The sequence below is a fragment of the Streptomyces sp. NPDC029526 genome, from assembly GCF_040637405.1.
Classification (GTDB): Bacteria; Actinomycetota; Actinomycetes; order Streptomycetales; family Streptomycetaceae; genus Streptomyces.
Genome location: NZ_JBEZWE010000001.1, coordinates 687,873 through 803,215, shown reverse-complemented (window position 1 = coordinate 803,215; position 115,343 = coordinate 687,873). Strand labels below are relative to the sequence as shown.

The 115,343-nt window shown below is 73.8% G+C and carries 91 protein-coding genes and 3 pseudogenes (2 of these 94 cut by a window edge); 58 read left to right on the top strand and 36 right to left on the bottom strand.

Annotation, left to right across the window (positions count from 1 at the left end):
- From tgmC to AB0F01_RS03495, 5 genes are all read left to right on the top strand, one after another.
- On the top strand, positions 1-101 hold the final stretch of the coding sequence (gene tgmC, locus AB0F01_RS03515) for an ATP-grasp peptide maturase system methyltransferase (RefSeq protein WP_362089495.1). Its footprint begins 1,021 nt before the window's first position; the window shows 101 of its 1,122 coding nt (coding positions 1,022-1,122); its start codon lies beyond the left edge, outside the window; its stop codon occupies positions 99-101.
- 208 nt (positions 102-309) lie between these two features.
- The gene (locus tag AB0F01_RS03510; protein WP_362089493.1) at positions 310-1,620 is read left to right on the top strand and encodes an alpha/beta hydrolase; all 1,311 of its coding nucleotides are present in this window, start codon (positions 310-312) and stop codon (positions 1,618-1,620) included.
- A gap of 47 nt (positions 1,621-1,667) precedes the next feature.
- Complete coding sequence (locus tag AB0F01_RS03505) at positions 1,668-2,702, top strand: trypsin-like peptidase domain-containing protein (RefSeq protein ID WP_362089492.1); 1,035 nt, start codon at positions 1,668-1,670, stop codon at positions 2,700-2,702.
- A gap of 4 nt (positions 2,703-2,706) precedes the next feature.
- On the top strand, positions 2,707-3,804 hold the full coding sequence (locus AB0F01_RS03500; RefSeq protein WP_362089491.1) for an effector-associated domain EAD1-containing protein: 1,098 nt from the start codon (positions 2,707-2,709) through the stop codon (positions 3,802-3,804).
- Between the two features lie 5 nt (positions 3,805-3,809).
- Positions 3,810-8,234, top strand: a complete 4,425-nt coding sequence (locus AB0F01_RS03495; RefSeq protein WP_362089489.1) for a hypothetical protein — start codon at positions 3,810-3,812, stop codon at positions 8,232-8,234.
- 39 nt (positions 8,235-8,273) lie between these two features.
- On the opposite strand, the gene AB0F01_RS03490 is transcribed toward AB0F01_RS03495, so the two are convergent.
- From AB0F01_RS03490 to AB0F01_RS03470, 5 genes are all read right to left on the bottom strand, one after another.
- Positions 8,274-9,737 carry a lipopolysaccharide kinase InaA family protein gene (locus tag AB0F01_RS03490; RefSeq protein WP_362089488.1) on the bottom strand — a complete coding sequence of 488 codons (1,464 nt, stop codon included), beginning with the start codon at positions 9,735-9,737 and terminating at the stop codon, positions 8,274-8,276.
- Positions 9,734-10,414 carry a hypothetical protein gene (locus AB0F01_RS03485; protein WP_362089486.1) on the bottom strand — a complete coding sequence of 227 codons (681 nt, stop codon included), beginning with the start codon at positions 10,412-10,414 and terminating at the stop codon, positions 9,734-9,736. The genes AB0F01_RS03490 and AB0F01_RS03485 overlap by 4 nt, the downstream gene beginning before the upstream one ends.
- 95 nt (positions 10,415-10,509) lie before the next feature.
- On the bottom strand, positions 10,510-11,328 hold the full coding sequence (locus tag AB0F01_RS03480; RefSeq protein WP_362089484.1) for a VWA domain-containing protein: 819 nt from the start codon (positions 11,326-11,328) through the stop codon (positions 10,510-10,512).
- Positions 11,329-11,379: 51 nt separating this feature from the next.
- On the bottom strand, positions 11,380-13,626 hold the full coding sequence (locus AB0F01_RS03475; RefSeq protein ID WP_362089482.1) for a PQQ-binding-like beta-propeller repeat protein: 2,247 nt from the start codon (positions 13,624-13,626) through the stop codon (positions 11,380-11,382).
- Between the two features lie 82 nt (positions 13,627-13,708).
- On the bottom strand, positions 13,709-15,616 hold the full coding sequence (locus AB0F01_RS03470; protein ID WP_362090219.1) for a serine/threonine-protein kinase: 1,908 nt from the start codon (positions 15,614-15,616) through the stop codon (positions 13,709-13,711).
- Between the two features lie 334 nt (positions 15,617-15,950).
- Between AB0F01_RS03470 and AB0F01_RS03465 the strand changes: the two genes are divergently transcribed.
- From AB0F01_RS03465 to AB0F01_RS03450, 4 genes are all read left to right on the top strand, one after another.
- On the top strand, positions 15,951-16,781 hold the full coding sequence (locus AB0F01_RS03465; protein ID WP_362089480.1) for an arylamine N-acetyltransferase: 831 nt from the start codon (positions 15,951-15,953) through the stop codon (positions 16,779-16,781).
- Between the two features lie 35 nt (positions 16,782-16,816).
- Entirely contained in the window at positions 16,817-17,062 is a 246-nt protein-coding gene (locus tag AB0F01_RS03460; protein ID WP_362089479.1) for a hypothetical protein, read from the top strand.
- A 64-nt stretch (positions 17,063-17,126) separates the two neighbouring features.
- Positions 17,127-18,116, top strand: coding sequence for a DNA polymerase III subunit delta (gene holA / locus AB0F01_RS03455; RefSeq protein ID WP_362089477.1), 990 nt, complete (start codon positions 17,127-17,129; stop codon positions 18,114-18,116).
- Between the two features lie 205 nt (positions 18,117-18,321).
- Positions 18,322-18,717 carry a nuclear transport factor 2 family protein gene (locus AB0F01_RS03450; RefSeq protein ID WP_362089475.1) on the top strand — a complete coding sequence of 132 codons (396 nt, stop codon included), beginning with the start codon at positions 18,322-18,324 and terminating at the stop codon, positions 18,715-18,717.
- A gap of 446 nt (positions 18,718-19,163) precedes the next feature.
- Here AB0F01_RS03450 and rpsT read toward each other — a convergent pair whose 3' ends face one another.
- Positions 19,164-19,430 (bottom strand): 30S ribosomal protein S20, encoded by a 267-nt coding sequence (gene rpsT / locus AB0F01_RS03445; protein ID WP_164334931.1) that lies wholly within the window; start codon positions 19,428-19,430, stop codon positions 19,164-19,166.
- 268 nt (positions 19,431-19,698) lie between these two features.
- Between rpsT and lepA the strand changes: the two genes are divergently transcribed.
- From lepA to hemW, 10 genes are all read left to right on the top strand, one after another.
- A complete protein-coding gene (gene lepA, locus AB0F01_RS03440; protein WP_362089473.1) occupies positions 19,699-21,567 on the top strand; it encodes a translation elongation factor 4 in 1,869 nt (622 codons plus the stop codon).
- Positions 21,568-21,826: 259 nt separating this feature from the next.
- Positions 21,827-23,701 carry an AMP-dependent synthetase/ligase gene (locus tag AB0F01_RS03435; RefSeq protein WP_362089471.1) on the top strand — a complete coding sequence of 625 codons (1,875 nt, stop codon included), beginning with the start codon at positions 21,827-21,829 and terminating at the stop codon, positions 23,699-23,701.
- A 466-nt stretch (positions 23,702-24,167) separates the two neighbouring features.
- Positions 24,168-25,148 carry an esterase family protein gene (locus AB0F01_RS03430; protein WP_362089469.1) on the top strand — a complete coding sequence of 327 codons (981 nt, stop codon included), beginning with the start codon at positions 24,168-24,170 and terminating at the stop codon, positions 25,146-25,148.
- Between the two features lie 235 nt (positions 25,149-25,383).
- Positions 25,384-26,904 carry a peptidoglycan DD-metalloendopeptidase family protein gene (locus tag AB0F01_RS03425; RefSeq protein WP_362089467.1) on the top strand — a complete coding sequence of 507 codons (1,521 nt, stop codon included), beginning with the start codon at positions 25,384-25,386 and terminating at the stop codon, positions 26,902-26,904.
- 156 nt (positions 26,905-27,060) lie between these two features.
- On the top strand, positions 27,061-29,106 hold the full coding sequence (locus tag AB0F01_RS03420; RefSeq protein WP_362089465.1) for a family 43 glycosylhydrolase: 2,046 nt from the start codon (positions 27,061-27,063) through the stop codon (positions 29,104-29,106).
- Between the two features lie 88 nt (positions 29,107-29,194).
- On the top strand, positions 29,195-30,289 hold the full coding sequence (locus tag AB0F01_RS03415) for an alpha/beta hydrolase-fold protein (RefSeq protein WP_362089463.1): 1,095 nt from the start codon (positions 29,195-29,197) through the stop codon (positions 30,287-30,289).
- Between the two features lie 193 nt (positions 30,290-30,482).
- Positions 30,483-31,283 (top strand): serine/threonine protein kinase, encoded by an 801-nt coding sequence (locus AB0F01_RS03410; RefSeq protein ID WP_362089462.1) that lies wholly within the window; start codon positions 30,483-30,485, stop codon positions 31,281-31,283.
- A gap of 5 nt (positions 31,284-31,288) precedes the next feature.
- Positions 31,289-32,764, top strand: a complete 1,476-nt coding sequence (locus tag AB0F01_RS03405; protein ID WP_362089460.1) for a serine/threonine-protein kinase — start codon at positions 31,289-31,291, stop codon at positions 32,762-32,764.
- 487 nt (positions 32,765-33,251) lie between these two features.
- Complete coding sequence (locus AB0F01_RS03400; RefSeq protein WP_362089458.1) at positions 33,252-35,669, top strand: ATP-binding SpoIIE family protein phosphatase; 2,418 nt, start codon at positions 33,252-33,254, stop codon at positions 35,667-35,669.
- Positions 35,670-35,696: 27 nt separating this feature from the next.
- Positions 35,697-36,929: a radical SAM family heme chaperone HemW gene (gene hemW / locus AB0F01_RS03395; RefSeq protein ID WP_362089456.1), complete on the top strand. Its 1,233-nt coding sequence runs from the start codon at positions 35,697-35,699 to the stop codon at positions 36,927-36,929.
- A gap of 15 nt (positions 36,930-36,944) precedes the next feature.
- On the opposite strand, the gene AB0F01_RS03390 is transcribed toward hemW, so the two are convergent.
- Together AB0F01_RS03390 and AB0F01_RS03385 are read right to left on the bottom strand one after the other, a co-directional pair.
- Positions 36,945-37,751, bottom strand: coding sequence for a DUF3097 domain-containing protein (locus tag AB0F01_RS03390; RefSeq protein ID WP_362089454.1), 807 nt, complete (start codon positions 37,749-37,751; stop codon positions 36,945-36,947).
- Between the two features lie 27 nt (positions 37,752-37,778).
- Entirely contained in the window at positions 37,779-38,501 is a 723-nt protein-coding gene (locus AB0F01_RS03385) for an MBL fold metallo-hydrolase (protein ID WP_362089452.1), read from the bottom strand.
- Between the two features lie 171 nt (positions 38,502-38,672).
- Here AB0F01_RS03385 and hrcA point away from each other — a divergent pair, with 171 nt between their 5' ends.
- From hrcA to AB0F01_RS03340, 9 genes are all read left to right on the top strand, one after another.
- Positions 38,673-39,689, top strand: coding sequence for a heat-inducible transcriptional repressor HrcA (gene hrcA, locus AB0F01_RS03380; protein WP_362089450.1), 1,017 nt, complete (start codon positions 38,673-38,675; stop codon positions 39,687-39,689).
- A complete protein-coding gene (gene dnaJ, locus AB0F01_RS03375; RefSeq protein ID WP_362089448.1) occupies positions 39,689-40,825 on the top strand; it encodes a molecular chaperone DnaJ in 1,137 nt (378 codons plus the stop codon). The genes hrcA and dnaJ overlap by 1 nt, the downstream gene beginning before the upstream one ends.
- Before the next feature lie 211 nt (positions 40,826-41,036).
- Positions 41,037-42,110: a nitronate monooxygenase gene (locus AB0F01_RS03370; RefSeq protein ID WP_362089447.1), complete on the top strand. Its 1,074-nt coding sequence runs from the start codon at positions 41,037-41,039 to the stop codon at positions 42,108-42,110.
- Complete coding sequence (locus AB0F01_RS03365) at positions 42,107-42,847, top strand: 16S rRNA (uracil(1498)-N(3))-methyltransferase (protein WP_362089445.1); 741 nt, start codon at positions 42,107-42,109, stop codon at positions 42,845-42,847. Before AB0F01_RS03370 ends, AB0F01_RS03365 begins: the two co-directional genes overlap by 4 nt.
- A 178-nt stretch (positions 42,848-43,025) precedes the next feature.
- Positions 43,026-43,553, top strand: coding sequence for a hypothetical protein (locus AB0F01_RS03360; RefSeq protein WP_362089443.1), 528 nt, complete (start codon positions 43,026-43,028; stop codon positions 43,551-43,553).
- A 46-nt stretch (positions 43,554-43,599) separates the two neighbouring features.
- Positions 43,600-46,809 carry a S41 family peptidase gene (locus AB0F01_RS03355; RefSeq protein ID WP_362089441.1) on the top strand — a complete coding sequence of 1,070 codons (3,210 nt, stop codon included), beginning with the start codon at positions 43,600-43,602 and terminating at the stop codon, positions 46,807-46,809.
- A 74-nt stretch (positions 46,810-46,883) separates the two neighbouring features.
- Positions 46,884-47,237, top strand: a complete 354-nt coding sequence (locus AB0F01_RS03350) for a histidine triad nucleotide-binding protein (protein ID WP_362089439.1) — start codon at positions 46,884-46,886, stop codon at positions 47,235-47,237.
- 17 nt (positions 47,238-47,254) lie between these two features.
- Positions 47,255-48,160, top strand: a complete 906-nt coding sequence (locus AB0F01_RS03345) for a ribonuclease Z (protein ID WP_362089437.1) — start codon at positions 47,255-47,257, stop codon at positions 48,158-48,160.
- 35 nt (positions 48,161-48,195) lie between these two features.
- Positions 48,196-49,188: an adenosine deaminase gene (locus AB0F01_RS03340; RefSeq protein WP_362089435.1), complete on the top strand. Its 993-nt coding sequence runs from the start codon at positions 48,196-48,198 to the stop codon at positions 49,186-49,188.
- Positions 49,189-49,296: 108 nt separating this feature from the next.
- On the opposite strand, the gene AB0F01_RS03335 is transcribed toward AB0F01_RS03340, so the two are convergent.
- Positions 49,297-50,316 (bottom strand): hypothetical protein, encoded by a 1,020-nt coding sequence (locus tag AB0F01_RS03335; protein WP_362089433.1) that lies wholly within the window; start codon positions 50,314-50,316, stop codon positions 49,297-49,299.
- Positions 50,317-50,649: 333 nt separating this feature from the next.
- Positions 50,650-51,978, bottom strand: a complete 1,329-nt coding sequence (locus tag AB0F01_RS03330) for an MFS transporter (protein ID WP_362089431.1) — start codon at positions 51,976-51,978, stop codon at positions 50,650-50,652.
- A gap of 300 nt (positions 51,979-52,278) precedes the next feature.
- On the opposite strand from AB0F01_RS03330, the gene AB0F01_RS03325 reads away from it, so the two are divergent.
- From AB0F01_RS03325 to era, 8 genes are all read left to right on the top strand, one after another.
- Positions 52,279-53,430 (top strand): PfkB family carbohydrate kinase, encoded by a 1,152-nt coding sequence (locus tag AB0F01_RS03325; protein WP_362089429.1) that lies wholly within the window; start codon positions 52,279-52,281, stop codon positions 53,428-53,430.
- Positions 53,431-53,638: 208 nt separating this feature from the next.
- Positions 53,639-54,709 (top strand): PhoH family protein, encoded by a 1,071-nt coding sequence (locus AB0F01_RS03320; protein ID WP_362089427.1) that lies wholly within the window; start codon positions 53,639-53,641, stop codon positions 54,707-54,709.
- Positions 54,710-54,721: 12 nt separating this feature from the next.
- Positions 54,722-55,219 (top strand): rRNA maturation RNase YbeY, encoded by a 498-nt coding sequence (ybeY, locus tag AB0F01_RS03315; protein WP_362089425.1) that lies wholly within the window; start codon positions 54,722-54,724, stop codon positions 55,217-55,219.
- Positions 55,216-56,526 (top strand): hemolysin family protein, encoded by a 1,311-nt coding sequence (locus AB0F01_RS03310; protein ID WP_362089423.1) that lies wholly within the window; start codon positions 55,216-55,218, stop codon positions 56,524-56,526. The genes ybeY and AB0F01_RS03310 overlap by 4 nt, the downstream gene beginning before the upstream one ends.
- Entirely contained in the window at positions 56,523-56,882 is a 360-nt protein-coding gene (locus tag AB0F01_RS03305) for an MmcQ/YjbR family DNA-binding protein (RefSeq protein ID WP_362089421.1), read from the top strand. The genes AB0F01_RS03310 and AB0F01_RS03305 overlap by 4 nt, the downstream gene beginning before the upstream one ends.
- A 155-nt stretch (positions 56,883-57,037) precedes the next feature.
- The gene (locus AB0F01_RS03300) at positions 57,038-57,391 is read left to right on the top strand and encodes a cytidine deaminase (RefSeq protein ID WP_362089419.1); all 354 of its coding nucleotides are present in this window, start codon (positions 57,038-57,040) and stop codon (positions 57,389-57,391) included.
- Between the two features lie 214 nt (positions 57,392-57,605).
- On the top strand, positions 57,606-58,085 hold the full coding sequence (locus AB0F01_RS03295; RefSeq protein WP_362089417.1) for a hypothetical protein: 480 nt from the start codon (positions 57,606-57,608) through the stop codon (positions 58,083-58,085).
- Positions 58,086-58,216: 131 nt separating this feature from the next.
- Complete coding sequence (gene era, locus AB0F01_RS03290) at positions 58,217-59,170, top strand: GTPase Era (protein WP_362089415.1); 954 nt, start codon at positions 58,217-58,219, stop codon at positions 59,168-59,170.
- A 66-nt stretch (positions 59,171-59,236) separates the two neighbouring features.
- On the opposite strand, the gene AB0F01_RS03285 is transcribed toward era, so the two are convergent.
- The 3 genes from AB0F01_RS03285 to AB0F01_RS03275 are packed head-to-tail and all read right to left on the bottom strand — an operon-like array spanning position 59,237 to position 61,995.
- Positions 59,237-60,547 carry a GH1 family beta-glucosidase gene (locus AB0F01_RS03285; RefSeq protein WP_362089413.1) on the bottom strand — a complete coding sequence of 437 codons (1,311 nt, stop codon included), beginning with the start codon at positions 60,545-60,547 and terminating at the stop codon, positions 59,237-59,239.
- Positions 60,548-60,605: 58 nt separating this feature from the next.
- Entirely contained in the window at positions 60,606-60,872 is a 267-nt protein-coding gene (locus AB0F01_RS03280) for a protealysin inhibitor emfourin (protein WP_362089412.1), read from the bottom strand.
- A 55-nt stretch (positions 60,873-60,927) separates the two neighbouring features.
- Positions 60,928-61,995: a M4 family metallopeptidase gene (locus tag AB0F01_RS03275; RefSeq protein ID WP_362089410.1), complete on the bottom strand. Its 1,068-nt coding sequence runs from the start codon at positions 61,993-61,995 to the stop codon at positions 60,928-60,930.
- Positions 61,996-62,335: 340 nt separating this feature from the next.
- Here AB0F01_RS03275 and leuA point away from each other — a divergent pair, with 340 nt between their 5' ends.
- The 6 genes from leuA (at position 62,336) to AB0F01_RS03245 (ending at position 70,367) form a co-directional block, all read left to right on the top strand.
- Entirely contained in the window at positions 62,336-64,057 is a 1,722-nt protein-coding gene (gene leuA / locus AB0F01_RS03270) for a 2-isopropylmalate synthase (RefSeq protein WP_362089408.1), read from the top strand.
- A 216-nt stretch (positions 64,058-64,273) separates the two neighbouring features.
- A complete protein-coding gene (locus AB0F01_RS03265) occupies positions 64,274-64,975 on the top strand; it encodes a TerB family tellurite resistance protein (protein WP_362089406.1) in 702 nt (233 codons plus the stop codon).
- Positions 64,976-65,207: 232 nt separating this feature from the next.
- Positions 65,208-66,152 carry a hypothetical protein gene (locus AB0F01_RS03260; RefSeq protein ID WP_362089404.1) on the top strand — a complete coding sequence of 315 codons (945 nt, stop codon included), beginning with the start codon at positions 65,208-65,210 and terminating at the stop codon, positions 66,150-66,152.
- A gap of 163 nt (positions 66,153-66,315) precedes the next feature.
- The gene (locus AB0F01_RS03255) at positions 66,316-68,391 is read left to right on the top strand and encodes an MMPL family transporter (protein WP_362089402.1); all 2,076 of its coding nucleotides are present in this window, start codon (positions 66,316-66,318) and stop codon (positions 68,389-68,391) included.
- A gap of 129 nt (positions 68,392-68,520) precedes the next feature.
- Entirely contained in the window at positions 68,521-69,708 is a 1,188-nt protein-coding gene (locus tag AB0F01_RS03250) for a sensor histidine kinase (protein WP_362090217.1), read from the top strand.
- Positions 69,705-70,367, top strand: a complete 663-nt coding sequence (locus tag AB0F01_RS03245; protein ID WP_362089400.1) for a response regulator transcription factor — start codon at positions 69,705-69,707, stop codon at positions 70,365-70,367. Before AB0F01_RS03250 ends, AB0F01_RS03245 begins: the two co-directional genes overlap by 4 nt.
- Positions 70,368-70,380: 13 nt before the next feature.
- Here the strand turns inward: AB0F01_RS03245 and AB0F01_RS03240 are convergent, their stop codons facing one another.
- On the bottom strand, positions 70,381-70,653 hold the full coding sequence (locus AB0F01_RS03240) for a hypothetical protein (RefSeq protein WP_362089398.1): 273 nt from the start codon (positions 70,651-70,653) through the stop codon (positions 70,381-70,383).
- A gap of 252 nt (positions 70,654-70,905) precedes the next feature.
- Here AB0F01_RS03240 and AB0F01_RS03235 point away from each other — a divergent pair, with 252 nt between their 5' ends.
- Positions 70,906-71,508: a helix-turn-helix domain-containing protein gene (locus AB0F01_RS03235; protein ID WP_362089396.1), complete on the top strand. Its 603-nt coding sequence runs from the start codon at positions 70,906-70,908 to the stop codon at positions 71,506-71,508.
- 11 nt (positions 71,509-71,519) lie between these two features.
- A complete protein-coding gene (locus AB0F01_RS03230) occupies positions 71,520-71,783 on the top strand; it encodes a hypothetical protein (RefSeq protein WP_362090215.1) in 264 nt (87 codons plus the stop codon).
- A gap of 1,262 nt (positions 71,784-73,045) precedes the next feature.
- Here the strand turns inward: AB0F01_RS03230 and AB0F01_RS03225 are convergent.
- Both AB0F01_RS03225 and AB0F01_RS03220 read right to left on the bottom strand, forming a co-directional pair.
- Positions 73,046-73,255: pseudogene (locus AB0F01_RS03225) on the bottom strand (DUF397 domain-containing protein); the annotation flags it as partial.
- Positions 73,255-73,673: pseudogene (locus AB0F01_RS03220) on the bottom strand (Scr1 family TA system antitoxin-like transcriptional regulator); the annotation flags it as partial. The pseudogenes AB0F01_RS03220 and AB0F01_RS03225, both read right to left, overlap by 1 nt.
- Before the next feature lie 115 nt (positions 73,674-73,788).
- Here AB0F01_RS03220 and AB0F01_RS03215 point away from each other — a divergent pair.
- The 4 genes from AB0F01_RS03215 to AB0F01_RS03200 are packed head-to-tail and all read left to right on the top strand — an operon-like array spanning position 73,789 to position 75,869.
- Complete coding sequence (locus AB0F01_RS03215; RefSeq protein ID WP_362089394.1) at positions 73,789-73,995, top strand: hypothetical protein; 207 nt, start codon at positions 73,789-73,791, stop codon at positions 73,993-73,995.
- Complete coding sequence (locus AB0F01_RS03210) at positions 73,992-74,207, top strand: hypothetical protein (RefSeq protein ID WP_362089392.1); 216 nt, start codon at positions 73,992-73,994, stop codon at positions 74,205-74,207. The genes AB0F01_RS03215 and AB0F01_RS03210 overlap by 4 nt, the downstream gene beginning before the upstream one ends.
- 21 nt (positions 74,208-74,228) lie before the next feature.
- Entirely contained in the window at positions 74,229-74,975 is a 747-nt protein-coding gene (gene recO, locus AB0F01_RS03205; protein ID WP_362089390.1) for a DNA repair protein RecO, read from the top strand.
- Positions 74,976-75,023: 48 nt separating this feature from the next.
- Positions 75,024-75,869: an isoprenyl transferase gene (locus AB0F01_RS03200; protein WP_362089389.1), complete on the top strand. Its 846-nt coding sequence runs from the start codon at positions 75,024-75,026 to the stop codon at positions 75,867-75,869.
- Between the two features lie 305 nt (positions 75,870-76,174).
- Here the strand turns inward: AB0F01_RS03200 and AB0F01_RS03195 are convergent, their stop codons facing one another.
- The 4 genes from AB0F01_RS03195 to AB0F01_RS03180 all read right to left on the bottom strand — a co-directional run bounded on the left by AB0F01_RS03195 (position 76,175) and on the right by AB0F01_RS03180 (position 79,348).
- On the bottom strand, positions 76,175-76,594 hold the full coding sequence (locus AB0F01_RS03195) for a transcriptional repressor (protein WP_362089387.1): 420 nt from the start codon (positions 76,592-76,594) through the stop codon (positions 76,175-76,177).
- Positions 76,595-76,656: 62 nt separating this feature from the next.
- On the bottom strand, positions 76,657-77,559 hold the full coding sequence (locus AB0F01_RS03190; protein WP_362089385.1) for a metal ABC transporter permease: 903 nt from the start codon (positions 77,557-77,559) through the stop codon (positions 76,657-76,659).
- 5 nt (positions 77,560-77,564) lie between these two features.
- Positions 77,565-78,332 (bottom strand): metal ABC transporter ATP-binding protein, encoded by a 768-nt coding sequence (locus tag AB0F01_RS03185; protein ID WP_362089384.1) that lies wholly within the window; start codon positions 78,330-78,332, stop codon positions 77,565-77,567.
- A 23-nt stretch (positions 78,333-78,355) separates the two neighbouring features.
- Positions 78,356-79,348, bottom strand: a complete 993-nt coding sequence (locus tag AB0F01_RS03180) for a metal ABC transporter substrate-binding protein (RefSeq protein WP_362089382.1) — start codon at positions 79,346-79,348, stop codon at positions 78,356-78,358.
- A gap of 216 nt (positions 79,349-79,564) precedes the next feature.
- Between AB0F01_RS03180 and AB0F01_RS03175 the strand changes: the two genes are divergently transcribed.
- A complete protein-coding gene (locus tag AB0F01_RS03175; protein WP_362089380.1) occupies positions 79,565-80,947 on the top strand; it encodes a glycine--tRNA ligase in 1,383 nt (460 codons plus the stop codon).
- Positions 80,948-81,124: 177 nt separating this feature from the next.
- On the opposite strand, the gene AB0F01_RS03170 is transcribed toward AB0F01_RS03175, so the two are convergent.
- Together AB0F01_RS03170 and AB0F01_RS03165 are read right to left on the bottom strand one after the other, a co-directional pair.
- Positions 81,125-81,331, bottom strand: a complete 207-nt coding sequence (locus tag AB0F01_RS03170; RefSeq protein WP_362089378.1) for a hypothetical protein — start codon at positions 81,329-81,331, stop codon at positions 81,125-81,127.
- Positions 81,332-81,490: 159 nt separating this feature from the next.
- Positions 81,491-82,944 (bottom strand): annotated as a pseudogene (locus tag AB0F01_RS03165) (MFS transporter).
- Between the two features lie 97 nt (positions 82,945-83,041).
- Here AB0F01_RS03165 and dusB point away from each other — a divergent pair.
- Entirely contained in the window at positions 83,042-84,196 is a 1,155-nt protein-coding gene (gene dusB, locus AB0F01_RS03160; protein WP_362089376.1) for a tRNA dihydrouridine synthase DusB, read from the top strand.
- Positions 84,197-84,466: 270 nt separating this feature from the next.
- Here dusB and AB0F01_RS03155 read toward each other — a convergent pair whose 3' ends face one another.
- The 3 genes from AB0F01_RS03155 to AB0F01_RS03145 all read right to left on the bottom strand — a co-directional run bounded on the left by AB0F01_RS03155 (position 84,467) and on the right by AB0F01_RS03145 (position 88,477).
- Positions 84,467-84,604, bottom strand: coding sequence for a methionine/alanine import family NSS transporter small subunit (locus AB0F01_RS03155; protein ID WP_362089375.1), 138 nt, complete (start codon positions 84,602-84,604; stop codon positions 84,467-84,469).
- Entirely contained in the window at positions 84,604-86,157 is a 1,554-nt protein-coding gene (locus AB0F01_RS03150; RefSeq protein ID WP_362089373.1) for a sodium-dependent transporter, read from the bottom strand. Before AB0F01_RS03150 ends, AB0F01_RS03155 begins: the two co-directional genes overlap by 1 nt.
- A 223-nt stretch (positions 86,158-86,380) precedes the next feature.
- Positions 86,381-88,477, bottom strand: a complete 2,097-nt coding sequence (locus AB0F01_RS03145) for a CDP-alcohol phosphatidyltransferase (RefSeq protein ID WP_362090213.1) — start codon at positions 88,475-88,477, stop codon at positions 86,381-86,383.
- 981 nt (positions 88,478-89,458) lie between these two features.
- Here AB0F01_RS03145 and ppdK point away from each other — a divergent pair.
- Positions 89,459-92,206, top strand: a complete 2,748-nt coding sequence (ppdK, locus tag AB0F01_RS03140) for a pyruvate, phosphate dikinase (protein WP_362089371.1) — start codon at positions 89,459-89,461, stop codon at positions 92,204-92,206.
- Between the two features lie 141 nt (positions 92,207-92,347).
- Here the strand turns inward: ppdK and AB0F01_RS03135 are convergent, their stop codons facing one another.
- From AB0F01_RS03135 to AB0F01_RS03120, 4 genes are all read right to left on the bottom strand, one after another.
- Positions 92,348-92,782 (bottom strand): excalibur calcium-binding domain-containing protein, encoded by a 435-nt coding sequence (locus AB0F01_RS03135; protein WP_362089369.1) that lies wholly within the window; start codon positions 92,780-92,782, stop codon positions 92,348-92,350.
- Positions 92,783-93,071: 289 nt separating this feature from the next.
- Positions 93,072-93,422 (bottom strand): nitrite reductase small subunit NirD, encoded by a 351-nt coding sequence (gene nirD, locus AB0F01_RS03130; RefSeq protein ID WP_362089368.1) that lies wholly within the window; start codon positions 93,420-93,422, stop codon positions 93,072-93,074.
- The gene (gene nirB, locus AB0F01_RS03125) at positions 93,419-96,034 is read right to left on the bottom strand and encodes a nitrite reductase large subunit NirB (RefSeq protein WP_362089366.1); all 2,616 of its coding nucleotides are present in this window, start codon (positions 96,032-96,034) and stop codon (positions 93,419-93,421) included. Before nirB ends, nirD begins: the two co-directional genes overlap by 4 nt.
- Positions 96,034-97,251 (bottom strand): FAD-dependent oxidoreductase, encoded by a 1,218-nt coding sequence (locus AB0F01_RS03120; RefSeq protein WP_362089364.1) that lies wholly within the window; start codon positions 97,249-97,251, stop codon positions 96,034-96,036. The genes nirB and AB0F01_RS03120 overlap by 1 nt, the downstream gene beginning before the upstream one ends.
- A gap of 238 nt (positions 97,252-97,489) precedes the next feature.
- Between AB0F01_RS03120 and AB0F01_RS03115 the strand changes: the two genes are divergently transcribed.
- Positions 97,490-98,275: a TSUP family transporter gene (locus AB0F01_RS03115; RefSeq protein ID WP_362089363.1), complete on the top strand. Its 786-nt coding sequence runs from the start codon at positions 97,490-97,492 to the stop codon at positions 98,273-98,275.
- Between the two features lie 171 nt (positions 98,276-98,446).
- Here the strand turns inward: AB0F01_RS03115 and AB0F01_RS03110 are convergent, their stop codons facing one another.
- Both AB0F01_RS03110 and AB0F01_RS03105 read right to left on the bottom strand, forming a co-directional pair.
- Complete coding sequence (locus AB0F01_RS03110; protein WP_362089361.1) at positions 98,447-99,094, bottom strand: class F sortase; 648 nt, start codon at positions 99,092-99,094, stop codon at positions 98,447-98,449.
- A 116-nt stretch (positions 99,095-99,210) separates the two neighbouring features.
- Entirely contained in the window at positions 99,211-99,756 is a 546-nt protein-coding gene (locus tag AB0F01_RS03105) for a hypothetical protein (protein ID WP_362089360.1), read from the bottom strand.
- 343 nt (positions 99,757-100,099) lie between these two features.
- On the opposite strand from AB0F01_RS03105, the gene AB0F01_RS03100 reads away from it, so the two are divergent.
- Positions 100,100-100,480 (top strand): hypothetical protein, encoded by a 381-nt coding sequence (locus AB0F01_RS03100; RefSeq protein ID WP_362089358.1) that lies wholly within the window; start codon positions 100,100-100,102, stop codon positions 100,478-100,480.
- 322 nt (positions 100,481-100,802) lie between these two features.
- Here the strand turns inward: AB0F01_RS03100 and AB0F01_RS03095 are convergent, their stop codons facing one another.
- From AB0F01_RS03095 to AB0F01_RS03085, 3 genes are all read right to left on the bottom strand, one after another.
- Complete coding sequence (locus AB0F01_RS03095) at positions 100,803-101,255, bottom strand: gamma-glutamylcyclotransferase family protein (RefSeq protein WP_362089356.1); 453 nt, start codon at positions 101,253-101,255, stop codon at positions 100,803-100,805.
- A gap of 68 nt (positions 101,256-101,323) precedes the next feature.
- Positions 101,324-103,462 carry a molybdopterin oxidoreductase family protein gene (locus AB0F01_RS03090; protein WP_362089354.1) on the bottom strand — a complete coding sequence of 713 codons (2,139 nt, stop codon included), beginning with the start codon at positions 103,460-103,462 and terminating at the stop codon, positions 101,324-101,326.
- Positions 103,463-103,785: 323 nt separating this feature from the next.
- Positions 103,786-104,481, bottom strand: a complete 696-nt coding sequence (locus AB0F01_RS03085; protein ID WP_362089352.1) for an ElyC/SanA/YdcF family protein — start codon at positions 104,479-104,481, stop codon at positions 103,786-103,788.
- A gap of 212 nt (positions 104,482-104,693) precedes the next feature.
- Here AB0F01_RS03085 and AB0F01_RS03080 point away from each other — a divergent pair, with 212 nt between their 5' ends.
- From AB0F01_RS03080 to AB0F01_RS03060, 5 genes are all read left to right on the top strand, one after another.
- On the top strand, positions 104,694-105,584 hold the full coding sequence (locus tag AB0F01_RS03080; RefSeq protein WP_362089350.1) for a sirohydrochlorin chelatase: 891 nt from the start codon (positions 104,694-104,696) through the stop codon (positions 105,582-105,584).
- Positions 105,585-106,052: 468 nt separating this feature from the next.
- Positions 106,053-107,417 (top strand): deoxyguanosinetriphosphate triphosphohydrolase, encoded by a 1,365-nt coding sequence (locus tag AB0F01_RS03075; protein ID WP_362089349.1) that lies wholly within the window; start codon positions 106,053-106,055, stop codon positions 107,415-107,417.
- 125 nt (positions 107,418-107,542) lie between these two features.
- Entirely contained in the window at positions 107,543-108,808 is a 1,266-nt protein-coding gene (locus tag AB0F01_RS03070; RefSeq protein ID WP_362089348.1) for an FAD-dependent oxidoreductase, read from the top strand.
- 98 nt (positions 108,809-108,906) lie between these two features.
- Positions 108,907-110,838: a DNA primase gene (gene dnaG / locus AB0F01_RS03065; protein ID WP_362089347.1), complete on the top strand. Its 1,932-nt coding sequence runs from the start codon at positions 108,907-108,909 to the stop codon at positions 110,836-110,838.
- Positions 110,839-111,120: 282 nt separating this feature from the next.
- A complete protein-coding gene (locus tag AB0F01_RS03060) occupies positions 111,121-112,431 on the top strand; it encodes a sigma-70 family RNA polymerase sigma factor (protein WP_362089346.1) in 1,311 nt (436 codons plus the stop codon).
- A 59-nt stretch (positions 112,432-112,490) separates the two neighbouring features.
- Here AB0F01_RS03060 and AB0F01_RS03055 read toward each other — a convergent pair whose 3' ends face one another.
- On the bottom strand, positions 112,491-114,419 hold the full coding sequence (locus AB0F01_RS03055) for an ABC transporter ATP-binding protein (protein ID WP_362089345.1): 1,929 nt from the start codon (positions 114,417-114,419) through the stop codon (positions 112,491-112,493).
- Positions 114,419-115,343, bottom strand: the 3' portion of a protein-coding gene (locus tag AB0F01_RS03050; RefSeq protein WP_362089344.1) for an ABC transporter ATP-binding protein. 809 nt of this gene lie beyond the right edge of the window; only the last 925 of its 1,734 coding nucleotides appear in the window; its start codon lies off the right edge, out of view; it ends in the stop codon at positions 114,419-114,421. Before AB0F01_RS03050 ends, AB0F01_RS03055 begins: the two co-directional genes overlap by 1 nt.

Genomic DNA, 115,343 nt, shown 5'->3' with positions numbered 1-115,343 from the left:
ACCACCTGCTGCGCTGGCGGGCGGACGGCTCCCCGGACCTGGGCCGCTTCGAGATCGTCGTCACTCCCGAGGGGCAGAGCATCACCTGGCCGAAGGTCTGACGGCCCTGACCCGCCCCGCTTCGGCCCCGCTCCGGCCCCGCTCCCCGGCACCCCTGCTGGTCGTCTCGTCGGGCGTCCCGGCCCCGGGGGAGGCGGGAGGGGGCCGTCTCGTGCGAAGGGGCCTGTGGGGTGCGCCACACGCCGTAAACTGCCGGGTGCGACGGCCCGGATGCGGAATCGGGTCGTCGGTGCTTCCGGGGGAGGGGTAGTGGAGCGGTGGGGACCACTGGTGCCGGCGGTGGCGGGCATCTGGCCGAAGGTGCCGGAACGGGTCGCCGACGAGGAGCTGAGCGACCTCGAGGACGACGTGCTCGACGGCTTACGGGCGTATGAACAGGCGTGCCGCGACGACGGGGGGACGCCGGAGGACTTCGACGCGGTCGAGGCCGCGGCGCGGCGCGTGGAGAGCGCCCTGCGGGCCCGTCCGCCGCTGGGGGCCTGGCTGAACGAGGAGTTCGACCGGCTCGCCGACGGGCGGGAACGCTTCGGGCCCGCGGCGGCACCCGCGTACTGGACCGAGTTCCGGCGCGCGCTGCTGGTGCCCGTCATGTACGCCACCGACCGCGCCCGGGAGGACGCCCCGAAGCGGGACGGGATCCGCTACGGAGCGCGGCGCGGGGAACTGTCGCAGGGCAGGGCCACGGTGAGCGTGCCGGACGACCGGCCCGTCGGCGCGGTGACCAAACCCCGCTGGTGGCGCCTGCAGTTCCGGCCGGACCCGGAGCGCGATCTGGTCGTCGGCCCGCCCGAGCCGCTGGACGCGGACACCTTCGCCGCGCAGGTGCGCGAGCAGCTCGACCAGGGCACGGACCGGGAGGCGCTGGTCTTCGTGCACGGCTACAACGTCGGATTCCCCGCCGCCGTGCGGCAGGCCGCGCAGATCGCCTACGACCTCAACTTCACCGGTGTGGTCGCGCTCTACAGCTGGGCGTCGAAGGGTGCCGTTCACGACTACGTGGCGGACGGGGCGGCCGCGGCCCGGGCCGTGCCCCACTTCCAGGATTTCCTGCGGGCGCTGCTCACCCGCACGGGCGTGCGCCGGACGCACGTCGTCGCGCACAGCATGGGCAACCGGGTGCTCACCGCGGGACTCGCCGGCCTGGACACCACCGCCCTGCCGGCGGGCTCCGGGCGGCTGGGACACGTCGTGTTCGCCGCTCCCGACGTCGACAGTGACGTGTTCCGGCAACGGCTGCCCGCCGCGTCGAGCCAGGCCGAGACCTGCACCCTGTACGTCTCCGACCGGGACCGGGCGCTCGCCGCGGCCCGCGGGCTGGCGGACTTCCCCCGCGCCGGGCAGGCCGGCCGGTCGGTGATCGTCGCGCCGGGGCTGGACACCGTCGACGTCACCGCGCTCGGCGCCGACCTCCTCGGCCACTCCTACGTGGGCCACCACACGTCGGTGCTCGCCGACCTCCACGGGCTGATCCGGCACGGGCACCGGCCCGCTCAGCGCTACGGACTCACCCGGGTCCCGCACACGGCCGGCGACCACTGGGCGTTCCAGCCGCAGAAGTGATCCTTCCCGGCGGACACCGCCCACGAGCGACAACGAGTGAAGAGACCATGACCCACTTCGTGGACCACGTGCCCTTCGACTGGACCGCGCCCGGTGCGCTGGAACTGCGCGACCTGCTGGCCGCGGTGTACGACCGGCCGGGCCGGGCCGAACAACTCGCCAAGGCGGCCGGGGTGCACACCGGGTACGTCGACTGGGAACGCCCCGTCATGACGGTCTGGTTCGACCTCATCGAGGTGGCGAGCAACCAGAAGCGACTGCGGCCCCTGCTGGAGGCCGTCGTCGCCGGCCCGGACCGCGCCGCCGGCGACCGCGTCCGGGAACTGCTCGACGCGCGTCCGGTCCTCGCGGCCACCGGGAGCCGGGACGGGCCGGACGACTTCGCGCACTTCACGGACCCCGACGCCCAGGAGCGGCAGATCTTCCGGTCCAGCACCTTGCAGGACGTGGACTTCCTGCGCAGGGGGACGCGCATGGCCACCGCGGTGTGCCGCCTGCTCGTCACGTCGGCCGACGGGTCCCCGTACCACGGCACCGGGTTCCGGATCACCGACGACCTGCTGCTGACCAACCACCACGTGCTGTTCGACGCCGAGGGACGGGCACCGTCCGCAGTGGAGGCGTGGTTCGGGTACGAGGCCGACCTCGACGGGCGGGTCCGGGAGCACCGGGTGGTGCCCTGCGACCCGGCGTCCGCCGTGGGCGAGGCGGGACCCGACTGGGCGGTGGTGCGGGCCGCCGAGGGACTGCCGGAGGACGCCGTCCGGGTGTCCCTGACGGACCGTGCCGAAGTGGCGGTCGACGACCGGGTGTACATCATCCAGCACCCGAACGGTGCCGTGAAGAAGCTCGCCGCCCGGCACAACGTGGTGCGGTACGTGGACGACACGGTGATCCAGTACTGGACCGACACGGAGAAGGGCTCGTCCGGCTCGCCGGTCTTCGACGACCATTGGCGGCCGGTCGCGCTGCACCGCCGGTGGCGGCGGATCGGCGGGGCGGACCAGCCCGCCGAGTTCCGCAACGAGGGGATCCGGATCGAGCGGGTCGTCGAAGGGCTCGTCCGGAAGGCGCTGGTGTGAGCCGATGACCGCGTTGCTCGACGAAGGCGCGTTCCACCTCGACGACAAACGCGCCAAGGAACTCCTCAAGGCACTCACCGCCGTGTACCCGGAGAGGCGGACCGCCCGTGAGCTGATCGTCGGCGCGGGGCTGAGGGCGGCCGACATCCACTGGGACACCTGCATGGCGGACGTGTGGCCGGAGGCGTTGGAGAAGGCCGCCGCCGGGGGCCACCTGCGCACCCTGGTGGCGCGGGCCGCGTCGGACGTCAACACCGCCGCGTACCCGGTCTTCGAGTACCTGCTGACCGAGGAGCCCTCGGCGCCGGAGGCGGAGCCCAGCGCGGCCCATCTGGTCAGCAACCGGCAGCGTGCCTTCTTCAACCGGGTGTCGTTCCGGAGCACACTGCACCAGATGGTCACCGGCGAGGGGAAACGGGTGCTGGCCGTACAGGGGCCGCGACGCGTCGGCCGGACGCACGGCTGGTACCTGATCGCCCACGTCCTGGGCAGCCACCGGGTCGACTGCCGCCGCATCCGCATGAGCGACTACCTCTCTCCCGCCCGGGTCAAGGACATCGCGGACACCCTTCAAGAACTGTTCGGGTGGCCCCTGACGATCGATCCGCACACCTCGGAGGACAGCCAGGCCCGCCGCCTGGTGCACCTGATCGAGCACCAGATGAACGGGGCCCGGGACGGCTGCGACGCCAAGGACGGGCACTGGCTGGTGATCGACGACTCCGAGTCCGTGCGCTTCACCGAGCCCGCCCTCCGGGCCCTGACGCGGCTGGTGACGGCCGTCGTCGAGGACGAGATGGCCGACCGGCTCCGCATCGTGCTGCTGGCCTACGACGGCTGGCTGCCGTCCGACCTGTACCCCTACGTCTCGCACGAGGAGTTCGGGCCCCTCCTCGGCCGGGACCTGCACGCGTACGTGGCGGCGGTCACCCGAGAGGCCGGCCGCCCGGCGGACGACGAGGAGGTCCTCGGGCTCGCCAACGAACTGAGCAACAGCGCCGGAGGCGGTGACGTCGTCGCCGACGCCCCCCTGCCGGTGCCCGACAGGCTCCAGGTCGCGGCCGCCTCCTGGGCCCGCGAGCAGTACGGCCGGGGGCGGTGAGCCACGTGACGGGCACACCACCCGGGGGCGGGGTTCCGGAGCGGACGGCCGCGGACCGTCACTCGCTGCGGGAACGCACCGTCCTGCTGGGCTCGTTCACCGCCCGCGACCTGGCCGGGCCCCGGGAGGCGGACGCGGCCCTGCAGGACTTCCTCCTGGAGGACTGCCTGCGCATCACGACGTCCCGGGGCCGCCGCTGGTGCCTGGACCGGGACGTCCGGGCCCGCACCCTGGACGAACTGGGCACCCGTGACCGGCTGTTGTCGGCGGCCGTGGCGGCGCCCGACGCCGGGGACCCCGCGCGGGCGTGGAGCGAACGTCTGCTCAGGAGGGCCGCCCCGCCCCTGAGCGCCCAGGGCTACGACGAGCTGTACACCGCACTGACGGTGGTCGGCTGGTTCGAGGACGCCCCGCTGGCCCGCGCGGGCCTGGCCCGGGAGGGGGTCGTCCTGCCCGAGCCCCACGCCGTCGAACGGGCCATGGGGCGTGCGCGTCTGCTGCAGCCCCTGCACGCCCTGGCCGATGCCACCTTCACCGGGCGGCGGGAGGAACTCGCCCGGCTCGACGCCCTGCTCGACGGGCCCGGCGCCCCGCCCGGCGGCACCCGGGACCCGGCCGGCGGGAGGGGCCCGGCCGGCGGGCGGGGCCGGGGCGACCGGGCCGATGATGCGGCGGACGGCCCGAGCGCCGTGCCCGGGCGCGGGACGTCCCGCGGCGCGGCCCGCGGACGGTGGCTGTTCGTGCAAGGGCCCGGCGGGGTCGGCAAGTCGACCCTGCTCGCCCGCTTCGTCCTGGACCGCGAGGCCGGCTCCCGGCGGCCGGCGCACCGGGCTCCCGGCCGCGCCCCCTGCCTCTACCTCACCTTCGACCGGCACGACCTGGTCGCCGTGAGACCGCTCACCCTGGCGGCCGAGGTGGTCCGCCAACTGGGCTTGCTGTACCCGGAGTTCACCCGGGAGTCAGCGGAGCTGGCCGGAGAGCTGGAGGTCACCCTGGCCGCCGACCGCCTCAGCGGGTCGGAGGAGGGCTCCCTCGGCGGCCGCACCGCCCGGCGGCGCGACGAACAGACCCTGGTCGACGCCCTGGCGGCCCTCGTCACCTCGATCACCGGCGACACCGGGGCGCGGTGGCTGCTCGCCCTGGACGCCGTCGAGCACGTCCAGCGCAGCGGGCCGGTCGCCGTGCGGCGGCTGCTGGACTTCCTGCACCTGCTGCACCGGGCCCACCCGGGCCTCCGGGTGCTGGCCGCGGGCCGGGCGCCCTTCGCGAACGACGCGTTCGAGGAACTGCCGCTGACGGGGTTCGACCCCGGGACCGCCCGTGCCTTCCTGCACCAACGGCTGACGGACGGCGCCGACGCCACGGACGGCGACGGACCCGTACTCGACCTCGACGAGGTCCTGGACATCGTCGGCACCAGCCCGCTCAACCTGAAACTGGCCGCCGCCCTGATCCGGCGGGACGGTGCCGGCACCCTGACCGAGGGACAGCTGCGCGCGGAACTCCTGTCCGAGGTGGGTGCCGAGACCCTGCAGGGAGTCCTCTACCGGCGCATCCTCGACCACCTGGAGGACCCGGACCTGCGCCGCCTCGCCAGCCCCGGCCTCGCCGTCCGCGTCCTCAGTCCGGAGATCATCCGTGACGTGCTGGCCGAGCCGTGCGGTCTGGGACGGGTGGACGACGAGCGGGCCCGACGGCTGTTCGAGGCCTTCGTGGCCGAAGCCACCCTGGTGCAGGAGGTGCCCGACCGGGACGCCGCGGTGCACCGCAGCGACGTCCGCCGGATCATGCTGCCCATGATCCGCGTCGAGCACCGCCGGACCATGGACCGGATCCACCGCCGGGCCGTGCGCCACTACGAGCGGCTCGGCAGGCGGGACGCCCCCGGACGGCTCCGGGCGGAGATCAGGGTGGAGGAGCTGTACCACCGGCTGGCGCTGGCCCAGGCGACGCGCACCCTGGACGAGCGGTGGACCGACGAGGCGGGGCCCGCGCTGGAGAGCGCGATGGACGAGTTGCCGCCGCGCGCCCAGAGCTACCTCATGGAACGCCTCGGCACCACGGCGACGGCCCTGCTGCGGGCCGAGGCGGACGACGACACCTGGCGCCGCCAGGCGGCACGCGTGGGTCTGGAACTGCTGGCGGCGGACGACCCCGACGGGGTGGTCCGCGTGCTCGGCGAACGCCGGCACCTGGTGGCAGGCGACCTGGACCTGACACTGCTCGGAATGCGGGCCCGCATGGCCCAGCGCCGCCCCGCGGACGCCTACTTCATGCTCGACGGGGCCCGGACGCTGGCGCGGCGGGCACCCGACCCCGACGTCTTCGTCGACGTGGCCCTGCTCGGAGCGCGGGCCTGCGAGGACCTGGGCCGCTTCGACGACGCCTTGCATCTGCTGGCCCAGGCCCGCCGCGTCATCGACCGGCCGGGCGGGGAGATCCGGCTGCTGTCGGTGGCCGCCGCGCAGCTGCGGGCCCACCGGCGTGCGGGAACCTCCGACAGCCCGGAGGCGATCCGCCTGCGGGAGGACACCCTGGCGCGCGTCGACGCGCTGACCCTGCGGGCCCATCGGCGTCACCCCCTGCTGATCCGCGAACTGGCCGCCGAGATCGGCGACGCGATGCCGCGCCTGGTGACCGACACGGCGAGGTCCCTGGGCGTCGGCGGGAGCGAGGGCACCGACGACGCCCGGCTCGGTTCGCTCACCGGGGAGGTCGTCGCCACCCCGCGCCCCGAGCCGGTGCGGCCGGGGGACGGCGCCCCGGGGAGGGCGGTGCCCAGGAGAGCGGCGGAGACCGACCCGTCGGCGGGGCCGTTCGAGGCGGTGGCCGGCAGCGGGGGCAGTGTGAGCAGCGTGGGGCGGGGGGCCGCCATCGGCGACTATGTGGCCACCTCCGGCGACAGCGTCGCTCGGTGGCACCGGACCCTCATCGACTCCTACCGGCACGAGGTGGACCGCCCCTACAGCGGGGACGCGGTGATCGTCCTGCCGGGCATCGGGGGGAGCACCCTGGTGGAGGCCGACGGAGACGGCAGGACCGTCTGGCCGGGGGCCGGCTTCCTGCTCTTGCTCGCCTCGACCACCCTGCCCCAGCTCACGGGGGGTCTGCCGAGCACCGGCCGCCGCGCCCCCGCGCGCTCCGCCCTCACGGTGACGCGGGCGGAGCGCGAGGGGCGCACCCGGCGCCTGAGGGCCCAGGGGCTGCTCCCGGAACTCGCGTGGCTGCCGCTGGTGGGCGGCCAGGCTCCGTACCACGGCCTCGTCGAGGGCATCCGCTCCGTGGTGCTGCACGACGACGCGGTGCTGGAACACCCCTACGACTGGCGGCTGTCGGTGGCGGACACCGCGCGCCACTTCACCGAGGCCGCGCTGCGGCACCTGGCGCGGTGGAAGGCCCACCCGGCCCGGCGGGCGTCCGCGGTCCGGTCGCCCACCGACCGGCCGAAGCTGGTGCTGGTCGCGCACTCCATGGGCGGCCTCGTCGTCCAGGCGGCCCTGGCGGCCTCCCCGGAACTGGCGGCGCGGACCCGGGACGTCATCACGGTCGGCACCCCCTTCCACGGCATGCCGGGCGTCCTGCGGCTGCTGGCCGCCCCGGGCCGGCGGCGGACGCTGCGCAACCCCCTCGGCCCGGCCGCGCGCACCATGCCCGGCCTGTACGACCTGCTGCCCGGCACCCGGTGCGTGCGGACACCCGACGGAGGGCTGCGCCGGCTCACGCCCGCCGATGTCGCCGCGGTCGGCGGGGACGCGGAGCTCGCCGAGGCGGCGGAGGAGGCGCGCAGCCGGAGGTCCCTGGCCACGTGGCGGGTGCACGCCGTCGCCGGCACGGAGCAGGCCACCCCGCAGAGCATGGCCTTCCAGGACGGCACGGTGCAGTTCTTCACCGACGTGCCACGTCTGCGCGACGACGGGACGCCGCTGCGCGACGGACAGGGGCAGCCGGTGCTGGTGGACGAGGGCGGTGACGGCGTGGTGCCGACGCGGTCCGCCTGGCCGACCGGCCCGGCCGCGTACCGGCCCGTCGTGGGGCATCACAACTCGCTCGCCACCAGCGCCACGGTGATCAACCTGATCCGGGAGATCCTGACGGACCGGCCGGCATCCGGTGGACCGGACGCCCCGGCCGATGTCGCCTCCCTCGCGCCGTCCTTCGGCATCACCGCGCCGCCCGAGGTCGTCGTGGACCGGGACTGGAGCCTCACCGTCACCGGCGCGCAGACGAGCGCCCTCGCCTGCCGGCTGGTGCACGCCGAGACCGGTGAGGTGGTGGCGCGCATGCATCCGGCCCCCGTGATGGGGCAGCCCGGCACCTCGACGGCGTGGGCCCGCGTGCACACCCCCGGCTTCTACCAGATCGTCGCCCAGGCGGGCGGGCTGTCCGCGAGCGCCCTGGTCGTCGCGGTCGAGTACCCGGCGGACGACTGACCCCGGGACCCTTCGCAGGAGCGGCCGGGGGACGCGGGGTCAGCGGGCGGGGTCCAGACTCATGACGATCACGAACACGACGGTGGCCAGGAGCACGAACAGGACGCCCCCGGCCGTGACGACCTGCCACATCGGCAGCGGGAAGGGGCGGAAGGACGCCGGGGAGTGCTCGGAACGGTCGTCGGGCGGACCGGACACGCTGCCGGCCCCGGCGAGGGCGGCGGCGTCCCCCGCCGGGCCCGCCGAACGCCGGCCGCCCGACGCCTTCAGGACACCCGGGTGGTCCGGGACCCCCGACGGATCGGGGGCACCCGACGGATCGGGGGCGCCCGGCGGTTCCGGGCCGTCCGGCGGTTGCGGGCGGCCCGGTGACCGGGGGACGCCCGCCGCCCCGGCCCTGGCGTGCTCCCCGAGCAGGCCGAGGTCCAGGAAGGGCAGCGTCGAGGCCGGGGCACCGGTACCGGAGCGCCACATCATGCCCGTCCGCACGCTCGTCGCCGGGGTGACCTCGGGCTGCGGTTCCAGATCGGGCTGCCGGTCGGCAGGGGTGTCGAGCAGATCCCTCAGCCTGCGCGCCGTGGAACGGACCTCCTGGCGCCGGTGGTCGAGCAGGACGGGCCAGCGCTCCGACCCGGCCGGGTCACGGAAGTCCGTACGGGACACCAGCAGGTGGTCGGCGCCCGGCTGGTGGAGCCTCTCCCAGAGCGACAGGTCGTGACTGAGCATCACCAGCGAGGCGTGGATGACGTGCGAGGGGAAGCGGTCCCGGTGCAGCGCCATGAGCGCCGCCCGATCGTGGAACGGGACCCGGGTCGGACTGCTCGCCGTGTGCCGCATCGCGGTGGCGCCGTCCGGCCCCCGCTCCGTCTCGCGCGGCAGGCGGAAGTCGGGGTGCCCGTCCTCGCGCGGCCGGGCCGACCAGGCGGGAACGGTCATCGCGTCGTAGTCCACGAACCGCACCTGCGTGTCGGAGGTCACCAGCACGTTGCCGCTCTGCAGATCGCCGTGACTGATCCCGGACCGGTGCATACGGTGGACGGCGCCGGCGAACCGGTGCGCCAGACGCCGCAGTTCGGCACCCGCCTGCTCCGGCCGTTCGTCGAGCAGCGCGTCGATCCAGTCGGTCAGGCGCGCCCCCGTCACCCACTCCATGAGCACCACCGGCCACCACCGCTCCCGCGCCCACAGCCCCTTCTCCAGGTAACGGACCTCCGTCCGCCAGGTGCCCGGGGCGCCCGCCAGACAGGCGGCGATCGCGCGGTACCGGTGATCACGGTCGGGTTCGGCCCGCAGGAAGCACTTCAGCGCCCAGTCCTGCCCGTACAGCGGGTCGTGCAGCCGGTAGACCGCGCCGAAGGACCCGCCGTCCGCGCCGGGCAGGCCGTCCGCGCCGAGCTCGGGCCGGCACCGCTTGAGCAGGGGGTCGTCACCGCACTGGCCGAGCCGGGCCACAGCCGCCTGGTACTCGGCGAGGGTGGGGCGCCCCACCGGCGGCGCGGTCACGGCCGGCACTCCGCTCTGAGCAGCGTCACGTCGTCGTCCTGCAGCGCCCGCCGGTCGCGCTGGGCCTCCACCCAGCCGGCGAACCGGTCCGGGGCGGCGCACAGCTCCTCGGCGGTCTCCCACGGCCGGCCGCCGTCCCCGGCGAGGCGGACCCACCAGCGGGTCAGGGCGTCGGTCGTCAGGTAGAACACGTCTCCCTCCTCCCAGCCGCCCTCCCGGAGCACCGGGCCGGGAGGGGGCACGACACCGCGCACCCTGACCAGCTGCGGCACCCGGGTGAGCCGGCAGACCGAACTCACCAGCCGGCCGGCCCGGACCTGGAACAGGCACGTGTCCCCGACCGCCACCGCCTGCCACACCCCGCTGACCGGTCCGCCGGGGCCGGTGGGGGCGGCGGGCGGGAGCAGGCGGACGCCCAGGAGGGCCGAGGCCGGTCCGTTCGCCGTGCGCTGGGCGGCCAGCCACGGCAGCGAGAGCTGCCGCCTGCTCCCGGCCACGGCCCTGCGGTGGCTGGGCCACCGCAGGGCGGCGAGGGCGACGACGTCCTGGAACGCCTGGCCGTCCCGGAAGGCCCGGCCGGGGGCCGCGCACAGGTCACGCGTCAACTGCCGTGCCCACCAGCCGCTTTCCGCCGAGCCGCTGCTGCCGTCCGCCACGGCCAGGCGGGCCTCGCCCACGCCTCCCGGCGCAGGCACAGCCGTATGGGCCGCGTCCTCGATCCGGTCGGCCGGCAGACGGGACTTGGGCGCCTGCAGCCGGGTGCAGCCCCGGATCACGACGGTGTGCCGACGTTCAGGAAGAGCATCAGGGCCTGCATGCCGGCGTTGAAGACGAAGCCACGTGCTCCCAACTGGACCGGCAGACCGAGGTCCTGGGCGGTCTCCCGCATGTCCGGCGGGAGGACGTCCGACATGGAGAACAGCTTCACGCCCGCCGGGGGCAGCCCGTCGTCCGTGCTCGGGAACGCCACGGGCGTGGCGATGTCCGACGACAGGTGGAGGTTGAACAGCAGGGTGCTGCCGTCCTCGGTCCCGAGGGACCGCAACCGCTGGGCGGCGCCCGCCGGGTCCCCGTCCGTCGACTCGCCGTCCGTGACGTTGAGGACGATGGGGGGAAAGGCGCTGGGGTGCTCGGTCACCCACCCGTCGACGACCTTGTGCGCGTACTCCAGCGCCGCGCACATCGGCGTGGTGCCCGAGGCGGCGGATTCGAGCCAGACGGGCAGGTCGGCGACGTGGTCGGTGGACGTGCCGTTCGGCAGCGTCTCGGTGACCACGTGCCGTTCGGTGCGGAGGCTGCCCTGGGCGAGAGCGCTGGCGGGCACGAGGTCGCGGCCGGAGAGCGGGCCCCCGAGCGCGGGGCCGACCTGGGCGCCGTAGCCGATGACGGCGACGTGGAAGAAGTCCCAGACCTCGTCCACGCCCCGAGCGCACCGCAGGATCAGCTCGCGGAGCAGGGTGTTGACCGCTGTGGCCACCGCCAGCTGCTTCGACTGACTCGTGTGGGGCATGGCCGCCCGCATGGAACTGGACTGGTCGATCAGGAACACGATGCACGCCGGGTTGGCCCGGCTGATCTCTGCCTCGTACACGGTGCTGGCGCCCTTCTGCTCGGACGGTCGATGACGGGTCGGCGGCGCGGCTCAGCCCTGGCGCAGCCAGGTGCTCAGGCGCCCGTCGGCGAAGCCGACGTGCAGGTGGTCCGGGGTGACGGTCACGCTCGTGGGGGCCGCGCCGTCCCGGGTCAGCGGCTCCAGCTCCCGGCCGGTCGCCGCGTCCAGTCGCCGGACGGCGCGGGCGCCGCACACGTGCACCACGCCGTCGAGCACGGCCACGGCCCGCTGCCCGTCGCCGTCCGTGGCGGCGCGCCACCGCGTCGTGCCGTCCCCGGGGGAGAGCGCGGTGACGGTGCCCCCGTGGTCGGTGACCAGGAGCAGGCCGTCGTGGGGGACGGGAGGCGCGGTGACCGGCAGGGCCGAGACCTGCCACTGGCCGCGCGTGGTCGCCTCGGTATTCAGCCGGCGGACCGTACCGGTCGCGTCCCCGATGTACGCGCCGTCGGTGAGAAGGGCCGCCGCGCATCCCGCCGCGTCGAAGGCGGGGTGAGGGCCGCGGACCTCGGCCCGGGAGGGATCCACCGCCGTCAGGCCGCCGCGCTCGGTGGGGACCCACAGGCGGATCCCGTCGGTGGCCAGGGGGGAGACCACGGGTTCGTCCCACCGGGGCAGCAGCCGTCCGGCGCCCTCCGAGGACGCCAGGGGCCGGAACTCGAACAGGCCGCCGGTGGTGCCCGTCCACAGCCGGCCGTCCAGGACGACCGGCGTGTGGAGGCCGGGATCCCCGTGGAGCTCCAGGCGGACGACGCCGTGCGGGTCGCTCAGGTCGTGTCCGCTCAGCGCGCCCTCCCGCAGGGCCCACCACATCCGGCCGTCCCAGCGGACCGGCGCCGATTCGGCCGTTCCGTGCAGGACGATGTCGAACTCACGGCTGCCGGTGGCGGTGTCGATCGCGTGGGCCTCGCTCCCGCACGTCAGCAGCAGGAGGCTGCCGAGGGACAGGGGCGGCGCCAGCAGGGGGCCGTCCGTCTCGACGGTCCAGACGGGCTCCGGTGTCCGCCCGGCAGCGCCGGTGGCGTGGTGCGCCGGGGCCGGCGTCCTGTCCACGGCGGTGCCCGGGGGACCCGGGGCCGCCGACGGGGCCGGGTGCCCGGGTGACGACGCGTCCCGGACGGTGGCCGGGCCCCGGGACCCGGCCGTGGCGGCGGTGTGCCCGGCGGCGTGTCCGGTGGCCGTCGCGTCGCGGAACGTCCCGCCCGGGAGGGTGCTGGCCGCGGAGACCACGGGGGCCCGCCGCCCGCCGGGAGGGGCGGCGGAGGGGCCGGGGGCGGGGAGCACCCGGAGCGCGGGCGGCTGAGCGGGGACGCCGTGGCCGGGGTCCGTGCGCAGCAGGCGCCGCATCTCCTCCTCCCAGACCCTGCGGTACTCCTTGCGGTGGTGGTTGCCCCACAGGGGGGAGGCGATGATCCGTTCCAGGCGCCGGGGACCGGGCCGGGACCAGGGGCGGTGCCGGACCGAGCGCAACGCCGTCTTCTTCACCTTGAGCGCCACGTTGCCGTGGTCCACGGCCCAGCGGCCGAGGGCCTCCTCGGCCCGCCGGCGGGTGCTGCGGTGGTGCGTCAGCGCGTCGACGGCGTCCGTGGCGGGACGCAGCGGGGTGCGGGTGCAGGCGAAGACGGCGATCGCGCCCACCGCGTGGACGCTGCCCGCGGTGCGGGCCCGGGAGCCGAACCGGCGGAGTTCCGGCGGCAGCCACGCCGGGTCCGCCCAGAGGAAGGCGTGGTGCGGCTCCGGGTCCGTGGGGGACCGGTCGTGCAGCAACTCGCGCAGCGCCAGCGCCAGATGGACGTCGACCACCACCGGCCCGCGGGAGGTGAGGAAGAGATTGGACGGCTTCAGGCCGGCAAGGGAGAGTTCCGCCTCGTGCAACTGCCGTGCCAGCTGCGCGAGTTGGTACATCATGTGCAGAGTGGCCCCGGCCGGGAGCGGATGCCGCACGTCGGCGAGGGAGACCGCGGGGCCGCTGCCGCCGGGTTCCGTGGTGTCACCCAGCCAGGACGTGGCGACCCAGGCGCGGTCGGCCCCGGGGTCGTATCCGCCGACGGCGTGGACCGTGTGCCGGGCCACGGTGGCGTCCTGAGTCGTGTCGCGGATCCGGGCGAAGCGGCGCAGGACCTCCTCGATCCGCCTCCCGGCCTCCCGCGGCGCGCCCCAGGCGGTGTGCACCTCCTTCACCGCCCGCCGCTGTCCGTCCGGCCCGGTGCCGAGGTAGGTGTGGCCGAGCGTCCCGCTGCCCACCCGGTGCAGGAGGCGGTGCCCTCCGAGTTCGTGCATCTGTGCGCCCTCCCGCGCGGTGGTCGACGTACGTGGTGCGCTCCGGCCGGAACGTCCCGGCGGTGTGCCGTGTCCGGCCGGTTCACCGGGCCCCGCGCGGGGGGAGGGGTACGGCCTGCACCGTGCAGTTCCAGGTCCCGATGTAGGCGTGGTCGTGGGCGATCAGCGGGGGCGCGTGCATGCTCCCCTCGGTGATGCGCTGCCAGCGGACGGTGCCGGTCGAGGCGTCGAGGGCGGTCAGCGTGTCGTCGGTGCCGACGTACAGGGTGCCGTCGTGGTGCACGGGGAGACACGTGAGGCGCTTCGTGCTCGAGGAGCACCACACCGGGTGGCCGGTCGTCGTGGAGTGGGCCCGCACCGTGCCCTGGGCGGTCCCGACGTAGAGCAGGTCACCGCCGGGGACGGGCCCGGTGCGGACGGGTGGACCGTCCACCATGCGCCACTTCTCCCGTCCGGTACGGGCGTCGATGGCGCACAGCACGCCGGTGCGGCCGGCGACGAAGAGGGTCCCCCGGGACTCGGCGGGAGCGCCCACCGGATCCGGGACCTGCGGAAGCCGTGCCGTCTCCGTGCCGTCGTGCAGGGACAGGGCGCGCAGACGTCCCTGCCAGCCGGAGACGAACACGACGTCGTTGGCCACGGTGGGGCGGTGGAAGACCGGTCCCGTGTCCCGGTCGCTGATCCACAGTCGTGTGCCGGTGCGCGCCGAGACGCAGTGGACGGACCCGTCGCGCGCGCTCGCCACCAGGCGGTCACCGGTCACGGCCGGGGCGAAGAGACCGCTGTTCCCGGCGGGGTAGACCCAGCGGGTGGACCCGTCCGCGGTGTCCAGGGCGACCAGCGTGCGGTCCGAGCAGGGAACGTAGAGCAGGCCGTGGTCGGCGGCAGGGGTGTGCTCGATGCGGGCGGCGAGGGCGCGTTGCCACTTCAGGTGTCCGTCGAGGGCGTCCACCAGCGAGACGGATCCGTCGAGGGAGCACAGGGCGATGCCCCGGCCCGTGTCGACGGGGGAGGTGAAGTGGGCGCGCCCGCCGAGCGGGTGGAGCCAGCCGGACGGGGTGCGGCCGGAGCGGGCCGAGGCGGGAAGGAAGGAGCGGACCCGTTCCAGGTGACGCAGGACCGTGTCCCGGGCGCCCTCGGGCAGCCAGGGGGCGCGGCCGTCCGTGCCGTCGGGCGGCGGGACGCGGTGGTCCGCGAGCAGGGTGAGCAGGCCGGGGGCGGTCACGCGGTCGTCGCGATGCGGCCGGGTGCACGCCGACACGATCGCCCGCAGCGGTTCTGCCAGCCCGCTGAGGGCGTCGGCGGGCAGCCCGGCGCCCGGGTGCCGGTGGACGGCGTCGGGGTCGGTGCCGTCCAGGGAGGCCAGGTCGGTCCGGTCCATCGGGGTGACGGTCGCCGCGTACCTGAGTGTCAGACCGAAGGAGAACACGTCGCTGGAGTAGTCCGCGATGCCGAGCATCTGCTCGGGTGCCATGTAGGCGCGGGTGCCGACGTTCTGGGTCGGCAAGGTCCAGGTGTGGTCCAGGCGGCGCACGATCCCGAAGTCGATGAGGCGCAGGGTGCCGTCCGCCAGGACCAGGATGTTCGACGGCTTGAGGTCGCGGTGCACGATCCTGTTGTTCCGCAGCCGCATCAGGAGGGGCGCGAGTTCCCCCGCGAGTCCGAGGGTCTGCGCGGTGTCGAGCGGACCGTGTGCGTCCAGAACCGATTGCAGGTCCATGCCGGGCACGTATTCGGTCGCGAACCACGGGCGCTCGCCGTTCGGGTCGGACGCGACGACTCCCAGCGTTCCTTCGGCGTCCATATCGCGCAGGGCGAGAATTTCCCGGCGGAAGAGGCGCAACAGGTATTCGTCCGAGAGGCAGTCCTTTCGCAGCACCTTCACGACCGCCGGTGTGGCCCGCGCGCCGGGCCGGGCGTGGTGACTGCCCAGGTAGACGGTTGCCATTCCGCCCATTCCCAGGACGCCGTGCAAGGTGAACGGCCCCATGTGCGACGGATCGCCGGGCTGTAGTTCCTCCACGTCCTCTTCACTCCCCCCTGCTGAAAAGGACCGTACTTTCGGCTGCGTCGCAGCGCCCGGGGAATGAGACGTCCGAATGCGTTCGAAGCGACGGAAGCGTTCCCGGGAAGGTGAGGATACTGGATGACTGGCTTATATGTGTATGGAGGACGAGGTGAAGAGGGAGCGGGCAGGGGAGTGCGAAAGGGTGGCGCTTTCTTTTCCATTTATGGGCGTTGAATGATTGGCCATGGTCGAATTGTGATCGCATGAGATCGTCTGCGGGCTTCAACAGGGCCCGAGGACGGACAAGACTGTCGGCATGGACGCAACGAGGATCGATGCCTACCTGTCCCGCCTCGGCGCCGAGCGCCCCGCCCGGCCCACCTCGCAGGCGCTGCGCGACCTGCACCTGCGGCACCTGCGGACCGTGCCGTTCGAGAACCTCTCGCTGCACCTCGGCGAGGAGATCGTGCTGGACGAGAAGCGCCTCGTCGACAAGGTGGTGGGCGCGGGACGGGGCGGGTTCTGCTATGAACTCAACGGCGCCTTCGGGGCGTTGCTCACCGCCCTCGGCTACGACGTCACCCTGCTGTCGGCGCGGGTGTACGGGGACGGGGGGCGGCTCGGCATCCCCTACGACCATCTCGCGCTGCGGGTGCGGACGGCGGACGGCGGTGACTGGCTGGCCGACGTCGGGTTCGGGGCGCACTGCCACCTGCCCCTGGCCTTCCAGGAACGGGGGGACCAGGCCGACCCCGGGGGCACCTTCCGGATCACCGAAGCAGAACCGGATGCGGCCGGGGTGCGGGGCGGACACGGGGACGCGCCGGAGGCGGCGGACCTGGACGTGAGCGTGGACGGCCGGCCCGTGTACCGGCTGGAGGTCCGGCCGCGGGCCCTCGGCGACTTCACCGCCGGGGTGTGGTGGCACAGCACGTCACCCGTCTCCCACTTCACCCGCTCCCTGGTCTGCTCACGGGTGACCGACGACGGCGGCAGGATCACCCTCGCCGGGCGTCGGGTCACGGTCACGGGCCCGGACGGCACCCGGGAGGAGCGCACCCTGGACGGGGACGCGGAGGTGCTGGCGGTGTACCGCACGCGGTTCGGGATCGAGCTGGACGCGGTGCCGGAGGTGCGGGGGACCTGACCGGGCCAGCGGGGCCGTGCCCGACAATGGCTCGCGTGAGCGAGGTACGACATGTGTTGGTGCTGCCCGACCGGGATGCCGCGGAGGAGGTCGTGGAGGCCCTGGCGGAACGGTTCCGCATCGACGAGGAGCCGTTGGTCGTCCGGGACGCGCTGGCGGGTGAGGACGACGCCGAGGACGCCCAGTGGCTGGTCGTCCTGCGCGACGAACGCGGCGTGCTGGACCCCGGGGAGCTGGACGAGTTCGCCGGGGAGTGGGAGGGCTGGCGGGAGGAACCGTAGGGCGGCGGCACGGCCGCCCCGGGGCCGTCCCTCGTTGTCGGTGGTGCGTGGGATGCTGGTCGCGATGGCCAGGAAGAACGCATCCGACGACCCCCTCGCCCCGGTGACGCTCGCCGTGGGCCAGGAGGACCTGCTGCTCGACCGCGCCGTGCGGGAGGTGGTGAGCGCCGCCAAGGCCGCCGACGCCGACACGGACGTCCGGGACCTCACCCCCGACCAGCTCCAGCCCGGCACGCTCGCCGAGTTGACCAGCCCCTCGCTGTTCGCCGAGCGCAAGGTCGTGGTCGTGCGCAACGCCCAGGACCTGTCGGCCGACACGGTCAAGGACGTGAAGGCCTACCTCGGCGCGCCGGCCGAGGAGATCACGCTGGTCCTGCTGCACGCGGGCGGCGCCAAGGGCAAGGGGCTGCTGGACGCGGCCCGCAAGGCGGGGGCGCGGGAGGTGGCGTGCCCGAAGATGACCAAGCCGGCCGACCGGCTGGCCTTCGTGCGGGGCGAGTTCCGCACCGCCGGCCGCTCCGCCACCCCGGAGGCCTGCCAGGCACTGGTCGACGCCATCGGCAGCGACCTGCGGGAACTGGCCTCGGCGGTGTCCCAGCTCGCCGCCGACGTCGAGGGCACCATCGACGAGGAGGTGGTCGGCCGGTACTACACGGGCCGGGCCGAGGCCTCCAGCTTCACCGTCGCCGACCGCGCGGTCGAGGGACGGGTGGCGGACGCGCTGGAGGCGCTGCGCTGGTCGCTGTCGACGGGCGTGGCCCCCGTGCTGATCACCAGCGCCCTCGCCCAGGGCGTACGGGCCATCGGCAAGCTGTCGGCGGCGCGCGGCGGCCGGCCGGCCGACCTGGCCCGGGAGCTGGGCATGCCGCCGTGGAAGATCGACCGGGTGCGGCAGCAGGCGCGCGGCTGGACGCCGGACGGGGTCGCCGTGGCGCTGCGCGCGGTCGCCGAGGCGGACGCCGGAGTCAAGGGCGGCGGGGACGACCCGGAGTACGCCCTGGAGAAGGCGGTCGTCACCATCGCCCGCGCGGCCCGCTCCCGCGGCAGGACCTGACCCGGAGGACGCTCCGGGGCCTCCCGGGCCTCCCGGGCCTCCCGGCCTCACCCGGGCTCTCCGGGCCTCCCGGAGAGCCCCTGGCTTTCCCGGCGGAGCCCCGCCCCCGCACGCCCCGTGATCGAGTCGCCCGGGGCGTGGTGAGGAGGAGAATCGGGTGCATCAGCCGTCAGTCGCCGAGGCAACCGGAGAGGTGGCGAACGTCATGGCTGAACACCCGCACGCACAGCTCGTCCGCAAGGGCTACGAGGCTTTCACCCGGGGTGACACGGACACCCTGCGCACCCTGATGGCGGCGGACTGCACACACCACGTACCCGGCAGCCACCCCCTGTCGGGCGACTTCAAGGGCCAGGACGCGATCATCGCGATGTACGGGCGGCTCGCCGAGGAGACCGGCGGGACGCTCGACGTCGGGATGGAGCACGTCCTCGTCGACGGCCGGGGCCACGCGGTGGCCGTCCACCGCTTCCGGGCCGAGCGGCAGGGCCGCCGGATCGACGAGGCCGGCTGCATCGTCTTCCGCATCGTCGGAGACAAGATCACCGACCTCGACGAGTGCGTGGCGGACATCGACGCGGCGGACGCGTTCTGGTCGTAGCGCCCGGGCGGCGCACCCGCCCCACGATCCCCCGGGCGGCGCACCCGCCCCACGATCCCCCGGGGGGCGCCCCCTCACCCGCCGAGCCGCAGGACCCCCGTCAAGCCGAGGGACCCCGTCAAACCGAAGGACCCCCGTCAAGCCGAGGGACCCCGTCAAACCGAAGGACCCCCGTCAAGCCGAGGGACCCCGTCAAACCGAAGGACCCCCGTCAAGCCGAGGGACCCCGTCAAGCCGAGGGACCCCGTCAAGCCCAAGGACCCCCGTCAAGCCGAAGGACCCCGCCCACCCCCGGGGAAGGGGGACGGACGGGGTCCTTCGGTGAAGCCGTTGAGCCCGTACCCGCGTGGCGAACGCAGGCCGCGTACGGGCTCGGGGTGCCGGTCGGGGGCGGATGAGAGAGGGCCCGCCCGGGGTCCTTCCGGCGGTCAGATCAAAGGAGTGGTTCAGCCCTTGACGGACGCGACCTTCTGCGCCAGCGCCGACTTCTTGTTGGCGGCCTGGTTCTTGTGGATGACGCCCTTGGAGACGGCCTTGTCGAGCTGACGCGCGGCGACGCGCTGGTACTCGGTGGCCTTCTCGACGTCACCCGCGGCAGCGGCCTCGCGGGCCTTGCGGATCGCGGTCTTCAGAGACGACTTGACGGCCTTGTTGCGCAGCCGCGCCTTCTCGTTGGTCTTGTTCCGCTTGATCTGGGACTTGATGTTCGCCACGAATGAGCCTCTACAGGTTCTGGCACGGCGCCGCCCGGTGCCGCGGGCATGCGGCGCCGCACGAATCCGTGCCGGGTGATTTTCCGATCGGTGTCCCGTGCTGAGAGGGCATGAGACACAGCCCCCCACACTAGCAGTGGCCCTTTCGGTGGCCCAAACCCGTCCCGGGTCCCCACCCGTGGGACCATGGAAGCTACGTAACGATCCGACCCGAGACCGCAGACGCACCAGCACACGTATGCGGACGCCTCAAGAATCAGGACCCTGCGTGCCCGCGATCCCTAGCCATGTGCCCGAGCCGAGCCGTACCGACCCGGCTCTGATCCGCAACTTCTGCATCATCGCGCACATCGACCACGGCAAGTCGACACTCGCCGACCGGATGCTCCAGCTGACCGGTGTGGTCGAGCAGCGGCAGATGCGCGCCCAGTACCTCGACCGCATGGACATCGAGCGCGAGCGCGGCATCACCATCAAGTCCCAGGCGGTGCGGCTGCCGTGGGCGCCGACCCACGACAAGAGCGCCACGCACATCCTCAACATGATCGACACCCCCGGGCACGTCGACTTCACGTACGAGGTGTCGCGCTCGCTCGCCGCCTGCGAGGGCACGATCCTCCTGGTGGACGCCGCCCAGGGCATCGAGGCCCAGACGCTCGCCAACCTGTACCTGGCGATGGAGAACGACCTCACCATCATCCCGGTGCTCAACAAGATCGACCTGCCGGCCGCGCAGCCCGAGAAGTTCGCCGAGGAACTGGCGAACCTGGTCGGCTGCGAGCCCGACGACGTCCTGCGGGTCTCCGCGAAGACCGGGATGGGCGTGGAGACGCTGCTGGACAAGGTCGTCGCCGAGGTGCCCGCGCCGGTCGGCGTCAAGGACGCCCCCGCCCGCGCGATGATCTTCGACTCGGTGTACGACTCCTACCGCGGGGTCGTGACGTACGTCCGCGTCGTCGACGGCCAGCTCAACAAGCGCGAGCGGATCCGGATGATGTCCACCGGCGCCACGCACGAGCTGCTGGAGATCGGCACCAACTCGCCCGAGATGCTCTCCTCCGACGGCCTCGGCGTCGGCGAGGTGGGCTACCTCATCACCGGCGTGAAGGACGTCCGCCAGTCCAAGGTCGGTGACACCGTCACCAGCCAGCACAAGGGCGCCGAGGAGCCGCTGGGCGGCTACAAGGACCCCAAGCCCATGGTCTTCTCGGGGCTGTACCCGCTGGACGGCTCCGACTACCCGCTGCTGCGCGAGGCCCTGGACAAGCTCCAGCTCAACGACGCCGCCCTGGTCTACGAGCCGGAGACCTCCGCCGCCCTCGGCTTCGGTTTCCGCGTCGGCTTCCTCGGCCTGCTGCACCTCGACGTGATCCGCGAGCGCCTGGAGCGCGAGTTCGGGCTCGACCTGATCGCCACCGCGCCCAACGTGGTCTACCGCGTGCTCATGGAGGACGGCACCGAGCACACCGTCACCAACCCGAGCGAGTTCCCCGAGGGCAAGATCGACGAGGTGTACGAGCCGGTCGTGCGGGCCACGATCCTCGCGCCCAGCGAGTTCATCGGCGGGATCATGGAGCTGTGCCAGAACCGGCGCGGCACCCTGCTCGGCATGGACTACCTCTCCGAGGACCGGGTGGAGATCCGCTACACCCTGCCGCTCGCGGAGATCGTCTTCGACTTCTTCGACCAGCTGAAGTCGAAGACCCGCGGCTACGCCTCCCTGGACTACGAGCCCACCGGCGAGCAGAGCTCCAGCCTGGTGAAGGTCGACATCCTGCTGCACGGCGACAAGGTGGACGCGTTCTCCGCGATCACCCACAAGGACCAGGCGTACGCGTACGGCGTGCGGCTCGTCGCCAAGCTGAAGGAGCTGATCCCGCGGCAGGCGTTCGAGGTGCCCGTGCAGGCCGCCATCGGCTCGCGCGTCATCGCCCGCGAGACGATCCGCGCCATCCGCAAGGACGTGCTCGCCAAGTGCTACGGCGGTGACATCAGCCGGAAGCGCAAGCTGCTGGAGAAGCAGAAGGAGGGCAAGAAGCGGATGAAGATGGTGGGCTCGGTGGAGGTCCCGCAGGAGGCCTTCATCGCCGTGCTCTCCAGTGACGACGGCGGAGGCTCGGGCAAGGGCAAGAAGTAGCCGGACGCCCGGTCCGGGGTTACTGCGGGTTACTACGCATATCGGGCGGAAAGCGGGCCCGTCGCACGCCAGTGCGGCGGGCCCCGCACGTCGAATGGGTAGCTCTCCGTGAAAAGTGTCGGGTCGCAGCCCCTTACGCGGGCGGCGGTCGGCCTTTACTCTGTCCGTGCTCGATAGTTACTCGCGAGTTAAACAACGGCGTGCGAGTGAACCCAGCCGCACTGAGCCAGCCGCACCGTAGCGGGCCCCGGAGGATGTCTTGAGCGACACACAGACTTTGATCGAGAACCGTCCGCCGAGCGTGGCGGCCCTCTTCCTGGAGCGTGTGGCGTCCACACCGGAGGCGGAGGCGTACCGCTACCCCGTCCCGGCCGCCTCCGGCACCGGCCCGGACGACTGGAAGTCGCTGACCTGGAAGCAGACGGCGGACCGGGTCGGCGCCATCGCCGCCGGCCTGGTCGAGCTGGGGGTGAACCCCGAGGAGCGCGTCGCCCTGGCCTCCTCGACCCGGGTCGAGTGGATCCTCGCCGACCTCGGCATCCTCTGCGCGGGCGCCGCCACCACCACGGTCTACCCGCAGACCAACGCCGACGAGTCCGCCTACATCCTGTCCGACTCGCAGAGCAAGGTGCTCATCGCGGAGAACGCCGAGCAGGCCGCCAAGGCGGTCGCCAAGCGTGACGAGCTGCCCGACCTCACCCACGTCGTGGTGATCGACCCGGAGGGCGCGGCGACCGACGACTTCGTGATCACCCTCGGCGAGCTGGAGCGCCGCGGCGCGGCCCGGCTCGAGAAGGAACCGGAGCTGATCAAGGAACGCGTCGCCGCGATCACCAAGGACCAGCTCGCCACCCTCATCTACACCTCCGGCACCACCGGCCGCCCCAAGGGCGTCCGCCTGCCGCACGACAACTGGGCCTACATGGCCCGCGCGATCCCCGCCACCGGCATGGTCCACGGCGACGACGTGCAGTACCTCTGGCTGCCCCTGGCCCACGTCTTCGGCAAGGTGCTCATCTCCGGCCAGATCGCGGCCGGCCACGTCACCGCCGTCGACGGCCGCGTCGACAAGATCATCGAGAACCTTCCGGTGGTCCAGCCGACCTACATGGCGGCCGTGCCGCGCATCTTCGAGAAGGTCTACAACGGCGTGGCCGCCAAGGCGAAGGCCGGCGGCGGCGCCAAGTACAAGATCTTCCAGTGGGCCGCCGGGGTCGCCCGCGAGTACGCCAAGGTCACCCAGGACAACTTCCGCCGCACCGGCACCGCCAGCGCGCCCCTCGGCCTGCGGACGAAGCACGGCATCGCCGACAAGCTGGTGTACGCCAAGATCCGCGACGCCTTCGGCGGCAACCTGCGCGCCTGCATCTCCGGCTCCGCCGCCCTCGCCCCGGACATCGGCTTCTTCTTCGCCGGCGCCGGAGTGCACATCCTGGAGGGCTACGGCCTCACCGAGTCCTCCGCGGCCTCCTTCGTCAACCCCGGCGAGGCCTACCGCACCGGCACGGTCGGCAAGCCGCTGCCCGGCACCGAGGTGCGCATCGCCGACGACGGCGAGATCCTGCTGCGCGGCCCCGGCATCATGGAGGGCTACCACAACCTGCCCGAGAAGACCTCCGAGGTGCTGGAGGAGGACGGCTGGTTCCACACCGGTGACATCGGCGAGCTGTCGCCCGACGGCTACCTGCGCATCACCGACCGCAAGAAGGACCTGATCAAGACCTCCAGCGGCAAGTACATCGCGCCCGCCGAGGTCGAGGGCCAGTTCAAGGCGGTCTGCCCCTACGTCTCCAACATCCTGGTGCACGGCGCCGACCGGAACTACTGCACCGCCCTCATCGCCCTCGACGAGGCCGCCCTCACCGCCTGGGCGGCGGAGAACGGCATGGCGGGCAAGTCCTACGCGGACATCGTCGCCGCCCCGGCCACCGTCGAGATGGTCGACGGCTACGTCCAGCAGCTCAACGAGGGCCTGCAGCGCTGGCAGACCATCAAGAAGTTCCGCCTCCTGCCGCGCGACCTCGACGTCGAGCACGGGGAGATCACCCCGAGCCTGAAGCTGAAGCGGCCCGTGGTGGAGCGCGAGTACAAGCACCTCATCGAGGAGATGTACGAGGGCACGCGCGAGGCGTGAGACGCCGGGCCCGGGATGCGCCGGGCCCGGGATGCGCCGGGCCCGGGATGCGCCGGGCCCGGGATGCGCCGGGCCCGGGACGCCGGACCGAGCGCCGAACCCGGCACGCCGGGCCGGGACGCCCGGCCCGGGACGCCCGGGCGCCCCGTCAGGGGTCTTCCGTACGGCACGGGCAAGGGGCGGGGTGCCTCAGGACCGACCGGTCCGCGGGCACCCCGCCCCTTCGTCGTGCGCGCCGTGCCCTTCGTCGTGCGCGCCGTCCTCGGCCCTGGGGGTGTCTGACAGATGAGCGCGGCGTCCGGAGACCGCGGGCACCGCACAGAACCTTCGAAACACCCCCTAGCGGAGACGGTCACGGCTGTCAGTCCGTAACGTTCCGGATTCTGCGCAGGGCACCCCGCCGCTACCTTCCGAAGCGCCCGTCGGCCGGATCCTCCGGCCCACAGCAGCGACCAGGGAGGCCACGTTGACCCCGCACCGCCCCACCCGCAGAAGCATCCTCAAGTCCGCCGCAGGCGCCTCGGCGGTCATGGCCATGGGGGCCGGCGGGGTGCTGGCGGCGGCGCCCTCCGCCGCGGCCGTCGGCAACGCGGCCGGTCTCACCATCGTGGACCGCAACGAGGCCGACCCGCGCATGAAGTACTACCGCTTCCGCACTTCGGCGATCGGCTGGGACCCGGGGGTGAACGTGCTCCTCCCGGACGACTACCACAGCGGACGCCGCTACCCGGTCCTCTACCTCCTCCACGGGGGAGCCCAGGACTTCATCACCTTCGACCGCGAGGGCATCCGGCAGTGGACGGCGGGCAAGCGGATCATCGTGGTGATGCCCGACGGCGGCAGGGCCGGCTGGTACTCCAACCCCGTCAGCACCAACGTGGGCCCCCGCAACTGGGAGCACTTCCACATCAACCAGCTGCTGCCGTGGGTCGAGGCGAACTTCCGCACCTACGCCGAGTACGACGGCCGTGCCGTGTCCGGCTTCTCGATGGGCGGCTTCGGCGCGCTGAAGTACGCCGCCAAGTACTACGGTCACTTCGCCTCCGTCAGCTCCCACTCGGGTCCGGCCAGTCTGCGCCGCGACTTCGGTCTGGTGACCCACTGGGCCAACGCCTCCTCCGCGGCCGCGGAACTGGGCGGCGGCACGGTCTACGGCGCTCCCCTGTGGGACGAGGCCCGGGTGAGCGCCGACAACCCCGTGCAGCGGATCGAGAGTTACCGGCACAAGCGGGTCTTCCTGGTCGCCGGCACCAGCCCCGACCCCGTCAACTGGTTCGACACGGTCAACGAGCAGCAGGTGCTCGCCGGGCAGCGGGAGTTCCGCGGTCTGCTCGGCAACGCGGGCATTCCGCACGAGTGGCACGAGCCGGCCGGGGGCCACTTCATCCGTCACGACCTGATGCGCCGGGACATCGACGGCGTCATCGCGCGCCTGCGCAAGGCCTGACCCACGGGCCTCACCCGGTCCGGCACGGTCCACCCGGTTCCACATCTCCACCCGGTCCCGAGCCGGGCCGCCCCCCGACGTCCGGCGGTGCGCGGCCCGGCGGCCGTCCCCCCCGGACCGGGTCACCTCCGCCCGAACCCGTCCCCACGCGTCCCGTGGCCCACGCCCTCGGGTGCACCGCCGCGGTGCCCCGTCCCTCCGGGACGACGTCCGATCCCAGAAGAAGGAGTGGCACGTGCTCCCCGGTCTTCCCCGCCGCACCGCGCACGCCGTCCTCACCGCGGCGACCGCCCTGCTCACGGCCCTGGTGACGACGTCCCCGGCCGCCGCCGCCCCCACCCGGGCCACCGGTTTCGCGGGTGCCTGCCCGGCCGCCGGCTTCGTCTCGCAGCACTACCACAGCGGTCACGACGGCGTGGACATCGCCGGGCCCGCCGGCACCCCCATCCACGCCGTGGGGCCGGGTGAGGTGATCGCCTCGGGTCCCGCCCAGGGGTACGGACAGTGGATCCGCATCCTGCACCCCGACGGGACGGTCACCGAGTACGGGCACATGTACCAGCGGGACGTCTTCGTCGGCGACCGCGTCGAGGCCGGACAGCGCATCGCGCTGATGGGCAGCGAGGGCCAGTCCACCGGCCCCCACCTCCACCTGCGGGTGCGGATCGGCACGGCGCAGACCCCGGGGATCAACCCCGTCCCCTACCTCGCCGAGCGGGGCGTCACCCTGCCCTGCACCCCCGGCACCACCCCGCCTCGACCCAAACCGCTGGTGTATCCGGCGGAGTCGGGGCGGGTGGTGTCGGCGCGGTCGGCGGATGGGCGGTTGGAGGTGTTTGCCGCTGGTGCGGGTGGGGTGTGGCATGCGTGGCAGACGTCGGTGAACGGTGGGTGGTCGGCGTGGGAGGAGGTGGGTGGTCCGGGGGGTGCGGAGTTGGCGATCGGGAAGAACGCGGATGGCCGTCTGGAGGTGTTCGCGATCAATGGTGGGGTGTTGCAGCACCGGTATCAGGTGACGCCGTCGGGGGGTTGGTCGGGGTGGGAGTCGTTCGGTACGGGTGGGCGTGATGTGGCGGTGGGGTCGAACGCGGACGGTCGGCTGGAGGTGTTCGCGTCGGGTCCGGTGGGGGTGTTCCACCGGTATCAGACGGGTGGGGCTGGTTGGTCGGGGTGGGAGGCGACGGGTGGTGGGCCGGTCGAGGGCCGGCTGGAGATGGGGAAGGCGCCGGACGGCCGGCTGGAGGTGTTCGCGCTGAACGGTGAGGTGTTCCAGCACCAGTATCAGACGGCGGTGAACGGTGGCTGGTCGGCGTGGGAGTCGTTCGGTGGTGGGGGTCGTGATCTGACGGTGGATCACAATGCGGATGGCCGGTTGGAGGTGTTCGCGTCGGGTCCGGTGGGGGTGTTCCACAAGTATCAGACGGGTGCGACGAGCTGGTCGGCCTGGGAGGGGACGGGTGGTCCGGCGGACGCGCAGTTGTCGAGTGAGCGGACGGCGGACGGCCGGGTCGAGGTGTTCGCGATCAACGACGACGTGGCGATGCACATGTGGCAGACGGGCGTCAATGCCCCGTTCGGTGCGTGGGAGCGGTTCGGTACGGGGGGCAGTGAGATCACGGCGGCGACGAACGCGGACGGCCGGATCGAGGTGTTCGGCACCAGTCACGCGGGTGTCCACCACAAGTGGCAGACCGGTTTCGCGACCTGGTCCGACTGGGCCTGGGTGAACGACACCCCCGGCCCCGCCATGAACTGACCCACCCCTCACCGGACCGCACCGGACCGGAGACCGGATCCCTATCCGCACCGGTCCGGAAATCCGGACCCCGGTCCACCCTCCGGTCCGGCACACGACATCCGCGGGCGGCCGAAGCACGTTCCGGCCGCCCGCGGGCCCTCCATGGAGCCCTGTATGCATGCGATCAGCAGACGTCACCTCTTGCTGGCCACGGCGGGAGCGGGAGCCCTCACGCTGTCCGGTACCGGCCGGGGCGCGGCGGCCACCGGCACGACGGGCCAGGCCCCGCGGACCCCGGTGCACGCATGGGTCGGCGCGGGACCGTTCGCCCACGTTCACGACCCGTCCCTGCCCGGCCGCCGCCGCTACCTCAACGACCACACCCTGATCCGGGCCGGCGGCCGGTGGCACCTGTTCAGCATCGTCGGTGACAGCGCAGCACCCGGCGCATCCCCCGACAGCGGCGCGGAGGTCTCCTTCGCCCATGCCTCCGCACCCGCCCTCCAGGGCCCGTGGACCCCGCACCCCGACGCGCTGACCGTCGACCCGTCCTACTTCGGCGAGGAACACCTGTGGGCGCCCCACGTCATCGAGGCGGACGGCACCTACTGGATGTTCTACGCCGGCGGCGGGCGGGACGGCGCCGCGATCAGCCTGGCCACCTCCACGGACCTGTTCACCTGGACCCGGGTCCCGTCCGGCCCGCTGTTCCGGGGGACGGTGGCGCGCGACCCGATGGTGCTGCGGGTCGGCGGCGAGTGGGTCATGTACTACACCGAACTGTCCGGCACGGGAGGGAGGCACATCGTCTCCTGCCGGCGGTCCGCGGACCTGCTGCACTGGAGCGCCCCGGCCACCGTGTACACGGACGGGAGCGACGACACCACGGTGTCCGTCACCGAGTCGCCCTTCGTGGTCGAACGGGACGGCTGGTACTACCTGTTCATCGGTCCGCGCAACGGCTACGACGGCACCGACGTGCTCGCCTCCCGCGACCCCTTCCGCTTCACCCTCGACGGGTGGGCGGGCCATCTGCCCGGTCACGCCGTCGAGGTGGTCACCGACGGACAGCGGTGGCACGCGAGCGCCGCCGGGTGGTTCCACCGGGGCCTGTACCTGGCCCCCCTGGAGTGGCGGGACACCCCTCCCTCGTGGCAGAGCCCGGACAACCCGGCGGTCGCCCTGGGTGCCGACGGCCGGCTGAACCTCTTCGCGCTCGACGCCGGTGACCGCTCCCTGCTGCGCCGCGTCCTGCTCGACGCGGCCGCCGGCACCTGGTCGGCGTGGGAGGCCTTCGGCGGACCTGCCGGGGCGGTCCCCGCCCTCGGCCGCAACACCGACGGCCGGCTGGAGGTGTTCTCCCTTGCCCCGGGCGGGGCCCGCCTGCACCACAGGGTGCAGCGGGCGGACGGCGGCTGGCACGGCTGGGAGGAGTTCGGCGGCCCGGCGGGCGCCGCTCCGGCGGTCGGTGTGGCCGCCGACGGGAGGCTGGAGGTGTTCGCCCCGGCCCCCGCCGGAGGCGGAGTGGCCCGACGACGCCAGAGCGCGCCCGGGTCACTGCACTGGGACGCCTGGGACGGCGCCTTCGGCGGCCCGGTGGGCGCGGCGCCCGTCGTGGGGACCAACGCGGACGGCCGGCTGGAGGTGTTCACCCTGGCCCCCGGCGGCTCCGCCGTCCACCACCGATGGCAGGAGACCCCGGGCGGCCGGTGGTCCGACTGGACCCGGTTCGGTACGGCGGCCGGCGCGGCGCCGCGCGTGGCGCGTGACGGCAGCGGCAGGCTCACCGTCGTCGCCATCGGCCCGACGGGACTCGGGACCTTCCACCGGCGGCAGAGCGTACCGAGCGGCGGCTGGGACGACTGGCAGCCGCTGTTCGGCTGGACGGCCGCGGCCCCGCTTCTGGTCCCCAGCGCCGACGGACGGCTCGAGGCGTTCGCCCTGTCCCCGGGCGGCGAACGGCTCGGCCACCGCTGGCAGACCGCCCCCGGCGGCGTCTTCGGCCCCGATGACGACTTCGGCGAGTCCGGCGTGCGTCTGGCCGCGACACCGTCGGCCGCCGCCGACTCCACCGGCAGGCTCCACCTCTTCGCCGTCACCACCAGCGGCCGGATCCGCACCCGCGTACAGGAGCGGCCCAGCGGCGGCTGGCTCCCGTGGGCCTCGTTCGGCGGCCCCGTGATCGCGCCGTACCCGTCGGCGGGCCCCGCGGGCCGGTAGGCGTACGAAGCCTGCCGACCCCAACCTCCCGGGCTCCGTGCGAGGAGCCGTCCCGGCCCCTCGTCCCCTCACGAGAAGGAGAACCACAGTGAGAACTCCGCTCTCCACGGCCGGGATCCGTTCCGCGGTCCGTGCCGTCGTCGTCACCGGCGCCGCGCTGGTGACGGCCGTGGCGACCGCCCTCACCGCCTCCCCGGCCCATGCCGGCCCTCCCGCGATCCCCGGCTTCACCGACGGGCAGGGCCTGACCTTGGTCGACGGCGCCACCGAGGTGCACTCGGCCACCGACTTCACCCTCACCGTCACGACCCCGGAACTCTCCGGCACGCACAAGATCCGTGTCTTCCTGCCCCGGGGGTACCACGCCGACACCGACCGCCGCTGGCCGGTGACGTACTTCCTGCACGGCGGGGGCGGCAGCGTGGACGACGCCGCCGCGGTCCCGGCGCTCCGCGACGACCGGATGATCACCGTCGTACCGGACGGCGGCCTGAAGGGCTGGTACGCCGACTGGCACATGCAGAACACCGCCGAGGGGGCGGCCAACTGGGAGACCTTCCACACCGAGCAGGTCGTCCCCTTCATCGACGCCAATCTGCGGACGGTCCCCGACCGCGAACACCGCGCGGTCACCGGCGTGTCCATGGGCGGCTTCGGTTCCCTGCACTACGCCCAGGCCCGGCCCGACCTGTTCGGCCATGTCGCCGCCCTGTCCGGCGGCATCGACTTCGGCATGTGGGAGGTCCGCGCGGCGGTGCTGGCCACCGAACTCAACCTGCCCGGCGCCTGGTGCGCCTCCGTCACCTCGGGCACCGGCGACTGTGTCGGATACGGGCCGGTGGTCGACAGCGACGCGATCTTCGGCTCGCCCTACGCCCTGTTCGACGACCGGATCTGGAACCGGGTCGACCCGGCCTCCTCCGCCAACCTCGCCCGGCTCGCGGACACCCGGGTCACCCTCTACACGGGTGACCGGGGGCTGATCGACAACCGGACCGCGGTCGCGACCAGGACCGTCAGCAGCCGGCTGAACCACCTGGGCATCGACCACCACTTCGTCGACTACGGCGACGGGTCGAGCCTGTCGCCCACCTGCAACGGTGAGCACCACTACGGCTGCTGGGCGCCCGCCTTCGCCGACTACATCCCGCTCCTGGCCGACGAGTTCGACCTGGCGGGCTGAACCGAGCCGTCCGCATCGGCTCCCGCCCTCCCCGCCCCCTGCGGTGGGGGACGGCCCGTGATGGACCGTTCACCGTATGGATCAAGCCAATGCAGCGGCTGAATCCGCACGGTGAACGATCGCAACACGCGGTAACATCCGCTCCGCAGGGCATGTTCAGGACAATCATTGAACCTGTGGGGCGGGAGGCACGGTGAGCGGCGTGATCGTCCACCTACCACGAGGCAGCAGCGGTCTCGCCGACGGTGAGCCCGACATCGACGTGGTGACCCTCCGGCTCGGTCCGGGGGAGCGCGCGCGGTTCGGGCGCGGCTCCCCGGCCACACCCGTCGAACTGCGGCTCGCCGACGCGGCCATTTCCCGGCTGGCCGGCGAGATCACGGCGACCGCCGACCACTGGCAGCTGAGCAACCACAGCGCCACCCACAGCTATCTGGTGGAGAACCCGGAAGGGGCGGGGGAGTACCTGAGGGTGCCGCCCCGGCGCATCGGGGCCCCCATCCCCTTCGAGTTCTCCCGGGTGGTGCTACCCACCCGCCGTGACACCCCCGTCTCCTTCCAGGTGTTCGCGCCCGACCACATCTACCTGGACCCGCAGCGCACGGGCGGCCCGGCGGGAATCCGCACGGTGACGGCGTACTCCCTGGACGAGACGGCGGCGTACTTCCTGGTCCTGGTCGCGCTCTGCGAACCATGGCTGCGGGACGACTCACCGGTCGCGGTGCCGACCACCCCGCAGGTCGTCGAACGGCTGCGGGACCACCCCGTGCACGGTGGGCTGACCGCCCGCGCGGTCAGCTCGCACATCGACTACCTGGCCGAGGAGAAGCTCAGGACCGGCGCTCCCGCGGCGGCCGGGACCGGTCGGACCGTCCGCCGCAAGGGCAAGCGCGAGGCCGTGGTCACCGTGGCCCTGAGGTTCGGCATCGTACGGGAGGAGCACCTCGCCCTGTTGCCCCTACGGACGGCCGAACCGGCCGGACGGGGACACTAGGCGCCATGCCCCCGGCACACGGCCGGAACGCCCTGTGGAACAGCGAACGGACCGAACTGCTGCCCCCGGGCCATCGGGTGGGACGCTGGACGGTCACCGAGCCGATCGGGTCCGGCGGCTGGGCGGTCGTCTACGCCGGGCACGAGACCACGGGCCCGAACGGCACGGCCGGCACGGGCCCGAACGGCACGGCTCGCCCGGCCGGCACGGGCCCGCGAGCGCCGCGCGACGAGGGCACGGCCGGCGGCACCGTCGCGCTCAAGGTCATGCCGACGGCGGGACTCGCACCGCGCCAGGCCCGTGCCGTGGCCGAAACCGCCCGGCGCGAACTGGAACTCTGCCGCAGGGCGGCCCACCCCGGAATCGTCCGGCTGCTGGACTCCGTCGTGCTCCGGGCCCCGGAGCACCCCCTGCTCGACGGCGCGATCGTGCTCGTCATGGAGCGGGCGAGGTGCAGTCTGCGCGACCTGATCGACGCCGGGGTGGCCGCGGCCGGGAGCGACACACTGATCGCCGGCATCTGCGAAGGGCTGGCCCACCTGCACCGCAACGGCTGGGTGCACGCCGACCTCAAACCGGAGAACATCCTCGTCGGCGAGGACGGCGCGGTGAAGCTCTCGGACTTCGGCCTCGCCACCGAGGTGACCGGGACCCACGGATACGTCCCGCCCGCCGGGACCCTGGACTACTTCCCACCCGAACGCTGGACGGCTCCGCTCGGCGAACGGGGCGTCGAGATCCGGCCGAGTGCCGACATCTGGGCCCTGGGCATCGTCATCCACGAGGTGTTCGCCGCCGGCGCCTCCCCCTTCCCCGGAGCCACCCCGGCGGCGCGCGGCGCCGCCGCCCAGGAGTACGCGGCGGGCCGCGCCGCCCTGCGCCTCGATGCCGCGGTGCCGGACTTCTGGCGGGAGCTGGTCGCCGACTGCCTCGCCCCGACACACGCCGCCCGCGCCGCGCACACCGCCGAGAGCCTGCTCGCACGGATCGCGGCGCGCCGGTCCGCAGTGCTCCGGCGCCCCGGCACCGGCGGCGCGCGCCGACGTCCGCGGAACCGCGCACGGACCGCGCTGCTCGCGGCGTCGATGTGCGTGGCGTTCGCGGGCGTCCTCACCCACGCCGGCCGGGAGGACGGTTCCGCTCCGGACCCACCCGCGCTGATCGAGGTCTTCAACGCCCAGCGGGGCTGCCAGGACCGGGCCGACCGGCACCCGCAGTGCAGTCTCGGCCTCGCGATCGACCCGGAGCGGGAGTACACGGCCGAGAACGTGGTCCCCACCCGTGTGTGGCACGGTGACGTCCTGCGCACCGACTGCCGGCTGGACGGCGGGGTCCTCATCACCGACGAGGAGGACCTGCGCTCCGACACCTGGTTCCGGGTCGAACTCCCGCGCACCGGCTCCCGCGCGTGGCTGCCCGCGGTCCGCACGAAGGACCGTCCTCCCCTTCCGAGCTGCCCGCCCGACGCGCCGGACGGCTGAACGTGACCGCGCCGCAGGGTGCTCCGGGCGCGTGCCCGGCCTCGGCGAACGTCCCCCCGCTCCGGCCGGATCGGGGCGGTGCGTCAGGACGGGAAGCCCGTCGCGCCAGGCGAGGGCCGGCCCGGCACCCGCCGCTCCCGCTCTCCCGAGCGGAGGGCGACCGGCGCGGGCAGGAGGTGCCCGGCCGCCACTTTCGCCCACCGGATGCTCCGTCCCGCCCGGGCACCGGGTGCGTGCCGTCGAGTGGCCGGGCCGTGAGGGGGCCCGGGCGGAAGAGTCCGGGGCGGGGCTGAGGCCACGACGTCGGCATCGGTCCCTGTTCTGATCGGAACGCGACCGAGTCCTGGTCGACGCTGACCGCCTGTGGAGCACTGTTCCCCCTCATGGCGACCCACTTCGGTAACTCCTTGCTCATGGCCGGGGTCGGTCTGTCACCCTGTCGGCAACGATCGGCGTGTCTTCGTACGAACTGCCCGGGGAGCTGCCCATGGGGGCCATTCCGACCCAACGGGAGACCACCTCGCGCGCCCGTGGGGCGCCGGAGCGCGCGCGGGCGGACGCGACCCTCACCGGGAGCCCCCTCGCGCCCGGCTCCGCCCGGGCCGTGGTGCGGGCGGCACTCGCCGAATGGACCGAGCGGGCGCTGCCCGGCGCCGAACACCTCACCGCCCGCGCCGGCGACGACGCCGCACTGGTCGCCAGCGAACTGGTCACCAACGCGGTGGTCCACGCCGGGACCGACGTACGGCTCACCTGCCGTCTGGAGGACGGCACCGGCGCGCTGGTCGTCGAGGTGACCGACCGCCACCCCTCGCGCCCCCCGCGCGACCACGAGCCGGAGGCGGCCCCGCACCTCGTCCCCGAGTTCGGGCGCGGGCTGGGCCTGGTCGCCGCGCTCTGCGAGGTGTGGGGCGTGACCTACCGGCCCGGCGAGAAGACGGTGTGGGCCCGGCTGCCGCCCGGGGGCCGCCCGGAGGCGGAGGGCGTCGCGGCGTACGCGGCGGAGCGCACTCCGGCGCACGACCGGGACCACGCGCGGGCGCCCGCGCGGGAGGCGCCGGGCACCTCCGGAGGCCCGGCCGAGGACGCCACCCCCGCGCCGCCGGACGCGCCGGACGCGCCGAACGCGCCCGGAGAGCGCCAGCCGCAGCCGGGGGACGAGCGCCAGCCGCAGCTTGGGGACGTCCGTGCCGGCGAGGACGCATGGGACGGCGAGGACGCGCGCGCCGACGGGGACGCGTGGGCCTGTAGGAACGCGCGCGCCGGCGGCGACGCCTGGCACGGCTCCGGGGCCGGGGCGGGCACCCCGGCCGCGGCCGGATCCCCGGCCGGAGTGGGCCCACGGTCCGGGGGCCCGGCCGAGGACGCCACCTCCGCCGGAACCGGCTCGGGGCCGCACGGCACCCCGGCCGTCGGCCGCTCACCCGCCCCCCGCAGCCCTCACCAGACCCCGCCCGCAACCACCCCCGGCACTCCCGGCGCCCCCGCCGACAACCCGCCCGCCCGCCGGAGCTGTGCCGAGGGTGCCTGGCTGGGGCGCGGGGCGCTGTCGTTCCTGGCCGAGGCGTCGGACCTGCTCGCCGGGCAGCTGGACGAGGACCTGGTCACCGCCCTCACCGGTCAGCTGATCGTGCCCCGGCTGGCGGACTGGTGCGCGGTGTGGCTGGCCGACGAGGCCACCCCGCACGGCGGCTGGGGCGGCGGCCGGGCCGCCCACGCGGGCGGTCCGGCCCGGGTCTGGCACGCGGGCGAGCACCTCATCGAGGAACTGCACGCGGCCCTGGACCGCGACCCGCCCCAGCTCCCCGACCCGTTACGCCCCGGCCCCACCCCCTACCCCTGGCCCGCCAAGGCCCTCGACACCGACGCCGTCCCGTCCGCCGCCCCGTCCGCCGCCCCGTTTCCGGGTCCCTCTGCCGATCAGCCCGCGGACGCGGGTTCGTCCGGCACCGCCCTCGCCTACCCGCTCGTCGCCGGTGGGTGGTCCGTGGGGACCCTGGTCATCGGCCGGGCCGGCGTCGACCGCTTCCCCGACGAGGTCACCGGACTCGTCGAGGACCTCGGCCGGCGCGTGGCGCTCGCCATCGGCGCCGCCCGCCAGTACGCGCGGCAGGCCACCATCAGCTCCGTGCTCCAGCGCGGGCTGCTGCCCGGCGCCGTCGCCGAGATCCCGGGCCTGCGCAGCGCCCTCGTCCACGAGCCCTGCGACAAGGGCGGGCCCAGCGGAGACTTCTACGACCTCTTCCCGGCCGGCCGCGGCCGCTGGTGCTTCGCGGTCGGCGACGTCCAGGGCAAGGGCCCGGAGGCGGCCGTCGTCATCGGCCTGGTCCGGCCCTGGCTGCGGCTGCTGGCCCGCGAGGGCTACCGCGTCGCCGACGTCCTCGACCGCCTCAACCAGCTGCTGCTGGACGACGCCACCGAGGCCGCCGACGCCGCCGCCCGCGCCCTGGTCGCCGCCGGGGCCCGCCCCACCGCGCCCGGCGACGGCCCCCAGACCCGCTTCCTCTCCCTCCTCTACGGCGAACTCGTCCCCGTCGACGGCGGGGTCCGCTGCACCGTCGCCTCCGCCGGGCACCCCCTGCCGCTGCTCCTCGCCCCGGACGGCATCGTCCGCACGGTCGCCCGGCCGCAGACCCTGCTCGGCGTCGTCGAGGACGCCGCGTACGGCAGCGACTCCTTCGAGCTGCGCTCCGGCGACACCCTGCTCTGCGTCACCGACGGTGTCACCGAGCGGCGCTCCGGCTCGCGGCAACTGGACGACGGGGACGGGCTCGCCGTGGCGCTGGCGAGCTGCGCCGGCCTCGACGCCGGAACGACCGCGGAGCGCCTGACCCGGCTCGTCCACGACTTCGGTGACAGCCCGCCCGCCGACGATCTCGCCCTGATGGTGCTCCAGGCCGAGTGACACCGCCGGTGCGGGACAATGGAGCACATGCCCTCCGCACTCCCCGACGGCGAGCCCGTCCCCGCCGACGGTGCCCTGCCCGCCTCCGCCCTCGCCGGGGCGGCCGACCGGCCCCTCGGCTTCTACCTGCACGTCCCCTACTGCGCGACCCGCTGCGGCTACTGCGACTTCAACACCTACACCGCCACCGAGCTGCGCGGCTCCGGCGGCGTGCTGGCCTCCCGCGACAACTACGCCGCCACGCTCGTCGACGAGGTGCGGCTGGCGCGGAAGGTGCTCGGCGACGACCCGCGCGAGGTCCGCACGGTGTTCGTCGGCGGCGGGACCCCCACCCTGCTGGCCGCCGCTGACCTGGTGCGGATGCTGGACGCGATCCGGGACGAGTTCGGGCTGGCCGCCGACGCCGAGGTGACCACGGAGGCGAACCCCGAGTCCGTCGACCCGGCCTACCTGGCGGCCCTCCGCGAGGGGGGCTTCAACCGGATCTCGTTCGGCATGCAGAGCGCCCGGCAGCACGTGCTGAAGGTGCTGGACCGCACCCACACCCCCGGTCGTCCCGAGGCGTGCGTCGCCGAGGCCCGCGCCGCCGGCTTCGACCACGTCAACCTGGACCTGATCTACGGCACCCCCGGCGAGTCCGACGACGACTGGCGGGCCTCCCTGGACGCGGCGGTCGGCGCCGGGCCGGACCACGTCTCCGCGTACGCGCTCATCGTCGAGGAGGGCACGCAGCTCGCCCGCCGCATCCGGCGCGGCGAGGTCCCGATGACCGACGACGACGTGCACGCCGACCGCTACCTCATCGCCGAGGAGGCGCTGACCGCGGCGGGCTTCGCCTGGTACGAGGTGTCGAACTGGGCGACCTCGGACGCCGGGCGCTGCCTGCACAACGAGCTGTACTGGCGGGGCGCCGACTGGTGGGGCGCGGGCCCCGGCGCGCACTCCCACGTGGGCGGCGTGCGGTGGTGGAACGTCAAGCACCCGGGCGCGTACGCGGCGGCGCTCGCGCAGGGCCGGTCGCCGGGCGCCGGCCGGGAGCTGCTGTCGGACGAGGACCGGCGGGTGGAGCGGATTCTGCTGGAGCTGCGGCTGGAGGAGGGCGTGCCCCTGTCCCTCCTGCGCGCGGACGGCCTGGCGGCGGCGGGCCGGGCCCTGCGCGACGGGCTGCTCCGGCCGGCCGCGTACGAGGAGGGCCGCGCGGCCCTCACCTTGCGCGGGCGGCTGCTGGCGGACGCGGTGGTGCGGGACCTGGTGGACTGACCGCGGGCGTCCGCCTCAGCCGGCGGGCGCCGTGACGAAGTCGATCAGCTCTTCGACCCGGCCCAGCAGCTCGGGCTCCAGGTCCTTGTACGAGCGGACCCGGCCCAGGATGTGCTGCCAGGCCGCCCCGGTGTTCTCCGGCCAGCCCAGTGCCCGGCACACCCCCGTCTTCCAGTCCTGGCCGCGCGGCACCCGGGGCCAGCCGGGGATGCCCACCGACGACGGCTTCACCGCCTCCCAGACGTCGATGTACGGGTGGCCCACCACCAGTGCGTGCTCACTGGTCACCGCCTCGGCGATGCGCCACTCCTTGGAGCCCGGCACGAGGTGGTCGACCAGGACGCCCAGGCGCGCGTCGGGGCCGGGGGAGAACTCCTCGACGACCGACGGCAGGTCGTCCACGCCCTCCAGGTACTCCACGACCACGCCCTCGATGCGCAGGTCGTCGCCCCACACCTTCTCGACCAGCTCCGCGTCGTGCCGCCCCTCGACGTAGATGCGGCCGGCGCGGGCGACCCGGGCCCGGGCGCCGGGCACCGCGACGGAGCCGGACGCCGTACGGCTGGGGCGGGACGGCCCGGAGGCGGGCCGCACCAGCGTCACCACCCGGCCCTCCAGCAGGAAGCCGCGGGGTTCCAGCGGGAACACCCGGTGCTTGCCGAAACGGTCCTCCAGGGTCACCGTGCCGGCCTCGCAGCGGATCACCGCACCGCAGAAACCGGTGCCCGGCTCCTCGACCACCAGACCGGGGTCGGCGGGCACCTCGGGCACCGGGCCGGACTTCTTCCAGGGAGGGGTCAGGTCGGCGGAGTACTGGCGCATCCTGCCGACGATACGAGGCAGCCCCCGTCACGGCCGGCGCGACACGCCGAACCGGGCCGCCAGCGCCTCGCGTTGGGCGCGCACGAACGCCGCGTCGACCACCGCCCCGTGACCGGGCACGTACCGCGCGTCCGGGCCGCCCAGGGCGAGCAGCCGGTCCAGGGCGTCCGGCCAGCGGGACGGCACCGCGTCCGGGCCGGCCTGCGGCGCGCCCGACTCCTCCACCAGGTCGCCGCAGAAGACCACGGGCGGGTCGCCCGGGACCAGGACGGCGAGGTCCCGCGCGGTGTGCCCGGGGCCCGCGTCCACCAGCACCACCTCCCGGCCGCCGAGGTCCACGGCCACGTCGCCGGACACCTCGTGCCCCGGCCGGACCAGCGCGTCCGCCGCCCCGGCCGCCTCCCGCTCGTCCAGCCCGTGCCGCACCGCGTCGACGCGCAGCGCCTCCGCCGACCACGCCGCCGCCGGGCCGGCCGCCGCGAACACCTCCGCGCCCGCGAACACCGCCGCCCCCAGCACGTGGTCGAAGTGGGGGTGGGTCAGCGCGAGATGCGTCACACGCCGCCCGGCGAGCGCCTGCGCCTCGGCCCGCACCCGCGCGCCCTCGCGCAGACTCGAACCGGCGTCGACCAGCAGGGCGCCACCGGTACCGGCGACGAGCCCCGCCGTGCAGTCCCACACCGGAAGGCGGCACCGGAACACCCCCGGCGCCACCCGTTCCCATCCCGACACATCCCGAACCGAGGTCATACCGCGACGCTAGCGGGCAGAACGCCCACCTGCGCGAACCCGTCGGGCCGGGCCTTGCCCGGGGCGTACTCCCCGGCCGTACACTGGGCCGGGGAAGTCTGGCACTCGCATGTGAAGAGTGCCAGGACCAGCAACGGGCAGCGGCGGATCGCTTCTGGAGGTGTGTGCGCGATGCTCAGTGAACGCAGGCTCCAGGTGCTGCGCGCCATCGTTCAGGACTATGTCGGCACCGAGGAGCCGGTGGGCTCCAAGGCGCTCACCGAGCGGCACAACCTCGGCGTCTCCCCGGCCACCGTGCGCAACGACATGGCGGCCCTGGAGGACGAGGGGTACATCGCCCAGCCGCACACCAGCGCCGGGCGCATCCCCACCGACAAGGGCTACCGCCTGTTCGTCGACAAGCTCGCCGGGGTCAAGCCGATGAGCCCGCCCGAGCGGCGCGCCATCCAGAACTTCCTCGAGGGCGCCGTCGACCTGGACGACGTGGTGGCCCGCACGGTGCGGCTGCTCGCGCAGCTGACCCGGCAGGTGGCCGTCGTGCAGTACCCGTCGCTGACCCGCTCGACGGTGCGGCACGTGGAACTGCTGTCGCTCGCCCCGGCCCGCCTGATGCTCGTGCTGATCACGGACACCGGCCGGGTCGAGCAGCGCCTGGTGGACTGCCCGGCGCCCTTCGGCGAGGCGTCCCTGGCGGACCTGCGGGCGCGGCTCAACAGCCGGGTCGCGGGCCGCCGGTTCACCGACGTGCCCAGCCTGGTCGAGGACCTCGCGGAGGCGTTCGACCCGGAGGACCGGGGCGCGGTGTCGACCGTGCTCTCCACCCTCCTGGAGACCCTCGTCGAGGACAACGAGGAGCGGCTGATGATCGGCGGCACCGCCAATCTCACCCGCTTCGGGCACGACTTCCCCCTGGTGATCCGGCCCGTCCTGGAGGCACTCGAGGAGCAGGTCGTGCTCCTCAAGCTGCTCGGCGAGGCGAAGGATCCGGGCGTGACCGTCCGTATCGGTCATGAGAACGCCCACGAAGGACTCAACTCCACGTCCGTCGTGTCGGTCGGCTACGGTTCGGGCGGCGAAGCAGTCGCCAAACTGGGTGTGGTCGGACCGACCCGCATGGACTACCCGGGAACGATGGGAGCGGTACGCGCAGTGGCACGGTACGTCGGACAGATCCTGGCGGAGTCGTAGTGGCCACGGACTACTACGCCGTACTCGGCGTGCGCCGCGACGCGTCGCAGGAAGAGATCAAGAAGGCGTTCCGGCGGCTCGCCCGCGAGCTCCATCCGGACGTCAACCCGGATCCGAAGACCCAGGAGCGGTTCAAGGAGATCAACGCCGCCTACGAGGTGCTGTCGGACCCGCAGAAGAAGCAGGTCTACGACCTCGGTGGCGACCCCCTGGCGCAGGCGGCCGGCGGCGGCGCGGGCGGCTTCGGGGCCGGTGGCTTCGGCAACTTCTCCGACATCATGGACGCGTTCTTCGGCACGGCCTCGCAGCGCGGACCGCGCTCGCGCACCCGCCGGGGCCAGGACGCGATGATCCGCATCGAGGTCGAGCTCGACGAGGCCGCGTTCGGCACCACCAAGGACATCCAGGTCGATACCGCCGTCGTCTGCACCACGTGCAGCGGCGAGGGCGCCGCGCCCGGCACCACCGCGCAGACCTGCGACATGTGCCGCGGCCGCGGTGAGGTCTCCCAGGTCACCCGGTCCTTCCTGGGCCAGGTCATGACCTCGCGCCCCTGCCCGCAGTGCCAGGGCTTCGGCACGGTCGTGCCCACGCCGTGCCCGGAGTGCGCCGGCGACGGCCGCATCCGCTCCCGGCGCACCCTCACCGTCAAGATCCCGGCCGGTGTCGACAACGGCACCCGCATCCAGCTCGCCGGTGAGGGCGAGGTCGGTCCCGGCGGCGGTCCCGCCGGCGACCTCTACGTCGAGATCCACGAGCTGCCGCACCCCACCTTCCAGCGGCGCGGCGACGACCTGCACTGCACGGTGACCATCCCCATGACGGCGGCGGCCCTCGGCACCAAGGTGCCGCTGGAGACGCTGGACGGCATGGAGGAGGTCGACATCCGGCCCGGCACCCAGTCCGGCCAGTCGATCCCGCTGCACGGCCGGGGTGTCACGCACCTGCGCGGCGGCGGCCGGGGCGACCTCATCGTGCACGTCGAGGTGCAGACCCCCTCCAAGCTGGACCCGGAGCAGGAGCGCCTGCTGCGGGAACTGGCCAAGCTGCGCGGCGAGGAGCGTCCCCAGGGGCAGTTCCAGCCCGGCCAGCAGGGCCTGTTCTCCCGCCTGAAGGACGCCTTCAACGGCCGCTGACCGGCGCCCCGGGACCGGTCCGTGACCGGTCCCGGCCCGGCCCCCGACCGCTCCCGCGAGCCGGACCCCGGCCGGTCCGAGCCCTCTCCGGCCCTCCCACAGGACCTCCCGCCGGACCTCCCCTCGACCTCTCCCGACCTCCCGTCGAACGGAATGTGCCAGGGGGAAGGGCCAATTCGGACTCGTCCCGAGGACGTGACAACATGCCGTCATGTCCTCCGCGCTGACCGATCTCCTCCCGCACCCGATCGTGCAGGCCCCGATGGCGGGAGGGGTCGCCGTGCCGCGCCTCGCCGCCGCCGTGTCCGACGCGGGCGGGCTCGGGTTCCTGGCCGCCGGGTACAAGACCGCGGACGGGATGTACCAGGAGATCAAGCAGCTGCGCGGACTGACCGGCCGCCCCTTCGGCGTCAACGTGTTCATGCCCCAGCCCGAGACCCCCGACCCCGCCGCCGTCGGCGTCTACGCGCACCAGCTGGCCGGCGAGGCGACCTGGTACGAGACCGAGCTGGGCGACCCCGACAGCGGGCGCGACGACGGCTACGACGCCAAACTGGCCGTGCTGCTCGACAACCCGGTGCCGGTGGTGTCCTTCCACTTCGGCGTGCCCGCCCCCGAGGCCCTCGAAGCGCTCCGCCGGGCCGGCACGTACACGCTGGCCACCGCCACCACCCCCGAGGAGGCCCTGGCGGTGGAACGGGCGGGCGCCGACGCGGTGATCGCCCAGGGCGCCGAGGCGGGCGGCCACCAGGGCACCCACCGGGACGCCCCCGAGGCCGACGGCTCCGCCCTGGGGCTGCTGTCCCTGCTCGCCCAGGTCCGCGAGACCGTCTCGATCCCCGTGGTCGCCGCCGGGGGCATCATGCGCGGCAGCCAGATCGCCGCGGTGCTCGCCGCCGGGGCCGACGCCGCCCAGCTCGGCACCGCCTTCGTCGCCACCCACGAGTCCGGGGCGCACGAGGCGCACAAGCACGCCCTCACCGACCCCCTCTACGCCCGCACCGAGCTGACCCGGGCCTTCTCCGGCCGCCCGGCCCGCGCCCTGGTCAACCGTTTCCTGCGCGAGCACGGCCCCTACGCGCCCGCCGCCTACCCCGACGTCCACCACCTCGCCGCGCCCCTGCGCAAGGCGGCGGCCAAGGCCGGCGACCCGCAGGGCATGGCGCTGTGGGCGGGTCAGGGCCACCGGCTGGCCCGGGACCTGCCCGCCGGGCGGCTGGTGGAGGTGCTGGCCGCCGAACTCGCCGCCGCCCGGACGGCGTTGTCGGACGGAGGTGCCCGATGACCGCGCCGGTGTTCGTCGTCGACGGCTTCGACGCCGACCCGGCGGGCCCCTACGTGCTCGACGGGCCGGAGGGCCGGCACGCCGTCTCCGTCAAACGCCTCAGGGCCGGGGAGGACGTCGTCCTCACCGACGGCGCGGGCCGCTGGGCCGAGGGCCGGGTCGAGGGGACCGAGGGCAAGGACCGGCTGCTCGTGCGCCTCGCCGACGTCGTCACCGAGGAGCCCGAAGCGCCCCGCCTCACCGTGGTCCAGGCCCTGCCCAAGGGCGACCGGGGCGAGCTGGCCGTGGAGACGATGACCGAGGTCGGCGTCGACGCGATCGTGCCGTGGGCGGCCTCCCGGTGCATCACTCAGTGGAAGGGCGAGCGCGGACTGAAGTCCCTCGGGAAGTGGCGCGCCACCGCGCGGGAGGCGGGCAAGCAGTCCCGCCGGGTGCGCTTCCCCGAGGTCGCGGACCCGGCCACGGGCAAGCAGGTCGCGGCCCTGCTCGCCGAGGCGGACTTCGCGGCGGTGCTGCACGAGACCGGGACCGAGCCGCTGGCGAGCGCACCGCTGCCGGACGCCGGGCACATCGTGCTGGTCGTCGGGCCCGAGGGCGGCGTGTCGCCCGAGGAGCTGGACCTGTTCGCCGGGGCCGGTGCGCGGGTGTGCCGGCTGGGCCGGAGCGTGCTGCGCACGTCGACCGCCGGGACGGCCGCGGCGGCCCTGCTGCTCGGCCGCACCGGACGCTGGGGCTGACCCGCCTCCACCGTGCGGGACCGGACGGTGCCGTCCCGACGCGCCGGGGGCCGCCCGACGCCCGCCCGCGACCCCGGCCCGCCGCCCGAACGGCGCGGGCGGACGCCGCGCGCGGGGGCTCGTGGCGCGGCCGAATGCGCCCTACCGCCGGGCCCTGGAGGGTGGCAGTCTGCCGTTCATGCGGGTGCTGGCAAGGAGTTGGCTGCGGCCGGTGCTCATGGCGGGAGGTGCCGTGCTCGCCGTGGGCGGCCTCGTCGCGTGCGAGCCGGGCGGACTGAGCTCCGCCGCCGTGGCGTACACCACGGACGAGACCGTGACCGAGGAGCTGGAACGGCGCAAGGCCGGTGTCCGGTGGCTGAACTGCACCGCGGACTTCGGGGAGCGGAGCGGCGCCTCGGCGTCCTCCGGCGAGAGGACCGTGGCCTCCGTCGACTGCGAGGGCGAGACCGACGACGGCAAGGACATCACCGTCACCGGCCGGATCACCCACGCCGTCAACGGCGCCTGCGTGCGCGGGAACATCGTCGCGAAGGTGGACGGCAGGCAGCGCTTCCGGGTCGACGGACTCGGCGACTGCGACGCCACCACCCCCTCACCCGTCGGACAGGCCCCGGACGACGGCCCCCGCCCCACCGTGACGGTGACCGTCACCACCACCGTGTGGTGCGAGCAGTACCCCTCCTGCCGTCCCGTCGAGGGCAAGTGATCGAAACCCCTGGCCGGGGCCGCCGCCGCGTGCGTAGGGTGATCGGGTGACACAGCCTGCATCGGACGCATCCGCCGCGTATCTCCGGTTCCCGCATCCGCACGGCGAGTTGGTCGCCTTCACCGCCGAGGACGACGTGTGGCTCGCCCCCCTCGACGGCGGCCGGGCCTGGCGGGTGAGCGCCGAGAACGTGCCGGTGGCCCACCCGCGCATCTCGCCCGACGGCACCACCGTCGCCTGGACCTCCACCCGCGACGGCGCCCCCGAGGTGCACGTCGCCCCCGTCGACGGCGGGCCCGCCCGGCGGCTGACGTACTGGGGGAGCGTCAAGACCCAGGTGCGCGGCTGGACCTCCGACGGGCAGGTGCTCGCGGTCACCACCCACGGCCAGCCCGGCATCCGCCGCACCTGGGCGCACGCCGTCCCGCTCGACGGCGGACCCGCCACCCGGCTGCCCCACGGCCCCGTCGGCGACCTGGCGTTCGGCCCGGCCACCGTGCTGCTGTCCGCGCAGATGGGCCGGGAGGCCGCCTGGTGGAAGCGCTACCGGGGCGGCACGGCCGGCAAGCTGTGGATCGACCGCCAGGGCGACGGCGAGTTCGTCCGCCTCCACGAGGACCTCGACGGGAACATCGAGTACCCGCTGTGGGTGGGCGCGGACCGGATCGCCTTCCTCTCCGACCACGAGGGCACCGGCGCCCTGTACTCCTCCCTCGCCGACGGCTCCGACCTGCGCCGCCACACACCCCTCGGCGGCTTCTACGCCCGGCACGCCGCCACCGACGGCACCCGCGTCGTGTACTCCAGCGCCGGTGAACTGTGGATCCTGGACGACCTGGACGGCGCCGAACCGCGCCGCCTCGACATCCGGCTCGGCGGCCAGCGCGTCGACCTCCAGCCCTTCCCGGTCAACGCCGCCCGCTGGTTCGGCTCCGCGTCCCCCGACCACACCGCGCGCGGCAGCGCCGTCTGCGTCCGCGGCACCGTCCACTGGGTGACCCACCGCTCCGGCCCCGCCCGCGCCCTGGCCGCCACCCCCGGCGTCCGGGCCCGGCGCCCGCGCACCTTCCGCGCGGACGGCGAGGAGTGGGTGGTGTGGGTGACCGACGCCGAGGGCGACGACGCCCTGGAGTTCGCGCCCGCCACCGGCCTCGCCCCGGGCGCCACCCCCCGCCGGATCGCCGCCGGACGCCTCGGCCGCGTCCTGGACCTGGCCATGGCGCCCGACGGCAGCCGGGCCGCGGTCGCCTCCCACGACGGCCGGCTGCTCCTCGTCGAACGGGAGACCGGCGAGGTCCGCGAGGTCGACCGCAGCGAGAACGGCGACGTCTCCGGGCTGGTGTTCTCGCCCGACTCCGGCTGGCTCGCCTGGTCCCACCCCGGCCCGCGCCCGCTCAGCCAGATCCGCCTCGCCAACACCACCGACCTGTCGGTCACCGAGGCCACCCCGCTGCGCTTCCAGGACTACGCGCCCGCCTTCACCCTCGACGGCAAGCACCTGGCGTTCCTGTCCACCCGCGCCTTCGACCCGGTCTACGACGAGCACGTCTTCGACCTGGCCTTCGTCGAGGGCGCCCGGCCGCACCTGATCACCCTCGCCGCGACCACCCCGTCGCCGTTCGGCCCGCAGCGCCACGGCCGCCCCTTCGAGACGCCGGACCGCGAGGAGACCCCCGACAGCGAGGGCACCCCCACCACCCGCATCGACCTGGACGGCCTCGCCGACCGGATCGTGCCGTTCCCCGTCGAGGCCGCCCGCTACTCCCACCTGCGGGCCGCCAAGGACGGGGTGCTGTGGCTGCGCCACCCGGTGCGCGGCGTCCTCGGCGCCTCCCGCGCCACCCCCGACGACCCCGATCCCAGGACCGAGCTGGAGCGCTACGACCTCGCCCAGCACCGCATCGAGCACCTCGCCGCGGACGCCGACCACTTCGAGGTCAGCGGCGACGGCAAGCGGGTGCTGCTGTGGACCGACGGGCGGCTCAAGGTCGTCCCCAGCGACCGGCGCGCCCCGAACGGCGACGACAGCGACGGCAACATCACCGTCGACCTCGGCCGCGTCCGCCAGTTCGTCGACCCCGCCGCCGAGTGGCGGCAGATGTTCGACGAGGCGGGCCGCATCATGCGGGACCACTTCTGGCACCCGGACCTCAACGGCGTCGACTGGGACGCCGTCCTGGACCGCTACCGCCCCGTCCTGGACCGCCTCGCCACCCACGACGACCTCGTCGACCTCCTCTGGGAGGTGCAGGGCGAACTCGGCACCTCGCACGCCTACGTCACCCCGCGCGGCGGCCACGGCGACGGCCCCCGGCAGGGCCTGCTGGGCGCGGACCTCTCCCGCCACGAGGACGGCAGCTGGCGCGTCGACCGCATCCTGCCCTCGGAGACCTCCGACCCCGACGCCCGCTCCCCGCTCGCCGCGCCCGGCGTGGCCGTCCGCCCCGGCGACGCGATCGTCGCCGTCGCCGGACAGCCCGTCGACCCCGTCACCGGCCCCGCCCCGCTGCTGGTGGGCACCGCGGGCAAGCCGGTCGAGCTGACCGTCTCCCCGGCCGGCGGCGGCGAACCGCGCCATGCGGTCGTCGTGCCCGTCGCCGACGAGGAACCGCTGCGCTACCACGCCTGGGTCGCCGACCGGCGGGCGTACGTGCACGAGACGTCCGGCGGCCGCCTCGGCTACATCCACGTCCCCGACATGCAGGCCCCCGGCTGGGCGCAGATCCACCGCGACCTGCGCGTCGAGGTGACCCGCGAGGGACTGGTCGTCGACGTGCGGGAGAACCGCGGCGGACACACCTCCCAGCTCGTGGTGGAGAAGCTGGCCCGGCGCATCGTCGGCTGGGACCTGCCGCGCGGCATGCGGCCCGAGTCCTACCCGCGGGACGCGCCGCGCGGCCCCGTCGTCGCCGTGGCCAACGAGTTCTCCGGCTCCGACGGCGACATCGTCAACGCGGCGATCAAGGCCCTCGGTATCGGCCCCGTCGTCGGCACCCGCACCTGGGGCGGCGTCGTCGGCATCGACAGCCGCTACCGCCTGGTCGACGGCACGCTCGTCACCCAGCCCAAGTACGCCTTCTGGCTGGAGGGTTACGGCTGGGGCGTGGAGAACCACGGCGTCGACCCCGACGTCGAGGTGGTGCAGCGCCCGCAGGACCACGCGGCGGGCCGCGACCCCCAGCTCGACGAGGCCGTCCGCATCGCGCTCGCCGCCCTGGAGGAGAACCCGGCCAAGGAGCCGCCCGCGCTGCCCTGACCGCGGGCCCTCGCGCGGCCCCGGCGGATACGATGCCCCGGTAAGCGATCATCCGGGGCCGAGGAGGCACACCCATGGCAGGCGAGCCGCAGGACGACTGCCTGTTCTGCAAGATCGTCGCAGGACAGATCCCGGCGACGATCGTCCGCGAGACGGACACGACCGTCGCGTTCAGGGACATCAACCCGCAGGCGCCGACCCACGTCCTGGTGATCCCCAAGGCACACCACCAGGACGCGGCGGCCCTCGCCGCGGCGGCACCCGACATCGCGGCGGACGTGCTGCGCGAGACGCAGGCCGTCGCCGACCAGGAGCAACTGGACAGCTACCGCATCGTGTTCAACACCGGCAGCGGCGCCGGCCAGACCGTCTGGCACGCCCACGCCCACGTGCTGGGCGGCCGCGGCCTCGAATGGCCCCCCGGATAGTCCGGACCGGCCGTCACATGTCCGTACGCGAACTGGTCGTGCTCGGCACCGCCAGCCAGGTCCCCACCCGGCACCGCAACCACAACGGCTACCTGCTGCGCTGGGACGGCGAGGGCATCCTGTTCGACCCCGGCGAGGGCACGCAGCGGCAGATGCTGCGCGCCGGGGTCGCCGCGCACGACCTCAACCGGATCTGCGTCACCCACTTCCACGGCGACCACAGCCTCGGCCTCGCCGGGGTCATCCAACGCATCAACCTGGACCGGGTCCCGCACGAGATCACCGCCCACTACCCGCGTTCCGGGCAGCGCTTCTTCGACCGGCTGCGCTACGCCACCGCCTACCGCGAGACCGTCGCCCTCACCGAGGCCCCCGTCGACACGGACGGCCCGATCGCCCGCACCCCCGGCTACACCCTCGATGCGCGCCGCCTCTCCCACCCCGTGGAGTCCTACGGCTACCGGCTCACCGAGCCCGACGGGCGCCGCATGCTCCCGGACCGGCTCGCCGCGCACGGCATCACCGGCCCGGACATCGGCCGCCTCCAGCGGGACGGCGTCCTCGGCGGGGTCCGGCTGGAGGACGTCAGCGAGGTACGGCGCGGGCAGAGCTTCGCGTTCGTCATGGACACCCGGCTGTGCGACGGGGTGCACGCGCTCGCCGAGGGCTGCGACCTGCTCGTCATCGAGTCGACCTTCCTCGACGAGGACGAGGAACTCGCCACCGACCACGGTCACCTGACGGCCGGTCAGGCCGCCCGGGCGGCCCGGGACGCGGGCGTGCACCACCTCGTGCTCACCCACTTCAGCCAGCGCTACTCCGACCCGGCGGAGTTCGAGCGGCAGGCCAGGGCCGCCGGTTTCGAGGGCGAGCTGACCGTGGCCCACGACCTGCTCCGGGTGCCGCTGCCCAAGCGCCGCTGACACGGTCCCCAGGCGCCCGGTCGTACGATGCTTCGATGCCCGTACCCAAAGCCGAACTGCACCTTCACATCGAAGGCACCCTCGAACCCGAGCTGGCCTTCGAGCTCGCCGCCCGCAACGGCCTCACCCTGCCCTGGGCCGGCACCGAGGCGCTGCGCGAGGCGTACCGCTTCGAGGACCTGCAGTCCTTCCTCGACCTGTACTACGCGCTGATGGCGGTGCTGCGCACCGAACGGGACTTCGAGGACCTCGCCGACGCCTACCTCGCCCGCGCCGCCGCCCAGGGCGTCCGCCACGCGGAGATCTTCTTCGACCCGCAGGCCCACCTCGCGCGCGGCGTCCCCCTGGACACGGTCGTCGACGGGCTCTGGCAGTCCCTGGGCCGCAGCGAGGAGCGGCACGGCGTCTCCACCCGCCTGATCATGTGCTTCCTGCGCGACGAGTCCGCCGCGTCCGCCCTGGCCACCCTGGAGGCCGCCCGCCCCCACCTGGACCGCATCACCGGCGTCGGCCTGGACTCGGCCGAGGTCGGCCACCCGCCCGCGAAGTTCCGCGAGGTGTACGAGGCCGCCGCCGCGCTGGGCCTGCGCCGGGTCGCCCACGCCGGGGAGGAGGGCCCGCCGGAGTACATCACCGAGGCCCTGGACGTGCTCGGCGTCGAACGCGTCGACCACGGGCTGCGCTGCGTGGAGGATCCCGCGCTGGTGGCACGGCTGGTGCGCGAGCGGGTGCCGCTGACGCTCTGCCCGCTGTCCAACGTCCGCCTGCGCACGGTCGACACCCTCGCCGACCACCCGCTGCCCGCGATGCTGGACGCGGGCCTGATGTGCACGGTCAACTCCGACGACCCGGCCTACTTCGGCGGCTACGTCGGCGACACCTTCGACGCCGTCGCCGAGACCCTCGGCCTCGGCCCGGAGCGCCTGCGCGACCTCGCCCGCAACTCCTTCCTCTCCGCCTTCCTCGACGACGACGAGGAACGCCGGGCGCGGTACCTGGCCGAGGTGGAGGCGTACGCGTTCGGCTAGGGGCCCGGGCCACCGGTCCGGGGCCGGGGCCACCCCGCACGGCCGACTCGTCCGTCGCTTCCGCAGGGGTGGCTCCGGTCGGCGCCGGCTCGCCCTCAGCTCTTGTCGTCAGTTCTTGTCGTCGCCGGAGGCGCGCCAGGCGATGTGGCCCGCGTCCGCCCCGCCGGTCATCCAGAACGCGGCGGCCGGCCTGTCGCCCTCGGGCACCAGGTGGACCGAGCACTGGGTGACCTTGGCGCCCGGCTTTAGCATCTCGTCCGGAAGCTGGTCCGGGCACTGCCTCATCCCGGGGCCGCCGATGTCGATCAGGGTCAGCTTCCTGATCTGCTGCCCGGCGACGGTCTGCAGGAGCACGTCGTCCTGCATGTCCGGGTAGAGGTCGTGCTCGCCCTTGTTGCCGTACTCGATCGTGACGTAGTACGGGACGAGCTTCTGGCCGCCGGTCTTGAGGGTGTAGCGGCTCAGGTGGTCGAGGCTGCCCTTGCGCATGCTCCGCGCGACCGCCTCGACCCGCACCGTGTTGCCGTCGGAGTCCTCGACGTCGGCCTCCAACGGCTCGCCCAGCTCCGCCACGCCCTTGGAGCGGCCCTTCCCGTCGCCCGCTTCCCACAGGGCCGTGCCCGAGTCGTCCTGGTAGGCGACGGCCGCGGGCTCCAGGCCCTTGGCCAGCACGACCGGCGTGCAGACCTCCGCCGTCGCGCCGGCGGCGAGCGTCTCCGGGTTCCCCTTCGGGCAGTGGTCCGAGAGCGCCGAACCGCCACCGCGGAAGATCGTCAGGCGTTTGCCGGGCCAGCCGTCCACGCCGGCCACCGAGAGGTGGCCCACCAGGTCGGGGGAGGTCAGATCCGTCTCGCCCGCGTTGGTGACGGAGACCGTGAGGTAGTACGGCCGCCCGCCCTTGAGGCCGTCGTCCAGGCGGACGCCGGAGAGATCGGACTCCGACCCGCGGACGAGGCTCTTCGGGGTGACCCGCAGCCGGTACTCGTCGTCGTCATCGGTGAAGACGACGGTCCGGGCATCGGTCGCCAGGGTCACCGGGTCGGCCTTCGTCGCTTCCTTCCGCTGTGCTCCCTTGTCGGCCGCGCGCTCTCCTCCCGTGCTGCCCGAGCCGCAGCCCGCGACAGCCATGAGGAGGAACCCGACTCCCGCGATACCGGCAACTCCCCGGTTCACCGCCACACTTGCCCCCTGATCGACGTGAATGGATCCACCCGCGTCCGGTACACCACCGGACCCCTCGGGAGCCGATCACACTATCTGTACGGCCCGTGGCCGATCTCCACCGGAGACATCGCGGCAGCCGGTACGAACGGGAGACGCGACGGCGTGACGGGCGGCGCCGCGGGTGCGCCCGAGCCACAGCCACCCCGGGCGGAGCAGGGCGCGAGCGGCGGACGTCCGCCCCCGGGGACACGCCACCCCCGGGCTCACACCGCCCCCGGGCTCACACCGCTCCCGGGCTCACACCGCCCCTGGCGCCCGGGCCGCCGCCGCCGTGTCGTACGCGCCGCGGGCGGGGGCGGGGGTGCCGTCGAGGGGGATCTCCACGACCTCCTGCTCGGGGGCGCCGACCTCCGGGACCGCGCCCGCCGGGGTGCCGGGGGCCGCGGCGACCACCACGGCCGCCGGGTGCCCGCCGCGCCGGCGGACCGCGCCCGGCAGCAGCGGACGGCCGCCGGTGTGCAGGGCCACCGCCGTCAGGGGCACGGCGACCACCAGCAGTCCGGCGCCGAGCACCGCGCCCATCACCGGGAACCCCGCCTGCGCGGACAGCAGGCTCCCGGTCAGCGGACCGGCCGCCGTGCCCAGCGAGGAGGCCGACCCGACCAGCACCGCCCACCGGCCGCGCGGGTCCAGGGAGGCGGCGAGGCCGATCAGGTAGGACAGGACCGCCGGGTAGACGGTGTTCCAGGCGATCTCCCCGACGGCGAAGCCGGTCAGCCCGTTCGCGGAGGCGGTGAGCGCGATGCAGCCCGCGATGAGCACCGTGCCGCCGCCGATCGGCAGCGCCCGCCCCAGCCGCGCCCCGAGCGCACCCGCGGCCAGCACGCCCAGCAGCCCGGCGCCCAGCGACACCGCGAAGACGGCACCGACGGTGGGCTCGCTGAGACGGGCCTGGGTGACGCCGATCCGTCCGCTCATGCCCCACAGGGCGTTCTGCGCCAGCGACCACAGCACCATGGCACCCGCGAGGACCATCCCCGACCGCCGGTACGGCAGCCGGCCGGTGCCGGGGGCGGCGCGGTGCGCGACGGGTGCCGGGCCGGGCAGCCGGGACGTCAGCGGCCACACGGCGAGCGCGGTCAGCGCGATGGCCGCCAGGGTGAGGCCGTGGCCCGGGAGGTGAGGCACCGTCAGGTACACCACGCCGGCCAGCGCGGAGACGCTGAGCAGGCCCAGGGTGGACCCGCGGTGCGGATCCGGCTCGGCGGCGATCCGGGTGGCCGCCACGGTCGTCGCCGTACCGGAGCCGAACCCTCCGATCACCGCGCCCGCGACGACGGCGGGGACGGCGGTGGTGAGCGCGGCCCCGCCGTAGCCGACCACCGCCAGGACGAGTCCGAGGCGGGCGAGGGCGCGGGCACCCGCCCGTTCGACGCGGGCGGCGAGCAGGAAGCCGGCGAGGGCGGAGCTCAGCAGCAGCGCGCTGCCGACGGCGCCCGCCTGGGTGGGGGACAGGTCCAGCCCCCGTTCCAGCCGGCCGACGGTGGTGGGGAGCAGATACGGGGCGAGGTACCCGGCCGTGAACAGGGCGACGAGGGGCCAGGGGGTGGTGCGAGGGGCGAACACGGGCGTTCCCGGGGCGTGCGAAGGGGAGGGTACGGAAAGCGGGGTGGGAGCGACGACCGTCGACGGACGGGAACGCGCCGGCAATTTGTATCAAGCGGAAGAAGCGATTCGGGTGGATCGTGGATGTGATCCACCTCACACTTTGGTTTGCGGATTCCCGTACCGGGTAGCAGTGCGCGCCGCCCGCCTCCCGGGGCGCCGTTCCGGCAGGTGGGAGCGGCTCCGGCGCGATGACCGCGGCGATGTCGGCGGCGTGGTGCAGACTGGCCTGATCCGCACCATGTCAGGGAGCGCACCGTGATGGCGTCCACCGGACCGGCCGGAGAACGGAACAGCGACGACACCGCCGCGCGCAGGGCGCCGGCTCGGGACCGCACGCACCTCGACCCGCTCGCCGCGCTGCGCACCCGCGACGACCCGCCCTGCGACGTCTACCTCACCGGCACCGTCTTCCTCGACATCATCTTCACCGGCCTCGACTCCGCGCCGGTGCGGGGCACCGAGTCCTGGGCGCGCGGCATGGGCTCCAGCCCCGGCGGCGTCGCCAACATGGCCACCGCCCTCGCCCGCCTCGGCCTGCGCACCACCCTCGCCGCCGCCTTCGGCGACGACCACTACGGGGAGTACTGCTGGGACACCCTCGCCCACGGCGAGGGCATCGATCTCGGCCCCTCGCGCACCGTCCCCGGCTGGCACTCCCCGGTCACCGTCTCCATGGCCTACGAGGGCGAGCGCACCATGGTCTCCCACGGCCACGAACCGCCCCCCGAGGAACCCGCCCCCACCTGCCCGCCCCGCGCCCGGGCGGCCGTCGCCTCCCTCACGCCGGGCCGCAGCGCCCCCTGGATCGCCCAGGCGGCCCGCCGCGGCACCCGCGTCTTCGGCGACGTCGGCTGGGACGACACCGGCACCTGGTCCCTGGCCGGACTGCCCGACCTGCGGCACTGCGAGGCGTTCCTGCCGAACGCCGAGGAGGCCATGCGCTACACCCGCACCGACTGCCCCCGGACCGCCGCGCACGCCCTCACCGAGCACGTACCGGTCGCCGTGGTGACCCTCGGCGCGGACGGGGCGTACGCGGTGGACCGGCGGACGGGGGAGACCGCCGAGGTGCCCGCCATCGCCGTCGAGGCGCTGGACCCGACCGGGGCGGGCGACGTGTTCGTGGCCGGCTTCGTCGCCGGCAGCCTGGCCGGCTGGCCGCTGGCCGACCGGCTCGCCTTCGGCGGCCTCACCGCGGCGCTCTCCGTCCAGGAGTTCGGCGGCTCGCTGTCGGCGCCCGGCTGGACCGAGATCGCCGCCTGGTGGCGCGAGGTGCGGTCGGTGCAGGGCGAGGACGCGGCCGAACTCGGGCGCTACGCCTTCCTGGACGGCCTCGTCCCCCGCGCACCGGCCCCCGGCTGGCCGCTGCGGCGGGCGGTCCCCACCATCGGCTTCCGCAGCGCCCCCTGACGCCTCCCTCCGCACGTCGCCGGCCCCCCGGGGACGGCGGCCCCCGAGACACCGGAACGGCCGCCTCCCCACGTCGGGGCACCCCGGGAACGCACGCGCGAAAAGCCCTTCGGCGTTGTCGGTCCCGCGTCGTACCCTGGGAGTCGCGAGGCCGCCCTCAGCTGCGCGGCCCTGACGAGGAGGAATCGCAGGCCTTCAGCGCCGGCCCATGACTCAGACACCCACAGCTCACACCCCCGCGCAGGAGCAGGCCAGAGTCCAGCTCACCGTTCCCGCCCAGCACCCCATGGTGACCGTGCTGGGATCCGGCGACTCCCTCCTGCGCGTGATCGAGAAGGCCTTCCCGGGGGCCGACATCCACGTCCGGGGCAATGAGATCAGCGCGGTCGGCGATCCGGGCGAGGTGGCCCTCGTGTCCCGCGTGTTCGACGAGATGATGCTGGTGCTGCGCACCGGACAGCCGATGACGGAGGACGCGGTGGAACGCTCGATCGCCATGCTCAAGGCGACTGAGAGCGGGGAGAGCGACGGCCAGGAGACCCCGGCCCAGGTGCTCACCCAGAACATCCTCTCCTCGCGCGGGCGCACGATCCGCCCCAAGACGCTCAACCAGAAGCGTTACGTGGACGCGATCGACAAGCACACCATCGTCTTCGGCATCGGCCCGGCCGGTACCGGCAAGACGTACCTCGCCATGGCCAAGGCGGTGCAGGCCCTGCAGTCCAAGCAGGTCAACCGCATCATCCTGACCCGGCCCGCGGTCGAGGCGGGGGAGCGGCTCGGCTTCCTGCCGGGCACGCTGTACGAGAAGATCGACCCCTACCTGCGCCCGCTCTACGACGCGCTGCACGACATGCTCGACCCCGACTCCATCCCCCGCCTGATGGCGGCCGGCACCATCGAGGTCGCCCCGCTGGCGTACATGCGCGGCCGCACGCTCAACGACGCCTTCATCATCCTGGACGAGGCCCAGAACACCAGCCCCGAGCAGATGAAGATGTTCCTCACCCGCCTCGGCTTCGACTCGAAGATCGTGATCACGGGTGACGTCACCCAGGTCGACCTGCCCACCGGCACCAAGTCCGGTCTGCGGCAGGTCCAGGAGATCCTGGACGGCGTCGAGGACGTGCACTTCTCCCGCCTGTCGTCGCAGGACGTGGTCCGGCACAAGCTGGTGGGCCGTATCGTCGACGCGTACGAGCAGTACGACAGCGAGCACGGCACCCAGAACGGCGTCCACAAGGGCGGCCGGGGCAGGTCCGGGCACAAGGGGAAGTAGACCGAGCACCAGATGTCGATCGACGTCAACAACGAGTCCGGAACCGAGGTCGACGAGCAGGCGATCCTGGACATCGCCCGCTACGCCCTCGCGCGCATGCGCATCCACCCGCTCTCCGAGCTCTCGGTGATCGTCGTGGACGCCGCCGCCATGGAGCAGCTCCACATCCAGTGGATGGACCTGCCGGGGCCCACGGACGTCATGTCGTTCCCGATGGACGAGCTGCGCCCGCCGGCCAAGGACGACGACGAGCCCCCGCAGGGCCTGCTCGGCGACATCGTGCTCTGCCCCGAGGTCGCCGCCCGGCAGGGCGCCGAGGCGCCGACGCAGCACAGCATGGACGAGGAGCTGCAGCTGCTCACCGTCCACGGCGTGCTGCACCTGCTGGGCTACGACCACGAGGAGCCCGACGAGAAGGCCGAGATGTTCGGTCTGCAGGCCGCCATCGTGGACGGCTGGCGCGCGGAGAAGGGCCTGACCGGCCCGTCCCCGGCGCCGACCGTGTCATGACTCCCGGGCTCGTCCTCGGCGCCCTCGCGCTGGTCGTCGTCGCCTGGCTGTCCGCCTGCGCGGAGGCCGGCATCGCGCGGATCTCCAGTTTCCGCGCCGAGGAGGCCGTCCGGTCCGGGCGGCGGGGCAGTGCCCGGCTCGCGCAGCTCGCCGCCGACCCGACCCGCTACCTCAACGTGGCCCTGCTGGTCCGGGTGGCCTGCGAGATGGCCGCCGCCGCCCTGGTCACGTACGCGTGCCTGCGCGAGTTCGACGGCACGGCCGAGGCCCTGCTGATCGCCATAGCGGTCATGGTCCTCGTCTCCTACGTGGCCGTCGGCGTGTCCCCGCGCACCATCGGCCGCCAGCACCCGCTGAACACGGCCACGGCGGCGGCGTACGTGCTGCTGCCGCTGGCCCGGATCATGGGCCCGGTCCCGTCGCTGCTGATCCTCATCGGCAACGCCTTCACCCCGGGCAAGGGCTTCCGGCGCGGCCCGTTCGCCTCCGAGGCGGAGCTGCGGGCGCTGGTGGACCTCGCGGAGAAGGAGTCGCTGATCCAGGACGAGGAGCGCCGCATGGTGCACTCCGTCTTCGACCTGGGCGACACCCTGGTGCGCGAGGTGATGGTGCCGCGCACCGACCTGGTGGTCATCGAGCGCTACAAGACCATCCGCCAGGCCCTCACCCTCGCCCTGCGCTCCGGCTTCTCCCGCATACCGGTCACCGGGGAGAACGAGGACGACATCGTCGGGATCGTCTACCTCAAGGACCTCGCCCGCAAGACGCACATCAGCCGCGACGCGGAGAGCGAGCTGGTGTCCACCGCGATGCGCCCCGCGTTCTTCGTGCCGGACACCAAGAACGCCGACGACCTGCTGCGCGAGATGCAGCAGCAGCGCAACCACGTCGCCGTCGCCGTCGACGAGTACGGCGGCACGGCGGGCATCGTGACCATCGAGGACATCCTGGAGGAGATCGTCGGCGAGATCACCGACGAGTACGACCGGGAGATCCCGCCGGTCGAGGAACTCGGCGACGACCGCTACCGGGTCAACGCCCGCCTCGACATCACCGACCTCGGCGAGCTCTACGACCTCGGCGAGTACGACGACGAGGACGTGGAGACCGTCGGCGGACTGCTCGCCAAGGCCCTCGGACGGGTGCCGATCGCCGAGGCGTCGTCGGTGGTCGAACTGCCCGACGGCCGTTCGCTGCGGCTGACGGCCGAGGCGGCGGCCGGCCGCCGGAACAAGATCGTCACGGTGCTGGTGGAGCCCGTCGGCCCGCCGCCCCCGCCGGCCGAACCCGTGGAGGCGGTGGAATGACCCCCGAGGAGCTGCGCGCCCTGTGCCTGTCCTTCGAGGCGGCCGTGGAGGACTTCCCCTTCGGCCCCGAGACCTCGGTCTTCAAGGTCGGGGGCAAGCTGTTCGCGCTGTCGGCGCTGGACGCGCGGCCCCTGAAGGTCAACCTCAAGTGCGACCCGGACGACGCCGTCCGGCTGCGCGCCCAGCACCCGGGCCTGATCGTCCCCGGCTGGCACATGAGCAAGCGCCACTGGAACACGGTGACGGTGGACGGCGGCCTCCCCGCCGGCCTGGTCCGGGAGCTGGTCGAGGACTCCTACGACCTGGTGGTGGCCGGGCTGCCGCGCGCCGAACGGCTGCGCCTGGACCGGCCGTGAGCCGTCCGGACGGCTGTGTGGCGCACCGCTCGCGGGCGGCACGGACGGCTGCGTGGCGCACTGCTCGCGGGCCGCACGGACGGCCGCCTGACGCACCGCTCGCGGGCCGCACGGGCGGCTGAGTCCGCGCCGGCCGTGATCCGTATGCTCGGGGCATGACCGACAGCAGCGCGCTCGACCCCGAGGACCACAAGATCGTGACCCTGGCCCGTGCCACCCGGGCCCGCAACGGCGTGCCCGAGGGTGCCGCCGTGCGCGACGGGAACGGCCGCACCTACGCCGCGGGCACCGTGGCCCTGGACTCCCTCCGGCTCAGCGCGCTGCGCACGGCGGTGGCCATGGCGGTGGCGTCCGGGGCGACGTCCCTGGAGGCGGCGGCCGTGGTGACCGAGGCGGGCGCGGTGCCGGACGAGGACCGCGCGGCGGTGCGGGACCTGGGCGGGCCGGCCACCCCGGTCCTGGTGGCCGGTCCCGACGGCACCGTGCGGGAGACCCTTCCGGCGGGCTGACCCACCTGCTGTTACCGGCGGTAAATAGGCCGGATTTCCACCTTGCCGCGCACCGCCTCCCGCGCATCAATGGAAACCGGACGACCTGATGCCACGTCAGGTCGTCCGGTGTGCAGCGGGTCCGGACCCCATCTGCCGATCAGTTCCCGAACGTTCCCCCGACGGAGTCCCTCCCCACGGGACTCCCCCCACACGGAAAGGGAGCCGGAATTCCATGAGAGGCAAGCGAATCGGACTCGGCCTGTCCCTGGCGGCGGGCACCCTCGCGGTCTGCGGACTCGCCTTCGCCCCCGCCGCGGCGGCCGTCGCCCCCGGGTCGGCCACCGTCGACGCCGACTGCGGGAGCTGGGGCGGTGGCGCCGCCACCCTCACGGCCACCCAGAACGGCACGTCCGCCACCCTCACCATCAACACCTCCGCGGTCACCGCGCCGCTCTCCATCGGCAAGGACTCCCTGGTGTCCGAGCTGAAGATGGTCAAGGAGGGCGGCGGCACCACCGTCTTCAAGGGCACCAAGAACCCCGCCATGTCCACCGGTGACGCCCTGGAGGTCGGCCCGCTCACCGGAACCGTCGCCCCCGGGGACAGCCTGGAGGCCTTCGGCGGCACCCTGAAGGTGACGGCGTTCGGCTTCATCACCATCACCTGCACCGCCACGGGACCGCAGTCCCCGGGCCCGTTCGTCTTCGACTGATCCGCACCGGGCGGAGCGCCGGGCCGGGGACCCTCGGGTGCCCGGCCCGGCGCCCCGGTCCCGGGGGGCGGAGGGCCGGGAGCCGGCTCCGATGGTGCGGCGGGGCTCCGGGGATCAGCGACAATGGGCGCATGAGCGTTCGTACCCAGTCATCCGAGCAGCCGGCCGAAGCTGTCCACCGGGCCGGTTTCGCCTGCTTCGTGGGCCGCCCCAACGCCGGCAAGTCCACCCTCACGAACGCGCTGGTCGGGCAGAAGGTGGCGATCACCTCCAACCGGCCCCAGACCACCCGGCACACCGTGCGCGGCATCGTGCACCGCCCCGACGCGCAGCTGATCCTGGTGGACACCCCGGGCCTGCACAAGCCGCGCACCCTGCTCGGCGAGCGGCTCAACGACGTGGTCCGCACCACCTGGGCCGAGGTCGACGTCATCGGCTTCTGCCTCCCCGCCGACCAGAAGATCGGCCCCGGCGACCGCTTCATCGCCAAGGAACTCGCCGGGATCAAGAAGACCCCCAAGATCGCCATCGTCACCAAGACCGACCTGGTGGACAGCAAGGCCCTCGCCGAGCAGCTGATCGCCGTGGACCGGCTGGGCGAGGAGCTGGGCATCACCTGGGCGGAGATCGTGCCGGTCTCCGCGACCGCGAACCAGCAGGTCGACCTGCTGGCCGACCTCCTCATCCCGCTGATGCCCGAGGGCCCGGCGCTCTACCCCGAGGGCGACCTCACCGACGAGCCCGAGCAGGTCATGGTCGCCGAACTGATCCGCGAGGCGGCCCTGGAAGGCGTCCGGGACGAACTGCCGCACTCCATCGCGGTCGTCGTCGAGGAGATGCTGCCCCGCGAGGACCGCCCCGCCGACAAGCCCCTGCTGGACATCCACGCCAACCTCTTCATCGAGCGCTCCAGCCAGAAGGGCATCGTCATCGGCCCCAAGGGCAAGCGCCTGAAGGACGTCGGCATCAAGTCCCGCAAGCAGATCGAAGCCCTGCTCGGTACCCCGGTCTTCCTCGACCTGCACGTGAAGGTGGCCAAGGACTGGCAGCGGGACCCGAAGCAGTTGCGGCGGCTGGGGTTCTGACGCGGGCGGGCCGGGGTGGGCGCCTGAAGCAGTCGCGGTGGCCGGGGTCCTGAGCCGCGCGGCGGCTCAGGACCGCTGCTCGCGCAGCAGCTCCCGGAACCAGGCGTAGGACGCCTTCGGCGTGCGCCGCTGCGTGGCGAAGTCGACGTGGACCAGGCCGAAGCGGCGGGCGAAGCCCTCGGCCCACTCGAAGTTGTCCAGCAGCGACCACACGAAGTAGCCGCGCACGTCCACGCCCGCCTCCAGCGCCCGGTGCAGGGCACGGACGTGGCCGTCCAGGTAGGCGATGCGCTCCGGGTCGTCGACGCCCTCGTAGGAGCAGCCGTTCTCGGTGATCACGACCGGGGGGAGCCGGTCGCCGTAGCGGTCGCGGAAGGCCGTCAGGACCTCCGTCAGCGCCTCCGGCACCACCGGCCAGCCGAAGTCGGTCACCGGACGCCCGCTGATCTCCCGTACGGAGAAGGGCAGTTCGGCCGGCATCCGGATGCCGCCGAAGTCGGTCTCGGTGCCCTGCGGGGCGCCCACGCGGGTCGGCGCGTAGTAGTTGATCCCGTACCAGTCGAGCGGTTCGGAGATCACCTGAAGGTCCGCCGCCACGTCCCCGGGCATCAGCGCGTCGATGCCGTCCGGGTAGCGGCCGAGCAGCAGCGGGTCGGCGAACAGCCGGTTCAGCAGCAGGTCGTGGAAGTCGGCCGCCTCCACGTCCGCCGGGTCCTCCGACGCCGGCCAGGTCGGGCCGTGCGAGTTGGCGATGCCGATGTCGTCCGCTCCGCCCGCCCGCAGCGCGCGCACCGCGAGGCCGTGCGCCAGGAGTTGGTGGTGGGCCACCGGCAGCGCGTCGAACAGCAGCTTCAGACCGGGCGCGTGGATGCCCAGGGCGTGGCCCAGCAGGGTGTGCTCGGCGGGCTCGTTGAGCGTGATCCACTTCGTCACCCGGTCGCCGAGGCGCCCGACGACCTCGGACACGTACGCGGCGAACCGCTCGGCGGTGTCCCGCTCCCGCCAGTCCAGCCCGGCCGGCAGGTCCCAGTGGAACAGCGTCGGCACCGGCCGCACCCCGGCCGCGCACAGGTCGTCGACCAGCCGGTCGTAGAAGTCCAGGCCGCCCCGGGCACGCACCCGCGGCCAGGACACCGAGAACCGGTACGCGTCCACGCCCAGGCCGGCCAGCAGCGCCACGTCCTCACCGTGCCGGCGCACGTGGTCGCAGGCCACCGCCGCCGTCGACCCGTCCCGCACCCGGCCCGGCTCGGCCGTGAACACGTCCCACACGGACGGCTCCCGCTCGTCCACCGCGCCCTCGATCTGGTGCGCCGAGGTGGACACACCCCACAGGAAGCCGTCCGGGAAGCGGGGCACCGGGTTCGTCGTCACCATGGGGTGGATCATCCGCACCGCCGGCGAGCGGAGTCAACGCCCCGGCCGCAAAAGGCTGTTACGCGCCCTCCCGGAGCACGCGGGAGACCAGCGCGCGCTGCTCCTCGGTCAGCCGGGGCTCCGCGCAGTACACCGTCCGGCCGTCCACCGTGATCCGGTAGCCGAAGCCGTCCGGCACCCCGGCGGGCGGCGAGCCGCTGCCCGCGGCCACCGCCCGCTCGGCGAGGGCGTGCCACTCCGCGGCGTCCGCCCGCCCCACGGTGTCCACCTCGGCCTGCCGCTCGATGCCCGCGAACCCGCCCGAGCGCCGCACCTGAATCCGCATGGCTCCCTGTCTAGTACGAGAACACCCGGCACGCCCACCCCGCGGGAGCGCGCGGCTACAGCGTGCGCACCCCCACCCGCTCCCACGCCTTGGTCACCGCGAGCAGCTCCTCGCCCTCCCCGAAGCGCGCCCGCGCCGCCTTCACCGTCAGCGTCGCGAAGTCCGTGAACATCGCGTCCTGTGGCAGTTCGCCGCCGGTCAGCACGTCGTACCAGACCTGCCCCGCACGCTCCCAGGCGTGCCCGCCCAGCGTGGTCGCCGCCAGGTAGAAGGCGTGGTTGGGGATGCCGGAGTTGATGTGCACACCGCCGTTGTCCCGGCCGGTGCGGACGTAGTCGTCCATCGTCGCGGGCTGCGGGTCCTTGCCGAGGACGTCGTCGTCGTACGCGGTGCCGGGTTCCTTCATCGACCGCAGCGCCGTGCCCGTGACCCGCGGCGCGAGCAGCCCGGCACCGATCAGCCAGTCGGCCTCGGAAGCGGTCTGGCCGAGCGTGTACTGCTTGATGAGCGCGCCGAAGACGTCCGACACCGACTCGTTGAGCGCGCCGGGCTGCCCGAAGTAGGTCAGGTTGGCGGTGTGCTGGGTGAGACCGTGCGCCAGCTCGTGGCCGATCACGTCGACCGGGAGGGTGAAGTCGAGGAAGATCTCCCCGTCCCCGTCGCCGAACACCATCTGCTCGCCGTTCCAGAAGGCGTTGTTGTAGTCGCGGTCGTAGTGCACGGTCGCCACCAGTGGCATCCCGGCGCCGTCGATCGAGTCGCGCCCGTACGCCGACAGCAGCAGCTCGAAGGTGGCGCCGAGGCCGGCGTAGGCGCGGTTGACGGTGGCGTCCGGCCCGGGCTCGTCGCCCTCGGTGCGTACCGCCCGCCCCGGCAGGTCGGTGCCGTGACCGGCGTCGTGGACCGTGCGGTGCGGCGTCCCGGGCTCGGCGGCGAGCGGGGTGACGGCGCGGGCGCCGACGACCGTGGTCAGGCGGCGCTGGGTGCGTTCGTAGGCGTCGCGCTGGAGGGTGCGGCGCGCCGGTCCGGCGAGCACCGGGTCGTCGGCCTGCGCGAGCCGGTCGAGGACGTGGGGCGGGACGATGGTGCAGAAGACGGGCTCGAAGCCCCCGTGAGTGGCCATGGACGCAGAATCGCACTCCGTGTTCCCGCTGTCACTGTCCGCGACGGCGACGCAACCGTGACGGATGAAATGCCCCGCCAATACCCCTCTTGTCCGTCCTCGGCGTGGTATTCGGCACTTTCGGGCCAGTTCGTCGGCCCGGTCCCGCATACTGATACACACCCCCGCACGCAGCGCGGCTCGGTTAGGCTACGGAGCATCATGCGTTTCGGGCTGCTTCTCCTTAGCTGCCGCGGCGAGGGCCTGCAGTAGAGGCCGACCCCCTCCCCGCGGAGTGTGGCGCTGCGCCGTCGGCCGTCCATCCGGACACCCCCGCGGACCCCCGAGGAGCCCACGCACCATGGCAAACCGCCAGCAGCCCAGTTCCATGCCGTTCCACAAGTACGGCCGCTACGAGCAGGTCGACATCCCCGACCGCACGTGGCCGGCCAACCGGATCACCCAGGCCCCCCGCTGGCTCTCCACCGACCTGCGGGACGGCAACCAGGCGCTGATCGACCCCATGTCGCCCGCCCGCAAGCGCGCGATGTTCGACCTGCTGGTCCGCATGGGCTACAAGGAGATCGAGGTCGGCTTCCCCGCCTCCGGCCAGACCGACTTCGACTTCGTCCGCTCGATCATCGAGGACCCGGACGCCATCCCGGACGACGTCACCATCTCCGTGCTGACCCAGGCTCGCGAGGACCTGATCGAGCGCACGGTGGAGTCGCTGAAGGGCGCCCGGCGCGCCACCGTCCACCTGTACAACGCCACCGCGCCCGTCTTCCGCCGCGTGGTCTTCCGCGGCTCCAAGGACGACATCAAGCAGATCGCCGTGGACGGCACCCGCCTGGTGATGGAGTACGCGGAGAAGCTGCTGGGTGAGGAGACCGAGTTCGGCTACCAGTACAGCCCGGAGATCTTCACCGACACCGAGCTGGACTTCGCCCTGGAGGTCTGCGAGGCGGTGATGGACGTCTACCAGCCCGGTCCGGGCCGCGAGATCATCCTCAACCTGCCCGCCACCGTGGAGCGTTCCACCCCCTCCACGCACGCCGACCGCTTCGAGTGGATGGGCCGCAACCTCTCCCGCCGCGAGTACGTCTGCCTGTCCGTCCACCCGCACAACGACCGCGGCACCGCCGTCGCCGCCGCCGAACTGGCCGTGATGGCCGGCGCCGACCGCGTCGAGGGCTGCCTGTTCGGGCAGGGCGAGCGCACCGGCAACGTCGACCTGGTCACCCTGGGCATGAACCTGTTCTCCCAGGGCGTCGACCCGCAGATCGACTTCTCCGACATCGACGAGATCCGTCGCACGTGGGAGTACTGCAACCAGATGGACGTCCACCCGCGCCACCCGTACGTGGGCGACCTGGTCTACACGTCCTTCTCCGGCTCCCACCAGGACGCCATCAAGAAGGGCTTCGACGCCATGGAGGCTGACGCGAAGGCCAAGGGCGTCACCGTCGACGACCTGGAGTGGGCGGTCCCGTACCTGCCCATCGACCCCAAGGACGTCGGCCGCTCCTACGAGGCCGTCATCCGCGTCAACTCGCAGTCCGGCAAGGGCGGCATCGCCTACGTCCTGAAGAACGACCACAAGCTGGACCTGCCGCGCCGGATGCAGATCGAGTTCTCGAAGATCATCCAGGCGAAGACGGACGCCGAGGGCGGCGAGGTCACCCCCGCGGACATCTGGGCGGTCTTCCAGGACGAGTACCTGCCCAACCCGGACAACCCCTGGGGCCGCATCCAGGTCGCCACCGGCCAGTCCACCACCGACCGCGACGGCGTGGACACCCTCGCCGTCGAGGCCACCGTCGACGGCGAGCAGACCACCCTGACCGGCTCCGGCAACGGCCCGATCTCGGCCTTCTTCGACGCACTGCAGGGCATCGGCATCGACGTACGCCTGCTGGACTACCAGGAGCACACCATGAGCGAGGGCGCCTCCGCGCAGGCCGCCTCGTACATCGAGTGCGCGATCGGCGACAAGGTTCTGTGGGGGATCGGAATCGACGCGAACACCACGCGCGCCTCCCTGAAGGCGGTCGTCTCGGCCGTCAACCGGGCGGCCCGCTGACCTGCCGCTTCGACGGACTCCCGGGCTCCGTCCGCCCCCCGGGGCGGGCGGAGCCGCCGTCGTCAACCGGCCAAAAAGGTGTGGAGGTCACGGAGAGGTCTCGTCCGAGGTGCTGACTCCGGCTCGTGGATGTGGCTAACATCACGCAAGCGGCAAGGGTGCCGCCGGGGGCACCGCCCGCGCCGTCCGGCAGCGGGGGAGTTGTGGAGGTGCGACGTGCTGCCAGGACGGGAACCGAACGGCCGTGCCGCCGCCACCGGGCTGTCGCGCCTGCTGGGCACCCGCACGGCGTGGACGCCCGTCGGCGACGGGGAGTTCTTCTGCCCGGGCTGCGGCGGCGACCGCAACTACCAGCGGCTGACCGGCCGGCGCCGCTTCTCCCTCCTCGGCCTGCCCGTGCTGCCGCGCGGCAGCACCGGCCCGGTCGTCGAGTGCGCCGCCTGCCGCCGCCACTTCGGCACCGACGTGCTGGACCACCCGACCACGACCCGCTTCTCCGCGATGCTCCGGGACGCCGTGCACACCGTCGCGCTGGCGGTCCTCGCGGCCGGCGGCACCGGCTCCCGCGCCGCCCTGGAGTCGGCCGTCACCGCGGTCCGCGCCGCCGGGTTCGACGACTGCACCGAGGAGCAACTGGAGTCCCTCGTCGAGGCGTTGGCCGACGACACCGGCCGCTTCACCGGGGAGCCGTGCACGGCCGGCCTCGCCATCGAACTGCACGAGGCCCTGGACCCGCTCGCCCCGCACCTCGCCGCCGCCGGCCGCGAGTCGATCCTCCTCCAGGGCGCCCGCATCGCCCTTGCCGACGGCCCCTACACGCCCGCCGAACGCGACGCCCTCGCCACCGTCGGCGCAGCCCTCACCATCTGCTCCGACGACGTCACCCGCCTGCTGACGGCGGCCAGGACGCCGTCGTAACGAGGACCTCCGGACACCGCCGGGCCCGAGGGCCGTCCCCCCGGTGGCCCCCGTGCCGGGACCGCCGCCCGCCGACCGCGCCTTCCGGGGCGCCGCCCGCCGACCGCGCCTTCCGGGGCGCCGCCGGCCGACCGCCTCTTCCGGGGTGCCGCCGGCCCCCGCCCTCCGACCGGAGTCCGCCGCTCCCGGGAACGAACGCCGACCGCGCCCGCCGCTTCCCCTGGGGGCCGCCATGAGCACCGCACCGCCGCCCCCCGACGCGAAGGGCGGCACGCCGGCCGGTCGCCGCCCGGCCGTGTCCGCGACGGCCACCCGGACCCTCCTGGCCGGGGCCGCCGTCGGGCTGGTCGTCTGGGGGGTGGCCGCGCTGCTCAGCCCGGAGGACGGCCCGACCCGGCACCTGACCGCCGCCGGACTCTGCGCCCTCGGCGCGGTGGTCGTGCCGTACCTGCTCCGGGCGGCACCCTCACCGGGACGTCCGGCGGACAGCGGTACTCCCGGGGCGGCCGGGCCGGCCCCCTCCGTCGCGGTGGACGGCCGTGGCACCGGACCCGAGGCGGACCCGGAGGGCGGACCGCCGGTCCTGCGCGCGTTCGCCCGGTCGGAGATCCGCCGGGTACGGGAGCAGATAGCCGCGCTCGCCACGCTCGCCGTGGAGTCCCCGGGGGAGAACCACGACTGGCCGCTCTCCCTCATCCGCGCCGCCGAGCGGTCCATCGACGCCACCAGCACCTCCGCGGACCGGCAATTCCGGAGCAGTGAGCCCGCCGGCCGCCGGCTCCGCGCCCAGGAGGAGGCGATCAGCGACCGCGGGGTGCCGGTACGGAGGCTGTTCCTGCTGGACAGCACCACCGAACTGGACGACGTGCTGCTGCGGTGGTGCGAGGAACAGGAGTTGCTGCGCATCGACGTGCGTGTCGTCGTCCTCCCCGAACTGCCCCCGCACCTGGCGCGCGGCGCCGCCCCGGGCCTCGTCGTCGACGCGGAGGTGGCGTACGAGGTCGAGCGGGACCCACGCGGGGCGGACGTCCGGACGCGGATCGACGCCCGCCCCGACCACGTCCGCGAACGCCTGCGCCGCTTCGAGGAGTTGTGGGAGGCCGGGATGGGCCTGCGCGAGCTGGAGGAACGGGTGGACGACGAGCAGGACGGCACCCGGCCGGCGGACCGCGGCTGAACCCTGCCTCCCGGCCCCCCGGCACGGTTACTCCCCGGGGAGTAGCGCCGCCCCCGCACCGCCCCGCGCAGTACCCCGCATCTCGGCCTCACGCCCGACGAACACGCCCCCGTCCGCCGGGAGTCTGGAAGCGACCGGACAGCCGAGCGGAGGGAGCCGCCCCATGGGGGCAGGAAGCAGGGGGACACGGCGAACGGCCGTGCCGTGGGCGGTGGTCGGCCTCTGGCTGGCCGCACTCGTCCTTCTCGGACCACTGGCGGGGAAGTTCGGCGGCATCCAGCAGAACCGGGCCACGGACTATCTGCCGGACAGCGCCGACTCCACCCAGGTGGCCCGCATCCAGGACCGGTTGCCCGGCGGTGAGGCGACCGATCTGGTGCTGGTCTACCACCGCGACGGGGGCCTGACCGCCGCCGACCGGAAGACCGCCGCCGAGCAGGTCGCCGAGGTCGGGGACACGTACGAGCTGGCGGACGCCCCGCGCGGGGTGCCCTCGGAGGACGGCAGCACGCTGATGTTCCCGGTCTCCAGCACCGCGCCCGGCCAGGACGAGGAGGCCAGGACCGCCTTCGTCGACGGGGTGCGGGAGATCGCCGAGGGCGGCGACGGGCTGCGCGTCGAGGTCGGCGGGCCCGGCGCGCTGACCACCGACATGAACAAGGTGTTCGAGACCATCGACGGCGCCCTGCTGACGGCCACCCTCGCCGTCGTCACCGTGCTGCTGGTGCTGATCTACCGCAGCCCGTTCCTGTGGCTGGTCCCGCTGGCCGTCGCCGGTGTCGCCACCACCGTGGCGATGGCCGCCGGGTACGGGCTGCACGAGCTGTTCGACGTCACCGTCACCGGGCAGAGCGGCGGCATCATGACCGTCCTCGTCCTCGGCGCCGGAACCGACTACGCGCTGCTCCTCGTCGCCCGCTACCGCGAGGAACTGCGCCGTCACGAACACCCCTACGACGCGATGCGGGCCGCCCTGCGCGGCTGCGGGCCGGCGATCCTCGCCTCCTCGGGCACGGTCGCGGCCGGACTGCTGTGCCTGCTCGCCGCCGACCTCAACAGCAGCAGCGGCATGGGCCCGGTCGGCACGATCGGTGTGCTGGCCGCGCTGATCGCCATGACCACCCTGCTGCCCGCCGTCCTGGTGCTCCTCGGCCGCCGCGTCTTCTGGCCCCTGATCCCCGCCTTCGGCAGCGAACCGAAGGCCCGGCGCACCGTGTTCGCCGTGATGGGCACCTCCGCCGCCCGCCGCCCGCGGACCGTGCTCGCCACGGGCGGCCTCCTCCTCGGCGCCCTCGCCCTCGGCACGCTCGGCCTCACCGGCGACCTCAAGCAGGAGGACTCCTTCACCGACCGGCCCGAGTCGATCGCCGCCATGGACACGCTCGCCCGGGAGTACCCCGAGCGCGGCAGCCGCCCGCTGACCGTGATGGCGCCCGCCGACCGCGTGGACGCGGTGGTGGCGGAGGCCCGCGGCACCGAGGGCGTCGCGGAGGTCACGGCCGGCCGTGAGGGCGACGGCTGGAGAGAGATCGCCGTGTTCACCACGGCCGCCCCCGAGTCCCCGGCCGAGACCCGCACCGTCGAGGCGTTGCGCGACGGACTCGACGACCACGGCGCCTACGTGGGCGGGCCCAGCGCCCAGCGCCTCGACCTCGCCGACAGCGAGGACCGCGACCGCGCGGTCGTCGTCCCGCTCGTCCTGGCCGCCGTCTTCCTCATCCTGGTGGCCCTGCTGCGCAGCCTGGTCGCACCGTTGCTGCTGCTGGGCGCCGTCGTCGCGGTGTGGGGAGCGGCGCTCGGCCTGGGCGGACTGGTCTTCGGGCCGCTGTTCGGCTTCGCGGGCACCGATCCCGGCCTGCCCCTGCTGTCCTTCGTCTTCCTCGTCGCGCTCGGCGTCGACTACGGCATCTTCCTGCTGCACCGGATGCGCGAGGAGTCCACGCGGGGCGCCGAACCGGAGGCCGCCGCGCTGTCCGCGCTGCGCACCACCGGCGGGGTCATCGCCTCGGCGGGCATCGTGCTCGCGGCGACGTTCGCCGTCCTCACCACGCTGCCGCTGGTGGCCCTCGTCGAGCTCGGCTTCGTCATCGCCGTCGGCGTCCTCCTGGACACCTTCCTCGTGCGGACCTACCTCGTCACCACGGTGAGCGTGCTGCTGCGCCGCCGGCTGTGGTGGCCGGGCCGGCTCGCCCGGGCCCCGGAGCCCGCGGAGCCGCAGCGGCAGCCCGAGCCGGTGTAGCGCCCGGTGCGACGACGTGAGGGCGCCCCGGCCTCCCGCCGGGGCGCCCCCGTCCAGGAGGATGAACCCGTGCAGGCAACGACGACGGACGCGCCGACACCGCCCCGGTCCCGGATCGGCCACCGGGTGATGGCGGCACTCAACCGTGATCCCCTGACCGCCCCGCACGCGGTCCGCAACGACACCGTGCTCGCCGTCTGCCTGGCCGTCGCCGCCCTCGTCCTGGCGCTGACCGTCGACCCCGCCCGGTCGCCCGACGCGCTCGGCTGGACGCTGCTGCTGGCCGCGCACGTCCCGCTGCCGTGGCGCCGCCGGCGCCCGCTGACGGTGCTCTGTCTGGTGCTGGCCGCCGCCGCGCCGTACCACGCCCTGGACAACACCCACGCCGCGCCCGTCGCCGCCACCATGGTCGCCCTGTACACCGTGGCGGCGACCACCACCCCGCGCCGCACCCTGGCGATCGGCGCCGCCGTCATCGGCGGCACCCTCACCGTGAACGCGCTGACGAACCCGGAGGGCTTCACCGAGCTGCTCCGCATCATCGGCTGGGCCGTCGCCGTGCTGGTCCTGGGCGTCGACGTCCGCTTCTACCGCCAGTACGTCGCAGCGATCGTCGAACGGGCCGAACGCGCGGAACGCACCCGCGAGGAGGAGGCCCGCCGCCGGGTCGCCGAGGAACGCCTGCGCATCGCCCGCGACCTGCACGACCTGCTCGCCCACAGCATCACCGTGATCGGGGTGCGCACATCTGTCGCCGCGCACGTGCTGGCCGCCGACCCCGAACGGCTCGACCGGGAGGCCGTCGCCCGGTCCCTCGACGACATCGCCGAGGTGTGCCGCACCGCGCGTGGTGAACTCCGCTCCACCCTGGAGGTGCTGCGCGAGCACGACACCGACGCCCGCGGCCCGCTGCCCGGCCTGGACGGCCTGCCCGACCTGGTGGCGACCGCCCGCCTGGCCGGTGCGCGCGTCGAGCGGACGGGTGATGCCGGCGAGGTCCCCTCCGCCGTGGGGGCCGCCGCCTACCGCATCGTCCAGGAGGCCCTGACCAACGTGGTGCGGCACGCCGGGCCCGACCCGGCCGTACTGGTCGAACTGCGCCAGGAGGACGGTACGTTGCACCTGTCCGTCACCGACGACGGCACCGGCCCGCCGCCGGACCGTCCGCCCGGCTTCGGCCTGACCGGCATGCGGGAGCGGGCCCGCAGCGTGGGCGGCACACTCGATGCCGGGCCGGGGGACGAGCGCGGTTTCCGGGTGACGGCGACCCTGCCCCTGACGAGGCCCGCCACCACGACCGACGAGGGAGCCCGATGACCATCCGCGTCCTGCTCGCCGACGACCAGCGACTGGTGCGGGAGGCGTTCGCCATGCTCGTCGACTCGGCCGACGGCATGGAGGTCGTCGGCCAGGCCGGCACCGGACGCGAGGCCGTCGAACTCGCCCGCGCCCGGCGTGCCGACCTCGTCGTCATGGACATCCGCATGCCCGACCTGGACGGCATCGAGGCGACCCGGCTGATCGCGGCCGACGACGATCTCGCCGGGGTGAAGGTGCTCGTCCTCACCACCTATGACACCGACGAGAACATCGTCGACGCGCTCCGGGCCGGCGCCTCCGGGTTCCTGGTCAAGGACACCCGGCCGGCCGACCTCCTGGACGCCGTCCGCACGGTGGCCGCCGGTGACGCCCTGCTCTCGCCGGGACCCACCGCCCGGCTCATCCAGCGTTTCCTGCGCACCCCGGCGCCCGCGCTGTCCCAGGGCCCCGAGTGCCTGTCCGGCCGGGAGCGCGAAGTCCTCACCCTCGTCGCACGGGGCCTGAACAACGCCGCTGTGGCGGAGGCGCTGGGGCTGAGCCCGCTCACGGCGAAGACCCACGTCAGCCGGATCATGGGCAAGCTGGGCGCCCGGGACCGGGCCCAACTCGTCATCGTCGCCTACGAGTCGGGACTGGTGGCCCCGGGCGCGGTGTGACGGCCGTCCCGCCTCAGAGCGTGTGGTGCAGCCAGCGCTGGATGGTGGTGTTGACGCTGCCCGGCAGCGCGCTGAGGCTCTCGATCGCCTCCCGGTCCTCCGGGCGCGGCGGGATGCCGGCGGCGGTCAGCGCCGCGTGCAGGTCCAGCCGTCGGCGGTCGCGCGGGTCGAGGGCGATGTCGAGGCGGTCGGCCGGGTCCGGCGGCGACAGCAGGAAGTCGTCTCCGCAGGCGTAGGGGTCGACGAAGACATGCTCCGGGCCGTACTCGAAAGCGGTGGCGGTCATGTCGGTCTCCTCACCAAGGGGTGTCGGTTCTGCCGGGAAGGAGCGTTCGGGCTGCCGCCCCGGTTGCGTGCACGGGGGAACGTCACGCCGACGGCGTCATCGCCAGTTCATCTGCCGGTCCGACGAACGGGTCGGCCCCGGGCGCCTGTTCGGCACTTCGCGCGCAGCCCGCCCATGCAAAGGAGTGCTTGCAAAGCTCTGAATGCAAAGATTCCCTTGCAAGGCTTTCTTTGCATCGCTACGGTGGTCGCCATGACGGAATCCCAGGAACCGCAGGCACCGCAGGAACCCGAGCTCCACAGCCTCGACGCACGGTCGTTGCGCGGTCTCGCCCACCCGATGCGGATGCAGCTGCTCAACGAGCTGCGTCGCGGCGGACCCGCCACCGCCTCCCGACTGGCCGCCAAGCTGGGCGAGTCCAGCGGCGCCACCAGCTACCACCTGCGCCAACTGGCCGCCTACGGCTTCGTGGAGGACGCCCCGGAGCAGGGCAAGGGCCGCGAGCGGTGGTGGCGGGCCGTCCACGAGGGCGTCCGCTTCGACGCGGCCCTGCTCCAGGACAGCGACCCCGACGTGCGGGGCGCCGCCGACCTGTTCCTGCATGAGGTCGCCAACCAGCACACCAAGGAGCTGGCGACCTGGCTCGGCACCCGCGAGGACTGGTCGCAGGAGTGGCGCGACAGCTCCGACATGAGCGACTGGACACTCGATCTGACGCCGGAGTCGGCCCGCGAGCTCCGTCAGAGGATGCACGACCTCGTCGCGAGCTACCGCACACCGGACTCCACCGAGGGAACCCCGGAGACCGAACAGGTGCGCATCCACACGCACCTCATGCCCGTTCGCAGGAAGTGAGAGGTCACGTGATGCATCCCGACACCCATCTCATGCTGCACGGCATGCGCGCGGCGGAACTCCGCGCGGAGGCGGACACGAGGCGCCCGGCCGGTGTGTCCGGGCCGTCACTCCCGGCGGTCTGGCGTGCCCGGGTCGGCTGGACCCTGGTGGAGGTCGGCCTGCGGCTGGCCATGGCGCGGGGCACTGCCGTGGGGACGCGGGCGGGGGCGGGGACTGGGGCGGCGGGTGTCGGAGGGGGCGCGGGTGTGGGGGCGGCGGCTGCCGTGTCCTGATGTGGGGGTGGTCGCACGTGGCCGTGGGGGCGGCGGCTGCCGTGTCCTGATGCGGGGGCGGTTGCACGTGGCCGTGGGGCCACCCGCTTCTTGGTCAGTGTCGCGCTTGCGCACCCCGAGTAAAGGGCGCTGCGCGTCGCCTTCGGCGATGGGCCTGCGGCCCACCCTTGACACGGGGCGCTCCAGCGCGGGGGAGAAGCGTGCGGGCGGCCGGGGGGAATGGGGGGCCCGGGCGTGGCGACGCTCACGGTGGTTGCGTGGTCGGCCGGGGGTGACGGATGCGCGTCGGCGGGGTGGGGGCACGCCGGGCCGTCTCGGCGGCCGGCCGGTCTTCGGCTGGGGGGATGCGCTCCGCGCTGGTGGGGGGCACGCCGGGTGGTTCTGGCGGCCGGTCTGTCGGGGGCCGGCCCGCCGTGGGGGCGCCCGCACGGATCGTCCAGTGGTTGTCGCTTGCAGCTCGTGGCCTGCAGCTCGCAGCTCGCAGTTGGCAGCTCGCAGTTTGCGGCTGGCAGCTTGTCGGTTGTCGGTTGCGGACCGTGGGTTGTGGGCCGTGGGTTGTGGACCCGTGGGCCGTGGTGGCGGGTAGTGGTGCGGCAGCGATGGTGGGTGATATTTCGGTGCCCGGTGCCCGGTGCCCGGTGCCCGGTGCCCGGAACTCGTGCTCGCTGCCCGGCGCTTAGAACTCGTGCTCGGTGCCCGGTGCTCGCAACTCCTGCTCGTTGCTCGGAACTCGTGCTCGTTGCTCGGAACTTGTGCTCGGTGCTCGGTGCTGGGGGTCGAGTTCGTGGGGGCTGTGTGCTGCTGGGGGTTGGCACCGGCCGTGTGGCGCCGTGTGGCGGGGGAGTGTCTTGAATTCCGTGAGCACTTTGGCCTCAAGTGTTCACGGATTCGGGAGGGGGTAACCGATGCCGGGCACTGTGCGCGCGGATGCGGAGAGAGGTTGGGCCAGGGGCTGTACGGCGGCCGGTCCCCGTCGCCGGGCTGTCAGGCCAGTCCGGGCCGTCAGGCCAGTCCCCTGCCGCTGGCCCTGCGGGGCAGTGATTGCCGTAGGACGTACGGGCCGTCGGCCGCCGAGACGGCCCGGCGTGCAGGCGAGGCGCTGATGCGCCCTCCGGCTCCGGCCACTGCTGCAGCGAACGTGAGAGCGGCCGACCTCGGGCACCCGTTCCTCCGGGCCGCTCGCTCGCTTCTGACCCGTGCCGGAGCGAGCCGTGTCAAGGGTGGGCCGCAGGCCCATCGCCGCAGGCGACGCGCAGCGCCCTTTACGCGGCTCGTGGAGGCACGACACTGGCAGAGAAGCGAGTGGCCCCCACGGCGCCTGTGAACTCCGTCCAGGCCACCGCCCCCACCACGGCCACCGCCCCCACCACGACCACCGGCCCTCCGGCCACCTTGCTGTCCCGCACGGGGACAACACCGGAGAGTCCGTCGGCGGCTTCGAGGCAGCCGCCTCCCCTGCCGTCGCTGGAGGAGCCACTTTCTCCGTGACGAACTCCTCCGGCGTGAGCGGATTCATGGCGAGGGTGACCTCGCGTCCGTACTCGGGCGTCTGGGCGAGACCCGGAAACAGCGTGGGGGAGAACTCGGAGATGCTCGTCGTCACCGATGCTTCCAGCTCGGCCTCGCTCGCGAAGTAATCCGCATAGCGCCGGTCACGAATCAGGTTGTGCCACATCCGCTCGAAAATGCTGTCGGTGTGCAGGACGGAGTCGATCCGCTGCGCCCCATCTCATTGCGGCCCACGAATGGCCTGTTCGAACTGTCCGATGCGGCCGCCGAAACGAAGACCCGCATCTCCGGCTCCACCTGCGTGAACCCGGCGTCCTCACGCCTGCGCTTCAGTTCCGTGCCGGAGAACTCCCACGCCGCCTGGCGTGAACCGTTGGCCATCGATCAAACCCTTTGCGCAGAATCGCACTTGTGCGGCTGAAACTCTTCCGAGTGTAGGGAGGGTGCCCCCCTCTTGGGGTGAGAAGAGTGAAAGCCGAAAAGAAAGGGGAGCAGGGTGGAGGCACAGCACTCGGCGCTCTGCGTCGAAGAAGCGGAGGAAGTGGTGAAGGAATTGCGGGCGGCGTTCGCAAAGACGGGAATTACGTTGCCGTCACTGGGGCTGGACCCGGTGAGTCTTGCGCGGGAGGCGCCCTGTCCGCTCGTCGACCCGGGGCGGATCCCGGTCCGCACCGCGCAGCGGCTCGCGGCGGTGGTGCGGTGAGGCCGGCGCTCGGCGCGTACGTCGTGGACACCGGAACCGGACGGATCGGGGTCGTGATGGGGCACGAGGGGCCCTACGTGCAACTGCGGCCGTACGGCGGGGGCAAGGAGTGGGACGCGGAGCCCGGCGCCGTGCGGCAGGCGACCGCCGCGGAGCGGCTGCGGGAGGCGACGGCGTACGCCAATGCCCGCAGCCGCGGTGAGGTGCCGTGAACGTAGGCGACAATGGGCGGCATGAGTCTGTTCCGCGACGACGGCATCGTGCTGCGCACCCAGAAGCTGGGTGAGGCGGACCGGATCATCACACTGCTCACGCGCGGTCACGGACGCGTACGCGCCGTGGCGAGGGGGGTGCGCCGGACGAAGTCGAAGTTCGGCGCGCGCCTCGAACCGTTCTCGCACGTGGACGTGCAGTTCTTCTCCCGGGGGAGCGAGCTGGTCGGCCGCGGCCTGCCGCTGTGCACGCAGAGCGAGACGATCGCCCCCTACGGCGGCGGGATCGTGACGGACTACGCGCGCTACACCGCCGGGACGGCCATGCTGGAGACGGCCGAGCGGTTCACCGACCACGAAGGGGAACCGGCGGTGCAGCAGTACCTGCTGCTGGTCGGCGCCCTGCGGACCCTCGCCCGGGGCGAGCACGCGCCGCACCTCGTGCTCGACGCGTTCCTGCTGCGCTCCCTGGCCGTCAACGGCTACGCCCCCACCTTCGGCGACTGCGCCAAGTGCGGGATGCCCGGCCCGAACCGGTTCTTCTCGGTCGCGTCGGGCGGGTCCGTGTGCGGCGACTGCCGGGTCCCCGGCAGCGTCGTACCCTCGCCGGAGGCACTGGAACTGCTGGGTGCCCTGCTCACGGGAGACTGGCAGACCGCGGACGCGGCCGAGGCGCGGCACGTCCGGGAGGGCAGCGGACTGGTCTCCGCGTACCTGCACTGGCACCTGGAGCGCGGGCTGCGCTCCCTGCGGTACGTCGAGAAGTAGCGACCACCAGGCGAACAGAACGAACAGCCAGAGGGAGACGAGAGACACATGGCCGTACGCGGGTTCCTGGGGCGTCAGCGCCGGGAGTACAGGACGCCGGAACCGCACCCTTCCGGCGCCCGGCCGCCCAGGATCCCCGGGGAACTCGTGCCCCGGCACGTGGCGATCGTCATGGACGGCAACGGCCGGTGGGCCAAGGAGCGCGGGCTGCCGCGCACCGAGGGGCACAAGGTCGGCGCCGAGCGGGTGGTCGACGTGCTCCAGGGCGCCATCGAGATGGGCGTCGGATCGATCTCCCTGTACGCCTTCTCCACCGAGAACTGGAAGCGGTCGCCCGACGAGGTGCGCTTCCTGATGAACTTCAACCGCGACTTCATCCGCAAGAGCCGCGACACCCTCGACGAACTGGGCGTGCGGGTGCGCTGGGTGGGGCGCATGCCCAAGCTGTGGAAGTCGGTGGCGAAGGAACTCCAGGTCGCCCAGGAGCAGACCAAGGACAACGACCGGCTCACGCTGTACTTCTGCATGAACTACGGCGGCCGGGCGGAGATCGCGGACGCGGCGCAGGCCATGGCGGAGGACGTGCGGGCCGGGCGGCTCGACCCGTCGAAGATCGGCGAGAAGACGTTCGCCAAGTACCTGTACTACCCGGACATGCCGGACGTCGACCTGTTCCTGCGGCCCAGCGGGGAGCAGCGCACCTCCAACTACCTGCTGTGGCAGAGCGCGTACGCGGAGATGGTGTTCCAGGACGTGCTGTGGCCCGACTTCGACCGGCGCGACCTGTGGCGGGCCTGCCTGGAGTTCGCCTCCCGCGACCGCCGGTTCGGCGGGGCGATCCCGAACGAGGAACTGCTGGCGATGGAGGGCCGGTCCGAGGTCCGCGAAGGCTGACGCGCGCGTCGCGGGTGCGGGCGGGCGCCCGCCCGCGGGGAGGCGGACCCTCGCGTGCCGCCGGGAGCGGCGGGACGCGACGGTCGTCGGGAGCGGCGGGGCGCGACGGTCGTCCGGGCCGGCACGCCGCCGGGCGGTGCGGGGCACCGTCGGGTGGTGCGGGGCACCGTCGGGTGGTGCGGGGCGCCGTCGGCCCTGCCGGCCCGGCGGCGGCATGCGGTGTTCGTTCCCCTCGGTTCCCGGGTGACGGCCGCGATCGGGGCGTCACCCGGGACCGGCGCGGGCCTCCGCCCGCCGTCGCGCTGTCAGCCCGCGCAGGCCGCCGCGCACTCCGCGCAGGTGCCGAAGATCTCCACCGTGTGGTCCACGTCGACGAAGCCGTGCTCCGCGGCGACACCCTCGGCCCACTTCTCCACGGCCGGACCCTCCACCTCGACCGCCTTGCCGCAGGTGCGGCAGACCAGGTGGTGATGGTGGTCGTCGGTCGAGCAGCGCCGGTAGACGGACTCGCCCTCGGCGTTGCGCAGCACGTCGACCTCGCCGGCGTCGGCGAGGGACTGCAGGGTGCGGTAGACCGTGGTCAGTCCCACCGAGTCGCCCCTGTGCTTGAGCATGTCGTGGAGTTCCTGAGCGCTGCGGAACTCGTCGACCTCCAGAAGCGCAGCCGCCACGGCGGCGCGCTGCCGAGTGGCGCGGCCCCTCACGGGCGGTCCAGCGGTGGTCACCGGTTGCCTCCTCACGTCTGCACTGCCTGCCCGGCCATTGTGCCAGTCGGGCTTCCGGGCGGTCAGACGCCTGCGCCGTCGCCGCTCGCCCGGCTGGCCGGAATGGCGCACTCGGCCGGTTCCCCGGCCGGCCGCGCGGCCGCGGCGGCACGGGCCCGGCGCCGGGCGAGCGGCGTGGCCAGGGCGGTCAGCACGATGAACGCGCCGATGGTGAGCAGCACGATCGTCGCGCCGGGCGGCACGTCCTGGTAGTAGGAGGTGACCGTGCCGCCGATGGTCACGCTCACCCCGATCGCGACAGCGATGGCGAAGGTGGCGGCGAAGCTGCGGCTGAGCTGCTGGGCCGCCGCGACCGGGACCACCATCAGCGCGCTGACCAGCAGCAGGCCCACCACCCGCATCGCGACCGTCACGGTCACCGCGGCGGTGATCGCGGTGAGCAGGTTCAACAGGCGCACCGGCAGGCCGGTGACCCGGGCGAACTCCTCGTCCTGGCTGACCGCGAACAGCTGGCGGCGCAGCCCGACGGTGACCAGGATCACGAACGCGGCGAGGAAGCTGATCGCGGTGACGTCGGAGGAGGACACCGTCGACAGGGAGCCGAAGAGGTACGAGGTGAGGTTGGCGTTGGAGCCCGTCGGGGCGAGGTTGATGAACATGACGCCGCCGGCCATGCCGCCGTAGAAGAGCATCGCGAGCGCGATGTCACCACGGGTCCGGCCGTACCAGCGGATCAGCTCCATCAGGACGGCGCCGAGGACGGAGACCAGCGTCGCCATCCACACCGGGGACCAGGACAGCAGGAAGCCGAGGCCGACGCCGGTCATGGCGACGTGGCCGATGCCGTCGCCCATGAGGGCCTGGCGGCGCTGGACGAGGTAGATGCCGACGGCGGGGGCGGTGATGCCGACCAGGACGGCGGCGAGCAGCGCCCGCTGCATGAAGGCGTAGTCGAGGATGTCCATCGGATTCAGCTCAGCAGTCCCGTGCGGATCGGTTCGGCACCCGCGGGGGCGTGCGGGTGGACGTGGTCGTGGCCCGGCAGGGCGTGCTGGCCGACGGCCTTCGGCGGCGGGCCGTCGTGGAGCACGCAGCCGTCGCGCAGCACCACCGCGCGGTCGATCAGCGGCTCCAGCGGGCCCAGTTCGTGCAGGACCAGGAGGACGGTGGCGCCCTCGGCGACCTGGTGGCGCAGGGTCGCGGCCAGCACCTCCTGGCTGGCGAGGTCCACGCCCGCCATCGGCTCGTCCATGATCAGCAGTTCGGGTTCGGCGGCGAGCGCGCGGGCGATCAGCACCCGCTGGTGCTGGCCGCCGGAGAGGGCGTCGACGGAGTCCTTCGCGCGGTCCGCCAGTCCGACCAGGTCGAGCGCGCGGCGCACGGCCTCGCGGTCGGACCGGCGGAACAGGCCGAAGCGGGTGCGGGCCAGGCGGCCCGAGGAGACGATCTCGGTGACCGTGGCCGGCACGCCCCCCGCGGCGGTGGTGCGCTGCGGGACGTAGCCGACGCGGGCCCAGTCGGTGAAGCGGCGGCGCGGGGTGCCGAACAGCTCGATCTCGCCGGCCCCGGGCTGCACCTGGCCGATGATGCTGCGCACGGCCGTGGACTTGCCGGAGCCGTTGGCGCCGAGCAGGGCGACGACCTCACCGCGGCGCACGGTGAGGTCGATGCCGCGCAGCACCGGGCGGGAGCCCAGCTCGGCGTGGACACCGCGCAGGGAGATCACGGGCTCGGGCATGGCGTCCTCCGGTGGTCGGACGGTCACTTCGCTCCCAGGGCCTTCTTGAGGGCCGCGAGGTTGGCGTCCATGACCTGGAAGTAGTCCTCGCCGCGGGAGGCGTCGGTGATGCCCTCGATCGGGTCGAGGACGTCGGTGCGCAGCCCGGCGTCGGTGGCGAGGGTCTTGGCGGTCCGGTCGCTGACCAGCGTCTCGTAGAAGACGGTGGTGACGCCTTCGGCCTTCGCCGTGCGCTCCAGTGCCTTCACGCGGGCACCGCTCGGCTCGGACTCCGGGTCGAGGCCGTTGATGGCCTCCTCGGTGAGGCCGTAGCGGTCGGCAAGGTAGCCGAAGGCGGCGTGGGTGGTGATGAAGACGTCGGTGCCGCGGTTCTTCAGCCCGGTCTCGAAGCGGCCGTTCAGCTCGCCCAGTTCGGCGACGAGGGCCTCGGTGTTCTCGCGGTAGTCGGCCGCGTGGTCCGGGTCGGCCTTCGCGAAGGCCGCGCCGACGCCCTCGGCGACCTCGGCGTACTTGACCGGGTCGAGCCAGACGTGCGGGTCCTTGCCGCCCTCGTGGTCGTGACCGTGGTCCTCGGCGTGCTCGTCCTCGTGGCCGTGCTCGTCCTCGTGCTCGTCGCCGTGGCCGTGGTCGTGGTCGTCACCGTGGACGCGCAGGGACGTCAGGGTCGCCGCGTCGATCTTCGTCTTCAGCTCGGCCTGGCCGATGGCCTCGTCGACGGAGGGCTGCAGTCCCTTGAGGAAGAGGGCCGCGTCGGACTCCTGGAGCTGCGCGGTCTGCTTGGCGCTGATCTCCAGGTCGTGCGGCTCCTGGCCGGGCTGGGTGAGAGTGGTGACGTTCACGTGTTCGCCGCCGATCCGCTCGGCGAGGAACGCCATCGGGTAGAACGACGCGACGACGTCGAACTTGTCGGTGTTGCCCACCGCCGCGCTGTCACCGGCGCAGGCGGAGAGGGTGCCGAGGCCGAGAAAGGTGACGGCGGTCACCGCGGCCGTCGGTATGAGTCGTCGTACGTTCATGACAGTCATTTTCAATGATGATGGAAACCGTTGTCAACAACGCACGTGAGGCCCGTGAACGGGGGCCGAATTGGTCCCGGAGCAGGCCACGCCGGTAGCCTGAGAGCTTCGTTGGAAGCAATCGCGCCTCGCCGAGCCCGTCTCCTGACCAGGATCCCCACCGAGGCGCCTCGCGCCGCACCAGTCAGTCACCGTCGTCGTAATGAAGAGAGCACCGTGGCCGCCGACAAGATCGACACCATCGTCAGCCTGAGCAAGCGCCGTGGCTTCGTATTCCCCTGCAGTGAGATCTACGGCGGCCAGCGTGCCGCCTGGGACTACGGGCCCCTCGGTGTCGAGCTCAAGGAGAACCTCAAGCGTCAGTGGTGGCGTTACATGGTGACGTCGCGCGAGGACGTGGTCGGCCTCGACTCGTCCGTGATCCTGGCCCCGGAGGTGTGGGTCGCCTCCGGCCACGTCGCCACCTTCACCGACCCGCTCACCGAGTGCACCGCCTGCCACAAGCGGTTCCGCGCGGACCACCTGGAGGAGGCGTACGAGGAGAAGAAGGGCCGCGCCCCGGAGAACGGCCTGGCGGACGTCAACTGCCCCAACTGCGGAAACAAGGGCCAGTTCACCGAGCCCAAGCAGTTCTCGGGCCTGCTGTCCACCCACCTCGGCCCGACCCAGGACTCCGGCTCCGTCGCCTACCTGCGTCCCGAGACCGCCCAGGGCATCTTCACCAACTTCGCCCAGGTGCAGACCGCTTCGCGCAAGAAGCCGCCGTTCGGCATCGCCCAGATGGGCAAGTCCTTCCGCAACGAGATCACGCCCGGCAACTTCATCTTCCGCACGCGCGAGTTCGAGCAGATGGAGATGGAGTTCTTCGTCAAGCCGGGCGAGGACGAGAAGTGGCAGGAGTACTGGATGGAGCAGCGCTGGAACTGGTACACCGGTCTCGGCCTGCGCGAGGAGAACATGCGGTGGTACGAGCACCCGCAGGAGAAGCTCTCCCACTACTCCAAGCGCACCGCTGACATCGAGTACCGCTTCCAGTTCGGCGGCAGCGAGTGGGGCGAGCTGGAGGGCGTCGCCAACCGCACCGACTTCGACCTCGGCGCGCACTCCAAGGCCTCCGGCCAGGACCTCTCCTACTTCGACCAGGAGGCCGGCGAGCGCTGGACGCCGTACGTCATCGAGCCTGCGGCCGGTGTCGGCCGGGCGATGCTCGCCTTCCTGCTGGACGCCTACGTCGAGGACGAGGCGCCCAACGCCAAGGGCAAGATGGAGAAGCGCACCGTGCTGCGCCTCGACCACCGCCTCGCCCCGGTGAAGGTCGCCGTGCTGCCGCTGTCCCGCAACGCGGACCTGTCGCCCAAGGCGAAGGGCCTGGCCCAGACCCTGCGGCAGAACTGGAACATCGAGTTCGACGACGCCGGCGCCATCGGCCGCCGCTACCGCCGCCAGGACGAGATCGGCACGCCGTACTGCGTCACCGTCGACTTCGACACCCTGGACGACAACGCGGTGACCGTCCGCGAGCGCGACACCATGAAGCAGGAGCGCGTCTCGCTGGACCAGATCGAGGGCTACCTGGCCACCCGCCTCGTCGGCGCCTGATCACCCCGCCCCACCGCCTGACCGGCGGGAACGCCGGGTCCCGGATCACTCCGGGGCCCGGCGTTCCGGCGTTTCCGGCCCGCCGTGCCCGCCGGGGGCGGCCGGCGGGCGCGGGGTCCGCGCGGCTGCGCCCCCGCCGGGCGGTGCAGGGCGGGGCGAGGGGCCGCCGGGCGGGGTTCAGGCCGCCGTCGGGTCCACCGTGGCCTGGTGGGCCTCGGCGAGGTGCTCCTCGGCCTTCAGCCAGGGCAGGAACTGCGCCCCTCTGCGCCAGCCGCAGGTGTCGCAGCGGATGGTGCGCTGCACTCCGGTGCGCCGGACGCGCACGACGTGCTCACGCCCGTGCTGGTCCCAGCGGCTGACCTTGCTCGTGTCGGTCTGCGTCATGACGGCTCCGGCATCCGCGTGCGGGTCTCGACCCGGCACGTCCCCGGGCCGGGGGCGTGCCACGTCCCCGGCCCGGGGGACCGAGCGGGGACGACAAGGAGTGTGCAGCAAGACCAACATCAACAGGGGTACGCGGGGCGGGAGTCGGGCCCGGCGCGGTCAGCGTCCCGCCCCCGCCGCCTCGCGGATCTCCGCCGACTCCAGCCGCTCGGCCGTGCGCAGCGCCGTCGCGCGCGCCCAGCGGCCCGAGGTCAGCGCGCCCACCACCAGCACCGCCAGCCCGCACCCGGCCAGGACCCACCAGGCGGGCCCCGCCGCGGACACGAAGGCGTCCGCGTACGACGACGACCCCACGCCCGCCGCCAGCACCGCGCCGACCACCGCCACGCCGAGCGTGCCCCCCAGCTGCCGGCTGGTGGACGCCACCGCCGAGGCCACGCCCGCCTGCGCCCGGGGCATCCCGGAGACGGCGGTGTTGGTGATGGGGGCGTTGACGAAGCCGAAGCCGATGCCGAACAGGACGTAGCCCGCGAACAGCGTGCCGTCGGACGTCTCCGCCTCGAACAGGGCGAAGAGCAGCCCGCTCGCCGTCATCGCCACGCCCGCGATCAGCAGCGGCACGCGTGGCCCGCGGCTGCCGACCAGCCGCCCGGACAGCGGGGCGCACAGGAACGTCGGCGCGGCCAGCGGCAGCATCCACAGCCCCGCCTCCAGGGCGCTCAGCCCGCGCACGTTCTGCAGGTACAGGGTGGACAGGAACAGGAAGCCGGACAGCGCGGCGAACGAGCACACCGCGATCACCGTGGCCCCGCTGAACGGCGCGGAGCGGAAGAACCGCAGGTCGATCAGCGGTTCGTGGCGGCGCGGCTCGTGGTACAGCAGCCCGGCCAGGGCGGCCAGGGAGACGACGGCGATGGGGGCGACCGTGGACAGCGGCGCGTGCGGGGCCTCGATGATCGCGTACGTCAGCGTCCCGAACAGGGCGATGACCAGCAGCTGTCCGACCGGGTCGGCGCGGCGGGCCCGGGGTGCCCGGGACTCGGGGACGAAGCGCCAGGTCAGCAGGAGCGCGGCGAGGCCGACGGGCACGTTGACCCAGAAGATCGAGCGCCAGCCGACCGATTCCACCAGCAGACCGCCGACGAGCGGGCCGGCGGCCATCGAGACGCCGACCACCGCGCCCCACACGCCGATCGCGCGGGCCCGTTCGCGCGGGTCGGTGAAGGTGTTGGTGATGATCGACATGGCGACCGGGTTGAGCATCGAACCGCCCACCGCCTGCACCATGCGGAAGGCGATGAGGGCCTCCAGGCTCGGGGCGAGGGAGCACAGCACCGAGCCCAGGGTGAAGACCACCAGGCCCGCGCTGAAGACCCGTTTGCGGCCGATGCGGTCGGCGGTGGAGCCCGCCAGCATCAGCAGCGACGCCAGGACCAGGGTGTAGGCGTCGATGGTCCACTGCAGGCCCGCAGGCCCGCGGTGCTCGCGTCGAACTCCCGCTGGAGCGCCGGCAGCGCGACGTTCAGCACGGTGTTGTCCAGGCTCACGATCAGCAGACTCATGCAGCAGATCGCGAGCACCAGGAGCCGGCGGCGCGGGCTGAGCTCGGGCATGGACCCCATCGTACGCACGCATCAATAGTGCGCCTAACTAATGGCTGATGCACGGGCAGCGCGCCGGGCAGCGGGCCGGATGCGTGACAATGGGGGAATGCCCACGCCCACCGCCGCCCCCGGATCCACCCTGGCGATCGGCCCGCACACGGTGTCGCCGCCGGTCGTGCTGGCCCCCATGGCCGGGATCACCAACGCCCCCTTCCGTACCCTGTGCCGCGAGTTCAGCGGGGGGAAGGGGCTGTTCGTCAGCGAGATGATCACCACCCGGGCGCTGGTCGAGCGCAACGAGAAGACCCTGCAGCTGATCCACTTCGACGCGAGCGAGACCCCGCGCTCGATCCAGCTGTACGGCGTGGATCCGGCGACCGTCGGCAAGGCCGTCCGCATGATCGTCGACGAGGACCTCGCCGACCACATCGACCTCAACTTCGGCTGCCCGGTCCCCAAGGTCACCCGCAAGGGCGGCGGCTCCGCCCTGCCCTACAAGCGGAACCTGCTGCGCGCCATCCTGCGCGAGGCGGTCGCCGGGGCCGGGGACCTGCCGGTCACCATGAAGATGCGCAAGGGCCTCGACGACGACCACCTGACCTACCTGGACGCCGGGCGCATCGCCGTCGAGGAGGGCGTGACCGCGATCGCCCTGCACGGCCGCACCACCGCCCAGCACTACGGCGGCACGGCCGACTGGGACGCCATCGCCCGCCTGAAGGAGCACGTCCCGGAGATCCCGGTCCTCGGCAACGGCGACATCTGGTGCGCCGAGGACGCGTTGCGGATGGTCCGGGAGACCGGCTGCGACGGCGTGGTCGTGGGGCGCGGCTGCCTGGGCCGGCCGTGGCTGTTCGCGGACCTGGTGGCCGCCTTCGAGGGCCGCCCCCACGAGGCGGTGCGCCCCGGGCTGCGCGTGGTCGCCGACGCGATGGTCCGGCATGCCACCCTGCTCGGGGAGTGGATGGGCGACGAGACCCGGGGGGTGACCGACTTCCGCAAGCACGTCGCCTGGTACCTCAAGGGTTTCGCCGTCGGCTCCGAGATGCGCCGTCGGCTGGCGGTCACGTCCTCGCTGGCCGAACTGCGGGCCGGGCTCGACGAACTGGACCTCGACCAGCCCTGGCCGACGGGCGCCGACGGTCCCCGCGGGCGCACCTCCGGCAACAACCGGGTGGTGCTGCCGGACGGCTGGCTGAACGACCCGTACGACTGCGCGGGCGTCGGCGAGGAGGCCGAACTGGACACCTCGGGCGGCTGAGCGGCACCGCCCCGGCGGGGCGGCGGGCCGGGCGGGGGCGCGGCGGGCGGCCGGGCGGGGGCGCGGCGGGCGGCCGGGGGTACGGCGGACCTGCTGGGCGGGGTGCCGGGCCGGCCGTGGGTGCGCCCGAGTCGCCCGTATGTGTGCCCGAGCCGGCAGGAGGTGTGCCGGGCCGGCCGGTCGGTGTGCCGGGCCGGCCGGGCGGTGTGCCGGTTGCCGTACGGCTCCGCTCCGGGCGGGAGCGGAGCCGTACGGGGGTCACCGGGCGGTTCAGGCCGTCGGCTCGGCCGTGGGCCCGTCGTCCTCGGGACGCTCGGGGTGCCGGCGCAGGTGGACGATGGCGCCCACCAGACCGCCCCAGACGATCACGATGGCCACGATCAGCATGATGATCGCACTCGTCGACATCAGTTCTCCTCCTTTTCGATCGCCGCGGAGCCGGAGCCGACCCCCACGCCCGCCTCCTCGACGGGCTCGGCGCCGGCGGAGCGCCAGGGCAGCAGACTGAGGATCACGGCCACGATCACCGCCCCGGCGGCGACACCCCAGCCGGCCCAGAGCAGGAACGAGGTCGGGTAGCCCTCGTAGTTCTCCGAGAACTCCGCACGCAGGCTGTCGACCATCATCCAGCCGAGCACCAGCGGGGTGACGATGCCCAGGCAGATCAGCCACCAGCGGCCGAGCCGCATCGCGGAGGCCTCGTTGGCGTGCTGCTGGAAGGCCGGCAGGCGGCGCAGGACCCAGCCGATGACGACGAGCACGACCAGCGCGGCGAGCGCGACGCCGTACTGGTTGATGAAGTGGTCGGCCGCGTCCAGCAGGTAGATGCCGCTGTCGGTCGGGAAGAGGAGGATCGACACCAGGGCGATGGCCCCGCCGACGCCCAGCACCGCCGGGACCCGGCGCATGCCGGTGCGGTCCTGCACGGCGGCGATGACCACCTGCACGATGCTGATCAGCGAGGTCAGACCGGCGATCACCAGCGAGCCGAAGAACAGCGCGCCGAACAGCGCGCCCATCGGCATCTGCGAGATGACCGTCGGGAAGGCGATGAACGCCAGGCCGATGCCGGAGCTCGCGACCTCGTCGACCCCGACGCCCTGGGCCGCGGCCATGAAGCCGAGGGTGGCGAAGACGCCGATGCCCGCGAGGATCTCGAAGGCGCTGTTGGCGAATCCGGCGACCATCGCGGTGCCGGTGAGGTCCGCCCGCCTCCGCAGGTAGGAGGCGTACGTGATCATGATGCCGAAGCCGATGGAGAGCGAGAAGAAGATCTGCCCGTACGCGGCGACCCACACGCTGCCGTCGCCGAGCGCCGACCAGTCCGGCCGGAACAGCCCGTCCAGCCCCTTGCCCGCACCGTCGAGCGTGAGCGCGCGGCCCACCAGGACGACGAAGAAGACCACCAGCAGCGGGATGAAGAACTTGTTGGCCTTCTCGATTCCGTTGCGGATGCCGAGCGCCAGGATGACCAGGACCACCGCCCACACCGCGATCAGCGGCCAGAGCACCCCGCCGACGTAGTCGGAGACGAAGCCGGGCGCGTCGGCGGCCTGGAGGAAGTCGCCGAAGAAGAAGGCGTTGGCGTCGTCGCCCCACTGCTCGCCGAAGGAGTAGCCGATGTACCGGACCGCCCAGGCGATGATGACGGCGTAGTAGGCGGCGATCACGAAGCAGATCGCGACCTGCCACCAGCCGATCGCCTCCGCGGGCCGGGAGATCTGCCGGAAGGCCGCCGGGGGCGACTTCCGGTACTTGTGGCCGATCGAGTATTCGAGGATCAGCAACGGGATGCCAGCGGTCAGCAGCGCGACGAGATACGGCAGGAGGAAGGCCCCGCCGCCGTTCTCGTAGGCAACGGCGGGGAAGCGCCAGATGTTGCCGAGCCCGATCGCCGATCCGATCGCGGCGAACAGGAAACCTGCGCGGCTCCCCCACTGCTCACGGGAAGGATTGGACATGATCACGGTTCCTTGGTCATTTTCTTTGCGTAGCGCGGCACGCTAGCAAGAGGAACGCGCGCGGAACAGGGTGTTCCGTCCAGTGGGCGGGCGCGTCGGCGGGACCTGGCACGGGGTGTCGTCCGAGGTCACGGCCTGGTCGCGTCAGGGTCGCGGCCGGGTCGCGACCGTGAGCGACCGGGGCGCGGCTCCGGCCGTGCAGCGGGCCGTGGCGCCGGCCGTGTCACCCGGCGGTGGGGTGCGGGGTGGAGCCGTAGGCGGTCAGGAAGCGGTCGCGGAAGGCGTCCATCCGCCACACCGGGGCGTCCTTCGCCGGGGTGAGCCCTTCGGTCCAGTTCCAGTCCGCGATCTTCTCCAGCACCTCCGGGTCCTTGGCGACCACCGACACGGGCACGTCCCGGCTCGCGCCGCTGCCGCTGACCCGGGCGATCGGCTGGTGGTCGCCGAGGAACACCAGCACGGTGTCGTCGGTGCCGTAGCGCTCCAGCCACCGGGTGAGGCTCTCGACCGAGTACGAGACGGACCTGCCGTACGCACGCCGGGATCTCGCGGAGTCGGTGACGAGGTCGCCGGGGTCCTCGCCCGCCTGCCGGATCGCCTCGAAGACGGAGCCGTCGCCGAGGTCCTCCCAGTCGACCAGCTCGGGCAGTGGCGCCCAGGGCTGGTGACTGGAGGTCAGGATGATCTCCGCCATCAGCGGCCGGTCGCGTTCCCTGCCGTGCTCCAGCCGCTCGAACGCCTCCAGCGCGTACTGGTCGGGCATCGTCGACCAGCTGAACTTCGGTCCCCGGTAGCCGAGCTGGAAGGCGTTGTAGACCTTCTCCAGGCCGTACCACTCCGCCTCCGGCCACGCCTTCTGCACGCCCGGCATCACCCCGACCGTGTCCCAGGCGCCGGTCCGGCGGAACGCCTCGGTGAGGGTGAGGTGGTCACCGGCGGTGGTGACGGTGCGGTAGCGCTGCTGGTTGTCGATCCACAGGCCGGACAGCGCGGTCGAGTGGCCGAGCCAGCTGCTGCCGCCGTACGTGGAGGAGGTCAGCCAGCCGCTGCGCGCCCGGTACCCGGCCTTCGCCAGCGCCTCGGTGCGCGCCCGCAGGGTGCGGGTGACGCCGGGGGCGATGGCCGGGTCCTCGACGGCGCTGCGGCCGTAGCTCTCGATGAACGCGAGGACGACGTCCTTGCCCCGCAGGTCCGGCAGCAACTGGTCCGGGGGCGTCGCCCCGAAGGTGTCCGACCGCGACTCCCGGGCGAACGCGGCCTCGTCGCGCAGGGTGTCCGCGACCCGGTCGGCCTGGCTCCGCACCGTGTCGACGGCCCGGTCGGAGGCGACCGGCACACCGGCGATCTGCACGCCCAGCGCGGTGCAGGCGATCCACGCCGTGCCCGCGATCAGCGTGCCCCGGGTGGCGCGGGGACGGTGCCGGTCCAGCAGGGCGCCGAGACGGACGGTGGCCAGCGCGGTGCCGGCCACCACCAGCAGCACCAGGACGACCGCGCCGACGGACGCGGCTGCGGCGGCGGCACCGCCCAGGGTGTCCGCGACGTAGGCGTGGGCGTCGTCGAGCAGTTCCCAGTCGAGCACGAGGTTGAAGCCCCGGCCCAGGTACTCCTCGAACCCGATGTCGAGCAGGTTCAGCACGGTCAGCAGTCCGATGCCGGTACCGCACAGCGCGGCCACGACGGTCCGGGGCCGGCGGGGGAGGGCGAGCAGCAGCGCCGCGCCGACGACCGCCTCGGCCGGGATCCGGGTGAACCGGTTGGGGCGCAGCGCACCGCCCGTGTCGGGGAGCAGCAGGGCACCCACGACGAGCACGGCGGCGAGGACGTGCACCGTGCGGCGCAGGTTCCGGGCGGCACGCGGCCGGTCCCGGCGCCACCGGGCGAAGCGGCCGGGCGGCGCGTCCGCCGGTTGCCGGCCGGCGGCCTCCGGGGCCGGAGCGGGGTCCTCCGGGGTGGGAGCGAGTTCGGTCGGGGCGGGAGCCGGGTCCTCCGGGTGGGTGCGGCGAGGGGCGTCCGGGCCGGAATCGGCACCGTCCCGGGCGGCGTCGGGGGCGGAGTCGGCCGGACGGGGGTCGCTGGGGCCGGTGTCGGCCGGACGACGGGGGCGGTCGGGGTCGGCGGGGCCGGTGTCGGCCGGATCAGGGCCCCCGGGGCTGGGTTCGGCCGCGTCCTGCGCGTCCGGACCGGCGGCTCCCGGATCGACGGCGCCCGGATCGACGGCGCCCGGACCGGAGGTGTCCGGACCGGAGGTGTCCGGACCGGTGGCGTCCGGCGCGGGAGCGGCGGGACGCTGGCCAACCGGACCGGGAGCAACGGGGATGTGGACGGCCGGACCGGGAGCGAGGGGGCCCTGTCCGTCCGGACCGTGCTCATCTGAGCCGGGTTCGGCCGGACGGGCCCCTTCTGCGTCGGGTTCGGCCGGACGGCCATCCCCCGAGCCGGGCCCGGCTCCCTCCGACGCGCTCTCCTCCGGTTCGGCGGGCCCGGCTTCCCGGCCTGCTCCCCGCGCGTCGGCGCTCGCGGCCTCCTGGTCCGTTTCCCGCGCGTCGGTGCTTTCGGCCCGCTGGTCCGCTTCCCGCGCGTCGGCGCTCTCGACCTCCAGGCCCGCTCCCCGCTCGGCGGGGCCGTCGGCCCCCCGGTCACCGTCGGGCTCCCGGCCGGTGCCCGGCTCCCGGCCGGTGCCCGGCTCCCGGCCGGTGCCCGGCTCCCGGGTGCCGTCGGGCGCCTCGGGCCGCTCCTTCCCTCCGTCCCCGTCGGTCGTGCGATGTGGCCGGAGCGAGCGTGTGTAGCCAGGCACCCGGAGGTCCTTCCGTACCCGTGCGGAACTCGGTTGGAGGGGCGGACCCGGCGTGGGGGTCCGGGTCCGCCGCCGTTCCGTACGGGCGCGCCGACCGGAACGTTCAGCCGGGGCGCCGTGCGGGTCCGCATGGTGAAATGCCGGCCGGTGTGGCAGCGTGATTCTCGCCACCCTTGATAAGGGGTGCGCTCAGATGAGCGGATCTAGAGCGGCTGCACTTCTGGAAAGAATGGCACTCAGTGCCATTCGATGATCGTTCATCGAGCGAAAACAGAGGTGGGCATCGCCGCTCAGGTGAGCGGACAAGGTGGCCTTATGTGCAGGGCTCCGTTCAAGAAGTGAAAACATGCGGCGGTCAGGGCTTGCCAAGCCTTGACTTTCGATCCACTGGCGAGCAGGTGGTTACAGGCGCATGACGCGTCGGTGGACGTATCCACGAGCCTTCGATCTGGGTACATTCCTCGCCGTCAGGGCAGCCACCGCGTCCTCGAGGAGTCGAGACCCGTGTCGGAAAACAAAGATCCCCAGGTACCTGGGCACGGTAAGAGTGTTGACAGCGTGAAGTTCGTCTATGACTTCACCGAGGGCAACAAGGACCTCAAGGACCTGCTGGGCGGCAAGGGTGCCAACCTCGCCGAGATGACCAATCTGGGTCTCCCGGTGCCACCCGGCTTCACCATCACCACGGAAGCCTGCAAGGTCTACCTGGACAGCGGCGAGGAGCCGCCCGCCCTCCGGGACGAGGTGAGTGCGCACCTCGACGCCCTGGAGAAGACCATGGGCAAGAAGCTGGGCCAGGCCGACGATCCCCTCCTCGTGTCGGTCCGTTCCGGTGCCAAGTTCTCCATGCCCGGCATGATGGACACCGTCCTGAACATCGGCCTGTCCGACAAGTCCGTGCAGGGCCTGGCCAAGCAGGCCGGCGACGACCGGTTCGCCTGGGACTCCTACCGGCGCCTGATCCAGATGTTCGGCAAGACCGTGCTGGGCGTCGACGGCGAGCTGTTCGAGGACGCGCTGGAGGCGGCGAAGGCGGCCAAGAAGGTCACGGTCGACACCGAACTGGAGGCCGCCGACCTCAAGAAGCTGGTCACCAAGTTCAAGAAGATCGTCAAGACCGAGGCCGGCCGGGACTTCCCGCAGGACCCGCGCGAGCAGATGGACCTCGCCGTCAAGGCGGTCTTCGAGTCCTGGAACGGCGACCGCGCCAAGCTGTACCGCCGCCAGGAGCGCATCCCGCACGACCTCGGCACCGCCGTCAACATCTGCTCCATGGTGTTCGGCAACCTCGGCCCGGACTCCGGCACCGGCGTCGCCTTCACCCGTGACCCCGCCTCCGGCCATCAGGGCGTGTACGGCGACTACCTGCAGAACGCGCAGGGCGAGGACGTCGTGGCCGGCATCCGCAACACCGTGCCGCTGGCCGAGCTGGAGACGATCGACAAGAAGTCGTACGACCAGCTGATGCAGATCATGGAGACCCTGGAGAACCACTACCGGGATCTCTGCGACATCGAGTTCACCATCGAGCGCGGCCAGCTGTGGATGCTCCAGACCCGCGTCGGCAAGCGCACCGCGGGCGCCGCCTTCCGCATCGCCACACAGCTGGTCGACCAGGGCCTGATCGACGAGGCCGAGGCCCTGTGCCGGGTCAACGGCGCCCAGCTCGCCCAGCTGATGTTCCCCCGCTTCGACGAGGACGCCAAGGTCGCCCAGGTGGGCCGCGGCATCGCCGCCTCCCCGGGCGCGGCCGTCGGCAAGGCGGTCTTCGACTCCTACACCGCCGTGAAGTGGTCCCGTTCCGGCGAGAAGGTCATCCTCATCCGCCGTGAGACCAACCCCGACGACCTGGACGGCATGATCGCCGCCGAGGGCATCCTCACCTCCCGCGGCGGCAAGACCTCCCACGCGGCCGTCGTCGCCCGCGGCATGGGCAAGACCTGTGTCTGCGGCGCCGAGGAGCTGGAGGTCGACACCAAGCGCCGGCGGATGACGGTGCCCGGCGGGCACGTCGTCGAGGAGGGCGACCTGATCTCCATCGACGGCTCCTCCGGCAAGGTCTACCTGGGCGAGGTCCCGGTCGTGCCGTCGCCGGTCGTGGAGTACTTCGAGGGCCGGATGCACCCGGGCGCCGACGACGCCGACGAACTCGTCGAGGCCGTGCACCGGATGATGGCGTTCGCCGACCGCAAGCGCCGGCTGCGGGTGCGCGCCAACGCCGACAACGCCGAGGACGCGCTGCGCGCCCGCCGCTTCGGCGCCCAGGGCATCGGCCTGTGCCGCACCGAGCACATGTTCCTCGGTGACCGCCGCGAACTGGTCGAGCGGCTGATCCTGGCCGACACGGAGGACGAGCGCGAGGAGTCGCTGAAGGCCCTGCTGCCGCTCCAGCGGCAGGACTTCGTGCAGCTCTTCGAGTCGATGGACGGCCTGCCGGTCACCATCCGCCTGCTCGACCCGCCGCTGCACGAGTTCCTGCCCGACATCACCGAGCTGTCGGTGCGCGTCGCGCTCGCCGAGTCCCGGCAGGAGCCGCACGAGAACGAGCTGCGCCTGCTCCAGGCCGTGCACCGGCTGCACGAGCAGAACCCGATGCTGGGTCTGCGCGGCGTCCGGCTCGGCCTGGTCATCCCCGGCCTGTTCACCATGCAGGTGCGGGCCATCGCGGAGGCGGCGGCCGAGCGCCGGGGCGCCAAGGGCGACCCGCGGGCGGAGATCATGATCCCGCTGGTCGGCACCGTCCAGGAGCTGGAGATCGTCCGTGAGGAGGCCGACCAGGTCATCGCCGAGGTCGAGGCGGCCACCGGCACCTCGCTGAAGCTGTCCGTCGGCACGATGATCGAGCTGCCGCGCGCCGCGCTGACCGCCGGTCAGATCGCCGAGGCGGCGGAGTTCTTCTCCTTCGGCACCAACGACCTCACCCAGACGGTGTGGGGCTTCTCCCGGGACGACGTGGAGGCCAGCTTCTTCACGGCCTACCTGGAGAAGGGCATCTTCGGGGTGTCGCCGTTCGAGACGATCGACAAGGACGGCGTCGGCTCCCTGGTGAAGCTGGCCGCGAAGGCCGGCCGCGCGACGCGGCCCGACCTGAAGCTGGGCGTCTGCGGCGAGCACGGCGGTGACCCCGAGTCGGTCCACTTCTTCCACGAGGTCGGCCTGGACTACGTCTCCTGCTCCCCGTTCCGCATCCCGGTCGCCCGCCTGGAGGCTGGCCGCGCCGCGGTCACCTCGGAGGGCAGCGACCACCGCTGACCCCGCCCGGGGCGCACGACCCCGGAGCCGCTGTCTGTCACCCGACCACCCTCACCGATCGGCAGCGGCTCCGGATCACGAACGGCCGGAGGGCGGCACCCGTGCGGGGGAGCCGCCCTCCGGCCTGTAGTGCGGGGCGCCTCAGCCGGTGTCGCCGCGGCGCCGGCGGGCCGCGAACAGCACGCCGCCGCCCGCCAGCAGGACGGCCGCGCCGCCCGCCGCGAGGTACGGGGTGGCGCTGCTGCCGCCGGTCTCCGCGAGGTCCGCACCGCCCTGCTCCCCGGCGCCGGAACCGGTGCCGGAACCGGCGCCGGTGTCCTTGCCGGTGCCGCCGGCGGGCTTGTCGTCGTCGTTGTGCGGGACGAAGTCCGCGGGCGGCTGGTCGCAGCCGACGCCGTCGTTGTCGCGGTCCAGGTGCTTGCCGTAGTGGTCGTCGCCCTTCGCGATGCTCTCGTACCCGGCGGCGTACGCCTCGGAGCAGTTCTTGAACGGGTGGGCGCCGTCGTGGGCCACGGCGGTGGCGGGAACGACGGCGAGCGCGACGGCGGCGACGGCCACGGTCACGGCGGCAGGCATACGGAACACGGTCACAGGGAGCCCCCCAGCGGTGTGCGGATGTCCGGCGGCACGACCGCTTCCCTGGCGGTCCGCCGGATGTGGGATGCCGACGTTAGGGGAGGGACTGTGGTGTGCTGTGCCCCTATGACGGACCCGTGATGCGAACGTGACGTGACCGCCCGGTAGCCGTCCGTCAAGGCGAGGGCCGGCGGTCCGCGACAGCTTCGCGGATCTTCAGGTCCTCCGCCGCCGGCAGGAGGAGTGGTCCTGCGGTGGGTTCGACAGGACGTCTGTCATTGCGGGGTGCTCACGCCGCTTCCACCTCGTAGGCCGTCACCCGCACCGCGTCGTCGTCCAGGCAGCGGCCCGTCTCCAGGTCGAAGCGCTGCTTGAGCAGCGGGGAGGCGACGAAGGGGCGGCCCCGGTGGGTGCCGGTCAGACCGCGGGAGAGGACCGCGGCGCCCGTGAAGGGGTCGCGGTTGTCGATGGCGTACAGGCGGCCGGTGCGGTCGGCGAAGACGGCGGCCTGGCGGCCGTCGGGGAGGAGGGCCGCCACCCCGCGGCCCGGGAGCAGCGTGCTCAGGTCGCAGACCGCGAACCAGGCGTCCGCCAGGCGGAGCCGGACCTTCAGATCGGTGGTCTCCAGTGCCAGGGTCATCGCGTGGCGCTTCCTTCCAGGAGGTCGTCGGCGGGGCGCAGGCCGATGTTCAGCAGGGGCAGGTCGGGCTTGATCTGGTCGCGTTCCGGGACGAAGGCGACCACCGGGTCGGGGGTGTCGGGGGCGTTCACGAAGGAGACGAAGCGGGCCAGTTTCCCGGGGTCGCGGAGGGTCTCGGCCCACTCGTCGCGGTAGTGCGCGACGTGGGCGGCCATCAGCGCCTCCAGTTCACCGCAGATGCCGAGCGAGTCGTGGACGACCACGTCCCGCACGTGGTCCAGGCCCCCGGGGATCCGCTCCAGCCAGACACTGGTGCGCTCCAGGCGGTCGGCGGTGCGGAGGTAGAACATCAGGAACCGGTCGATCAGGCGGACCAGCGCGTCGTCGGTGAGATCCTGGGCGAGCAGGTCCGCGTGGCGCGGGGAGGCGCCGCCGTTGCCGCCGACGTAGAGGTTCCAGCCGTTGGCGGTGGCGATGACGCCGAAGTCCTTCGACTGCGCCTCCGCGCACTCGCGCTGGCAGCCGGAGACCGCCGACTTGAGCTTGTGCGGGGAGCGCAGGCCCCGGTAGCGCAGTTCCAGGTCGATCGCCATGCGCACGGAGTCCTGGACGCCGTAGCGGCACCAGGTCTGTCCCACGCAGGACTTCACCGTGCGCAGCGACTTGCCGTAGGCGTGGCCGGACTCGAAGCCGGCGTCGACCAGGCGGGCCCAGATCAGGGGCAGTTGCTCGACGCGGGCGCCGAACATGTCGATCCGCTGACCGCCGGTGATCTTCGTGTAGAGGCCGAAGTCGCGGGCGATCTCGCCGATCACGATCAGTTTCTCGGGGGCGATCTCCCCGCCGGGGACGCGCGGCACGACCGAGTACGAGCCGTTCCTCTGGAGGTTGGCCAGGAAGTGGTCGTTGGTGTCCTGCAGGGCGGCCTGTTCGCCGTCCAGGACGTGGGTGCTCGCGCCGATGGCCGGGGCGAGGGAGGCGATGATCGAGCCGACCGCCGGCTTGCAGACCTCGCAGCCGTCGCCGCCCCGGGCCGCCTCGCGGCCGTGCCGGTCGAGCAGCTCCCGGAAGGAGGTCAGGCGCAGGGCGAGGACGATCTCGTACAGCTCCTGGCGGGTCTGCGGGAAGCAGCCGCACAGGCCCTTGTCGACCTCGACGCCGCTCGCCTCCAGCTCCGCGTCGACCAGCTGGCCCAGCACCTTGACGCAACTTCCGCAGCCGGTACCGGCCTTGGTGCACTTCTTCACCTCGGGCACGGTGGTGCACGCGTGCTCGGTGACCGCCCCGCGGACGGTGCCCTTGGTGACGTTGTGGCAGGAGCAGACGACCGCGTCGTCGGGCAGTGCGGCCGGGCCGAGCCGTGCGGGGGCCCCGGAGCCGGCGGGCAGGACCAGGGTCTCGGGCGCCACCGGCGGTACCGAGCCGGTGAAGGCGCGCAGCGTGCCGTACGCCTCCGCGTCGCCGACCAGGATGCCGCCCAGCAGGGTGCCGTCGCGGCCGATGACCAGCTTCTTGTAGAGGCCGGCCCGGGAGTCGGAGTAGACGACGTCGAGGCAGTCGCCGGCGGTGCCGTGGGCGTCGCCGAAGGACGCCACGTCGACGCCGAGCAGCTTCAGCTTGGTGGACAAATCCGCGCCGGTGAAGGCGGACGCGTCCCCGGCGATGGCCGCGGCGGCGGTCCCGGCCTGCTCGTAGCCGGGCGCGACCAGGCCGTACACCCGGCCGTCGGCGGCCAGGGCGCACTCGCCGATCGCGAACACGCGCGGGTCGGTGACCGAGCGGCACTGCTCGTCCACGGTGATGCCGCCGCGCTCGCCGACCGTGAGACCGCAGTCCCGGGCGAGCTGGTCGCGGGGGCGGACCCCGGCGGAGAACACCACCATGTCGGTGGGCAGTTCACGTCCGTCGGACAGCTTCATGCCGGTGACGGCGCCCGAGGCGCCGGTCAGGATCTCCTGCGTGCCCACGCCCGTGTGGACGCTCAGCCCCATGCCCTCGACGGTGCGCAGCAGCGCCGCGCCGCCGCCCTCGTCGACCTGCACCGGCATCAGGCGCGGCGCGAACTCCACGATGTGCGTGTCCAGTCCGAGGCCCTGGAGCGCACCCGCCGCCTCCAGTCCGAGGAGCCCGCCGCCGACCACCGCACCGGTCGTGGACCCGCGCGCGTACTCCTCGATGGCCAGCAGGTCCTCGATGGTGCGGTAGACGAAGCAGCCCTCGGCGTCCCGGTGGGGTACCGGCGGCACGAACGGGGAGGAGCCGGTGGCCAGGACCAGCGTGTCGTAGCCGACGACCAGCCCGGAGCGGGCGGTCACCCGGCGGGCCGCCCGGTCCACGCGCTCCGCCGGGTCCCCGACGCGCAGGTCGATGCCGTGCGCGTCGAGGAACGCCCGGTCCGTCAGCGACAGGTCCTCGGGCGTCGACCCGGAGAAGTACGAGGTGAGCCGGACCCGGTCGTAGGCGGGCCGCGGCTCCTCGCACAGCACGACCACGCGGTGCGTGGCCGTCACCCCGCGCTCGGCGAGTTCCTCCAGGAACCGCTGGCCGACCATGCCGTGGCCGATGAGCACGAGGGTCGGGCGGGAGGGGGCGGGCGGAACCGTCGTGGACATCAGCAGCCTCCGTCAGTGGTGAGCAGGTGGAGCAGCGGACCGCCGGCGGAGGGCAGCGGCTCTGCTCCCTCCCAGGCGCGGGCGAGGGCGCCGACGGTGCCGAGGTCGCCGACGAGCACCCCGCCGACCAGCCGGTCCTCGCGGACGACGACCTTGCGGTAGGTGCCCCGGGTCGCGTCGGCGAGGCGGACGACGTCGTCGCCGGGCCGCCCGTCGGTCTCGCCGAACGCGGCGAGGTCGAAGGGGTCCTCCGCTCCGGCGAGGGTGAGCCGGGTCAGGGAGCGGGTGCCGGTGTAGCGGGCGCGGGTGTCCCCGGCGAGCAGCGCGGCGAGCGTGTCGGCCTGCTCCAGGGCGGGGGCGGCGAGCCCGTAGACCGTGCCGGCGTGCTGGGCGCAGTCGCCGACGGCGTGGATGTGCGGGTCGGAGGTGCGCAGCCGGTCGTCGACGACGACACCCCGGTCGACGTCGAGTCCGGCGGCCCGCGCGAGCCCGGTCCTCGGGCGCACCCCGCAGGCCAGCACCACGAGGTCGGCGTCCAGCGCGTACCCGTCGGCCAGCTCCACGGAACGGACCGTGCCGCCCACCGAGCGCACGTCCCGCACCCGGCACTCGGTGTGCACCTCCACCCCGAGACCGGTGAGGTACCGCTCGACGAGGGCCGAGGCGGCCGGGTCGAGGCGGCGTTCCATGAGACGTTCGGCCTGCTGGGCGAGCACCACCTGCGCACCGCGTGCGGCCAGCGCCCGGGCGGCGGAGACGCCCAGCAGTCCGCCGCCGATCACCACCGTCCGCGTCCCCGGCCGGACGGCCGCGGACAGGTTCAGGCAGTCGTCCAGGGTGCGGAAGGCGTGCACGCCCCCGGGCAGCTCGCGGCCGGCGGTGAACAGTCCGCGCAGCGGCGGCAGCACCGGGTTGGAGCCGGTCGCCAGGACGAGCCGGCCGTACCCGGTGACCGTGCCGTCGGCGCGGGTGACGGTGCGCGCGGCGCGGTCGATGCCGGTGACGCGGCCCCGGACCGGCTCGGCGGGCGCGGGCAGGGCGATCACCTCGGGGCGGTAGCGCCCCGCCAGCACCTCGGCGAGCAGCACCCGGTTGTACGGCGGGTGCTCCTCCTCGCCGATCAGCGTCACGGGGAGGCCCAGCTCGCCGAGCCGCCGGGCGAGGCGGACGCCCGCCAGGCCGGAGCCGATCACCACCACACGCTCGTTCGAGGTCATGCACCGAGCCTGCGGGGCGGGTGTTTCCCGGTCGCATCCCGGCTGTTTCCCGCGCGGAACGCTGCGCTCAGCGGGGGAGCGGGACGGCTGTGAGGGGCGATCGGGGGACCCGGCGCCGGGGGAGCCCGGTCCCGGGAAACCTGGTCCGAGGGCCCCGGCCCGGGGTGTGAGCACCGTCAACCTCAGGAAACGCTCATCTTGATGGACGTACCAACTATCTGTTCGTAGGGTCGCGGGCATGCCCGACATCTCCCTGACCGCCGTCGTCCTGCTCTGCGTGGCGGCGCTCGCCGCCGGCTGGATCGACGCCGTGGTCGGCGGCGGCGGGCTGCTGCTCCTGCCGGCCCTGCTGCTCGGCCTGCCCGCCGGCACCCCGGCCGCGCACGCGCTGGGCACCAACAAGGCGGTCGCCATCGTCGGCACCACCGGCGCGGCGGTGACCTACGCCCGCAAGGCACCGGTCGACGTCCGCACCGCCGTCCGCATCGGCCTGGCCGCCCTCGCGGGCTCCTCGGGCGGCGCGTTCCTCGCGGCCGGGATGAGCACCGAGGTCCTCAAGCCGGTGATCATGGTGGTGCTGCTCGCGGTGGCCGCCTTCGTCATCCTGCGCCCCGCCTTCGGCACCACCGCCCCCGCGCCCGGCCCGGTGAGCCGCCGCCGGACCCTGGCGGCGATCGGCCTGGCCGGCCTCGGCATCGGCTTCTACGACGGACTCGTCGGCCCCGGCACCGGCACCTTCCTGGTCCTGGCGCTCACCGCCCTGCTCCACCTCGACCTGGTCACCGCGTCCGCCACCGCCAAGATCGTCAACTGCTGCACCAACGCCGGCGCCCTCGCGATGTTCGCCTGGCAGGGCGCCGTGCTGTGGCAGCTCGCCGCACTGATGGCCGTGTTCAACCTGGCGGGCGGCACCCTCGGCGCGCACACCGCCCTGAAGCGGGGCAGCGGCTTCGTCCGCGTCGTCCTGCTGGTGGTCGTCTTCGCCCTGGTGGCGAACCTGGCGTACGAGCAGTGGCTGGCCTGAGACACCGGGACGGGACCCCGTAGGCGCCGTACCGCCGGGCCGGGACCGCGCCCCGGCCGCCCGGGGCGACCGAGGCCCCCGCGCGCCGACGTGACGGCGACGGTGACGGTGACGGTGACGGCGGCTCGGGCCGGGAGCGACGTGCTCCGCCCCGCCTCCGCCCGCGCCGGGTCAGCGGCTGCCCGTCAGGTGGGCGTACACCACCACGTTCCCCCGATAGCCCGTGGCGCGGGAGTAGCCGCCGCCGCAGGTGATGACCCGGAGCTCGGGCTGCTGCGCGGCGCCGTAGACCTTCGCGTCGGGGAAGTCCCGGGCGTCGTACACCTCGACGGCGTGGACGGTGAACACGGCGACCCGGCCGTCCCGCCGCTCCACCTCCACGGTGCTGCCCTTGCGCAGCGCGCCCAGGGAGAAGAAGACGGCCGGGCCCTCGGCGTTGTCCACGTGGCCCGCGACGATCGCGGTGCCCGTCTCACCGGGCGTGGTCCCGGCCTCGTACCAGCCGGCGAGGTTCTTCCGGGCGGCCGGGGGGACGTCCAGGCTGCCGGACGGGGTCAGCCCCAGCCCCGTCAGCGGGGCGTCGACGTCGATCGCGGGGATGCGGATCCGCTCCGGCGGGGACGGCGGCAGCGCGGGCGCCGCGGCCGGGCCGCTGCGGTCGTCGTCCCCGGCGTGGGCCTGGGCGGCGGACGGCTGGGGCGGGGCGTGCGGGGCGGGCCCGTCGCGCAGCAGCCACAGGCCGGAGCAGAGGGCGAGCACGGTGACGGCCGCTATGGCCGTGTTCCCCGGCCCGCGCAACGGTCGGAGCCTTCGGCGCATGACGGACCGACCCCTTTCTGGAAGCGTCCCCGTACCCCCTCCGGGCCGCGAGGGGCGTCGGACCCGGAGGGGGAGGGGACATGCGGTACCGGCGGACGGGCAGCGGAGGGTGCCCGTCAGATCCCGTCGCCTCTCGCCCGGCGATGCAGGAGCCAGGTACCGCCCGCGGCGGCGACGGCAAGGGCCGCCACACCGGCCGCGGTCCGCGCGGGATCGGGGCCCAGAGCGCCACCGACCCCCGTCTTCACACTGCCCCGCGGGGCCACCTGCTGTCCGGCGGACGTCAGGGTGACCACCAGGTCCCCGGTCACCCGCCGGTCGTTCTCGGAGCACCGGGCGACGATCTCGTACGTCCCCGGCACCGCGCTCGGCGGCACCCGGAACCGGCCGACCAGCTTCTGCTCGTGCGTGGTCGGCGCGAGCGTGAACCGGCCCGCGCCGACGGCGGTCGCGTCACCCGCCGCCGCACCGTCGTCCCCGCACGCCGCCGTGTTCACGCTGACGTGGTCCCCCGGGACGGCCGAGGAGGGATACACCTCCAGGCCGCCCGCCGAGGTGCCGGACGGATGGCCCGCCGGGGCGGCCTGCGCGGGGGAGACCAGGGCCCCCGCGGTGGCCACGGCGAGCACGGTGCCGGCCAGCAGCCGGGCGGAACCTCGCATCGATGCTCCTCGACGTCACGAACGGGCCGCGGCCCGCGGCACCCCCATGTGCCGCCGTCGGACGCGCCCTGCTCCTTAGAGGAAAGTGCCGGTGGGCCCCGACCGCTCCCTGAGGGGGCGTCAGGACGCGGGCTGAACGGGTGTCAGGCGCCGCCGGCCGTGGCCCGCCCGCGCCGCGTTTCGGCAGGTCACCGGCGTCCCGGCGGCCGAGCGGCGGAACGGACCCCGAACGGACGGGTCCCGCGACGGTGAACGGGTGACCGGCCCACGCCCCGGGTGCGCCGGGCAGGGCACTACCGTGCGGTACGGGGAGGGGGTGGAGCCGGTGAAGCCGGTGAGACGGATGAGGCCCAGGGGCCGGACCGCAGTCCTGTCGGTGCTGTGGGTCCTGGTGATGTGGGGTGCCGTCCAGTCCTGCGGGGGCGTGCTGGACGGGGCGGGCCGTGAAGATGTCCACTGCCCCTGGTTCAACCTCGGCCCGGACGGCGAGTCGCACCCCTCGCGGATGCATCCCGGAGACACCTGCCGTCCCGAACGGGGCTCTCGCGAGACGCGGACCTTCGAGGAGCAGCGGGAGGTGCAGCGCGCGGCGGGCGAGGACGTGGTCACCGGTGCGTGGCTGCTCGGGGCCGGTGCGCTGGGCCTGGCCGGCGTGTACGCGCGACCGCGCGTCCAGGAGGCCCTGACCCGGAGGAGTCGCGGAACGCGCACGCCCGACGCGTGAGGTGGCCGGTCCGGAACGGGGGCTCCGGACAGGGCCCGGGGCCCGGGTGCCCGGGGCGCGCCGCGGTGAACGGGCGCCCCCTCGACAGCAGCCGGTACCGGAGCGTCGACCCGCGTCGGAGGGGCAACCCGCTCCGGAGCGTCGCCCCGTTTCGGCGTGACCACCACCGCGGGAGTCAGGCCCACCGCGGGAGTCAGACTCACCGCGGGAGTCGATCCCACCGCGAAGGGCCGGCCCACCGCGAAGGGGCGACCCGTCGCCAAGGCCGGCCCGTCACTCCAGGTCGGCTCCGACACGGGCCCGGGGCGCAGCGGACGGCCGTTCAGCGGGCCCGCGCCCGTGAGGACGGGCCCGGCCGGCGGCGGAACCAGTCGCCGCCCTCGACGAGCCGCCCCCGGGCCCGCAGTCGCGCGGCCACGGCGGGCGCGGCGACGTACACCCAGGCCCGCACCGCCGCTCCGTCCGCCTCCCGGACGACCTCCCGGGCCACCCGCTCGTAGAGATTGCGCGGATCACCCGGCGTGTACTCCTCCAGCCGGTCCAGCTCGGCGAGCAGCCCGGGGTACGCCTCCGGCAGGGCCGTCACCAGCTCCCCGCGCACCTCGACCCCGGGGCCGAACCCCTCCGCGGCGAACGGGTAGCCGGGGCCGTCGTACAGCACCGCGTCCGGCAGCCGGCCCGGCTCCTCGCGCAGGGTCCGCCCGCCCAGGAACGGGCCGTGGTTGACCCCGCCGGGGCGGAGGGTGCCGTACACGAAGAACGGGAGAGGCGTCACGGGTCCACCAGCGCGGGTCGGGGCCGCCCCCCGGCGGGCGCCGCCGAAGGGCCTGACGGCACCGATTGTCACGCGCCGCCCGGGGCCCCGGCGACCGGCCCCGCCCGTTCCACCCGCACCGCGCAGGTCTTGAACTCCGGCATCCGCGACACCGGGTCCAGGGCAGGGTTGGTGAGGGTGTTGGCGCGGCCCTCGCCCGGCCAGTGGAACGGCATGAACACGGTGTCGGGGCGGACGGAGCCGGTGATCCGGGCCGGGGCCACCACCCGGCCCCGCCGGGACACCACCGCCACCGGGTCGCCCTCGGCCGCGCCCAGCCGCTCCGCGAGCCGCGGGTGCAGCTCGACGAACGGGCCGGGGGCCGCGTCGTTCAGTTCCGCCACCCGCCGGGTCTGCGCACCGGACTGGTACTGGGCCACCACCCGCCCGGTGGTGAGCAGCACCGGGTAGTCGTCGTCCGGTTCCTCGGCCGCCGGGCGGTGCGAGACGGCGACGAACCGGGCCCGGCCGTCCTCGGTGGCGAACCGGTCGAGGAAGAGGCGGGGCGTGCCGGGATGGGCCGTGTCCGGGCCCGCCGTCCCCTCGGCCGGGGCGGGGCACGGCCAGAAGACGCCCTGCTCGCGCTCCAGCCGGCCGTAGGTGATGCCGGAGTAGTCCGCCGGGCCGCCCGCGCTCGCCCGGCGCAGCTCCTCGAACACCTCCTCCGGGTCGGCGGGGAAGCCCTTGTGCCGTCCCGTGCCGTCGTCCAGCCGGGCGGCCAGCTCGTGCAGCACCTCCAGGTCGCTGCGGACCCCCTCGGGCGCGGACACCGCCTTCCGCCGCAGCAGGACCCGGCCCTCCAGGTTCGTCGTCGTCCCGGTCTCCTCCGCCCACTGCGTCACCGGCAGGACGACGTCGGCGAGCGCGGCCGTCTCCGAGAGCACGACGTCGCACACCGCCAGGAAGTCCAGCGCCCGGATCCGCTCCTCGACGTGCGCGGCACGCGGCGCCGACACCACCGGGTTGGAGCCCATCAGCAGCAGCGCGCGGAGGTCCGTGCCGAGCGCGTCCAGCAGTTCGTAGGCGCTGCGCCCCGGCCCGGGCAGCGTGCCGGGGTCCACCCCCCACACCCCGGCCACGTGCGCCCGCGCCGCCGGGTCCGTCAGCTTGCGGTAGCCGGGGAGCTGGTCGGCCTTCTGGCCGTGCTCGCGCCCGCCCTGCCCGTTGCCCTGCCCGGTCAGGCACCCGTACCCGGACAGCGGGCGTCCGGCGCGGCCCGTCGCCAGGCACAGGTTGATCCACGCGCTCACCGTGTCGGTGCCCTTGGACTGCTGCTCGGGCCCGCGCGCGGTGAGCACCATCGCGGCCTCCGGCGCGCAGAACAGCCGTACGGCCTCCCGCAGTTCGGGCACGGAGACGCCCGTGATCCGCTCCACGTACTCCGGCCAGTGCGCCATCGCCGCCGTCCGGGCCGCCTCCCAGCCGGTGGTGCGCTCGCGGAGGTACGCCTCGTCGGTGCGGCCCTCGGCGACGACCAGGTGCAGCAGGCCCAGGGCCAGCGCGAGGTCGGTGCCGGGGCGGGGCGCGAGGTGCAGGTCGGCGTGCTCGGCGGTCCGGGTGCGGCGCGGGTCGACGACGATCAGGGTGCCGCCGTTCTCCTTCAGTTCGGTGACGTACCGCAGGAACGGCGGCATGGTCTCCGCCGGGTTCGAGCCGACGAGGATCAGGCAGCCGGTCCGCGGGATGTCCTCCAGGGGGAACGGCAGGCCGCGGTCGAGCCCGAACGCCCTGGTGCCCGCAGCCGCCGCCGACGACATGCAGAACCGCCCGTTGTAGTCGATCTGCGAGGTGCCCAGCACCACCCGGGCGAACTTCCCCAACGCGTACGCCTTCTCGTTCGTCAGCCCGCCCCCGCCGAACACCGCGACCGCGTCCGCCCCGTGACCGGCGCGGGTCCGCCGGAGCCCGTCGGCGATCCGGTCCAGCGCCTCCGGCCAGGAGGCGGGCACCAGCGTGCCGTCCGCGGACCGCACCAGGGGCGAGGTCAGCCGCGCGGCCGGGGAGAGCACGGCGGGCGCCGTACGCCCCTTCCCGCACAGCGCGCCCCGGTTCACCGGGAAGTCCGCGCGTTCCGTCACCGCGACGGTTCCGTCCGGGGCCGGGGCCAGGTTCATCCCGCACTGCAGCGCGCAGTAGGGGCAGTGCGTGGGCGTCACGGTGCTGTGCATGCCGTCCACCCTGCGCGCCCGGTGTTACGCGTCGCACCGGCCCGTGTTACGCGCCCGGGACGGCGCCCTCCCCGCCGGCGACGGCCCGCGGTGAGGGGCGGCCGGCCGGCGCCCGCGGTCAAACGCCGACGGGACGGACGCGGCCACCGGGGGATCCATGGCGTACCGGTGAGGCGGGCGCGCCCACGGCCTCGAGCAGGGCCGTCGACGTCCTCGCCGCCTGCTCGGTCACCTGCTCGGTCACCGGCCCGGCCCCGGCCCGGCCTCCAACGCGGCCTCGACGTCGCCTCGACGCGCGAGAGCGCGTCGGCGTGATCCGCGCGTCAACCGGAGGTGCGGGCCTCGGTCAGCGCCAGCTCCACGCCCGGTTCCTCGGGGCCCAGGAAGGTGGGGTCGGGCCGGAACACGGCGTCGACGGCGGCCTTTCCCGCCGCGAGGATCTCCCGGGCGCTCCCGTAGTACCAGGTGACGTCGTGCCGTTCGTCGACCCCGACCCCGTGCGAGGTGACCCCGGCCGCCTCGCACAGCGCCACCGCCCGCCGGACGTGGAAGCCCTGGCTGATCAGCACCGCCCGGTCCACCCCGAAGATCTTCTTCGCGCGGACACAGGAGTCCCAAGTGTCGAAGCCCGCGTAGTCGCTGACGATCCGGGCGTCGGGCACGCCGTGCCGGGTGAGGTAGGCGCGCATCGCGTCCGGCTCGTCGTAGTCCTCGCGGCTGTTGTCGCCGGTGACCAGCACCACCCGGATCCGGCCCGCCCGGTACAGCTCGGCCGCCGCGTCCAGCCGGTGCGCGAGGTAGGGCGACGGCTCCCCGTCCCACAGGCCCGCGCCGAACACCACGGCGACGTCGGTGCGCGGCACGCCGGCCGCGGTGTGCAGCCGGCCGTCCGTCGTCAGGTGCAGCCACGTCGACGGGAGCAGCGCCAGTGTGCCGAGACCCGCCACCACCCGCACCAGGCGGCGCTGTCCCGCGCGGGTGCGCGGCAGGCGGGGACGGCGGACGGTGAATCGGCGCATCGGAGCGGTCCTTCCCGGGGCGGTACTCGCCGGTCCAAGACGTCACGGCGGCACCGCCGGTTCGGCGGGCGCGGTGTGACCGGCCTCACGCGGGTGGCGTGCGCCCAGGTCAGGACGCCTCACCCGGCGCGCCGGGCGGGCCGTGACGGACCGGAAAACGCCCGTCACGCCCGCGCAACCGCCCGGCAACGTGCCCGGTCCAGCATCGGTGCATGACCGCGACCCCTCCCGCCGGCCCGGCGCACCCCGACGGCGCCGCCCGCCTCGACACCTCCGGCGACCTCCTGCACCGGATCGGCACCACGCTCGCCGGGCGGCTCGGCCGACTCGCCCCGGACGGGCGGCGCCCGCCCCGACGGCCCGCCCTCGTCGTCGTGGCCCACGGCAGCCGCGACCCGCGCGCGCTCACCACGGTCACCGCCCTGCTCGACCGGGTACGCGCCCTGCGCCCCGGCCTGCCCGTGCACCTCGGCCACATCGAGCTCAACACGCCCCTGCTGCCCGACACCCTCGCCGCGCTCGACGCCCGCGACACCGGCCCGGCCGTGCTGGTCCCGCTGCTGTTCGGCCGCGGCCACCACGTCAAACGGGACATCCCCGCGCTGGCCGCCGGCGCCCGGACGCCCCTCCGGGTCGCCGCCCCCCTCGGCCCGCACCCCCTGCTCGTGGACGCCCTGCACGCCCGCCTGACCGAGGCCGGCTGGCCCGACGAGACCGACGGCACCACCCGCCGCACCGGCGCGGTCGTCCTCGCCTGGGCCGGCTCGCGCGATGCCGAGGCGCGGGCCGACACCGGGCGCACCGCGCGGCTGCTCGCCGCCCGGCTCGGCGTCCCGGTCGTCCCCGCCCAGGCGTCCGCCGGCGGACCCGCCGTGCCGGACGCGGTACGGGCCCTCGCCGCCCGGGGCCGTCACCGGGTGGCCGTCGCCTCCTGCTTCGCCGCGCCCGGCCGCTTCGCGACCGAGTGCGCCCGGACCGCGCCCTGGATCGCGTCCGCGCCCCTGGGCACCCACCCGGCGCTGGCCCGCCTCCTCCTGCACCGCTACGACGAGGCCCTCGCCTCTCCGGCCGTCCACCCCCCTACGGCCCTCGCACCGGTCTGAAGCGGGCTGCGCGCTCCCGGGCCCGGCGGTCGTCGCCCTGAACCGGCCGCCCCGCACGGCCCCACGGCCCTGCACGGCCCACGTCCCCGCACGGCCCCCGCCCCCGCACGGCCCACGGCTCCCCGCGCGGCCCTCGGCCCGCACGGCCCCCGCCCCGTCGGCTCCGCATCCTGGTGTACAGCCGCCCTTCAGGCCCAGCCCCGTGCGGGGCGCTGCCTCGGAGGGCCCCCTCCCGGTGTGCGGTTCCCCGCGCCCCGCGCCCCGCGTCCGTCCTCCCGCGCCCGTCTCGCCTCACCTCCCTGTTCCACCTCCCAGCCCCTGCCGGCGGTGGCGGCCCGCCCTGCCCCCCGGCCCCCGGCGCCCCGGGGGCCGTGGTCCCGCCGGTGCCCCGCCCTCTCGGCGGGCGCCGTCCGGCGCCCCTCCCCTCCCGCATGCCCGTTCGCCCCCGCCTGCGTCTACTGTCGGTGCATGGAAGGCACCCCGGCCCGCACCCCCGCCACACCCGTCCCGTACGAGAACCACGTCCCGCCCGCCGGGTACGACCCCGCGGCCGTCGAGCGCTGGGCGGCCGAGCCCGACAAGCGCCCCGGCCGCACCGCCTTCCAGCGGGACCGCGCCCGCGTGCTGCACTCCTCAGCCCTGCGCCGCCTGGCCGGCAAGACCCAGGTCGTCACCCCCGGCGAGGCCAACCCCGTGTGGGACGCCAGCCCCCGCACCCGCCTCACCCACTCCCTGGAGTGCGCCCAGGTGGGCCGGGAACTCGGCGCCGCCCTCGGCTGCGACCCCGACCTGGTGGAGGCCGCCTGCCTCTCCCACGACCTCGGCCACCCGCCCTTCGGGCACAACGGCGAGCAGGCGCTGAACGAGTTCGCCGCGGACTGCGGCGGCTTCGAGGGCAACGCCCAGTCGCTGCGCCTGCTCACCCGCATCGAGCCCAAGCGGTTCGTCACCGACCCCGGCACCGGCGAGGCCACCGGCGTCGGGCTCAACCTGACCCGCGCCACCCTGGACGCCGCCACCAAGTACCCCTGGTCCCGGGGCGCCCACCCCGACGACCCGGACTCGCCCAAGTTCGGCGTCTACGAGGACGACCGCCCGGTGTTCGACTGGGTCCGCCAGGGTGCCCCCGGAGCCCGCATCTGCTTCGAGGCGCAGGTCATGGACTGGTCCGACGACGTGGCCTACTCCGTGCACGACGTGGAGGACGGCCTGCACGCCGGTCACATCGACCCCAACTGCCTGCACGCCGACCCCGAACGGGAGGCGGTCTTCGCCGTCGCGATCGGCCGCTACGTGCCCGCCGGCACCGACCCGGCGGAGCTGGCCGAGGCCCTCGACCGGCTCCTCGCCCAGGAGTGGTGGCCGCACGGCTACGACGGGACCGCCGTCGCCCAGGCCCGGCTGAAGGACGCCACCAGCCAGCTCATCGGCCGGTTCTGCCTCGCCGCCGAGGGCGCCACCCGGCAGACCTGGGGCACCGGACGCCTCACCCGCTACGGGGCGGAACTCGTGGTGCCCCGGGGCACCCGCATGGAGTGCGCCGTGCTCAAGGCCGTCGCCGACCGCTACGTCATGCAGCGCGCGGAACAGGAGCGGCTCCGCGCCGACCAGCGGATCGTCGTCCTCGAACTGGCCGAGGCGCTGACCGCCCGCGCCCCCGACGGCCTGGACCCCCAGTTCCGCTCCCTGTTCGACCGGGCCCCCGACGACCGCGCCCGCAAGCGCGTGGTCGTCGACCAGCTGGCCTCCCTCACCGACGCCTCGGCCCGTTCGCTTCACGCCCGCCTCACCGGGGCAGGAACCAGGAAGGACCGCCACCACCGGGACCGGTGAGGCGCGAGCGGCGCGAGCCCGCCCGATCGTGCCCCCGTGTGGCCTGATCGGGTCACTCCCCCTTCCCGCGGCTGAGCGGGTGCGGGAGGCTCGCACGTGGCGGCACGCTCAGGAGGAGGCATCACGTGGTCGACGCGGACCAGACATTCGTCATCGTCGGAGGCGGACTCGCCGGCGCGAAGGCGGCCGAGACGCTGCGAGCGGAGGGCTTCACCGGCCGGGTGATACTGATCGGCGACGAACGCGACCACCCCTACGAGCGCCCGCCCCTGTCCAAGGGCTACCTCCTCGGCAAGGACGCCCGCGAGAGCGCCCAGGTGCACGAGCCCGCCTGGTACGCCCGCCACGACATCGAACTCCACCTCGGGCAGACCGTCGACGCCCTGGACCGCGCCGCGAAGACCGTCCGCTTCGGCGAGGACGGCACCACGGTCCGCTACGACAAGCTGCTGCTGGCCACCGGGGCCGAGCCGCGCCGCCTCGACATCCCCGGCACCGGCCTGGCCGGCGTGCACCACCTGCGCCGGCTCTCCCACGCCGACCGGCTCAAGGGCGTCCTGGCCTCCCTCGGCCGGGACAACGGTCACCTGGTGATCGCCGGAGCCGGCTGGATCGGCCTGGAGGTCGCCGCCGCCGCCCGCGGCTACGGCGCCGAGGTCACCGTCGTCCACCGCGGGCCCACCCCGCTGCACTCGGTCCTCGGCCCCGAGCTGGGCCAGCTCTTCGCCGACCTGCACCAGGCGCACGGCGTCCGCTTCCACTTCGGCGCCACCCTCACCGAGATCACCGGCCAGGACGGCATGGTGCTGGCCGTCCGCACCGACGACGGCGAGGAACACCCCGCGCACGCCGTCCTCGCGGCGATCGGCGCGGCCCCGCGCACCGCCGTCGCCGAGGCGGCCGGCCTGGAACTCGCCGGCCCGGCGGACGGCGGTGGCATCCTGGTCGACGCTCGGCTGCGCACCTCCGACCCCGACATCCACGCCGCCGGGGACGTGGCGTCCTTCCCGCACCCGCTGTTCGGCACCCGGCTGCGCGTCGAGCACTGGGCCAACGCCCTCAACGGCGGCCCGGCCGCGGCCCGCGCCATGCTCGGCCGGGACGAGCCCTACGAGCGCGTGCCGTACTTCTTCACCGACCAGTACGACCTGGGCATGGAGTACAGCGGCTGGGCCCCGGCGGGCTCCTACGACCAGGTGGTCGTCCGGGGCGACACCGGCAAGCGGGAGTTCATCGCGTTCTGGGTGAAGGACGGCCGGGTGCTGGCGGGCATGAACGTCAACGTCTGGGACGTCACCGACACCGTCCAGCGGCTGATCCGCTCCCGGGCGGTGGTGGACACCGACGCCCTGGCCGACCCGCACGTCCCGCTGGACAGCCTCGCCCCCTGAGGCCCCGGCCGGGGGCCCGCACCGTGCCGGACGCCGTGCCGGAGCGGGCCCCGGTGCCGGGCCCGGGGAGCGCCGGCCGGGCACCGTAGACTCGCGGTGTGGCTGGACGGATCAACGACGAGGACGTGAAGGCGGTACGGGACGCGGTCCCGATCGACGCCGTCGTCTCCGAGTACCTCCAGCTGCGCAACGCCGGCGGCGGCAACCTCAAGGGCCTGTGCCCCTTCCACGACGAGAAGTCGCCGTCCTTCCAGGTCAGCCCCAGCAAGGGGCTCTTCCACTGCTTCGGCTGCCAGGAGGGCGGCGACACCATCACGTTCGTGATGAAGGTCGACCACCTGTCCTTCTCCGAGGCGGTCGAACGCCTCGCCGCCCAGGCCGGCATCACCCTGCGCTACGAGGAGGGCGGCTACAACCCCGCCCACCAGCGCGGCGAGCGGATCCGCCTGGTCGAGGCCCACAAGATCGCCGCCGAGTGGTACGCGGAGCAGCTCGCCGGCTCCCCGGAGGCCGAGACCGGCCGGGTCTTCCTCGCCGACCGCGGCTTCGACCAGGCCGCCGCCGTCCACTTCGGCGTCGGCTACAGCCCCCAGGGCTGGGACCACCTCGTCCGCTTCCTGCGCGGCAAGGGCTTCAGCGACAAGGAACTGCTCCTCTCCGGCCTCGCCCAGGAGGGCCGCCGCGGCCCCATCGACCGCTTCCGCGGCCGGCTGATGTGGCCCATCCGCGACATCGGCGGCGACGTCGTCGGCTTCGGCGCCCGCAAGCTGTACGAGGCGGACAACGGCCCCAAGTACCTCAACACCCCCGAGACGGCGATCTACAAGAAGTCCCAGGTCCTCTACGGCATCGACCTGGCGAAGAAGGACATCGCCAAGTCCTCCCGCGCCGTCGTCGTCGAGGGCTACACCGACGTCATGGCCTGCCACCTGGCCGGCGTCACCACCGCCATCGCCACCTGCGGCACCGCCTTCGGCGGCGACCACATCAAGATCCTGCGCCGGCTGCTCATGGACAACGGCAGCGCCCGCGTGATCTTCACCTTCGACGGTGACGCGGCCGGGCAGAAGGCCGCGCTGCGGGCCTTCGAGGACGACCAGAAGTTCGCCGCCGAGACCTACATCGCCATCGCCCCCGACGGCATGGACCCCTGCGACCTGCGCCTCGCCAAGGGCGACGAGGCGGTCGCCGACCTCGCCGAACCCCGCACCCCGCTCTTCGAGTTCGCGCTGCGCCAGATCGTCGGCCGCTACGACCTGGACACCCCGGCCGGCCGCGCCGCCGCCCTCGACGAGGCCGCGCCGGTCGTCGCCCGCATCAAGAACAGCGGGGCCCAGCACGAGGTCGCCGTCCAGCTCGCCGGGATGCTCGGCATCCTCGACACCCAGTTCGTCGTCCGGCGGGTCGCCCAGCTGGCCCGCTGGGCCCGCGACCGCGGCGGCCGGGGCCCCGCCCCCGAGCGGCAGGGCCGGCCGCAGCACGGCGGCGCCCCCCAGCAGCCCGCCGCCGCCCCGGCGGGACCGCGCGGCCCCGCCCTCAACCTGCGCAACCCGGTCTTCGCCACCGAGCGCGAACTGCTCAAGCTGGCTCTCCAGCGCCCCGAGCTGGTCTCCCCGGCCTTCGACGCGTACGGCGTCGACGAGTTCACCGCCCCGCCCTACGCGGCCGTCCGCCAGGCGATCCTGGACGCCGGGGGCGCGGAGTACGGCACGCAGGACCCGCAGCAGTACCTGATCCGGGTCCGTGACGCGGCCCCCGACGACACGGTCCGCGCCATGGTCACCGAGCTGGCCGTCGAGGCGATCCTGCTGCACCGCGGCGTCAAGGAGGTCGACGAGACCTACGCGGGCGCCCAGCTGGTCACCGTCCGCCGCCGCGCCGTCGAACGCCGCATCCGGGACATCACCAGCCGCCTCACCCGCCTCGGCACCCAGGCCGACCCGGCCGAACTGACCGCCGTGCAGAACGAGTTGTGGGTCCTCCAGCAGTACGACCAGTCCCTCCGGGAGCACGGCGCGGCGGCGCTGTAACCCTCCCGCCCGGGGCCACCGGCGCGCGCCCCGGCCGGCCGGTGGCCGACGGCACGGCGGGCGGCGCGGTCCGGGCGTCACGGTCCGGTCGGCGCGGTCCCGGCCGGTCGGCCGCGATCCGGTCGGCGCGGCCCTGGCTGATCGGCGCGATCCGGGCGGCGCCCGCCCCCGCCGGACGGCAGGGTCCGGGCGGCGCCGGTCACCCGCCCGTCACGGGACGGTCGCAAAAAGTCATCGCACGCCCCTCGTGAGGACGATGTGTCGTACCCCACACTGGGGGCGGTGCCTGAGTCCTCGGAGCGCGGCCGGCCCGTCCCCGACGGTTCCCGGACCCCCGCGGTCGTGCTCCTCGCGTACGGGACGGACCGCGGCGAGGCCGCCGACTCCGCCCCCGAAGTACCGCTGCCGCCCTCCATGGCAGCGATCACCCAGGAGGTCGCCCCCGTGCAGACCCGGACCCTCACCCAGACCGGCCCGGCCCCGGCCGCCCCCCGGCCGGACGCGGACGTGCTCCTGGCGGTGCCCGCGCCGGGCCGTGCCGGGCACCGGCCCCCGGCGGAACCGGACACCACCCGGGCCGAACCGCCCGAGCCGGAGCTCGACGCGCCGGACCCCCCGGAGGCCGTCGAGCCGGCCGAACCCGAGGAGACCGCGCCGCCGCCCGCGCGCACCGAGACCGGCGGTCCCACCTCCGACCTGTTCCGCCAGTACCTGCGGGAGATCGGCCGCATCCCGCTGCTTACCGCCGCCGAGGAGGTCGAGCTGGCGCGGCGCGTGGAGGCCGGCCTGTTCGCCGAGGAGAAACTGCGGCTCACCCCGGACCTCGACAGCCGGCTCGCCCTGGACCTGGACCGGCTCGTCGTCATGGGCCGGATGGCCAAGCGGCGGCTGATCGAGTCCAACCTGCGGCTCGTGGTCTCCGTCGCCAAGCGCTACGTGGGCCGCGGCCTGACCATGCTCGACCTGGTCCAGGAGGGCAACCTCGGACTGATCCGCGCCGTGGAGAAGTTCGACTACGCCCGCGGCTACAAGTTCTCCACCTACGCCACCTGGTGGATCCGCCAGGCGATGTCCCGCGCGCTCGCCGACCAGGCCCGCACCATCCGGGTGCCGGTGCACGTGGTGGAGCTGATCAACCGCGTGGTCCGCGTGCAGCGCCGGATGCTCCAGGAACGGGGCTACGAGCCGACGCCCGAGGAGGTCGCCGCGCACCTCGGCCTCACCCCCGAGCGGGTCGGCGAGGTGCTGCGGCTCGCGCAGGAACCGGTGTCGCTGCACGCGCCCGTCGGCGAGGAGGACGACGTCGCCCTCGGCGACCTCATCGAGGACGGGGACGCCGCCAGCCCGGTGGAGTCCGCCGCGTTCCTGCTGCTGCGGCAGCACCTGGAGGCGGTCCTGTCGACGCTGGGGGAGCGGGAGCGCAAGGTCGTGCAGCTCCGTTACGGACTGGTCGACGGCCGCCCGCGCACCCTGGAGGAGATCGGCCGGATCTTCGGCGTGACCCGCGAACGCATACGCCAGATCGAGTCCAAGACCCTCGGCAAACTGCGCGACCACGCCTTCGCGGACCAGCTCCGGGGGTACCTCGACTGAGACCGCCCGCCCCGACGGGCCCCGGCGGGACGCCGGTCCCGCCGGAGCCGGAGCCCGCCCTACTCGACCTCCACCACCGCCTCGGCGAACTGGGCCCGGTACAGGCGGGCGTAGGCGCCGCCGGCCGTCAACAGGTCCTCGTGGGTGCCCTGTTCGAGGATCGCGCCGTCCTCCATGACCAGGATCGTGTCCGCGTCCCGGATCGTCGACAGCCGGTGCGCGATGACGAACGACGTCCGGCCGTGGGCCAGCCGGGCCATCGCCCTCTGGATCAGCACCTCGGTCCGGGTGTCCACCGAGCTGGTCGCCTCGTCGAGCACCAGGATCACCGGATCGGACAGGAACGCCCGCGCGATGGTGATCAGTTGCTTCTCCCCGGCGCTGACCCCGCTGCCCTCCTCGTCGATCACCGTGTCGTAGCCGTCCGGCAGGGTGCGGACGAACCGGTCGGCGTGCGCGGCCCGGGCCGCCTCCTCGATCTCCTCGCGGCTCACCTCCCGCGCGGCGCCGTAGGCGATGTTCTCCGCGATGGTGCCGCCGAACAGCCAGGTGTCCTGCAGCACCATGCCGATCCCGGAGCGCAGGTCGTCGCGCGTCATCCGCGCGATGTCCACCCCGTCCAGGGTGATGCGCCCGCCCGAGACCTCGTAGAACCGCAGCAGCAGGTTGACCAGGGTGGTCTTCCCCGCCCCGGTCGGGCCGACGATCGCCACGGTCCGGCCCGGCTCCACCGTCAGCGACAGGTCCTCGATCAGCGGCCTCTCCGGGTCGTAGCGGAACGACACGTGCTCCAGCGCCACCCGCCCGCGCAGGACCGCCGGACGCTCCGCCGGTTCGGTGTCGGCCCGCTGCTCCTCGGCGTCGAGCAGTTCGAAGACCCGCTCCGCCGACGCGACCCCCGACTGCACCAGGTTCGCCATGGACGCGATCTGCGTCAGCGGCATCGAGAACTGCCGCGAGTACTGGATGAACGCCTGCACGTCCCCGATGGACAGCGAACCGGACGCCACCCTGAGCCCCCCGACGACCGCCACCAGCACGTAGTTCAGGTTCGACACGAAGAACATCAGCGGCTGCATCATGCCGCTGTTGAACTGCGCCCGGAACCCGGCCTCGTACAGGGCCTCGTTCTCCTCGGCGAACCGCCGGGCCGACTCCTCCTGCCGGCCGAACACCTTCACCAGCGTGTGACCGGTGTACATCTCCTCGATGTGCGCGTTGAGCGTGCCGGTGCTGCGCCACTGCTGCACGAAGTGCGGCTGCGACCGCCTGCCGACGCGGGTGGCGACCACGAACGACAGCGGCACCGTCACCAGCGCGACCAGCGCGAGGATCCAGGAGACGTAGAACATCATGGCCAGCACGCCGAGAACGGTCAGCACCGAGTTGATCAGCTGCCCCATCGACTGCTGGAGCGTCTGCCCGATGTTGTCGATGTCGTTGGTGGCGCGGCTGAGCACCTCGCCCCGCTGCCGCCGGTCGAAGTAGGACAGCGGCAGCCGGGACAGCTTGCCCTGCACGTCCTCGCGCATCCGGAACATGGTGCGGTTCACGGCCCGGTTCACCAGCCGCGTCGCCACCGCCATCAGCAGCCCGGCCCCCAGGAACACCGCCAGCGCGAGCAGCAGCACCTGACCGACGGCGGAGAAGTCGATGCCCTCGCCCGGGGTGAAGTCGGTGCTGCGGAGCATGTCCGCGACGTCGCCGTCGCCCCGCTCCCGCATGCCGTCCAGCACCTGCTCCTTCGACGGCCCCGACGGCATGTCCCGGCCGACGATCCCGGCGAAGACCAGGTCCGTCGCCCGGCCGAGGATCTTCGGCCCGACCACGCTGAGCCCGACGCTCAGCACCACGCACGCCAGCAGCGCGTACAGGGTGAGGCGTTCCGGCCCGAAGCGGGCCACCAGCCGCCTGGACGACCCCGTGAAGTCCATCGAGCGCTGGTCGGGTCCGCCCCCGGCCATCATCCGCCCCGCGGGCCCCGCCATCAGGCCGCCTCCGCTTCCGTCAGCTGGGAGAGCACGATCTCCCGGTACGTCTCGTTGTCCGCCATCAGTTCGTGGTGGCGTCCGGTGCCGACGACCCGGCCCTCGTCCAGCACCACGATCCGGTCGGCGTCCCGGATGGTCGACACCCGCTGGGCGACGATCACCACCGTCGCCTTGGAGGTCTCCCGCGCCAGGGCCTCCCGCAGGGCCGCGTCGGTCGCGTAGTCGAGCGCGGAGAAGGAGTCGTCGAAGAGGTAGATCTCCGGCCGCTGCACGAGGGTGCGGGCGATCGCGAGCCGCTGCCGCTGACCGCCGGAGACGTTCGTGCCGCCCTGGGAGACGGGCGCGTCCAGCCCGCCCTCCAGCCGCTCCACGAACTCCCTGGCCTGCGCCACCTCCAGCGCGTGCCACAGGTCCTCGTCAGTGGCGTCGGGGTTGCCGTACCGCAGGTTGGTCGCCACCGTTCCCGCGAACAGGTACGGCTTCTGCGGCACCAGCCCGACCGTCCGGGCCAGCAGCGCCGGGTCCAGGGCGGCCACCGGCACCCCGTCGACCAGCACCTCCCCGGCGGTCGCGTCGAACAGCCGCGGCACCAGCCCCAGCAGGGTGGACTTGCCGCTGCCGGTGGACCCGATCACGGCGGTGACCTCGCCCGGCCGGGCCACCAGGTCGACGGACCGGAGCACCGGCTCCTCGGCGCCCGGGTAGCGGAAACCCGCCCCGCGGAGCTCCAGGTGCCCGTGCCGGCGCAGCGCGGTCACCGGCTCGGCCGGGGGCACCACGCTCGACGAGGTGTCCAGCACCTCGTGGATGCGCTCGGCGCACACCTCCGCGCGCGGCACCGACATGAACATGAAGGTGGCCATCATCACCGACATGACGATCTGCATCAGATAGGCCAGGAAGGCGGTCAGGTCACCGATC

Coding starts and splice junctions, on each gene's coding strand:
- AB0F01_RS03090 (WP_362089354.1), bottom strand. CDS start 103,462: ATGCACAGCACCGTGACGCCCACGCACTGCCCCTACTGCGCGCTGCAG.
- AB0F01_RS03300 (WP_362089419.1), top strand. CDS start 57,038: ATGACCGACAGCAGCGCGCTCGACCCCGAGGACCACAAGATCGTGACC.
- AB0F01_RS03385 (WP_362089452.1), bottom strand. CDS start 38,501: ATGACCTCGGTTCGGGATGTGTCGGGATGGGAACGGGTGGCGCCGGGG.
- AB0F01_RS03180 (WP_362089382.1), bottom strand. CDS start 79,348: ATGAACGTACGACGACTCATACCGACGGCCGCGGTGACCGCCGTCACC.
- AB0F01_RS03250 (WP_362090217.1), top strand. CDS start 68,521: ATGGCGGCACTCAACCGTGATCCCCTGACCGCCCCGCACGCGGTCCGC.
- AB0F01_RS03310 (WP_362089423.1), top strand. CDS start 55,216: ATGACTCCCGGGCTCGTCCTCGGCGCCCTCGCGCTGGTCGTCGTCGCC.
- AB0F01_RS03450 (WP_362089475.1), top strand. CDS start 18,322: ATGGCTGAACACCCGCACGCACAGCTCGTCCGCAAGGGCTACGAGGCT.
- AB0F01_RS03340 (WP_362089435.1), top strand. CDS start 48,196: ATGCCCGTACCCAAAGCCGAACTGCACCTTCACATCGAAGGCACCCTC.
- AB0F01_RS03280 (WP_362089412.1), bottom strand. CDS start 60,872: ATGCGGATTCAGGTGCGGCGCTCGGGCGGGTTCGCGGGCATCGAGCGG.
- AB0F01_RS03120 (WP_362089364.1), bottom strand. CDS start 97,251: ATGACCTCGAACGAGCGTGTGGTGGTGATCGGCTCCGGCCTGGCGGGC.
- AB0F01_RS03185 (WP_362089384.1), bottom strand. CDS start 78,332: ATGCCCGAGCCCGTGATCTCCCTGCGCGGTGTCCACGCCGAGCTGGGC.
- AB0F01_RS03295 (WP_362089417.1), top strand. CDS start 57,606: ATGAGAGGCAAGCGAATCGGACTCGGCCTGTCCCTGGCGGCGGGCACC.
- recO (WP_362089390.1), top strand. CDS start 74,229: ATGAGTCTGTTCCGCGACGACGGCATCGTGCTGCGCACCCAGAAGCTG.
- ybeY (WP_362089425.1), top strand. CDS start 54,722: ATGTCGATCGACGTCAACAACGAGTCCGGAACCGAGGTCGACGAGCAG.
- AB0F01_RS03100 (WP_362089358.1), top strand. CDS start 100,100: ATGAGGCCCAGGGGCCGGACCGCAGTCCTGTCGGTGCTGTGGGTCCTG.
- AB0F01_RS03190 (WP_362089385.1), bottom strand. CDS start 77,559: ATGGACATCCTCGACTACGCCTTCATGCAGCGGGCGCTGCTCGCCGCC.
- hrcA (WP_362089450.1), top strand. CDS start 38,673: ATGCTCAGTGAACGCAGGCTCCAGGTGCTGCGCGCCATCGTTCAGGAC.
- holA (WP_362089477.1), top strand. CDS start 17,127: ATGGCCAGGAAGAACGCATCCGACGACCCCCTCGCCCCGGTGACGCTC.
- AB0F01_RS03080 (WP_362089350.1), top strand. CDS start 104,694: ATGACCGCGACCCCTCCCGCCGGCCCGGCGCACCCCGACGGCGCCGCC.
- AB0F01_RS03115 (WP_362089363.1), top strand. CDS start 97,490: ATGCCCGACATCTCCCTGACCGCCGTCGTCCTGCTCTGCGTGGCGGCG.
- AB0F01_RS03075 (WP_362089349.1), top strand. CDS start 106,053: ATGGAAGGCACCCCGGCCCGCACCCCCGCCACACCCGTCCCGTACGAG.
- AB0F01_RS03275 (WP_362089410.1), bottom strand. CDS start 61,995: ATGGCCACTCACGGGGGCTTCGAGCCCGTCTTCTGCACCATCGTCCCG.
- AB0F01_RS03325 (WP_362089429.1), top strand. CDS start 52,279: ATGGCGTCCACCGGACCGGCCGGAGAACGGAACAGCGACGACACCGCC.
- AB0F01_RS03335 (WP_362089433.1), bottom strand. CDS start 50,316: ATGGCTGTCGCGGGCTGCGGCTCGGGCAGCACGGGAGGAGAGCGCGCG.
- AB0F01_RS03465 (WP_362089480.1), top strand. CDS start 15,951: ATGGACGCAACGAGGATCGATGCCTACCTGTCCCGCCTCGGCGCCGAG.
- AB0F01_RS03500 (WP_362089491.1), top strand. CDS start 2,707: ATGACCGCGTTGCTCGACGAAGGCGCGTTCCACCTCGACGACAAACGC.
- AB0F01_RS03155 (WP_362089375.1), bottom strand. CDS start 84,604: ATGTCGACGAGTGCGATCATCATGCTGATCGTGGCCATCGTGATCGTC.
- AB0F01_RS03320 (WP_362089427.1), top strand. CDS start 53,639: ATGACTCAGACACCCACAGCTCACACCCCCGCGCAGGAGCAGGCCAGA.
- AB0F01_RS03305 (WP_362089421.1), top strand. CDS start 56,523: ATGACCCCCGAGGAGCTGCGCGCCCTGTGCCTGTCCTTCGAGGCGGCC.
- AB0F01_RS03370 (WP_362089447.1), top strand. CDS start 41,037: ATGTCCTCCGCGCTGACCGATCTCCTCCCGCACCCGATCGTGCAGGCC.
- dusB (WP_362089376.1), top strand. CDS start 83,042: ATGCCCACGCCCACCGCCGCCCCCGGATCCACCCTGGCGATCGGCCCG.
- era (WP_362089415.1), top strand. CDS start 58,217: ATGAGCGTTCGTACCCAGTCATCCGAGCAGCCGGCCGAAGCTGTCCAC.
- AB0F01_RS03235 (WP_362089396.1), top strand. CDS start 70,906: ATGACGGAATCCCAGGAACCGCAGGCACCGCAGGAACCCGAGCTCCAC.
- AB0F01_RS03350 (WP_362089439.1), top strand. CDS start 46,884: ATGGCAGGCGAGCCGCAGGACGACTGCCTGTTCTGCAAGATCGTCGCA.
- nirB (WP_362089366.1), bottom strand. CDS start 96,034: ATGTCCACGACGGTTCCGCCCGCCCCCTCCCGCCCGACCCTCGTGCTC.
- AB0F01_RS03365 (WP_362089445.1), top strand. CDS start 42,107: ATGACCGCGCCGGTGTTCGTCGTCGACGGCTTCGACGCCGACCCGGCG.
- AB0F01_RS03170 (WP_362089378.1), bottom strand. CDS start 81,331: ATGACGCAGACCGACACGAGCAAGGTCAGCCGCTGGGACCAGCACGGG.
- AB0F01_RS03470 (WP_362090219.1), bottom strand. CDS start 15,616: ATGGGGCCGTTCACCTTGCACGGCGTCCTGGGAATGGGCGGAATGGCA.
- AB0F01_RS03400 (WP_362089458.1), top strand. CDS start 33,252: ATGGGGGCCATTCCGACCCAACGGGAGACCACCTCGCGCGCCCGTGGG.
- AB0F01_RS03245 (WP_362089400.1), top strand. CDS start 69,705: ATGACCATCCGCGTCCTGCTCGCCGACGACCAGCGACTGGTGCGGGAG.
- AB0F01_RS03285 (WP_362089413.1), bottom strand. CDS start 60,547: ATGGTGACGACGAACCCGGTGCCCCGCTTCCCGGACGGCTTCCTGTGG.
- AB0F01_RS03150 (WP_362089373.1), bottom strand. CDS start 86,157: ATGTCCAATCCTTCCCGTGAGCAGTGGGGGAGCCGCGCAGGTTTCCTG.
- hemW (WP_362089456.1), top strand. CDS start 35,697: ATGCCCTCCGCACTCCCCGACGGCGAGCCCGTCCCCGCCGACGGTGCC.
- AB0F01_RS03390 (WP_362089454.1), bottom strand. CDS start 37,751: ATGCGCCAGTACTCCGCCGACCTGACCCCTCCCTGGAAGAAGTCCGGC.
- AB0F01_RS03230 (WP_362090215.1), top strand. CDS start 71,520: ATGCATCCCGACACCCATCTCATGCTGCACGGCATGCGCGCGGCGGAA.
- AB0F01_RS03255 (WP_362089402.1), top strand. CDS start 66,316: ATGGGGGCAGGAAGCAGGGGGACACGGCGAACGGCCGTGCCGTGGGCG.
- AB0F01_RS03105 (WP_362089360.1), bottom strand. CDS start 99,756: ATGCGAGGTTCCGCCCGGCTGCTGGCCGGCACCGTGCTCGCCGTGGCC.
- AB0F01_RS03505 (WP_362089492.1), top strand. CDS start 1,668: ATGACCCACTTCGTGGACCACGTGCCCTTCGACTGGACCGCGCCCGGT.
- AB0F01_RS03085 (WP_362089352.1), bottom strand. CDS start 104,481: ATGCGCCGATTCACCGTCCGCCGTCCCCGCCTGCCGCGCACCCGCGCG.
- AB0F01_RS03475 (WP_362089482.1), bottom strand. CDS start 13,626: ATGCACGAACTCGGAGGGCACCGCCTCCTGCACCGGGTGGGCAGCGGG.
- nirD (WP_362089368.1), bottom strand. CDS start 93,422: ATGACCCTGGCACTGGAGACCACCGATCTGAAGGTCCGGCTCCGCCTG.
- AB0F01_RS03240 (WP_362089398.1), bottom strand. CDS start 70,653: ATGACCGCCACCGCTTTCGAGTACGGCCCGGAGCATGTCTTCGTCGAC.
- AB0F01_RS03055 (WP_362089345.1), bottom strand. CDS start 114,419: ATGGCGGGGCCCGCGGGGCGGATGATGGCCGGGGGCGGACCCGACCAG.
- AB0F01_RS03200 (WP_362089389.1), top strand. CDS start 75,024: ATGGCCGTACGCGGGTTCCTGGGGCGTCAGCGCCGGGAGTACAGGACG.
- leuA (WP_362089408.1), top strand. CDS start 62,336: ATGGCAAACCGCCAGCAGCCCAGTTCCATGCCGTTCCACAAGTACGGC.
- AB0F01_RS03135 (WP_362089369.1), bottom strand. CDS start 92,782: ATGCCTGCCGCCGTGACCGTGGCCGTCGCCGCCGTCGCGCTCGCCGTC.
- AB0F01_RS03420 (WP_362089465.1), top strand. CDS start 27,061: ATGCATGCGATCAGCAGACGTCACCTCTTGCTGGCCACGGCGGGAGCG.
- AB0F01_RS03260 (WP_362089404.1), top strand. CDS start 65,208: ATGAGCACCGCACCGCCGCCCCCCGACGCGAAGGGCGGCACGCCGGCC.
- AB0F01_RS03110 (WP_362089361.1), bottom strand. CDS start 99,094: ATGCGCCGAAGGCTCCGACCGTTGCGCGGGCCGGGGAACACGGCCATA.
- AB0F01_RS03345 (WP_362089437.1), top strand. CDS start 47,255: ATGTCCGTACGCGAACTGGTCGTGCTCGGCACCGCCAGCCAGGTCCCC.
- AB0F01_RS03405 (WP_362089460.1), top strand. CDS start 31,289: ATGCCCCCGGCACACGGCCGGAACGCCCTGTGGAACAGCGAACGGACC.
- AB0F01_RS03360 (WP_362089443.1), top strand. CDS start 43,026: ATGCGGGTGCTGGCAAGGAGTTGGCTGCGGCCGGTGCTCATGGCGGGA.